The sequence below is a fragment of the Streptomyces sp. NPDC028910 genome (assembly GCF_055564955.1).
Window position 1 is genome coordinate 15195 of the sequence record NZ_JBVHVF010000002.1, and the last position, 115343, is coordinate 130537.

At 71.2% G+C, this 115343-nt stretch carries 95 protein-coding genes, 1 tRNA gene and 4 pseudogenes (1 of these 100 only partly in view); 43 read left to right on the forward strand and 57 right to left on the reverse strand.

Annotated elements, in window-relative coordinates; translation table 11 throughout:
* Window positions 1–88 precede the first annotated feature (88 nt).
* Window positions 89–988, reverse strand: a complete 900-nt coding sequence (locus ACZ4TV_RS02780; RefSeq protein ID WP_468129964.1) for a hypothetical protein — start codon at window positions 986–988, stop codon at window positions 89–91.
* A gap of 211 nt (window positions 989–1199) precedes the next feature.
* Between ACZ4TV_RS02780 and ACZ4TV_RS02785 the strand changes: the two genes are divergently transcribed.
* The 3 genes from ACZ4TV_RS02785 (at window position 1200) to ACZ4TV_RS02795 (ending at window position 2829) form a co-directional block, all read left to right on the forward strand.
* A complete protein-coding gene (locus ACZ4TV_RS02785) occupies window positions 1200–1436 on the forward strand; it encodes a hypothetical protein (protein ID WP_468129966.1) in 237 nt (78 codons plus the stop codon).
* 202 nt (window positions 1437–1638) lie between these two features.
* A complete protein-coding gene (locus ACZ4TV_RS02790) occupies window positions 1639–1902 on the forward strand; it encodes a DUF5713 family protein (RefSeq protein WP_468130692.1) in 264 nt (87 codons plus the stop codon).
* Between the two features lie 36 nt (window positions 1903–1938).
* The gene (locus tag ACZ4TV_RS02795) at window positions 1939–2829 is read left to right on the forward strand and encodes an alpha/beta fold hydrolase (RefSeq protein WP_468129968.1); all 891 of its coding nucleotides are present in this window, start codon (window positions 1939–1941) and stop codon (window positions 2827–2829) included.
* 76 nt (window positions 2830–2905) lie between these two features.
* On the opposite strand, the gene ACZ4TV_RS02800 is transcribed toward ACZ4TV_RS02795, so the two are convergent.
* On the reverse strand, window positions 2906–3142 hold the full coding sequence (locus ACZ4TV_RS02800; protein ID WP_468129970.1) for a hypothetical protein: 237 nt from the start codon (window positions 3140–3142) through the stop codon (window positions 2906–2908).
* 275 nt (window positions 3143–3417) lie between these two features.
* Between ACZ4TV_RS02800 and mdlC the strand changes: the two genes are divergently transcribed.
* The 6 genes from mdlC to ACZ4TV_RS02830 all read left to right on the forward strand — a co-directional run bounded on the left by mdlC (window position 3418) and on the right by ACZ4TV_RS02830 (window position 11468).
* Window positions 3418–5022: a benzoylformate decarboxylase gene (gene mdlC, locus ACZ4TV_RS02805; protein WP_468129972.1), complete on the forward strand. Its 1605-nt coding sequence runs from the start codon at window positions 3418–3420 to the stop codon at window positions 5020–5022.
* A 61-nt stretch (window positions 5023–5083) separates the two neighbouring features.
* Window positions 5084–6487 carry an FAD-binding oxidoreductase gene (locus ACZ4TV_RS02810; RefSeq protein ID WP_468129974.1) on the forward strand — a complete coding sequence of 468 codons (1404 nt, stop codon included), beginning with the start codon at window positions 5084–5086 and terminating at the stop codon, window positions 6485–6487.
* Window positions 6484–7851 (forward strand): cytochrome P450, encoded by a 1368-nt coding sequence (locus tag ACZ4TV_RS02815; RefSeq protein ID WP_468129976.1) that lies wholly within the window; start codon window positions 6484–6486, stop codon window positions 7849–7851. Before ACZ4TV_RS02810 ends, ACZ4TV_RS02815 begins: the two co-directional genes overlap by 4 nt.
* Window positions 7852–7871: 20 nt before the next feature.
* Window positions 7872–9245, forward strand: a complete 1374-nt coding sequence (locus ACZ4TV_RS02820) for an alpha/beta hydrolase family protein (RefSeq protein ID WP_468129978.1) — start codon at window positions 7872–7874, stop codon at window positions 9243–9245.
* Between the two features lie 16 nt (window positions 9246–9261).
* Entirely contained in the window at window positions 9262–11235 is a 1974-nt protein-coding gene (locus ACZ4TV_RS02825) for a peroxidase family protein (protein WP_468129980.1), read from the forward strand.
* Window positions 11232–11468 carry a hypothetical protein gene (locus tag ACZ4TV_RS02830; protein WP_468129982.1) on the forward strand — a complete coding sequence of 79 codons (237 nt, stop codon included), beginning with the start codon at window positions 11232–11234 and terminating at the stop codon, window positions 11466–11468. Before ACZ4TV_RS02825 ends, ACZ4TV_RS02830 begins: the two co-directional genes overlap by 4 nt.
* Before the next feature lie 46 nt (window positions 11469–11514).
* On the opposite strand, the gene ACZ4TV_RS02835 is transcribed toward ACZ4TV_RS02830, so the two are convergent.
* Window positions 11515–12390: a potassium channel family protein gene (locus ACZ4TV_RS02835; RefSeq protein WP_468129984.1), complete on the reverse strand. Its 876-nt coding sequence runs from the start codon at window positions 12388–12390 to the stop codon at window positions 11515–11517.
* 325 nt (window positions 12391–12715) lie between these two features.
* Here ACZ4TV_RS02835 and ACZ4TV_RS02840 point away from each other — a divergent pair, with 325 nt between their 5' ends.
* Together ACZ4TV_RS02840 and ACZ4TV_RS02845 are read left to right on the forward strand one after the other, a co-directional pair.
* The gene (locus ACZ4TV_RS02840; protein WP_468129986.1) at window positions 12716–13183 is read left to right on the forward strand and encodes a CBS domain-containing protein; all 468 of its coding nucleotides are present in this window, start codon (window positions 12716–12718) and stop codon (window positions 13181–13183) included.
* Window positions 13180–14478 (forward strand): ArsB/NhaD family transporter, encoded by a 1299-nt coding sequence (locus tag ACZ4TV_RS02845; protein ID WP_468129988.1) that lies wholly within the window; start codon window positions 13180–13182, stop codon window positions 14476–14478. The genes ACZ4TV_RS02840 and ACZ4TV_RS02845 overlap by 4 nt, the downstream gene beginning before the upstream one ends.
* Here ACZ4TV_RS02845 and ACZ4TV_RS02850 read toward each other — a convergent pair.
* From ACZ4TV_RS02850 to ACZ4TV_RS02860, 3 genes are read right to left on the reverse strand one after another with little or no spacing between them, the layout of a single operon-like run.
* Complete coding sequence (locus tag ACZ4TV_RS02850; protein ID WP_468129990.1) at window positions 14471–15670, reverse strand: NAD(P)/FAD-dependent oxidoreductase; 1200 nt, start codon at window positions 15668–15670, stop codon at window positions 14471–14473. The genes ACZ4TV_RS02845 and ACZ4TV_RS02850 overlap by 8 nt on opposite strands.
* Window positions 15667–17067 carry an FAD-dependent oxidoreductase gene (locus ACZ4TV_RS02855; RefSeq protein ID WP_468129992.1) on the reverse strand — a complete coding sequence of 467 codons (1401 nt, stop codon included), beginning with the start codon at window positions 17065–17067 and terminating at the stop codon, window positions 15667–15669. The genes ACZ4TV_RS02850 and ACZ4TV_RS02855 overlap by 4 nt, the downstream gene beginning before the upstream one ends.
* Window positions 17064–18500, reverse strand: a complete 1437-nt coding sequence (locus ACZ4TV_RS02860) for an FGGY family carbohydrate kinase (RefSeq protein WP_468129994.1) — start codon at window positions 18498–18500, stop codon at window positions 17064–17066. The genes ACZ4TV_RS02855 and ACZ4TV_RS02860 overlap by 4 nt, the downstream gene beginning before the upstream one ends.
* 291 nt (window positions 18501–18791) lie before the next feature.
* On the opposite strand from ACZ4TV_RS02860, the gene ACZ4TV_RS02865 reads away from it, so the two are divergent.
* From ACZ4TV_RS02865 to ACZ4TV_RS02875, 3 genes are all read left to right on the forward strand, one after another.
* Entirely contained in the window at window positions 18792–19772 is a 981-nt protein-coding gene (locus ACZ4TV_RS02865) for a hypothetical protein (protein WP_468129996.1), read from the forward strand.
* A 108-nt stretch (window positions 19773–19880) separates the two neighbouring features.
* Window positions 19881–21413 carry an amino acid permease gene (locus tag ACZ4TV_RS02870; RefSeq protein ID WP_468129998.1) on the forward strand — a complete coding sequence of 511 codons (1533 nt, stop codon included), beginning with the start codon at window positions 19881–19883 and terminating at the stop codon, window positions 21411–21413.
* A gap of 230 nt (window positions 21414–21643) precedes the next feature.
* Complete coding sequence (locus ACZ4TV_RS02875; protein WP_468130000.1) at window positions 21644–22066, forward strand: cupredoxin domain-containing protein; 423 nt, start codon at window positions 21644–21646, stop codon at window positions 22064–22066.
* 99 nt (window positions 22067–22165) lie between these two features.
* On the opposite strand, the pseudogene ACZ4TV_RS02880 reads toward ACZ4TV_RS02875, so the two are convergent.
* From ACZ4TV_RS02880 to ACZ4TV_RS02890, 3 genes and pseudogenes are all read right to left on the reverse strand, one after another.
* Window positions 22166–23204: pseudogene (locus ACZ4TV_RS02880) on the reverse strand (ArsO family NAD(P)H-dependent flavin-containing monooxygenase).
* Complete coding sequence (locus tag ACZ4TV_RS02885) at window positions 23201–23986, reverse strand: aquaporin (RefSeq protein ID WP_468130002.1); 786 nt, start codon at window positions 23984–23986, stop codon at window positions 23201–23203. Before ACZ4TV_RS02885 ends, ACZ4TV_RS02880 begins: the two are co-directional and overlap by 4 nt.
* A gap of 86 nt (window positions 23987–24072) precedes the next feature.
* Window positions 24073–24387, reverse strand: a complete 315-nt coding sequence (locus tag ACZ4TV_RS02890; RefSeq protein WP_468130004.1) for an ArsR/SmtB family transcription factor — start codon at window positions 24385–24387, stop codon at window positions 24073–24075.
* Window positions 24388–24458: 71 nt separating this feature from the next.
* Here ACZ4TV_RS02890 and ACZ4TV_RS02895 point away from each other — a divergent pair, with 71 nt between their 5' ends.
* Together ACZ4TV_RS02895 and ACZ4TV_RS02900 are read left to right on the forward strand one after the other, a co-directional pair.
* Complete coding sequence (locus ACZ4TV_RS02895; RefSeq protein WP_468130006.1) at window positions 24459–24899, forward strand: arsenate reductase ArsC; 441 nt, start codon at window positions 24459–24461, stop codon at window positions 24897–24899.
* Window positions 24900–25047: 148 nt separating this feature from the next.
* Window positions 25048–27123 (forward strand): SpoIIE family protein phosphatase, encoded by a 2076-nt coding sequence (locus ACZ4TV_RS02900; RefSeq protein ID WP_468130008.1) that lies wholly within the window; start codon window positions 25048–25050, stop codon window positions 27121–27123.
* 18 nt (window positions 27124–27141) lie between these two features.
* Here ACZ4TV_RS02900 and ACZ4TV_RS02905 read toward each other — a convergent pair whose 3' ends face one another.
* A complete protein-coding gene (locus ACZ4TV_RS02905) occupies window positions 27142–28686 on the reverse strand; it encodes a M28 family peptidase (protein ID WP_468130010.1) in 1545 nt (514 codons plus the stop codon).
* Between the two features lie 527 nt (window positions 28687–29213).
* Here ACZ4TV_RS02905 and ACZ4TV_RS02910 point away from each other — a divergent pair.
* Complete coding sequence (locus ACZ4TV_RS02910; protein WP_468130012.1) at window positions 29214–30002, forward strand: AfsR/SARP family transcriptional regulator; 789 nt, start codon at window positions 29214–29216, stop codon at window positions 30000–30002.
* Between the two features lie 63 nt (window positions 30003–30065).
* On the opposite strand, the gene ACZ4TV_RS02915 is transcribed toward ACZ4TV_RS02910, so the two are convergent.
* From ACZ4TV_RS02915 to ACZ4TV_RS02925, 3 genes are read right to left on the reverse strand one after another with little or no spacing between them, the layout of a single operon-like run.
* A complete protein-coding gene (locus ACZ4TV_RS02915) occupies window positions 30066–30671 on the reverse strand; it encodes a flavin reductase family protein (RefSeq protein WP_468130014.1) in 606 nt (201 codons plus the stop codon).
* A gap of 8 nt (window positions 30672–30679) precedes the next feature.
* Complete coding sequence (locus tag ACZ4TV_RS02920) at window positions 30680–32812, reverse strand: tetratricopeptide repeat protein (RefSeq protein ID WP_468130016.1); 2133 nt, start codon at window positions 32810–32812, stop codon at window positions 30680–30682.
* Window positions 32813–32850: 38 nt separating this feature from the next.
* Window positions 32851–34077, reverse strand: coding sequence for a hypothetical protein (locus ACZ4TV_RS02925; protein WP_468130018.1), 1227 nt, complete (start codon window positions 34075–34077; stop codon window positions 32851–32853).
* A gap of 449 nt (window positions 34078–34526) precedes the next feature.
* On the opposite strand from ACZ4TV_RS02925, the gene ACZ4TV_RS02930 reads away from it, so the two are divergent.
* Entirely contained in the window at window positions 34527–35543 is a 1017-nt protein-coding gene (locus tag ACZ4TV_RS02930) for an NAD(P)H-dependent flavin oxidoreductase (protein ID WP_468130020.1), read from the forward strand.
* A gap of 387 nt (window positions 35544–35930) precedes the next feature.
* Here the strand turns inward: ACZ4TV_RS02930 and ACZ4TV_RS02935 are convergent, their stop codons facing one another.
* Window positions 35931–36428, reverse strand: coding sequence for a hypothetical protein (locus ACZ4TV_RS02935; protein ID WP_468130022.1), 498 nt, complete (start codon window positions 36426–36428; stop codon window positions 35931–35933).
* Window positions 36429–39866, reverse strand: a complete 3438-nt coding sequence (locus ACZ4TV_RS02940; RefSeq protein ID WP_468130024.1) for a hypothetical protein — start codon at window positions 39864–39866, stop codon at window positions 36429–36431. It abuts the gene before it with no gap.
* Window positions 39867–40193: 327 nt separating this feature from the next.
* On the opposite strand from ACZ4TV_RS02940, the gene ACZ4TV_RS02945 reads away from it, so the two are divergent.
* The 3 genes from ACZ4TV_RS02945 (at window position 40194) to afsR (ending at window position 45234) form a co-directional block, all read left to right on the forward strand.
* Window positions 40194–40505, forward strand: a complete 312-nt coding sequence (locus ACZ4TV_RS02945) for a CU044_2847 family protein (protein ID WP_468130026.1) — start codon at window positions 40194–40196, stop codon at window positions 40503–40505.
* Window positions 40502–41350 carry a trypsin-like serine protease gene (locus tag ACZ4TV_RS02950; protein ID WP_468130028.1) on the forward strand — a complete coding sequence of 283 codons (849 nt, stop codon included), beginning with the start codon at window positions 40502–40504 and terminating at the stop codon, window positions 41348–41350. The genes ACZ4TV_RS02945 and ACZ4TV_RS02950 overlap by 4 nt, the downstream gene beginning before the upstream one ends.
* Before the next feature lie 878 nt (window positions 41351–42228).
* Entirely contained in the window at window positions 42229–45234 is a 3006-nt protein-coding gene (gene afsR, locus ACZ4TV_RS02955; RefSeq protein ID WP_468130694.1) for an SARP-family global regulator AfsR, read from the forward strand.
* 19 nt (window positions 45235–45253) lie between these two features.
* Here afsR and ACZ4TV_RS02960 read toward each other — a convergent pair whose 3' ends face one another.
* From ACZ4TV_RS02960 to ACZ4TV_RS02975, 4 genes are all read right to left on the reverse strand, one after another.
* Window positions 45254–47275: a hypothetical protein gene (locus ACZ4TV_RS02960; protein WP_468130030.1), complete on the reverse strand. Its 2022-nt coding sequence runs from the start codon at window positions 47273–47275 to the stop codon at window positions 45254–45256.
* Between the two features lie 87 nt (window positions 47276–47362).
* Window positions 47363–48001, reverse strand: coding sequence for a hypothetical protein (locus ACZ4TV_RS02965; protein ID WP_468130032.1), 639 nt, complete (start codon window positions 47999–48001; stop codon window positions 47363–47365).
* 267 nt (window positions 48002–48268) lie between these two features.
* Entirely contained in the window at window positions 48269–49168 is a 900-nt protein-coding gene (locus tag ACZ4TV_RS02970) for a hypothetical protein (RefSeq protein WP_468130034.1), read from the reverse strand.
* Window positions 49169–49179: 11 nt separating this feature from the next.
* A complete protein-coding gene (locus ACZ4TV_RS02975) occupies window positions 49180–49344 on the reverse strand; it encodes a hypothetical protein (RefSeq protein ID WP_468130036.1) in 165 nt (54 codons plus the stop codon).
* Window positions 49345–49727: 383 nt separating this feature from the next.
* Between ACZ4TV_RS02975 and ACZ4TV_RS02980 the strand changes: the two genes are divergently transcribed.
* A complete protein-coding gene (locus ACZ4TV_RS02980; protein ID WP_468130038.1) occupies window positions 49728–50135 on the forward strand; it encodes a hypothetical protein in 408 nt (135 codons plus the stop codon).
* A gap of 120 nt (window positions 50136–50255) precedes the next feature.
* Here the strand turns inward: ACZ4TV_RS02980 and ACZ4TV_RS02985 are convergent, their stop codons facing one another.
* Window positions 50256–51761: an FAD-binding oxidoreductase gene (locus ACZ4TV_RS02985; RefSeq protein WP_468130040.1), complete on the reverse strand. Its 1506-nt coding sequence runs from the start codon at window positions 51759–51761 to the stop codon at window positions 50256–50258.
* 151 nt (window positions 51762–51912) lie between these two features.
* Between ACZ4TV_RS02985 and ACZ4TV_RS02990 the strand changes: the two genes are divergently transcribed.
* Both ACZ4TV_RS02990 and ACZ4TV_RS02995 read left to right on the forward strand, forming a co-directional pair.
* Window positions 51913–52725, forward strand: coding sequence for an IS110 family transposase (locus ACZ4TV_RS02990; RefSeq protein ID WP_468130041.1), 813 nt, complete (start codon window positions 51913–51915; stop codon window positions 52723–52725).
* A gap of 465 nt (window positions 52726–53190) precedes the next feature.
* Entirely contained in the window at window positions 53191–54060 is an 870-nt protein-coding gene (locus tag ACZ4TV_RS02995) for an aminoglycoside phosphotransferase family protein (RefSeq protein WP_468130043.1), read from the forward strand.
* 757 nt (window positions 54061–54817) lie between these two features.
* On the opposite strand, the gene ACZ4TV_RS03000 is transcribed toward ACZ4TV_RS02995, so the two are convergent.
* From ACZ4TV_RS03000 to ACZ4TV_RS03030, 7 genes are all read right to left on the reverse strand, one after another.
* On the reverse strand, window positions 54818–55060 hold the full coding sequence (locus ACZ4TV_RS03000; RefSeq protein ID WP_468130696.1) for an EF-hand domain-containing protein: 243 nt from the start codon (window positions 55058–55060) through the stop codon (window positions 54818–54820).
* A 325-nt stretch (window positions 55061–55385) separates the two neighbouring features.
* Complete coding sequence (locus ACZ4TV_RS03005) at window positions 55386–57047, reverse strand: hypothetical protein (RefSeq protein WP_468130045.1); 1662 nt, start codon at window positions 57045–57047, stop codon at window positions 55386–55388.
* A gap of 32 nt (window positions 57048–57079) precedes the next feature.
* Complete coding sequence (locus ACZ4TV_RS03010; RefSeq protein WP_468130047.1) at window positions 57080–60688, reverse strand: hypothetical protein; 3609 nt, start codon at window positions 60686–60688, stop codon at window positions 57080–57082.
* Window positions 60685–62919, reverse strand: coding sequence for a hypothetical protein (locus ACZ4TV_RS03015; RefSeq protein ID WP_468130049.1), 2235 nt, complete (start codon window positions 62917–62919; stop codon window positions 60685–60687). Before ACZ4TV_RS03015 ends, ACZ4TV_RS03010 begins: the two co-directional genes overlap by 4 nt.
* A complete protein-coding gene (locus tag ACZ4TV_RS03020) occupies window positions 62916–66200 on the reverse strand; it encodes a DUF6603 domain-containing protein (RefSeq protein WP_468130051.1) in 3285 nt (1094 codons plus the stop codon). The genes ACZ4TV_RS03015 and ACZ4TV_RS03020 overlap by 4 nt, the downstream gene beginning before the upstream one ends.
* 505 nt (window positions 66201–66705) lie before the next feature.
* Entirely contained in the window at window positions 66706–67581 is an 876-nt protein-coding gene (locus ACZ4TV_RS03025; RefSeq protein WP_468130053.1) for a hypothetical protein, read from the reverse strand.
* The gene (locus tag ACZ4TV_RS03030; protein ID WP_468130055.1) at window positions 67578–68225 is read right to left on the reverse strand and encodes an ABC transporter ATP-binding protein; all 648 of its coding nucleotides are present in this window, start codon (window positions 68223–68225) and stop codon (window positions 67578–67580) included. Before ACZ4TV_RS03030 ends, ACZ4TV_RS03025 begins: the two co-directional genes overlap by 4 nt.
* Before the next feature lie 335 nt (window positions 68226–68560).
* On the opposite strand from ACZ4TV_RS03030, the gene ACZ4TV_RS03035 reads away from it, so the two are divergent.
* Window positions 68561–69760, forward strand: coding sequence for a glycosyltransferase (locus tag ACZ4TV_RS03035; RefSeq protein ID WP_468130057.1), 1200 nt, complete (start codon window positions 68561–68563; stop codon window positions 69758–69760).
* A gap of 15 nt (window positions 69761–69775) precedes the next feature.
* On the opposite strand, the gene ACZ4TV_RS03040 is transcribed toward ACZ4TV_RS03035, so the two are convergent.
* The 13 genes from ACZ4TV_RS03040 to ACZ4TV_RS03100 form a co-directional block, all read right to left on the reverse strand.
* Entirely contained in the window at window positions 69776–70822 is a 1047-nt protein-coding gene (locus ACZ4TV_RS03040) for an NAD-dependent epimerase/dehydratase family protein (protein ID WP_468130059.1), read from the reverse strand.
* 95 nt (window positions 70823–70917) lie between these two features.
* On the reverse strand, window positions 70918–72141 hold the full coding sequence (locus ACZ4TV_RS03045) for a beta-ketoacyl-[acyl-carrier-protein] synthase family protein (protein ID WP_468130061.1): 1224 nt from the start codon (window positions 72139–72141) through the stop codon (window positions 70918–70920).
* Between the two features lie 110 nt (window positions 72142–72251).
* Window positions 72252–73475, reverse strand: a complete 1224-nt coding sequence (locus tag ACZ4TV_RS03050) for a beta-ketoacyl-[acyl-carrier-protein] synthase family protein (RefSeq protein ID WP_468130063.1) — start codon at window positions 73473–73475, stop codon at window positions 72252–72254.
* Complete coding sequence (locus tag ACZ4TV_RS03055) at window positions 73472–73738, reverse strand: acyl carrier protein (protein ID WP_468130065.1); 267 nt, start codon at window positions 73736–73738, stop codon at window positions 73472–73474. The genes ACZ4TV_RS03050 and ACZ4TV_RS03055 overlap by 4 nt, the downstream gene beginning before the upstream one ends.
* A gap of 46 nt (window positions 73739–73784) precedes the next feature.
* Entirely contained in the window at window positions 73785–74972 is a 1188-nt protein-coding gene (locus ACZ4TV_RS03060; protein ID WP_468130067.1) for a GNAT family N-acetyltransferase, read from the reverse strand.
* Window positions 74972–76264, reverse strand: a complete 1293-nt coding sequence (locus ACZ4TV_RS03065; protein WP_468130069.1) for an aminotransferase class I/II-fold pyridoxal phosphate-dependent enzyme — start codon at window positions 76262–76264, stop codon at window positions 74972–74974. The genes ACZ4TV_RS03060 and ACZ4TV_RS03065 overlap by 1 nt, the downstream gene beginning before the upstream one ends.
* 186 nt (window positions 76265–76450) lie before the next feature.
* Window positions 76451–76729 (reverse strand): phosphopantetheine-binding protein, encoded by a 279-nt coding sequence (locus ACZ4TV_RS03070; RefSeq protein WP_468130071.1) that lies wholly within the window; start codon window positions 76727–76729, stop codon window positions 76451–76453.
* 66 nt (window positions 76730–76795) lie between these two features.
* Entirely contained in the window at window positions 76796–77752 is a 957-nt protein-coding gene (locus ACZ4TV_RS03075; RefSeq protein WP_468130073.1) for an acyl-ACP desaturase, read from the reverse strand.
* Window positions 77749–78423 carry a sterol desaturase family protein gene (locus tag ACZ4TV_RS03080; protein WP_468130075.1) on the reverse strand — a complete coding sequence of 225 codons (675 nt, stop codon included), beginning with the start codon at window positions 78421–78423 and terminating at the stop codon, window positions 77749–77751. The genes ACZ4TV_RS03075 and ACZ4TV_RS03080 overlap by 4 nt, the downstream gene beginning before the upstream one ends.
* Window positions 78424–78697: 274 nt before the next feature.
* Window positions 78698–79012, reverse strand: coding sequence for a hypothetical protein (locus ACZ4TV_RS03085; protein WP_468130077.1), 315 nt, complete (start codon window positions 79010–79012; stop codon window positions 78698–78700).
* A gap of 149 nt (window positions 79013–79161) precedes the next feature.
* Window positions 79162–80643: a SulP family inorganic anion transporter gene (locus tag ACZ4TV_RS03090; protein ID WP_468130079.1), complete on the reverse strand. Its 1482-nt coding sequence runs from the start codon at window positions 80641–80643 to the stop codon at window positions 79162–79164.
* Window positions 80644–80653: 10 nt separating this feature from the next.
* Window positions 80654–81235 carry a carbonic anhydrase gene (locus tag ACZ4TV_RS03095; protein ID WP_468130081.1) on the reverse strand — a complete coding sequence of 194 codons (582 nt, stop codon included), beginning with the start codon at window positions 81233–81235 and terminating at the stop codon, window positions 80654–80656.
* Between the two features lie 1315 nt (window positions 81236–82550).
* Complete coding sequence (locus ACZ4TV_RS03100) at window positions 82551–82988, reverse strand: hypothetical protein (RefSeq protein WP_468130082.1); 438 nt, start codon at window positions 82986–82988, stop codon at window positions 82551–82553.
* Window positions 82989–83593: 605 nt separating this feature from the next.
* Here ACZ4TV_RS03100 and ACZ4TV_RS03105 point away from each other — a divergent pair.
* A complete protein-coding gene (locus ACZ4TV_RS03105) occupies window positions 83594–84571 on the forward strand; it encodes an L-threonylcarbamoyladenylate synthase (protein ID WP_468130083.1) in 978 nt (325 codons plus the stop codon).
* A 374-nt stretch (window positions 84572–84945) separates the two neighbouring features.
* Here the strand turns inward: ACZ4TV_RS03105 and ACZ4TV_RS03110 are convergent.
* Window positions 84946–85089: pseudogene (locus ACZ4TV_RS03110) on the reverse strand (carbonic anhydrase); the annotation flags it as partial.
* A gap of 340 nt (window positions 85090–85429) precedes the next feature.
* On the opposite strand from ACZ4TV_RS03110, the gene ACZ4TV_RS03115 reads away from it, so the two are divergent.
* Both ACZ4TV_RS03115 and ACZ4TV_RS03120 read left to right on the forward strand, forming a co-directional pair.
* Window positions 85430–86290 (forward strand): hemopexin repeat-containing protein, encoded by an 861-nt coding sequence (locus ACZ4TV_RS03115; protein WP_468130085.1) that lies wholly within the window; start codon window positions 85430–85432, stop codon window positions 86288–86290.
* Between the two features lie 731 nt (window positions 86291–87021).
* Entirely contained in the window at window positions 87022–87285 is a 264-nt protein-coding gene (locus ACZ4TV_RS03120) for a hypothetical protein (protein ID WP_468130087.1), read from the forward strand.
* 5 nt (window positions 87286–87290) lie between these two features.
* Here ACZ4TV_RS03120 and ACZ4TV_RS03125 read toward each other — a convergent pair whose 3' ends face one another.
* The 3 genes from ACZ4TV_RS03125 to ACZ4TV_RS03135 form a co-directional block, all read right to left on the reverse strand.
* The gene (locus tag ACZ4TV_RS03125; protein WP_468130089.1) at window positions 87291–87950 is read right to left on the reverse strand and encodes a hypothetical protein; all 660 of its coding nucleotides are present in this window, start codon (window positions 87948–87950) and stop codon (window positions 87291–87293) included.
* Complete coding sequence (locus tag ACZ4TV_RS03130; RefSeq protein WP_468130091.1) at window positions 87883–88521, reverse strand: hypothetical protein; 639 nt, start codon at window positions 88519–88521, stop codon at window positions 87883–87885. Before ACZ4TV_RS03130 ends, ACZ4TV_RS03125 begins: the two co-directional genes overlap by 68 nt.
* 170 nt (window positions 88522–88691) lie before the next feature.
* A complete protein-coding gene (locus tag ACZ4TV_RS03135; RefSeq protein ID WP_468130093.1) occupies window positions 88692–89246 on the reverse strand; it encodes an EF-hand domain-containing protein in 555 nt (184 codons plus the stop codon).
* Between the two features lie 260 nt (window positions 89247–89506).
* On the opposite strand from ACZ4TV_RS03135, the gene ACZ4TV_RS03140 reads away from it, so the two are divergent.
* Together ACZ4TV_RS03140 and ACZ4TV_RS03145 are read left to right on the forward strand one after the other, a co-directional pair.
* Window positions 89507–90229, forward strand: a complete 723-nt coding sequence (locus ACZ4TV_RS03140; protein ID WP_468130095.1) for a hemopexin repeat-containing protein — start codon at window positions 89507–89509, stop codon at window positions 90227–90229.
* A gap of 108 nt (window positions 90230–90337) precedes the next feature.
* Window positions 90338–90979 (forward strand): carbonic anhydrase, encoded by a 642-nt coding sequence (locus ACZ4TV_RS03145; RefSeq protein WP_468130097.1) that lies wholly within the window; start codon window positions 90338–90340, stop codon window positions 90977–90979.
* A gap of 71 nt (window positions 90980–91050) precedes the next feature.
* On the opposite strand, the pseudogene ACZ4TV_RS03150 reads toward ACZ4TV_RS03145, so the two are convergent.
* Window positions 91051–91545 (reverse strand): annotated as a pseudogene (locus tag ACZ4TV_RS03150) (Sua5 family C-terminal domain-containing protein); the annotation flags it as partial.
* A gap of 172 nt (window positions 91546–91717) precedes the next feature.
* On the opposite strand from ACZ4TV_RS03150, the gene ACZ4TV_RS03155 reads away from it, so the two are divergent.
* From ACZ4TV_RS03155 to ACZ4TV_RS03165, 3 genes are all read left to right on the forward strand, one after another.
* Window positions 91718–92764: a YihY/virulence factor BrkB family protein gene (locus ACZ4TV_RS03155; protein WP_468130099.1), complete on the forward strand. Its 1047-nt coding sequence runs from the start codon at window positions 91718–91720 to the stop codon at window positions 92762–92764.
* 39 nt (window positions 92765–92803) lie between these two features.
* Complete coding sequence (locus tag ACZ4TV_RS03160; protein WP_468130101.1) at window positions 92804–93352, forward strand: phosphatase PAP2 family protein; 549 nt, start codon at window positions 92804–92806, stop codon at window positions 93350–93352.
* Window positions 93353–93442: 90 nt separating this feature from the next.
* Window positions 93443–93637 (forward strand): YegP family protein, encoded by a 195-nt coding sequence (locus ACZ4TV_RS03165; protein ID WP_468130103.1) that lies wholly within the window; start codon window positions 93443–93445, stop codon window positions 93635–93637.
* A 157-nt stretch (window positions 93638–93794) separates the two neighbouring features.
* Here ACZ4TV_RS03165 and ACZ4TV_RS03170 read toward each other — a convergent pair whose 3' ends face one another.
* A complete protein-coding gene (locus tag ACZ4TV_RS03170) occupies window positions 93795–94205 on the reverse strand; it encodes a hypothetical protein (protein WP_468130105.1) in 411 nt (136 codons plus the stop codon).
* A gap of 236 nt (window positions 94206–94441) precedes the next feature.
* On the opposite strand from ACZ4TV_RS03170, the gene ACZ4TV_RS03175 reads away from it, so the two are divergent.
* A complete protein-coding gene (locus ACZ4TV_RS03175; protein WP_468130107.1) occupies window positions 94442–95761 on the forward strand; it encodes a hypothetical protein in 1320 nt (439 codons plus the stop codon).
* Window positions 95762–95785: 24 nt separating this feature from the next.
* Here ACZ4TV_RS03175 and ACZ4TV_RS03180 read toward each other — a convergent pair whose 3' ends face one another.
* The gene (locus ACZ4TV_RS03180) at window positions 95786–96427 is read right to left on the reverse strand and encodes a hypothetical protein (RefSeq protein ID WP_468130109.1); all 642 of its coding nucleotides are present in this window, start codon (window positions 96425–96427) and stop codon (window positions 95786–95788) included.
* 289 nt (window positions 96428–96716) lie between these two features.
* Here ACZ4TV_RS03180 and ACZ4TV_RS03185 point away from each other — a divergent pair.
* A pseudogene (locus ACZ4TV_RS03185) lies at window positions 96717–97146 on the forward strand (tyrosine-type recombinase/integrase); the annotation flags it as partial.
* 99 nt (window positions 97147–97245) lie between these two features.
* Here the strand turns inward: ACZ4TV_RS03185 and ACZ4TV_RS03190 are convergent.
* Window positions 97246–97319 (reverse strand) — tRNA-Pro (locus tag ACZ4TV_RS03190).
* Window positions 97320–97521: 202 nt separating this feature from the next.
* Between ACZ4TV_RS03190 and ACZ4TV_RS03195 the strand changes: the two genes are divergently transcribed.
* On the forward strand, window positions 97522–97974 hold the full coding sequence (locus ACZ4TV_RS03195; RefSeq protein ID WP_468130111.1) for a DUF309 domain-containing protein: 453 nt from the start codon (window positions 97522–97524) through the stop codon (window positions 97972–97974).
* On the opposite strand, the gene ACZ4TV_RS03200 is transcribed toward ACZ4TV_RS03195, so the two are convergent.
* Genes ACZ4TV_RS03200 through ACZ4TV_RS03215 form a run of 4 tightly spaced genes read right to left on the reverse strand, consistent with a single transcriptional unit; the run spans window position 97971 to window position 101272 of the window.
* Window positions 97971–98363, reverse strand: a complete 393-nt coding sequence (locus ACZ4TV_RS03200; protein WP_468130113.1) for a VOC family protein — start codon at window positions 98361–98363, stop codon at window positions 97971–97973. The two genes, ACZ4TV_RS03195 and ACZ4TV_RS03200, sit on opposite strands and share 4 nt — an antisense overlap.
* Window positions 98364–98367: 4 nt before the next feature.
* Window positions 98368–99042, reverse strand: coding sequence for a LutC/YkgG family protein (locus tag ACZ4TV_RS03205; RefSeq protein WP_468130115.1), 675 nt, complete (start codon window positions 99040–99042; stop codon window positions 98368–98370).
* Window positions 99039–100517 carry a lactate utilization protein B gene (locus ACZ4TV_RS03210; RefSeq protein WP_468130117.1) on the reverse strand — a complete coding sequence of 493 codons (1479 nt, stop codon included), beginning with the start codon at window positions 100515–100517 and terminating at the stop codon, window positions 99039–99041. Before ACZ4TV_RS03210 ends, ACZ4TV_RS03205 begins: the two co-directional genes overlap by 4 nt.
* The gene (locus ACZ4TV_RS03215) at window positions 100514–101272 is read right to left on the reverse strand and encodes a (Fe-S)-binding protein (protein ID WP_468130119.1); all 759 of its coding nucleotides are present in this window, start codon (window positions 101270–101272) and stop codon (window positions 100514–100516) included. The genes ACZ4TV_RS03210 and ACZ4TV_RS03215 overlap by 4 nt, the downstream gene beginning before the upstream one ends.
* An 18-nt stretch (window positions 101273–101290) precedes the next feature.
* Here ACZ4TV_RS03215 and cobF point away from each other — a divergent pair, with 18 nt between their 5' ends.
* Entirely contained in the window at window positions 101291–102043 is a 753-nt protein-coding gene (cobF, locus tag ACZ4TV_RS03220) for a precorrin-6A synthase (deacetylating) (protein WP_468130121.1), read from the forward strand.
* A gap of 72 nt (window positions 102044–102115) precedes the next feature.
* Here cobF and ACZ4TV_RS03225 read toward each other — a convergent pair whose 3' ends face one another.
* The 3 genes from ACZ4TV_RS03225 to ACZ4TV_RS03235 form a co-directional block, all read right to left on the reverse strand.
* Window positions 102116–103330: an aminotransferase class V-fold PLP-dependent enzyme gene (locus ACZ4TV_RS03225; RefSeq protein WP_468130123.1), complete on the reverse strand. Its 1215-nt coding sequence runs from the start codon at window positions 103328–103330 to the stop codon at window positions 102116–102118.
* A gap of 365 nt (window positions 103331–103695) precedes the next feature.
* On the reverse strand, window positions 103696–105474 hold the full coding sequence (locus ACZ4TV_RS03230) for a glycoside hydrolase family 71 protein (RefSeq protein WP_468130125.1): 1779 nt from the start codon (window positions 105472–105474) through the stop codon (window positions 103696–103698).
* A gap of 108 nt (window positions 105475–105582) precedes the next feature.
* Entirely contained in the window at window positions 105583–107004 is a 1422-nt protein-coding gene (locus ACZ4TV_RS03235; RefSeq protein ID WP_468130127.1) for a family 2B encapsulin nanocompartment shell protein, read from the reverse strand.
* Window positions 107005–107278: 274 nt separating this feature from the next.
* On the opposite strand from ACZ4TV_RS03235, the gene ACZ4TV_RS03240 reads away from it, so the two are divergent.
* Window positions 107279–107944, forward strand: coding sequence for a hypothetical protein (locus ACZ4TV_RS03240; protein ID WP_468130129.1), 666 nt, complete (start codon window positions 107279–107281; stop codon window positions 107942–107944).
* Window positions 107923–108417 carry a terpene synthase family protein gene (locus ACZ4TV_RS03245; RefSeq protein WP_468130698.1) on the forward strand — a complete coding sequence of 165 codons (495 nt, stop codon included), beginning with the start codon at window positions 107923–107925 and terminating at the stop codon, window positions 108415–108417. The genes ACZ4TV_RS03240 and ACZ4TV_RS03245 overlap by 22 nt, the downstream gene beginning before the upstream one ends.
* Window positions 108418–108453: 36 nt before the next feature.
* On the opposite strand, the gene ACZ4TV_RS03250 is transcribed toward ACZ4TV_RS03245, so the two are convergent.
* Window positions 108454–109857, reverse strand: coding sequence for a hypothetical protein (locus ACZ4TV_RS03250; protein ID WP_468130131.1), 1404 nt, complete (start codon window positions 109855–109857; stop codon window positions 108454–108456).
* Between the two features lie 177 nt (window positions 109858–110034).
* On the opposite strand from ACZ4TV_RS03250, the gene ACZ4TV_RS03255 reads away from it, so the two are divergent.
* Entirely contained in the window at window positions 110035–110232 is a 198-nt protein-coding gene (locus ACZ4TV_RS03255) for a hypothetical protein (RefSeq protein WP_468130133.1), read from the forward strand.
* 47 nt (window positions 110233–110279) lie between these two features.
* Here ACZ4TV_RS03255 and ACZ4TV_RS03260 read toward each other — a convergent pair whose 3' ends face one another.
* A complete protein-coding gene (locus ACZ4TV_RS03260; protein WP_468130135.1) occupies window positions 110280–111683 on the reverse strand; it encodes a hypothetical protein in 1404 nt (467 codons plus the stop codon).
* 253 nt (window positions 111684–111936) lie between these two features.
* Between ACZ4TV_RS03260 and ACZ4TV_RS03265 the strand changes: the two genes are divergently transcribed.
* From ACZ4TV_RS03265 to ACZ4TV_RS03275, 3 genes are all read left to right on the forward strand, one after another.
* Window positions 111937–112962 carry a polyprenyl synthetase family protein gene (locus tag ACZ4TV_RS03265; RefSeq protein ID WP_468130137.1) on the forward strand — a complete coding sequence of 342 codons (1026 nt, stop codon included), beginning with the start codon at window positions 111937–111939 and terminating at the stop codon, window positions 112960–112962.
* Window positions 112963–113083: 121 nt separating this feature from the next.
* Window positions 113084–114493, forward strand: coding sequence for a family 2B encapsulin nanocompartment shell protein (locus ACZ4TV_RS03270; protein ID WP_468130139.1), 1410 nt, complete (start codon window positions 113084–113086; stop codon window positions 114491–114493).
* A 12-nt stretch (window positions 114494–114505) separates the two neighbouring features.
* Window positions 114506–115343, forward strand: partial view of a terpene synthase family protein gene (locus ACZ4TV_RS03275; RefSeq protein ID WP_468130141.1) — the beginning only. The gene runs 1424 nt beyond the window's last position; 838 of the gene's 2262 nt are visible here — the first part of the coding sequence; its start codon is at window positions 114506–114508; its stop codon lies beyond the right edge, outside the window.

The window sequence follows — 115343 nt, forward strand, 5'->3', positions numbered from 1 at the left end:
GTGGGGGGGGTTTGATGCCGGTTTTTTTTTTTCCCCCCCCCCCCCCCCCCCCCCCCCCCCCCCCCCCCAACCCCTACCACCGGCGGAGTCAGGCGATGACGAAGGGGATGAACGCCACCTCGGCACGGGGAGCACTGCCCGGATCTCCGCTGCCCCGGACAACGAAACCCCACTGCCGGTCCTCGTCAGCTCTGCTGGAGTCGAAGGACTCGCACTGCGGGTGGGAACGGATCGCGGCGATAGTGTCGGTGATCCGGGCATCCGGGTCCTTCTCCCGGTAGAACATCAGCAGAGACGTCCGGCGGCCGCCGTTGTCCGTGTACCTGAGCAGCTGGTCCAGCGCGTCGGTGACCGACTTCGGCCCGGTGTAGAACTTGCACTCGGAGATCGACACGTTGCGGTCTCCGACTCGGATCAGGATGTCCGTCTTGCCCTTGCCGTTCAGGGTCTCGCCCGTGGACTGCCCTTCAAAGTAGGCGTTGAGGGCGACGAGCAGCACGTCTCGCAGCCGCTCCTCAGGCATGTCGGAGGTCAGGAGGCCCAACCGCTCCATCGCGTTGCGGGCACCCCGCAGAAGCCTGAGGGATTCCGCGTACGCCCTGGCGTCGTGCCGCGCCACCTCGGGCCGCCACTCGCCGACCGGCAGGATCTGGAGGGTCGGGCTGACCTGGTAGCCGTCCCGGGCCAGCGCGGCTGTGACCTTCGCCAGCGTCCCGTCCCAGCCGTAGGAGCCGGTGCACTCATCCAGCATGCCCTCGAACGCGCGCAGGGCCCGTTGTACCTGCCTCTCGTCGGTCCAGTCAACGCCTTCGGCGAAGGAGCTGAAGACCTGCTTGCGGGCTCCACCCGAGCAAGTCTGCACGGCCTCCACGGGAGAGAAGCCCTCACCTGTCCAGCATGCTCGCAGGGGACTCAGCTCGATGATGGAGCTGAGCTCCCAGAAGAGCTGGCGCGTCCGGGCGCTGACTATCTCGACAGCTGTATCCATCGGGCCAGGTTAAGAGCCTGAACTGTGTCGGTGACGACGTTTCAGGTACATCGCTCTCTGTACGTGGAGGCTCCATCGGAGGAGAGCGCCGACACGCCCGACGACACTTAGCTCTCCAACTTCTCCACCACTACTTTCCGTGGTGGAGAAGGGAGTCAGCCGGTTCAAGGCTGTGCTGGGCTAGTTCGGATATGCCTGCATCCGGTGCTCGATGCTGCGGCCCGAGCCGGAACAGCGGTCACGGCTTGTTGAAATCCGGGACAACCTCATCGCGCGGATCGCCGAGGCCGAGCGGGAGGGCTGGCTCGGCGAGGTCGAAGGTCTGCACGTCAGCCTCGCCGGCGCCCAGGACAAGATCACCCAACTCGACGCCGAAGCGACCCGCCGATCCACTGCCGTCAGCCTTGGCATGCCGGCGTTCGGCCAAATCGCCGCCCGCGATGTGTGACAACCCGTCTAGGCCCTGCTGCGGAAGTGCTGGTCACACGCGGTCTGGCACACATGGGCGTCGGCGTTGTCAGTGGTTCCGTGCATGATCGGCGCGTCAGTTCTTCTACCGGGATGGGAAGCACATGCCGATCGCAAACCAGCAGGTAGCAGGGCACGCATTTCTGCGGCAGATGTTCTAGGACTCGTACTTCCCTGATCGCATCGTCGACCAGGGAAGGGCGATCCTGCTGCGTCTGTGCGAGCGGATTGAGGCTGAGCAGCCGTCGGATCTGGAGGCCCTGTATGCGCTCACCCAGGCCGCGACGGAGGAGTTCAACCTTCTGGATGCGGAGTTCGTCGCGGCTGGGAGTGGGATCGAGACAGTTGCGCGTGAGTGGATCGGCGATGAGTTCTGGTTTGTCGCGTCGGCATATGGGTTCACGGACGTGGATAGAGAGGAGCTGATCGCCGGCCGGGACTGGTGAGCGGGACCGGAAGGCCGTTCTGCCGGTCAGAGGCCATTGAGGGCGGCGATCAGCACGGGCGCCTCGTGGCGGACGGCAACCTTGACATCCTACGTACTCGACCTGGTCGCCGACGATGTCCGGGCGATCGTCGCCGAGGTCGGCGGCGGGCCGGTGCTCATCGGTGCCTCGCTCGGCGGCCTGGGTTCGCTGCTCGCCGCCGGAGAGGCACCGGAGGCGGCGATCCGCGCCCTGGTACTCGTCGACGTCGCCCATCGACCGGATCCCCGCGGGTTTCGCCGGATCGTCGCGTTCATGCGCGGCCATCCGGACGGATTCGCCGACGTGGGGGAGGCGGCTGCGGCGGTGTCCCCGCATCTGTCGCACCGGCCGCGTCCGTCCGACCCCGAGGGGATACGGAACAACCTGCGGCGCCACGGCGACCGCTGGGTGTGGCACTGGGACCCCCGGTTGCTGGACAGCTTCGAGGGCCGGATGGACCCGCCCGGCATGGCGGAGCGTCTCCTCGACGCCGCGCGCCACGCCGACGTGCCGATCCTGCTCGTCCGCGGCGGGATCAGCGATGTGGTGCGCGAAGACGTCGCCGAGCAGTTCTGCGACAGGGTTCCCCAGGCGCGACGCGTCGACGTGGCCGGCGCGGGGCACCATGGTGGCCGGCGATCGGAACGAGCACTTCCTCGATGCGATCGTTCCGTTCCTGGAAAGGGTCGAGTGAGCGGCCCAGCTCCGGTCGGTGGCTGCGTGGATCGCCTGTTTGCCCTTGGCGTTCGCCCGTCGGGCGCGTTTGTCGCAGAAGGCCTCTACGCCTGGGCGGCGGGCGAGGCCCGCACGGCGTCAGCGGCGCCCCGCGAGATCTACTTCGCGGACTGGTCCGAGACCGGCCCGACCGACCCGGCCTGCGAGATCGCGGTCCCGCTGGCCCTCTGAGCGACCGGAGCGGGCCCGGCTCACGGCGGCGGCCAGGCCCGACCGCACCAGTAGGTCCGTCACCGTCACGGCCACCCTAGTGCGGCCTCCACGTGTACTTGCCGCCGCCCACCCACCGGATGACGTCCGGGTCGTCGAGGTCGTGCACCGTGATGCCCATGGCCGCGGCGGCCAGGAGCACATCCACCATCGACCGCGCCAGGGCGACGACCTCCCCGTCGACCTCCACCGTGCGGAAGGGCGGATCACCGGGCTGCACTCCTCGCACGGTGATCCTGGGCTTCGAGATGTAGGGGCTGCCGCTTTCGGTCATGCGGAGATCGGTTCCACGCCACGGCCGACAATATGCCCGGCGAGCGGGAGTGTCGCGCTGCCTCTTTCAGGTACCTCCGGCGTCTCGTCCATGCACCCGTGTGGGCGACTTCCGATGCGCGACGTACCGGCACGTACCGGCACGACCCAAGGGAAATGGGGGTTCCGTGACGTCCCCGTAGCAGGCCGGGCACGCGAGGGGGCGACTTTGCGAAGATCCACTCATGGTGATCTCTTGATCACCGACAGTGTCCCCGGCTGCATGAAGGGTTCTCCATGCGCACGGTTCGAGAAGCGGTCCTGGATGTTCTGCGCACACGCGGAATGACCACGGTCTTCGGCAATCCCGGCTCGACGGAGCTGCCGATGCTCAAGGAGTTCCCCGACGACTTCCGGTACGTACTGGGCCTCCAGGAGGCCGTCGTCGTCGGTATGGCGGACGGCTTCGCGCTCGCCTCCGGCACCACCGCCCTGGTGAATCTGCACACCGGCCCCGGAACGGGCAACGCGATGGGCGCGATCCTCAACGCGCGGGCGAATCGCACGCCCATGGTCGTCACCGCCGGACAGCAGGTCCGCTCCATGCTCACCATGGAGGCCCTGCTGTCCAACCCACAGGCCACGCTCCTCCCGCAGCCCGCCGTGAAGTGGGCGTACGAGCCTCCGCGCCCCGCCGACGTGGCGCCCGCGCTGGCCCGCGCCGTGCAGCTCGCCGAGACCCCGCCGCACGGCCCGGTCTTCCTCTCCCTGCCCATGGACGACATGGACGCCGAGCTGAGCGAAGCCGAGGACCGGGCTGCCCGGGCGGCCGCCGCCCGGCGGATCACCCACGCCGCCGCCCCCGCCCCGGAAGCCGTCCAGCGCCTCGCGGACCGTATCGCGGGCGCCCGCTCCGCCGTCCTCGTCGCGGGCGACGACGTCGACGCCTCCGGCGCCTGGGACGCGGTCCTCGCGCTCGCCGAGCGCACCGGACTGCCCGTCTGGGCGGCGCCCGTCTCGGCCCGCGTCTCCTTCCCCCGCGACCACCCGCAGTACCGCGGCGAGCTGATCCCGGCGATCGGGCCGCTCGGCCAGCAGTTGTCCGGCCACGACCTGATCGTCGTCATCGGCGCGCCCGTGTTCCGCTACTACCCCTACATCCCGGGCGCCCACCTGCCCGACGGCGCCGAACTGGTCCTGTTGACCCGCGACGCCGAGGAAGCGGCCAAGGCCCCCGTCGGGGACGCGATCGTCGCTGATCCGGCCCTCACCGCACGCGCCCTCACCGAGCGGCTTGCGGCCGGCGGCCCCGTACCCGCGCCCCATGAGCGGGTCCTGACCACCGAGGGTCCCGACGGTGTCCTGACTCCCCTCGCCGCCATGACGGCCATCGCCCAGGGCGCCCCCGCCGACACCCTCTGGGTCAACGAATCGCCCTCCAACGTCCCGCAGTTCCACGAGGCCACCCGGATCAGCACGCCCCGCTCCTACCTGTTCTCCGCGGGCGGCGGACTCGGCTTCGGCGCGGCGGCGGCCGTCGGCGCCCAGCTCGCAGTGCCCTACCGGCCGGTGATCGCCGTCATCGGCGACGGCTCGGTCCACTACGCCGTGCAGGCCCTGTGGACCGCGGCCGCCTACAGGCTCCCCGTCACCTTCGTCGTCCTGAGCAACGCGCGCTACGCCATCCTCCAGTGGTTCGCGCAGCTCGAACACGCGCAGGGCGCCCCCGGCCTCGACATCCCGGGCCTCGACATCGCCGCGATCGCCACCGGCTACGGAGTCCGCTCCCACACCGCCCACGGGGCCGGCGAACTGACCAAGCTGGTCCGGGATTCCGCGGCCCAGCAGGACGGCCCGGTGCTCATCGACGTACCGATCACCATCGAGCTCCCCTCCCTGTAAGGCGCCGCGCATCCGCGTCCGCCTCGCCACCCCCTTCCCGTACGACGCTCAGAAGGCCGCAATGCCCACCGACTGCACCCCGCTCCTCGACCGCCTGCGCTCGGGACTTCCCGCCGGGATCCTGCGCACCGACCCCGAGACGCTCACCGCCCACTCCCGTGACGCGGCGCCCTTCTCCGAGCACGGCGCCCCGGCCGTCGTCGCCTTCCCGCGCACCGCCGGACAGGTCGAACTCATCATGCGCACGACGTACGAGCTCGGCGTCCCCGTCGTCCCGCAGGGCGCCCGGACCGGCCTGGCCGGCGCCGCCAACGCCCTCGACGGCTGCGTCGTCCTGTGCACCACCGAGATGGACCGCATCCTCTCCGTCGACCCGGCCAACCGCCTGGTGCGCTGCGAGCCCGGCGTCGTCACCAAGGACCTGAACGACGCCGTCGCCGCACACGGCCTGACCTACCCGCCCGACCCCGCCTCCTGGGAGCGCTGCACCATCGGCGGCAACATCGCGACCGGCGCGGGCGGCATCTGCTGCGTGAAGTACGGCGTCACCGCCGACTACGTGCTCGGCCTGGACCTCGTCCTCCCCGACGGACGGCGGATGCGTACGGGACGCGACACCGCCAAGGGCGTCGCGGGCTACGACCTGACCCGGCTGATCGTCGGCTCGGAGGGCACCCTCGCCGTCGTCGTCGGCGCCACCCTCGCCCTGCGGCCCGCCCGGTCGCAGGCCCTGTCCCTGCTCGCCCAGTTCCCCACACTCACCGCGGCGGGGGACGCCGTCGCAGCGATCACCGCCGCCGGGCACATCCCCTCCGCGCTGGAACTCCTCGACCGGGCCACCTCCCGGGCCGTCGCCGACCACGGTCACCCGCTGCTGCGCTCCGACAGCGCCGCCACCCTGATCGTGGAGTGCGACACGGCCGACGCGGCAGCCGACCTGAGGGCGGTGGAGCTCCTGTGCAAGGAGAACGGCGCCGCGAACGTCGTCACCGCCGCGACCCCGGAGGAGTCCCGCCGGATCATCGAGGCGCGCCGACTCGTCCCGCCGGCCCTCGGCTCCTTCATGGCGACCCTCGGCGGCAAGCCCACGGCGTTCATCGAGGACGTGGCCGTGCCGCGTTCCGAACTGCCCAAGTTCATCGGCACGATCGAGGACATCGCCCGCCGCCACCGGCTGCGGATCTTCACCCTCGGCCACGCGGGGGACGGCAACCTCCATCCGACCGTCGTCTTCGACGAGTCGGACCCGCAGGAGTCCGACCGTGCCCGCACCGCGTACGACGACATCATGGCCGCCGGTCTGGCCCTGGGCGGCACCAGCACCGGGGAGCACGGCATCGGCACCCTCAAGCGCGACTGGCTCACGCGCGAACTCGACCCGGTCTCACTGGAGTTGCAGCGCGGTCTCAAGCGGCTCTTCGACCCGAGGAACCTGCTCAACCCCGGAAAGGTCGTCGAAGCATGACCAAGCCCACGATCCCCGCCGCGCCCGCCACGCGCACCGCCCCCGCCGGGGCCACCGCCCGCCCGGCGCGCGCCGGGCGGGCCGAGACCGCCCGGTTCGTCGCCACCCACACCCTGCCCGTCTTCATCCGCGGCGTCGTCAGCCCCCGGTTCAAGGTCATGTCCTGGTACGCCGCCCTGAACCAGTCGGCGTGGTCCGCGGCCACCCTGCGCGCGATGCGCGACCGGCACGGCGGTGCCCCGGTCATGGTGCGGGCGCTCTCCGGCGAGATGCTGGTCCTCTTCGACCAGGCGGAGATCCGCCAGTTCTTCGCGGAGCCCGTACGAACCCTCGCCATGGACGCGGAGGACAAGGTCAAGAGCCTGGGCGTGCTCGAGCCCACCGGGGTCACCTGCGCGCACGGCGACCTCCGCGAGGACCGGCGGAAGGTCAACGACGAGGTCCTCGCCTGGGACCGGCCGGTGCACCCGGCCTGTGCGGAGTACCAGAACATCGTGGAGGAGGAGTGCCTCGCGCTCACCTCCCGTACCGGCCTGGACTTCGACCGGGTGCGCCGGGTGATGGGCCGGATCTCCCGGCGCGTGGTGCTCGGCGACCGGGCGGCCGGCGACGAGGAACTGGCCGGCTGGCTGCGCACCCTGCGGGACGAGGCCAACTGGATGGGCCTGCGCAAGAGCCGGAACAAGGCCAACGCGGCCCTCTACGCGAAGGCCGGGGCCCGCATCGAGGAGTACGCGGCCGACGCGCCCCCGCACGCCCTCGCCGCCCGCGCCCTGCGCCACCCCGCCCCCGAGGGAACCGACCCGCTCGGCCAGACCCACCACTGGCTGCTCGCCATCGAGGTGGCGGCCCCGGTCATCGCCCGCACCCTGCTCCTCCTCGCCGTCCACCCGGCCGAACAGGACGCCGCTCACACGGAGGCGGCCACCGGTGGCCACGAACTGCCGCGGCTGCGCGCCGTCGTTCAGGAATCGCTGCGGCTCTACCCGGTCGTACCCGACCTGGTACGGGTCACCCGCGCGGAAACCGAATGGCGCGGGGTCCGCTACCCGGCCGGCACCAGCGTCCTGGTCCCCATGGGCTTCCACCAGCGCGACCCCCGGCACGTCCCCGCAGCCGACCTCTTCGTACCCGGCCGCTGGTTGTCCCCCGAAGCCGACGGCGACACCCGGATGGCGCCCTTCAGCCACGGCGGCGGCCGCTGCCCGGGCGACCAGCTCGCCCTCCTGCTCACCGCCGCGGTCTGCGCCCAGGTGCTCCGCGGCCACCGGCTGACCGGCGGCCGCCCGCGCGTCGACCCGCACCGGCCGCTGCCCGGAACGGTGGACACGGCCGCCATCCGGCTCCGCCTCGCCGCCCGTTGAGACCTGGAGAGAACGCACCCATGCCCGAATCCGTCACCGACGCGGACGCCTCGGCAGACACCGCCACCACCACAGCCCAGCCGGACGTGGCCTCCCTGCACCAGCTGTGCCGTGACCTCGCCGAGGCCGCCGACGCCGTACGCGAGGCCTCCCGGCACGCCACCGCAGTCGCCCTCACCGCCCGCCTGCCGTCGGCCACCCGACGCACCCTGCTGCGCACCCTGACGGACCCGGCAGGGCTCGGCTGGGCTCCCCAGGGCCGTGGTCCCCTGGCCCGCGCCGCCCGGGTCGCGGGGGTCCTCACCAGCCGCGAGAGCCTCGCCGTCAGTCTCGCCGTCGCCGGCCTCAAGGCCCGTATCCGGGCAGCCGCCGTACAGCACCCGGAGCTGCTGGCGGACCCCGACACCGCCCGGGTCATCAAGGCCATCGATGAGGACCGCCAGCGCGAGGCGGTCCGGGTCTTCAGGTCGATCGTCGGCAACCAGGGCGCCGAACGCGCCTTCGCGCTGCTCGCCCCGTCCTTCACGGACATCGCGGCGTGGAACGCGCTCACCGACGAGAACCCGTTCAACGACGAGGCCGGCTGGGAGATCGCCACCGGCCGCACCCTGTCCGTCGCGGAACCCTTCCTCGGCATCGGCAGCCGCTTCTGGGCGCTCATGGACCGCGGACCGGGCCGGGCCGTGCCGGTGCCATGCGACGGGGCCGTGCTGGAATCGCTCGACACCTCCGGGACCATCACCGGCTACATCCGCAACATCGGGACCATCGGCACAGGTGGCACCCTGCTCGTGCAGCAGGTCACCGGTCCGGACGGGATGACGCGGTACGTCGTCCAGCTCGCCGGCATGGCACCCGGCGGCCTCCGCCACGAGAGTCCGCAAGACCTGGTGGGCGCCCTGCACTCGGTGGCCAGGCCCTCCACGCCCTATTCCCGGGCCGTCACCAGGGCGCTGCGCTCCCTCGTCCCCTCCGGCACCGACATCGCACTGGTGGGGCACAGCCTGGGCGGGATCACCGCCATGAACCTGGCCGGGGACCGGGACTTCTGTGCCCTCTACCGGGTCACGCACGTCGTGGCCATCGGCTCGCCCATCGACGGGAAACGGCCCGCGGACCCGCGGACGCGGGTCTGCTCCCTGGTCAACGAGCACGACGTCGTGCCGAGCCTGGAGGGCCGCTCCTCGGTCTCGCCGTACGCCTTGCCGGCGCAGTTCACCGAGTTCACCTGGACCGACGACACGCATGCCTTCCCGCTGTGCCACGCCGCCGAACGGTACGCGCACAACCTCCAGTTCGACGTGCCCGAGGCGAGCGCCCACGTCGACGCGGAACTCGCGCCGTACCGCGGCCGCGTCACCGCCGGCCGCCTGTTCCAGCTCTACGACCGCTGAGGGATCGACACCCACGATGACCGACACGACCAAGCCCACCGAGCCGACGAACCCGACGGAGATGACGGAGACGCCGGAGACGACCGCTGCGACCGCTGCGACCGCGACGACGGAGACGGTCGCCCGGTCCGCGGCGACCGTCCCCGCGCAGACGGCGGCTCCGCGCACCACCGCCGCGTCGCCCACGCCGCCAGGACTCCTCGAACGCCTCGGCTCGGCCGCCTTCGCCCGGATCAACCGCACCCACGAGTGGCACGAACTCCCCACCCCACTGGGCCTGCTGAACCTCTCGGTGCTCCGCGGCGACCTGCGCCGTCACAACCTCCACGACACCTACGGCGCGGGCGGTGAACGCCGTCGTCGCCCCCCGCGCACGCTCGCGCCCTACCGTTCGTACGACGGCTCGGGCTACGACCCGTACGACGAGGACATGGGCAAGGTCGGCACCCGCCTCGACCGCAACGCGCCGCTGCACTTGGTCTTCCCGGAGCCGGACGAGGAGCTGATGTCGCCCAGTCCGCGCGAGATCAGCCGGCAGTTGCTGGCGCGGCGCGGCTTCGTCCCCGCGCCCACGCTCAATCTGCTGGCCGCCGCGTGGATCCAGTTCGAGAACCACGGCTGGGCCAACCACGGCGACAACGAGGAGGCCGAGCCCTTCACCGTCCCGCTCGCCGCGGACGACGACTGGGCCCGGCAGGGCGGCACCTGCCCGATGCGGATCAACCGCACGCGCCCCGACCCGGTCGCCCACACGGCACCGGACGTCCCGCCGACGTACGAGAACACGGTCACGCACTGGTGGGACGGCTCACAGATCTACGGCTCCGACGAGGAGCGCTGCCGCTCGCTGCGGACCGGTGAGCACGGCAAGCTGATCGTCGACGCCGACGGCCGGCTGCCCGCCGACCCGCGGCCCGGCAGGGAGTGCCTGGACTGGACGGGCATGAACAGCGACTACTGGACCGGGCTGTCGCTGCTGCACACGCTCTTCGCCAAGGAGCACAACGCGATCTGCGACCACCTGCGCTCGCACTACCCGACCTGGGACGACGAACGGCTCTTCCACACCGCCCGGCTGGTCAACACCGCCCTCATGGCGAAGATCCACACGGTGGAGTGGACACCCGGCATCCTCGACACGCCGGTGCTCAAGCGGGGGATGGACGCCAACTGGTACGGGATGCTCCCGCGCTGGGTCACCAGGAAGTACGGGCGCGTCGGCAAGGGCGAACTGCTCAGCGGGATCCTGGGCTCGCCCACCGACCACCACGCGGCGCCCTTCTCGATGACGGAGGAGTTCGTCTCGGCGTACCGGCTGCACCCGCTGATCCCCGACGAGGTGACCGTACGCGACCACCGGGCGGGCGCGGTCCGCAAGACCATCGGCTTCGAGGAGATGCAGGGGGCGACCACCCGCGGCTGCGTCGACACGTACGGGATGAGCGACCTCTTCTACACCTTCGGCACCGCCCACCCCGGGGCCCTGGTGCTGCACAACCACCCCGACGCGCTGCGCAATCTGGCCCGGCTCACCGGCGAGCACATCGACCTCGGGACCGTCGACGTGCTGCGCGACCGCGAGCGCGGCATCCCCCGCTACAACGCCTACCGGCAGATGCTGCGCAAGCGCCCGGTCTCCTCCTTCGAGGAGCTGACCGGCGGGCACCCGGTCGACACCTCGCTGGTCAAGGAGCTGTACGACGGGCGGCTGGAGCGGGTCGACACGCTGGTCGGCAATCTCGCCGAGCCGCGGCCGGCCGGGTTCGGGTTCAGCGACTCCCTCTTCCGGATCTTCATCCTGATGGCGAGCCGCCGCCTGAAGAGCGACCGCTTCTTCACCACCGACTACCGGCCCGAGATCTACACGGCCGAAGGCCTGCGATGGGTGGACCGGAACACGATGGTGAACGTCCTGCTGCGCCACCACCCCGAACTCGCCCCGGCCCTGGACGGCGTGACCAACGCCTTCGCCCCCTGGAGGACCCTGTGACGGCGATCCCCGCCCCCCGCAGCGAGCAGCGGTACGCCGCCGCGGAGGGCTTGCGCACCCACGCCGGCGCCTTGCGCGACCACGCGGAGCGGCTTCGTGCCTCCGCCGCCGCGGTGGGGTGGCATGGACCGGAGGCCGATGCCTTCCGGGAGCGGATCGAGACCCTCGCCGCCCGCTGCGGCACCGCCTCGGACGGCCTCACCGCCTCGGCCGCCCTCTTCGACCGGAAGTGAGCCGCTTCCGTCCAAGCGTCTTCGCGTTCCCACGGACGCCGCGCCGTCAGGGTCCGGCGTGGCGTCCGTGGTCGCGGGCGAAGGCGTCGAAGACCTGTCGCGCCGTGCCCTGGGTGTGGAGGAAGCGCTGGTCGAGGATGAGGGCGAGGTCCTCCAGGGCGGCGCGCAGTACGGCGGCCGCGAGCCGGACATCGCCGTGGCGGGCGCCCGCCGCCTGATCGGCCAGGTTGTCGGCGTACGCGATGTGGCGCGCCAGTGACGTCCGGTCGTCGCCGTCGAAGAAGTAGTACGACTCGGCGTACTGCATGAGGTCGATCGAGACCACCGAGATCCCGGCGGCCAGGCTGTCGAGGATCGCCGCGCCCGCGTCCGCGTCGATCTGCTCCGTCGTGGGGTGGGTGCGGGCGAGGTGGGAGAGGCGCAGCGCCAGCGCCCGGCGGCGGGCCAAAGCGGGGTAGATGCCGAGGGTCCAGGACACGGTCGCGGTCAGGAGGGCGAAGCCGACGAGGGCCTCCAGCGGGGCGAGGACGCGCAACCATCCCCGGGCGGGCGCGATGTCGCCGAGGCCGAGCGTGGAGACGTTGACCAGGGAGATGTAGAGCGCGTCGAGGAACTGCGCGTGATCGGCGGGCCGCAGTCCGGCCGTGTAGTGGAACGCCTCCGGCATGTGCGGCCAGTAGATCAGTGCCCACCCCACGACCACGGTCAGGGCCCACACCGCGACCACGGCCACCATCGCGAGGGGTCCGGCCAGCCCGGAGGCCCGACGGCGTGCCGTCAGCGATGCGGACAGCCGCCACAGCCCGGTCATGACCAGTCGGCTCAGACCGCCGTGGCGCGTGGGATGCCACAAGGTGTGGAACACGTCCCGCAGGACGAACAGCACCAGGACGGCTCCCACGATGTTGATCAGCCAGCTCATCCGACTCCCCTTCCCTCTTTCGGCCGTCGCGCTTTCGGCCGTCGCGGCCATGGCCTCGAAACGCCCTGCCCGTCGAAACGATCGCACCGCCGACGCGTGAATGCGCCGGGCGCGACCGTGGGCGTGTCATGCGCCTCATGCGCGTCACCCGATGTCCTGCACTATCCGGCCCGTCCGACTGCCGTCGGAGAACCGTCGACGCGGCGTCAGAGACGTGTAAAGTCCGCCGTCGTGTGCCGGGAAGCCTGGTCGGCGAACAAGGGCGAGCCCCTTTCGCCCACTCCCCTTCCCGCCCCGAGCGGCGCCCTCGACCAGGAGAAGCACCATGTCCGCACGTGATCTCGCCGAGCCCTACCCGCACGTGACCACCGACGACGACGCCGTGGACGCGGTACGCCTGCTGGCCGAGCGGAATCTGCCCGCGCTGCTGGTCCTGGACACCGACGGTACTCCGTACGCGGCCGTCCCCGGCTCGCAGTTGGTGCGACAGTTCGTACCCGAGTACGTGATGCAGGACCCGCTGCTCGCCGGGGTCATCGACGAACGGCACGCCGAAGCGATGGCCGAGGACATCGTGGGCAAGACGGTCGCCGAGTGGCTGCCCGCCCGTACGTTCAGGCCGCCCTACGTCGGTCCGGACGCGGGCACGATGGAGATCGCCGCCGCCATGGCCCGTACCCACGTCCCCCTCGTCGCGGTCGTCGACCGCGACGGCGCCCACGGCCGCCTCCTCGGTGTGGTCACGGCGGCGTCCCTGATGCGGCACCTGCTGGCGGCAGGCGGGCTGGCGTGAGCGGCTGGCAGAGCTGGGCGGCGATCGCCGTCTTCGCCGGTGTCTACGTCCTGATCATCACCGAGTGGATCCACCGTGTCGCCGCGGCCCTGGGCGGCGCGGCCCTGATGCTGGCCATCGGCGCCACCGACGACACGTCTGCCTTCTTCTCCCACGAGACCGGCATCGACTGGAACGTCATCTTCCTGCTGCTCGGTATGATGGTGATCGTCGGCGTCCTGAAGCGCACCGGCCTCTTCGAATACCTGGCGATCTGGTCCGTCAAGAAGTCCAAGGCCCGGCCCTTCCGGGTGATGACCATGCTGATCGTCATCACGGGCGTGGCCTCGGCCCTGCTGGACAACGTCACCACCGTGCTGCTGATCGCCCCGGTCACCCTGCTGGTGTGCGACCGGCTGAAGCTGCCGGCGACGCCGTTCCTGCTCGCCGAGGTGTTCGCTTCGAACATCGGCGGCACCGCCACCCTCGTCGGCGACCCGCCCAACATCATCATCGCCAGCCGGGCCGGTCTCACCTTCAACGACTTCCTCGTCCATCTCGCCCCGCTCTGCGCGGTCCTGATGGTCGTCCTGGTCCTGCTGTGCCGGGTGATGTTCGCCCCGTACTTCCTCTACGACGAGAAGCGCGCCGCCGAGGTCATGGAGCTGCGCGAACGCGAGGCCATCAAGGACCCCCGGCTGCTGGCCCAGGGACTGGGCGTCCTCGCTCTCGTCGTCGCCGGATTCGTCCTGCACACCGTGCTGCACTACGCGCCCAGCGTCGTCGCCCTCCTCGGCGCCGGTCTCCTCATCGCGATCTCCAAGGTCGAGACCGGTGAGGTCCTCGGCGAGGTCGAATGGCCCACGCTCGCCTTCTTCGCCGGCCTGTTCGTCATGGTCGGCGCCCTCATCAACATGGGCGTCATCGGCGAACTCGCCGCCTCCCTCGCGAAGGCCGTCGCGGGCGCCGAGCTGGGCGGCACCATGCTGATGCTCGGCGGCTCCGCCGTCCTGTCCGGCATCGTCGACAACATCCCCTACGTCGCGACCATGGCCCCCGTCACCCACGAGCTCGTCACCGATCTGGGCGGCGGCCCCGACCACGTCATGTGGTGGGCCCTCGCCCTCGGCGCCGACCTCGGGGGCAACGCCACCGCCATCGGCGCCTCCGCCAACGTCGTCGTCCTCGGCATCGCCGAACGCAACCGCCGCCCCATCACCTTCTGGCAGTTCACCCGATACGGCCTCGTCGTCACCGCCGTCACCGTCGCCCTCGCCGCCCTCTACCTCTGGCTGCGCTACTTCGCGCTCACCTGAGGTCCACCACGACCGGACCGCCCGCCCGGTCGACCCGGGACGTCCACCCCGGCGGCAGCCGCAGCGACCGGGACGGGGACACCGGGCCCACGAACCGCCGCCGCCACAGCGGCCGGCCGTCCTGGCACACCGTCACCAGCGGGCCGGTCAACGACTCCCCGGACCGCAGCAGCAGCGGCCGCCCGGCGATGCCCGTGATCCGGTTCGGCGTCACCCACACGAGCGGGGCCCGGACCTCCAGCGGCGGGCCGGTCTCCGGCCAGGGGGCGCCCGCCAGTCGGGCCAGCACCGGGGCCGCCGCGGCGGCCCCCTCCGCGGCCGCGGTGGCCGCCCGTTCGATGCCGTGGAGGACGTTGCCGACCGCGAAGACGCCCGGCGTCGGTGTACGGAACGACGCGTCCACGCAGGGGCCCCGGGTGCCGGGGTCCAGGGGGACGCCGCCGCGGCGGGCCAGCTCGTGATCGGGGATCCAGTCGCCGGTGAAGACCACCGTGTCGCAGGCAAGGACCCCCGACCGGCCGTCCCGATGGCGGACGACCACGCCCGACAGCCGGCCCCGGCCGCGCAGTTCGGCCACCGTCGTCGCCGTGAGCAGCGGGACCCCCGGCACGGCGGCGGCGCGCGGGCGTTCCGTGACCACCGCCACCACGTCCGTACCCGCGCGCCGCAGCGTGCGCACCGCGTGGCGGGCCACCGGCTCGGAGCCCACCACCACGGCCCGCCGGCCGACGGGCAGGCCGTACCGGTGGACCGACTGCAGCAGCTCCCCGGTGGTCAGCACGCCCTGCGGGCGGGAGCCCGGAACCAGCCGCGCGCTGCGGGGGCGCTCCCGGGCGCCCGTGGCGAGGACCACGGCCCGGGCCGTGATCCGCTCCAGGCCCGCCGGGCTCGTGGTCTCCAGGGACAGCGGGCCGGCCCAGCCGGTGGCGGTGACGCCGGTGCGTACCGCGGCCCCGGCGGCGACCGCCGCCTGCGCCGACCGCAGCGCGTACTCGTGGCCCCGGAGCCAGGGGCGCGGCGGCCGGCCGAAGCCGCCGTGGTGGCAGTGGCGCGGCATCCCGCCCGCGTCCTGCTCGCGTTCCAGGACCTCGACCCGCCCGGCGCCCGCCTCCGCCAGCCGGGTGGCCAGGGCCAGCCCGGCGGGGCCGGCGCCGACGACCAGTACGTCGACCAGCACGTCCGTACGGTTCACCGGCGGGCCTCCTCGAACAGCGCGCGGACGGCGGCTCCGCAGTGGAAGCCCTGGCAGCGGCCGCCCCGGGCGCGCGTGCGCCGCCGCAGGCCGTCCAGCGAACCGGGCGGGACGGTCCCGGCGAGCGCGTCGCGTATCTCCCCGCGGGTCACGCGCTCGCAGTGGCAGACGATCCGGCCGTACTCCGGGTCCGCCGCGATCATCGCCGCGTCGCGGTACGGCCGGGGGAACGCCTCGCCGAGGTTCGCCATCCGCACCGGCTCCAGCTCCCGTGCGCCGGCCACCGGCAGACCGCCGTCGGCGAGCAGCTCCACCACGTGGGCGGCGATCGCCATCGAGGCGGTCAGACCCGTGGAGCGGATCCCGCCCACCGTCACGTACCGCTGCGCGGGATGCGCCCGGATCGCGTAGTCCTCCTGGCCGGTGGCCGCCCGCAGCCCGGCGTACACGGCGGTGACCTCCTCGTCCAGGAGCGCCGGCAGGATCCGCCGGCCCTTCTCCCGCAGCAGCGCGAGCCCTTCGGCGGTCGACCCCGTGGCCGTCTTGTCGTCCAGGTTCTCGGCGGTCGGCCCGAGCATCACGTTCCCGTACACGGTCGGCGTCACCAGCACTCCCTTGCCCCGCGCGTCCGGCACCGGCAGCAGGACGTGGCGTACGAGACCGCGGGCGAGTTCGTCGAAGACGATCAGCTGGCCGCGCCGGGGCGTCACGGTGAAGTCGGCGTGGCCGAGGAGCCGGTCGATCTCGTCGGCGTACAGGCCCGCCGCATTGACCAGGTGCCGGGTGCGCAGCGGGCCCCGGCCGGTGGCCAGCGTGTGCGGTTCGCCCGGAGCGACCGAGCGCACCGGGCAGTTGAGGTGCAGGTGGACACCGGCGCGCACGGCCTGCGTCGCGTACGCGAGGGTGGTCGTCCAGGGGCAGATGATCGACTCGTCCGGCACGTGGAGCGCCCCCAGTACGCCGGGCCCGAGCTCGGGCTCGCGGGCCCGCGCTTCCCCGGCCGGGAGGATCCGCGCCGCCCGGTACCCGTTGCGGACCGCCTTCTCGGCGAGCGCCGGCAGCGCGGCGAGCTGCTGTTCGTCCCAGGCCACGAGCAGGGCCCCGAGCGGTTCCAGCGGGATGCCGCTGTCGGCGGCGTACGAGCCGAGCAGCCGCTGCCCCTCCCGGACGAGCCGGGACTCCAGAGAGCCAGGCACGGCGTCGAAACCGGTGTGCAGGATGGCGGTGTTGGCCTTGGAGGTGCCGTTGCCGACGTCGTCGGACGCGTCGACCAGGGCGATCCGCAGGGGCAGCCGGGCCAGTTCGCGGGCGATGGCCGAGCCCACCACGCCCGCGCCGACCACGGTCACGTCGTACGCGTCGCCGCCGGGCAGCGGGCCGCTGGTGGTGACGGTCATGCCGGGCCGTCGAGCAGGGCCGACACCGCCGTCCGGAACCGTGCGCGGCGCTCCGCCGCCTGCCCGGAGCCGGCCCTCGGCTCGTAGACGGCGGACGGCTTCCACTCCGGGACGGCCTCGTGCACGGTGAGCGAGGGGTCGAGCCCCAGCCGGGCGACCGCCCCGACGCCCAGCGCGGTGGCGTCCGGCAGCGCCGACACCTCGACGGGGATCTGCAGCAGATCGGCCTGTGCCTGCATGAGCAGCGCGGACCGGGTCAGCCCGCCGTCGACGCGCAGGGCGGACAGCGGTGCGCCCAGATCGGCGGCGACCGCGTCCGCGAGCTCCGCCACCTGCGCGGCCATGCCGTCGCACAGCGCGCGCACGAGGTGCCCGGCGGTCGTGTCGAGGCCGAGGCCGATGATCGAACCCCGCAGGTCGCCCCGCCACCACGGGGCGGCGAGTCCGGCGAGCGCGGGGACGAAGGTGACGCCGCCGGCGTCCGGGGCGGTCCCTCCCACGGCGTCGATGTCCTGCGCGCCGGAGATCACGCCGAGGTCGGTGAGCCAGCGCACGGCGGAGGCGGCCGTGTAGACCTGCCCGTCCAGGCAGTAGCTGGTCTGCCCGCCGAGCCGCCAGGCGACACAGCCGACCAGTCCGGAGGTGCTGCGGCGGGGGTGCGGGCCGGTCTGTGCGAGGAGGAACGCCCCGGTGCCGTAGGTGCACTTGGCGGTGCCGGGCTCGGTGACGCGCTGTGCGAGCAGCGCGGCCTGCTGGTCGACGAGCAGCCCCGTCAGCGGCAGCGGGGGCCCGAACGCGGTGGTGGATGCGACGTGGGTGTCCGCGTCGACGATGTCCGGCAGCCGCTCGCCGGTGAGGCCGAAGGCGTCGAGTGCCGCCGGCGACCAGTCGACGGTGTCGAGATCGAGCAGCTGGGTGCGGCCCGCGGTCGCCGCATCGGTGACGAAGGCTCCGGTGAGCCGGTGCACCAGCCACACGTCGCTGGTCGTCACGACTCCCTGCCGGGTCAGGCTGCGGCGTATCCAGGCCATCTTCGGCGCGGCGAAATACGGGTCGAGCGGCAGTCCCGTCCGCTCCCGCAACGACTCGGCGTGCGGGGCCAGTTCCGTGCACAGCTGCTCGGCGCGGCGGTCCTGCCAGACGATCGCGTCGGTCAGCGGCTCGCCGCTGGCCGGGTCCCAGGCCAGTACGGTCTCGCCCTGGTTGGCCAGGCCCACCGCCGCCACCGGCTCGCCGGCCGCCGCGAGGGCGGCGCGCCCCGCGTCGACGACCGAGTCCAGCAGCTCGCGGGGGTCGACCTCCACGCGGCCGCCCGGCAGGTACCGGGGCCGCACGGGGGCGGAGGCGGAGCCGATGACCCCGCGTACGGGACAGATGACGAGGGCCTTGGTTCCCGACGTGCCCTGGTCCACAGCGAGCACCGGGCCCGTCATCACCACTCCGTCCCTGCTGTCGACATGCGTGATCGTCGCTCGGAAGCCTTCACCAGCGGACGTCGCCCGTCAAGATCCGCCCGGCCGGGCGGCGATCGACCTGACGTGAATTCATCTCTCTTAAGTGGCTTGTTAGTTGCATGAGAAAAGATCCATGACACGAATGCTCACACTCGCTCTATAGTGATCGCCGATCACCAGGCGGCGCGAAGGCCATGCGATGCGAGGACCGATGACCACGACCACCGCAAGACGCGCCCGTCCCGGCCACCCGTCGACCGGGACGAGGTGATGGCGGCCAGCGATTTCCGGCCCGTCTACCACCCCGCCGGCCACGACAACGAGCTGCGTGTCGCCGTGCAGGACCTGCGCACCGGCCGCTGGCTGTCGATGGCGCACCTACTCGACCGGACGGACGGCTGGGGGCTGTGGACCCAGCGCACCCAGGTGCTCGCCGCGGTCGCCGCCGGATCGGACGTGGTCCAAGCCTGGCGGGCCGAGGAGCCGCGCAGCGTCGCCGCGTCCGTCATGCACACCCGTGTCGTCGTCGAACGGGCCGTCCGCGCCCACCGTGCACGCCACCCCCGCACGCGCGAGCTGTGGCAGGAGGCGTGGGCGGCCTGCCGGGACGCCGCCGAGCTCAGCCCGGCCGACCCCGTGCCCTGGGTCTGCCTGCTCGCCCTCGCCCTCCTCGACGAACACCGCTCCATGGACGAGCACCGGCTCCCGCCGCCCGGCCTGATGCTGCCCCCCGGCCCCTGGGGCATTCTGGCGCAGGCCGACAAGCGCGACCCGCACAACCGCGAGGCGTACCACCGGATGCTCCAGTTCGTGTGCGCGGGTACGCCCGGGCCGCTCACCGAGGCGGCCAACTTCGTGCACTGGGCGGCCGGTTCGGCTCCGCCCGGGTCCGCCGTCCACGTCCTGCCGCTCTATCTGAGCATCGAGCGCTACCGCCGCGAGCGCGGCCAGGAGAAGGCGCTCGACCTCCACTGGACCGCCGAGGACGCCGTGCGCGATGCCGGTCACGCCCTGGACACCTGGTTCCGGTACGCCGACCTGCGCCGCGCCTCCCCGCTCGATCTGAACCACCTCGCCCATGCCCTGTGGGGCGCCCACCGGTTCGGCGAGGCTGCCCAGGTCTTCGACGCGATCGACCGGTACTGGACCACCCTGCCGTGGGCCCACCGGACCCGCGACCCGGCCGACCAGGAACTGGCCGCGGAGGTCTTCCTGCGGGCCCGCTCCCGCAGCCTGGCCGGCCGGGGCTGACCTCCGCTCCCCCGCGGACCCACGGCCCCACCGGCCGTACGCCCCACCCCCGCTCCCCACCCCCGCTCCCCGTCCCCGCGCTTCACGAACCCCCGGAGGTACCTCCCCATGTCCCGAACCGCGCCGACCGTCCGCCAGGACAGCAAGGCCCCGCCCCGGCAGGACGACGAGGAACGGCTCAGGGAGCTCGGCTACCAGCCCGTCCTCGCCCGCCGGATGGGCGGCTTCGGCAACTTCGCCATCAGCTTCTCGGTCATATCCGTCCTGTCCGGCTGCATGACCCTGTACGGCTTCGGCCTGGGCACCGGCGGTCCGGCCGTGATGCTGTGGGGCTGGGCCGGCGTCGGCCTCTTCGTGCTCTGCGTGGGCCTCGCCCTCGCCGAGGTGACCAGCGCCTACCCCACCTCCGGGGCGCTCTACTACATGGCCGACCGGCTCGGCGGACGCCGCTGGGGCTGGTACACGGGCTGGCTGAACCTGCTCGGTCTGCTCGGCGCCATCGCCGGGATCGACTACGGCGCCGCCCTGTTCACCGGTGCCTTCCTCAACCTCCAGTTCGGCGTCGTGCCCACCCCCGGCCTGACGTTCGTGATCTTCCTGTGCATCCTGCTGCTGCACGCCGCGCTCAACCTCTTCGGCGTCCGCCTCGTCAGCGTGCTCAATTCCGTCAGCGTCTGGTGGCACCTGGGCGGGGTCGCCGTGATCGTCGGCGCGCTGGCCCTCGTCCCCGACCACCACCAGTCGCCCTCGTTCGTCTTCACCGAGTTCGTCAACGACACCGGCTGGGCCAACCCGTTCTACGTGGCGGCCGTCGGCCTGCTGCTCGCCCAATACACCTTCTCCGGGTACGACGCCTCCGCGCACCTCTCGGAGGAGACCTCCAACGCCTCCGTCTCCGCCGCCAGGGGCATCGTCCGCGCCATCTGGGTCTCCTGGATCGCCGGGTTCGCGCTGCTCGCGGGCCTCACCTTCGCCATCCAGGACTACGCGGCCGTCCAGGACAGCAAAACCGGTGTCCCGCCGGCCCAGATCTTCCTCGACGCCCTGGGCTCCGGCGGCGCCACCGCCCTGCTCCTCGTCGTCATCGTCGCGCAGCTCTTCTGCGGCAACGCCGAGGTCGCCGCCGCGAGCCGGATGGTCTTCGCCTTCAGCCGCGACAACGCGCTGCCCGGCTCCTCCCTGTGGCGCAAGGTCAGCAGCCGTACGCAGACACCGGTCCCGGCCGTATGGCTCTCGGTCGCCGTCGCCGGCGTGCTGGCGCTGCCGTCGCTCTACTCCCCCACCGCGTACGGGGCCGTGACCGCCATCAACGTCATCGGCATCACACCGGCCTACGCCATCCCGATCTACCTGCGCCTGCGCGCCGGAAACCGCTTCCAGCCCGGCCCGTGGAGCCTCGGCCGCTGGAGCAAGCCGATCGGGTGGATCGCCGTCGTCTGGGTGGCCGTCGTCACCGTCCTGTTCTGCCTGCCGCAGAAGTCGCCGGTCACCATCGACTCCATGAACTACGCGGTGATCGCCCTGGCGGTGGTCCTGATCCTGGCCAGCGGATGGTGGTACGCCGCCCGGCGGTCGTACGGGACCCCGTCGGCGTACGGGAACGCCCGCGAACAGGCCGAGATAGCCGAGGGCATCGTCTGAGCGCCCCGCGCGCGCCCCGGCCGCCGCCCGTCCCCGCATGGACCCGGAAATGATCAGGGGGTCGTTTCGGACCGCTCCGGAACGGCCCCTGATCCGCCCCGCGCCCACGACGACGAACGCGGTACGCCCTCCGGTGGCTGTATGAGGCGAATGGCGGAACCGGACAGGCGGCCTGACCGCCGACGAGCGAGCCTGGCCTGGCCGTACACACCCGTCCGAAGGGCTGACCCATGCTGATCGCTCACTCCGGCCGAAACACCGGCCGAAACACCGGCCGAACCGTCGCCTCGACCCTCGGGGCCCTGTGCCTGCTGCTCACGCTCTCCGCCTGTACGGAGTCCTCCAGTGGCACGGCCGCGCCGCCGGCCGGCACGCCGTCCTATGGGACCACGGCCGCCGCGACACGCATCACCATCCGGGGATTCAAGTTCGTCCCACAAGAGCTGAAGGTCCGCCCCGGAGAAAAGATCACCGTCGTCAACGAGGACTCGGCCCCGCACACCGTCACGGCGACGGATGCCGGCAAGGCGTTCGACACCGGTGACATCGCCGCAGGCAAGTCCGCGACCTTCACGGCTCCCGACAAGCCCGGCAGCTACGCCTTCATCTGCTCGATCCACCCGCGCATGAAGGGCACGCTCACCGTCGCCTGACGCGGGGAACGGACACAGGTCCCCCGTCGGAGCGCCTCGCCGACACACACGGGCCCGGGCGCCGGCCCGGGCCCGCCGCGCGGAGAGCGGGTCGATGCCTCAGCGCAGGCGGTGGGCGATCTCGCGGACGGCTTCGCGGGCGGTGCGGCCGACGCCGACCAGGGTCGCGGAGGCGGGGCCCGTCCAGTCGCCGTAGCCGAGCAGGTGGATCCGTGGGTCCGCGACGGCGCGCGTGGCCTCGGTGGGAATGCGGCCGCCCTCGGTGCGCAGGCCCAGCGGAGACAGGTGCGACAGGGCGGGGCGGAAGCCGGTGCACCAGATGATCGCGTCGCAGGGCCAGACGCCGCCGTCGGCCCAGCGTGCTCCGGTCGGCCGTCAGGCTGTCGAACATCCGGTGGTCCGGGATGAGGCCGGCGTCCCGGGCGGCGCGTACGGGCGGGACGACGACGATGTCGCCGAGGTCGCGGATGCGGGGACCGCCGGACTGGACGCGCCGGGTGGCCAGTTCGAAGAGGGCGCTGCCGTCGATCTCGTCCGGGAGGTAGCGGGCCGGGCGCCGGGTGACCCAGCGGACGGTGGCGTGCGGGGCGAGGTCTGCGGCGATCTGGGCGCCTGAGTTGCCGCCACCCACCACGATGACGCGCTGTCCCGCGTAGTCCCAGGGGCTGCGGTAGTCCACCGTGTGGTGCTGGCTGCCCCGGAAGTCCGGCTGGCCGGAGACGACGGGCAGTAAGGGGCGCCACCAGGTGCCGGTCGCGCTGATCACGGCGCGGGCCGTGAGGTCACCGGAGTCCGTTTCGACGTGCAGGAGGGGGCCCTGGTCACGGACGGCCTCGACGCGGACGCCACGCTGGATGGGGAGTTCGTACCGCTTCTCGTAGTCGCAGAGGTACTCCAGCACGTGGGAGACGTCCGGGAACGCCTTTCCCGCCTGCGGTGGCATGAGCCGGCCCGGCAGGGAGGAGTAGGCGGCCGGAGAGAACAGGTGCAGCGAGTCCCACGCGTGCTGCCAGGCCCCGCCCGCCGTGGCCTGGGCGTCGAGGACGGTGAAGTCGAGGCCCGCCCGGCGCAGGTGGTAGCCGGCGGCGAGCCCTGCTTGGCCGCCGCCGACCACCACCACGTCCGCGTGCCGGGTCATGCGGCGGGCTCGTGCTGTCCGCGCATGAAGATGACCGCGACCAGGGCCAGGCCCACGACCGCGCCGGCCAGCTGGGCGCCGACGAAGCCGGGGACTGAGGCGGGGGCGATGCCCGCGAAGGTGTCCGTGAAGGCGCGGCCGACGGTGACGGCCGGGTTGGCGAAGGACGTGGAGGAGGTGAACCAGTACGCGGCGCCGATGTACGAGGCGACCGCGACGGGTGCGAAGCGCAGCCGGTCGGTACGGGCCAGGCCGAAGATCAGCAGGATCAGTCCAGCGGTCGCCACCACCTCGCCGAGCAGCAGGTTCCCGGCCGAGCGGTCGTGCGTGGACCACTGCACCAGCGGCTCGCCGAACATCGCGTCCGCCAGGATCGCGCCCGTGATCGCACCCGCGATCTGGGAGGGCACGTACACGGCGAGCTCGCGGGCGCTGACCCCGGCGCCGCCGCGGCGGGCCGTCCACCACTCGGCCAGCGTGACGGCCGGGTTGAAGTGCGCTCCGGACACCGGGCCCAGCAGGGCGATGAGGACGCCGAGGCCGAAGACCGTGGCTGTGGAGTTGGCCAGCAGCTGAAGGCCCACGTCCTGCGTCAGCTCGGTGGCCTGGATGCCGGAGCCGACCACGACCGCCACGAGCGCGGCGGTGCCGACCAGCTCGGCGGCGGCCCGGGCGATGAGCGGGGTACGGGGCGGGGTCGCGCCGGGCGCGGGCTGGGGCGCGTCGGCGGCTATGACGGCCTCCGCGGCGACTGCGGCGGCGACGGGCTCGGTAGCGGACAAGGCGGGGACTCCTCGGGCAGGTGAGGCAAAAGAGCAACTACGGGCTACGGGCTACGGGCCACGGGCTACGGGCTACGGGCTACGGGCTACGGGCAGGACCGCTTGAGGTTCGCCTCGGCAGTGGCGCGCGCGGTCCGAGCGAGGTCGGCGAACTGACCGGCGAGCCGGGCGATGACTTCCGGACGCAGGCGGTAGTAGGTGAACCTCCCGCACGGCTCCGTGTCCACGACCCCGGCCTCGCGCAGCACCTTCAGGTGGTTGGAGAGGTTCGTCTGCTTGGCGCCCGTCTCTTCCATGAGGTGGGTGGTGCAGAGCGTCTCGTCGGCCAGGAGGGTCACGATCCGGAGCCTGAGCGGGTCGGCCAGCACCCGCATCAGATCAGTGTCGACTGACGTCATCATGTGCTGATACTGTCACATCACTCGGGGCTGATACCAACCCGGGCTGAGTCATTGGACTGAAGGAAGAGACGATGTCCTCCACCCCGCTCGCATCCGTGCTGTTCGTCTGCATCCACAACGCGGGCCGATCCCAGATGGCCGCCGGATTCCTGCGCCACCTCGCGGGCGACCGGGTCGAGGTCCGCTCCGCCGGCTCCGCGCCCGGAGACCGGATCAACCCCTCCGCCGTCGCCGCGATGGCCGAGCTGGGGATCGACATCTCGGACCAGAAGCCGAAGGTGCTGACTCCCGAGGCCGCCCGGGCATCCGACTACATCATCACCATGGGCTGCGGGGACGCCTGCCCGTACTTCCCCGGCAAGACGTACCTGGACTGGCAGCTCAAGGACCCGGCCGGACAGGGGGTGGAGGCCGTCCGCCCCATCCGTGACGAGATCAAGGGCCTGATCGAGGGCCTCATCGCGGAGATCGACGCGAAGGACGCGCAGAACGCGCGGAAGCAGGAGAGCTGACGGCACCCCACCGTCACTCTGCGTACGCGGGCGCATGACACGTCGCAGGCGCGGCCGGATCGTGCAGCCCGGGTTCAAGGGGCAGCATGGAAGAGAGCCAACCGGCGCGCGCCCTTAGCGGGCTCCGCTCAGGAGGGAGCCATCCAGGATGGGTGCCCAGGAGCCGCTCCACGAGCGGGACCGCCGGGCGGCGCCGACGCCGCCGGGAGGGTTGCTCGATCTGCTCAGCGTGGCCGCGGTCGTGCTGGACACCCGCGGCCGGATCGTGTTCTGGAGCCCGCAGGCCGATTCCGTGTTCGGCTACACCGCCGAGGAAGCCCTGGGCCAGTACGCGGCGCAGCTGCTGGTCCGCGAGGATCACCAGGACCTGGTGGTCAAGCTCTTCGCCGAGGTGATGAGCACCGGTGCGAGCTGGGCCGGCGCGTTCCCCATCCGGTACAAGGACGGCAGTACGCGCCTGGTGGAGTTCCGCAACATGCGGCTGCTGGATGACCTCGGGGACGTCTACGCGCTGGGCATCGCCGCCGACCAGAGCACGTTGGCGCGGGTGGAGACGGACCTGGCCCTGTCCGAGCGCCTGGTGTCCCAGGCGCCCATCGGCATCGCCCTGCTGGACACCGACCTGCGCTATCTGCTGGTCAATCCGGCACTGGAACGCATCAACGGCATCCCGGCCGCCGACCACATCGGCAAGCACCCCCAGGACATCCTGCCGTTCCTCGATGTGGAGACCATCGAGTCCGCGATGCGCCAGGTGCTGCTCACCGGCACCCCGCTGATCGACCAGTACACCGTCGGCCGCACCCTGGCCGACCCGGACCACGATCACGCCTGGTCGGTGTCGTACTACCGGCTCGACGGCCCCAGCGGCCGGGTCATCGGAGTCGCGAACTCCGTCGTCGACGTCAGCGAACGCCACCGGGCCACCACCGAGGCGGACCGGGCCCGGCGCCGCCTGGCCCTGATCGCCGACGCCTCCGCCCGCGTCGGCACGACCCTGGAGGTGGAACACACCGCCCAGGAATTGGTCCAGGTCGCCGTGCCCGACCTGGCCGACGTCGCGGCGGTCGATGTCCTCGACGACGTCCTGGCCTTCCGCCGCACCACGCCCTCGCGCGAGCCGGGCCCGGAGCTCTTCCGCGCCCTGGCCGTGGCCGCCGCCTATCCCACGCGTGCGGCCAGCGCCTCCTTGGGCGTCGGCGACCTCGCGGCGTACGGAGCGGACCGGCTGATCACGCGCTGCGTCCACACCGGACAGCCCATCGTCATCGCCCACGCCAGCGGCGACGATCTGGAGCACATCGCCCGAGACTCCGACGCCGCGGCCGCCTTCGCCGAGGCCGGCGTGCATTCCTACCTCGCCGTGCCGCTGATCGCCCGCAACGAGGTCCTCGGCGCCCTGGACCTGCTGCGCGCCCGCAACCCGCTCCCCTTCGACGAAGACGACGAAATCCTGGCCGTGGAGCTTGCCGCCCGGGCTGCCGTCGCCATCGACAACGCCCGCTGGCACCAGAGCGTCCGCAACACCGCCGAAACCCTCCAGCGCAGCCTCCTGCCCGGCCATCCGCCACCCCTCGCGGGCCTGGAGGTCGCCTCCCTCTACCAGCCCGCCCAGGCATCCACAGAGATCGGAGGCGACTGGTACGACGTCATCCCGCTGGAGGGCGACAAGACGGCACTGGTGGTGGGCGACGTCATGGGCAACGGCATCGACGCCGCTGCCACCATGGGCCGCCTGCGCACCGCCACCTGCGCCTTCGCCGACCTCGACCTCGACCCGGACCAGGTACTCCAGCACCTCGACAAGATCACGCGCGGCCTGGAGCACTACATCGCCACCTGCATCTACGCCGTCTACGACCCCCGCGCCCGCCGGTGCCGCATCGCCAACGCCGGACACCTCCCGCCCGTCCTCGCCCCCGACGGCCGCCACCCCCGGCTGCTCGACCTGCCCACCGGCGCACCCCTCGGCGTCGGCGGCGTCCCCTTCCACACCACCGCCTTCGATCTGAGCCCGGGCGACCGGCTCGTCCTCTACACCGACGGCCTCGTCGAAACCCGCCACCACCCCATCGATGAACGCCTCGACACCCTGCTCGACACCCTCGACGGACCGCGCCGGCCTCTGGACGACACCTGCCAGTGGCTCCTGAACTCCTTGCGACACCCCGACGACCACGACGACGTCGCGATCCTCATCGCGCAGGCCACGGCCCCGCGTTGACCGGGATGATGTGACCTCTTATTCGGTCAGGTGCTTGTAGCCGTCACGCGGGCCGCCGCCGCTGCCCGAGCTGCGGTCCGTCAGGACGGATGCCGCCGGCTGGGTGAGCGGGCCGAGGTCGTACGCGTAGTGGCCGACCGCGTCGGCGATGACGTCGATGTTGATGTCGAGCGCCCGCATGTTGATGTGGGTGATGTCGTCGTCGGCCGTGTGGTGGTTCACGTCGTACGCGACCCCCGCCTGCCCGCCGAACCTGGCGGCCTGGGCCTCGGTCTTGATGCCCTCGGCGCCGGTGAAGGTGCCGCCGGACGGGATCCCGGCCGCGATGAACGGCGCGTAGTCCGAGAGGCCGGTGAAGTCGGTGCCCTCGTGCGGGATGCCCTTCGAGTCGAGGAAGTCCGTGATGCCCTTCTCCAGCTGGGCGGAGCCCTCGGGGCCGGGGCCGGCTCCGACGCCGTCCGAGTCGTCGCCGTCGTAGAGGAAGTAGGCGGCGTTCGGGGAGCCGATCGTGTCGAAGTTCAGGTAGAGCCTGATCTGCCTCTTCTGCTCTTCCGTCAGTGAGGCGAGGTACGCCTGCGAGCCCAGCACGCCGAACTCCTCGGCCGACCACCAGGCGAACTTGACCTTGTTCCTGACCTTGTCCTGGGACTTGGCCAGCTTGACCGCGACCTGGAGGATGCCGGCCGAGCCGGAGCCGTTGTCGTTGATGCCCGGGCCGTCGTGGAGCGAGTCCAGGTGGGAGCCGAGGAACACGGTGCCGGCCGCGTCGCCGCCGCGGGTCTCCGCCACCACGTTGAAGGTCTTGCGGTTCTCGCGCAGCTCGTGGATGTCGAGCGTCACCGTCACCGGGCCCGCGGCGGCCAGCGCCTCGCCGTCCTCCTGGCTGATGCCGCCGGTGGGGATCCTCGCGAGGGCCGCGTCGCCGATGGTGCCGTTGATCTTGCCCGTGGTGTTGTTGTAGACGACGGCGCCGAGCGCGCCCGCCGCGTGGGCATGGGCCTGTTTGGCCGCGAAGCTGCAGCCGCCGCGCTTGATCAGGGCGATCTTGCCGGTGAAGGCGCCCGCGGCGAAGTCGGTGGGCTCGCAGCCGTGGGTGTTGTCGGCGTCCACGGGGGCGACGGCCACGTCCGCGGTTATACCGCCCTCGGGGCCGTTGGCGGTGTAGGCCATCAGCTGGAGCGTGATGTCGCGCGGCGTGGGCGAGAGCACGGTGAGGGTCTCGGCGAGATCGTCGGTGTAGACGAAGTCGAACTCCTGGCGGGAGACCTTGTAGCCGGCGGCCTGGAGCACCCCTTGCACGTAGGCGGCCGACTGCTCGTGGCCCTTGGAACTGGCCACCCGCGTGCTGCCGTTGTAGTCGGCTATCGCCTGGAAGGTCCTCAGGTGGCGTAAGGCGTCCTTGGCCGTGGACTCCCTGACGAGTTCCCTGGCCAGTGCGTCGCCCCGATCGGCCCGGCTCGGATCGTCGGCTTCCGCGGTGGCCGGCCCGGCGAGGAGCAGGGGGGAAACGAGAGCGGCGGCGGCCAGGGTGGCGGTCGCCGCCGCGATACGACGTGCGGACATGGAGGCCTCTCACGGCAGGTCGATGGATCGATCGACAGGTGAGGATCGATCGACAGTGAGGAAGAACGTGCTCAGCGGGAGGAGATCGAGGCACGCTAACCCTGTGGCGGCCCGCTGCCAAGGAGAAGGCTCGACCTGGCTCAGGCGCCGGGATATTTGGCCGAGTTTGATCGGGAGCGACGGGAGAGGCCCCCTACCGATGCATAACTCACCTATTCTGCTGGGAAGTTGGCCTGTTCGAGCCCATGACACGCTCGCTTGATCCCGTATCCATGACAGGAGCGCCGGTGAGTCCCACCGCGTGCCGACCGACAGGACAGCGCGCCCGAGGGCGCCGGTAGCGCGGGGGTGGCAGATCAGTGCTGGTCAGAACGGCAAGATCCTCGGCGGACCCACTCTTAAGCGGCTGTCTGGGGCCCGGTCCCGGCCTGTCGGCCGCGCCCGGCGGGGACCCGGAAGTTGAACCATGGGCGACGGACAGGCCGACGTACCGGATCCTGGGGCCCCTGGAAGTCCACCGGGCGGGAGTGCCCTGCACGCCCACCTCTCTCAAGCGGCGCGCCCTGCTCACGCTGCTGCTGCTCCACGCCAACCGGCGCTTCCCGATCTGCACGCTGATCGGCGAGCTCTGGGACGGCCGGCCGCCCCAGTCGGCCGTGGCGGCCGTACAGATGTACGTGTCGGGGCTGCGGCGCGTCCTGGACCCCGAGCACAGCCGCGACGGCGGCGACGCGCGTCGGCACCCGCTGCTGCTCACCTCCGGCAACGGCTATCTGCTGCGCGTGGGGCCGGGCGAGCTGGATCTCGACCGGTTCCGCGCCTTGGCCGGGCTCGGCCGGGACCTGCGGGCCGCGGGAGACTGCGCCTCCGCGGCAAAGGCGTTTCATCAAGCCCTGGCCCTCTGGCGGGGCACCCCTCCCGGAGACCTCGGAGGGGCGTGCCTTCCCGAGCACTACACGGTGCGGCTGGAAGAAGAACGACTGGCCCTGGTGCACGACCGGATCGGCGCCGACATCTGCAGCGGGAGGGCGCGCGAGGTCGTCGGCGAACTCGAGGAACTCTGCGCACGCCACCCACTGCGCGAGGACTTCCACGAACAGTTGATGATCGCCCTGGCCACGGCGGGGCGCCGCGCCGAGGCGCTGAACGCCTATGCCCGCGCCCGGCGCACCATGGTGGAGAACACCGGCATCGAACCGGGCCCGGGCCTGCGCACGGCGCAGCAGGCGCTGCTGAGCGGGGCCCGGCCGGAGAACGCCAGGCACGACGGCTGTCGCCCCACGGGTGCGCTCCGGCCGACCGCGCAGGGCGGCTGACGGCCGGCCCGGACCGGTGCCCGGGCCGCCGGCCCGGGCACGTCTGGTCAGCGGGCACTCTGGTCAGCGGGCAGGGGGCAGGCCGCGCGCGGCTTCGCCGAGACGCCAGTCGAGGCGCCGGCGGAAGTACACCAGGGGCTCGCCCTCCGCCACCGAGCAGTCGACCACCTCGCCCACCACGATCACGTGATCGCCGTGCGGGAGCAGCACGCCCGCACGGCATTTCGCGTAGACCGGGACGCCGGCCAGCCGGGGAACCGGCCCGTCCCACTCCCAGGGCACGCCGGCGAACTTGTCCTCGGAACTGCCCGCGAAGGTCTGGGCCAGGGCGGAGTGGGTGCGTGCCAGCAGGTGGACGCCGAAGAACGAACCCGGCCGGGCGGCCAGCTCGCGGCAGGTCCGCGAACTGCGGGCAAGCACCACCAGAACCGACGGCGGGGCCGCACTGTAGGAGCAGACGGACGACACGAGCAGCCCACAGGGCCGCCCGTCGCCCCGCCGGGCGGAGACGACCGCCACCCCGGACACCAGCCGTGACATCGCCTCGGTGAACCCGCCCGCCGGACCGGCCTGGTCCTGGCCCTGGTCCTGTTCGCGTTCCTGCTGCTCCCGCTGCTTCCGCTCCTGCTGCTCCCGCTGCTCCCGCTGCACCTGCTGTCGTAGGTCCATCCGGCCTCCTACACGTGAGCGCGTTCGGCCGCGCGCAGGCAGGTCTCCCTACGGCTCCGCGCCTCGGAGTCGTCGGTGACGGCCAGGACCGCGTCGAAGTCGGCCACGGCCTGCGCGAAGCTGCCCGCCGCTTCGTGCACCACGCCCCGGTTGAACCGGAACTCGGGCCGGCCTTCGAGTTCCACCGCGCGGTCGAAGTCGGCCAGCGCCCCGGCCAGGTCGCCCTCCAGGTAGGCGAGTTCGGCCTTGATCGCCCATGCCTCGGCCAACTGGGGATCGAGGCGCAGTGCCTCGGCCAGGGACTCGCGCGCCTCGGCCGTCCGGCCGTCCTCGCCCCAGAGTCGTCCCCGCAGACAGAGCAGGTGCGGGTGGTGCGGGTCGAGCCGCAGGCCGGCCGTCACGTCGTCCAGCGCGGCCTTGTCGTCCCCCCGGTCGGCCAGCAGCCCCGCACGCGCGAGCAGGGCCTCCAGATGGCCGGGCTCCAGTTCCAGGGTTCGGTCGAAGTCGGCCAGCGCTCCTTCGGTGTCGCCGAGTTCCAGCCGTGCCTCGCCGCGGTTGTAGTGCGCCTCGGGGAAGGGCGGCTCCAGGGCCAGTGCCCTCTCGTAGTCCGCGACGGCCTCCTCGATGCGGCCCAGCCTGCGCAGCATGCTGCCACGGTTGAAATAGTGGTCCGCGAAGTCGCTGTCCGCGTCGATGATCGAGGCGTAGTCGGCGAGCGCGTCCTCCAGCCGGCCGCTCATGCCGTTCACCTGCGCCCGGTTGTAGCGCAGGCCCACGCGGTGCCAGGTCCGTTCGCCGATGCCCAGTTCGCGGTCCAGCCTCTCTATTCCCTCGTCGAGCAGCCGCAACGCCTCGTCGGGCCGTCCGGCCCTGACCTCCACCAGGGCGAGTCCGTTGCGGTTGAACACCGAGTAGAAGGCACGCTCCTTGGGATCGGGCAGCAGGTCCGAGATCACGATGGCCTGGTTGACCCAGGCCCTGGCCCGCCGGTCGTCGCGCAACTCGGGCGGGAAATGGCGGGCGTAGAGCATGCCCGTCTCATAGGCGAGGCTCATGTGGTGCTTGGGCGCCGCGGTCGCCGCCCGGGCCTCCTCCTGCACCGCGGCCGACTCCTCCGGCCGCCCCGCGGCGGCCAGGCACACGCCCGTCTCCCGGGTGAAGGGCCACCACAGTTCGGGACGCGTGCCGGGACCCGCCCGGTGGCGGCCCTCCTCGCCCATCTCGGCCGCGGCGTGGTAGAAGCCGAAGTACTTGCAGCGGGCCTGGGCCCACCTCAGGGCGTCGAGTCCGGCGCCGTCGTGATCGCTGCCCCGCAGCAGGTGGTACGGCAGGGCGCCCAGCTTCAGGGAGGGTTCCTCCTCCGCCCGGGAGGCCAGTGCCTTCGCCCTGCGGTCGTGCAGGGCGGTGCGCTCGTCGTCGCTGATCGCCCGGTAGGCGGCGGTCAGCGCGGGGTCATCGTCGACGCAGTCCCCCTCCACGTACCGGGTGGCCGCCTCGAACAGGGTCTCCGCCCCGCCTTCCGCGCCGTCCGGCCCGGGGCCGGGTGCGGTGGCCGGGCGGTGGATACGGGTGGTTCGCGTCGCGAGTTCCGAGGGGAGGGAGACCGAGACCATTCCGGGCGGGTCGGCGAGGTCGTCCGTGTCGGTGGCGACCACGATGGTGAGCAGCTGGGCGGGGATGCGCCGCAGGGCGGCGGCGAGGAATTCACGGTCGGTGACGTCGGCGTGGTGAACGTTCTCCACCACGAGCGTGCGCGGACCGTCCCCGGGCTCGGCCAGTGCGGCCAGCAGGAAGTCCACGAGGCCGTGCGCGACCCGCAGCGAATGCAGCCGGGCCGGATACCTGGTCGCCTCCCCCGGCGCCTGGGCGTTCTGCTCCAGGGCCCTCACCTTCGGCGGCACCAGGGGCAACAGCTCCGGTGTGCTTTCCTGGAGTTCGATGTAGTGGCGGGCGGCCAGCTCCGGCTGCCGGCGCAGCGCCTGCGGGGCCACCTGCCGCAGCAGCGCGCCCGCCGCGGTGTAGGGACCCCGCAGGCGCCGGTGTGCGTCCACCACCGTGAGCGGGGAAGGCAGTCCGAGGCCGGCCCGCAGCCGGTCGCGCTCGCGGCGCCGGGGAGCCGATATCCAGTAGTGGCCGGTCATGAACCTGCCTTTCGCAGGGGGCCGACGGGGGTCACCCGTCAGTCGATGACGTGGTGGGTCCTGGACCGTCGGGCGCGCAGGCGTTCCCTGGCGGCGATCCAGATGGTGAGGGCGATCTGGGCGAAGGTCAGGAGGAGGAAGGCCGAGGAATCCAGGAGCTCGGTCCAGCTCGACCGCTGCCCGGCGCCGAAGCGGTCGATCGCACCGGAGACCATCGATACGAGGACCGGGGCGAGCGCCAGCACGAAGGTGCCGAGGCTGACGGTGTAGCCGGCCACGATCAGCCAGGAGTACCAGCGTGCCGCCCGGCGGTCCACCGGGTGCCACTGGGACTCGTCCGCCATCCGGTCGGTCCGCCCGCACCACCGCAGGAACCGATTGCGCAGCAGGCGGACGGACGTGGTGTGCAGGTCCACGCACCCGAGCACGGTGGTGATCAGCACGTAGACGTCGGTGCGCAGGTAGAGGAAGAACTGCCACAGCAGGCGCAGCAGGGCGGCGAACGCCAGCCCGAGGCACACCCTGCTGGTGAGCGTTTCGGCCCCGCCGGGGCCGCGGGAGGCGTCTGCCACCGTGATGAGCAGGCCGAGGAGGACGCAGTCGGCCACCATTCCGGCCACGATCGGCAGATAGCGCTTTCTGCGCTCGACGGCGACCAGGCCGTCCAGTGCCGTCTCGACCACCAGGAAGTAGAAGCGGTACGACAGCCGGGTCCGTGAGCGGACGCCGAGACGCCGGGCCGCCAGGGCGTGGAACGCCTCGTGGACGGCGATGAGGGGGACGGCGGCCACCAGCAGCACCAGGCTGACCACGGCGTAGTAGTCGCTGAACAGCAGGTCCTCGGCGGTCGGTACGAGGTCTGGCGACAGGATCATGCGGAACAGCGCCCACGCCACGACGAGGGCGTAGCAGACCCAGGCGAGCGGCGAGAACAGCGCCCGGCCGAGCCTCTGCCAGCGCACCGGCTCCGCCGCCGCCGCCGACTCGTCGCCGGCCTCTCGGACGAATCCCAGCTCGCGCAGGGCTCCGATGATGTCCTCGACGTCGACCTGCTCGCCGTACTCGGCGGCGTACCAGTCGAAGGCCTGCGCCGGTGTGGCCCCTTCCGCCAGGCGGCGCACCAGGTGGGCCCCGTCGGGCGGGAAGATCGCGTAGGAGTCCGTGTCGGGCCGCCCGATGGTGACTTCGTCGCCGTCCTCCAGATAGACCAGCGGATGGAACGGCAGCGGCGTATCGGCGTTGCTGCGGATGCCGTGCTCCGGCATGGGGCTCTCCCTCGGCTTCCGGTCCGGGCCCGGCACGGGCGGGTCACCACCCGCCTCCCGGGAGGCGCCGTCGTACCGGGAAGACAGCCTGAGTCGCCTCGGACTGTCACCGGCACGACGGCGCCGTGGCCCTGGCCTGCTAGTGGCCAGGACTCATCTGATCCGGGATCAGTTGGGGTTCGTGTACACGCTGCAAGCCGAGGACGTCAGGCGGACCGGACCGGCCTTGCGCACCTGGATCTTCTTCATCAGGACACCTCCTTCACACCAGTGGGTGATGCGGACGTGTTCATCCTGTCGAGGGCCGCCATCATTTCTCCAAAAGTCCGCCAAACGTCTTCACGAGGCGTCCACACCGCATGCGCCGCACGCCTGCCGGCTCCCGCCCGGTTCCTTCGCGAGGCCGGGGGCGGCGACGTACGGAATGATGGAACCGAGGAGCCCGTGCCATGGCCGCCCGCCGCAGGACTGCCGCGAGCCTGCTGGAGGTTCTGATGCTGACCACGCCCGTATGCCGACTTCTCGGTATCGATGCCCCGATCATCTGCGCGGCCTTCGGCCCCTGGGACGAGGTCGATCTCGCAGCCGCGGTGTGCCGTGCAGGCGGAATGGGCAGTCTGGGCACTGCCGTGCGGCCCCTGCCGGAGCTGAAGGAGCAGTGGGCCCGGCTGCGGCGGCTGACCGACCGGCCGTTCGCGATCAATCACACGAGCCGCCCACTCGACGAGGAAGCGTTCCAGGCCACGATCGAAGAGCGGCCGGCAGCGATCTCCTTCCACCTGGCGGTGCCGCCGGACCTGATCGCCCGAGCTCACGATGCCGGCATCCTCTGGATCCAGCAGGTCTCCAGCCGCGGTCAGGCCGACGATGCGCTCCGGGCCGGAACCGATGTGATCGTCGCCCAAGGCGGCGAGGCCGGTGGACACGGCGGGGACGTCGCCACGATGGTGATGGTCCCCGACGTCGTCGACATGGCGGGCGAGGTACCCGTCCTCGCGGCCGGCGGGATCGCCGACGGCCGCGGGCTGGCCGCGGCGCTGGCACTGGGCGCGCAGGGTGTGCTGATGGGGACACGCTTCCTCGCATCGGACGAGATGAAGGTGTCGCAGGCGTGGAAGAACCGGATCATCGAGTCCGCGGCCACGGACACGGTGAAGGTCGTGGGCAGCGAGCGGATCCTGCCGCCGTTCAACCGCCCCGGCAGTGCCGGGGTGCCGCGCTGCCTGCGAACTCCGCTGGTGGACGCCCTGCGCGAGGACCCCGAGCAGGTGGACCCCGCGGAGACCGTGCCCCGTGTGATGGCCGCGATCCACGCCGGAGGCGGGGAGGAGTACCTCCCCTTCACCGGCCAGTCGACCGCCCTCGTACACGAGGTCCTGCCCGCCGGCGAGATCGTCCGCCGGACGGTGAGGGAAGCCGAGGCGGCGCTGGCGGCGGCAGCCCACGCCGTCGACCCTGGGCCGTGACCGCGCTCAGCGGGCCGGTGGCCCAAGGAGGAGGTCCTCTCCGTCCTCGGGGTCCGGCGGGCGCGGGCGGGTCAGCGCGCCCCGTTGATCCGGTCGGCGCGGGGCCGGGTCCGGCCTCGGCCTCGGCCTCGGCCTCGCTCCACGCAGCGCGCCGGACCGTCTCCCCCAGCTCCTCCGGATCGGCGGCCGCGTCGCGGGGCCCGTCTGGCAGCCACCGCCGCGCAACGAATGGTTCCTGGCCCTGACGACGGCCACGGCGGCGGCCCGGGACCTGCCGCGCCACCGCCCGATGCCCCAGGCCGTTCTCCCTGTCCGACCCCGACCGGGTACGCCGTCTGCTCACCGGCACCGCACTGCCCGGTAGCCGCGGCTCTCGCCAGGCGAGCCCTACGGTGGCGGCTGGGTGCGTCCGAGGAATCGCGTGAGCGCGGCGATCGGCCCGAGCGGGTCGGCGTAGTCGACCGTCTCCTGCTCCTCGAACGAGCCGTCCCTGCGCCGGATGGTGGTGCGCTGGCTGCGCTTGATGCCACCGGTGCGCAGGAGGTAGAGACCGTACATGGCGGCGACGCTGATGATCCCGATCTCGATGACCGGGAGCTTCGCCTTGGCGTCGGCCGCGATCTGGAGGATCCGGTCGGCCTGGTCCGGCTCCTCCCACGCACTGGACAGGACGAGGAGTGCGGCATTCTCCAGGAGCTGCGGGTCGGCGGCGAGCTGGTCCAGGTCGGCCTCGAAGTCCGGACCCCACCCCTGGGCGAGTTCGGCGCGCATCTCCTCGGTGGTGGGGTCGTCCAGCCGTTCACCGAGGTAGTAGCGCAGGGTGTGGTGGACGGTGTCGGGGTCCACCTCCCGCTCCGACAATGCCGACGTCAGGGTCCGAGTCATCTACCAGTCACCTTCCAGAGCCATGGACCAGGCGATCCATCCGGGCACGCCGGAGCGTTCCGCTTCGAGACAGGACGAGCGCAGCGCGGCGCCCGGCGGGCTGCCGGCCAGCACGAGGGCACGGCAACGGTTGAGCACCGGCAGTACCTGCTCGGCGAGGATGTCCCAGCGTGGCGCGACCAGTGTGCGCAGCCCACGGTGGCGGAGCGCGCTGAACAGGCCCACCTGCTGGCCGCCGCGGGTGTGGTTGAGCCCGCTCGAACACGCCGCGGAGAAGATCGTGGAAGGGGACCGGGCGACGGCCGTCGCGGATCGCCAGTCGAACCGGTGGGCGGGTCCGGAACGGGCGGCGGCCACGGAGTCGCCGGGCGGGCGCCGTCCCTCGGCCGCGAGCAGGAGCGACACCGACGTGCTGCCGGTGTCGACCATGCCGTGGCAGAGCAGTGTGCAGATGTCGGAGTCTTCGAGGATCCGGATGAGCGCGGCGGCGTCCGCGTGCTCCCGGTCCGCCGAGGCGAAGGCGAGCCCGGCCGCGGCCGCCTCGTCCCGGCTCGCGGCCAGTGATGCCGTCAGGGCCGCCTCGACGGCCGGGGACTCTCCGAAGCGAGGCGCGCACACCGTGCCGACCGCCGGGCGCACCACCGGAGTGTCCGGCCGCAGCATGAGCGATCCCCAGCTCGGCGCGTACGAGCACGTCCAGGACGGGCCGAGTGCGAGGTGCCACGGCAGCCGGTACAACTGCGGTGACTCGATGACGACGACGTGGTCGCTGGCGCCGAGCCGTTCGCAGAGCGCGGCATGGAGCGTGCCGGCGAACTTCCGCCACTTCGGTACGTCCAGAGGGTCACCGGGACGGCTCGGGGTCCAGTTGGCGATCCGGGTGCCGAGCCGGGCGGCGAGCGGACCGAGGTCGTCCAGCGGCATGACGACCTCCGCGGCGGGAGCGCGCCCGGCCTCGATCAGCGTCAGCACCAGCGACCTCCGGTCCGGTCCGTGCTCGACCTGTTCGAGGACGGCGGTGCGGGCCAGGCCCGTACGGTTGCAGAAGGCGCTGACCGCCCGGTCGTCGGCGAATCCACCGGGGGCGAGCATCCGCCGAGCCGGGTCGCGCCACAGCTCCTCCACGGTCCGCTGCAGTTCACCGGGTCCCGCTCCCGCACCGTTCAGCAGAGCTCCCTGGATCTCCCGCAGGTCCCCGGGGTACGCCACCTCGACGCCGGCGGCCTGCTCGAAGTCGGAGAACCTCTCCATCGCCCGGCCGACGAGCCGGTCGGCCTTCCCCACCAGCGCAAGGGCGTCCCCGAGTGCGCCTGCCGACACCGCGGCGGCCGCCGGGCGCACGAAGCACTCGACCGGCGGCTCGACCCCGTACTGTTCGGCGGCCAGCCGCGCGAGGCCCTCCCAGTCCGGGGTTCCGCCTCGGATCTCCTCGGCGAGGGCCTCGACCCGGCCGGCCTGAAGGTGGACGAAGCAGTCTTCACGGGCCGAGGCCTGCGCCCGGAGGCGCGGCAGGTCGTCGAGGGTTCCGGCCGCGTGGGCGGCCGGAGCGGCCCCGCGTCGCAGCTCCTCCAGCCGGGCCATGGCCGCGTAGAGGTCCGCGACCGGGCTGTACGGCAGGGCACCGGACACCGTGAACTCTCGCCGCTCGCCGAGGTGGAACAGGCTGACGGACAGCTCCCACAACGCCTCTTCGGGCTCCCGCCGGTCGCGGAGGAGCGCGTACTGGAGCTGCGCCCTGACGACGGGCGTGATGAGCGAGGAGAATTCCAGCGCGTGTGCCAGGGCCTGCCGTAGCAGCGTGACGGCGTCGCCGAACCGGCCGGTGGTGAAGTACGCCGGCGCCAGCTCCACGGCGACGTACGGGCGCAGGCTCGGTCGCAGGTCCGCCCAGAGCCGCTCCAGCAGGACCAGGGCCTGGTCGACCCGGCCGGAGTCGCGGAGCACGACGGCGGTGGCGATCTCGTGTTTGTGCCCGAACGGGTGGACCGCGGTGAGGAAGCGGTCGGGGGTGAACCAGGCGTCCTGGTCCCTTATTTCCGCGAGCGCCTCCTCGGTGCGGCCGGTGAGGCCGAGTGCGAGCGCTCTGATGTCGGACAGGTCCGACCGCCGGAAGTCCTCCGGCTGATCGGTGTCGCGCACGTGCTCCAGTGTGCGCAGGGCACTTGCCGCGTTCCTGGCCGAGACCTGCGCCTCGCCGAGCAAGACCGTGGTGTTCACCGGGCCGATCTTCCGCTCCAGGCTCTGGCGTACCAGGTCGAAGTCCGCTTCGGTGCCTTGGTGTGCCAGTCGCGTGAAGATCTGGACACGGGCCATGCCGAGGGCTTTGGCGCCGAGTTCGTCGATCATTTCCGAGAGGGCGGCGGCGAAGTCGTCCTCGGGCAGTTGGATGACGACATGGTCACTGATCCGTCCGGCGAGGTTCGGGTGGCCCGCCCGGCACGCCGCCTGGTGGATGCGCTCCTCCACCTCGTTCCACCGCCGGGACACCCGGCGCGGCCGCTTGTCGAAGGCGTGGAGGCGCAGCCCCTTCTCCGCTTCGATGAGGCGGCCGAGTTCGAAGGCCGGCACGGTGGGGCGCAGGTGTTCCTCGCTGAGCCGGAGGCGTTCGGTGATCGACGTGCCGATCCAGGACTTCTTCAGACGCAGTTCCAGGCGCAGGTACTCCGTCACCCAATCGGAGGCGGCCGGATTCGGCAGGCCGGCCCGATGGTGGAGGACGGCTTCGACGGCGCGGGCGCAGTAGAACCACTCACGTTCGCCCTTCGCCCCCGTCCGCGAGATGCGGGCCACCGCTGCGGAGAACCGGGTGAGCGCGTCGCCGACGGGCGTCGAGCCGTCCACGTACGTGCGGAGGTCCTCCTCGAAGGTCCTCGGCAGCCCGCGTGCCCGCTGCGCCCACGCCTCGCAGAGGTTGTACCAGGTCCGTGCCTGACTGATGGCCAGCCCGGCGACGCCCGCCTCGACGGGATCGAACGCCACCTTCGGCAGCACCCCGGCCACGGCGACGCCCAACGCGGAATACACCGCCCCGGTCAGCTCCCGCCAGCGCGCATCGAACTCCTTGTCGCCGGCCTCCGTGACCAGCGCGAACACCGGCTTGATCCGGAGCCGCAGCAGTGCGGCGACCAGGTCCCTGAAGTGGCCGGGCGACTCGGCGAGGTAGCTCTCGCCCTCCCACTCCTCCACCACCCGCTCGGGCAGGATCGCTCGTACGGCATCGGGAGTGCCGATCTCCGGCGACGGGTGAGAGAGGATCATCCTCCGCTCGGCGGACGCCCAGAAGAGCACCTTGGCGGGGATGTCGCTCTGGCATCCGGCCGCGCATCGGAGGAAGTCCAGCTCCTCACGGAACAGTTGGACGGTCCTCGCGACCTCGTGGTCTTGGATCAGGAGGAGGGCCCCGGTGTCAATTTCCGCCCCGCAACGGCTGCATTGCACGCATTCACGGTACGTGCTCACGGTCCGTGGTGGAAGGGCTTGCATCCGCTGATGACCGTACGGGCACGGGCGTCCAGATGCGACAACCCGGCACCGCCGCGGCCACGTTCGGGGGACAGAGCACGACGCAGCCGCACCACCGTGTCCATCGTCGACGTCGCCGTCCCGCCCCTTGCCCCCGATCTCGGGGTCCGCGTTGGCCAGAGGATCACGAACAGCTCGGATCTTGTTCGTCGTTTGCCCTCCCTCGCAGGTCCGGTTGGCTAGGCTTCGCGTCAGGACGGAACGCCACCGCCCTCGAACACCCAAGGACGGGAGCGCACTTCGATGGCCGAGGTCAGGGTTGAGACAGTCACTCTGGACGCGGCAGGCAGCCGCCAGATCGCCAGCAGGACCAGGACGAGCGCCGCGCTCGGCGAGCGTGCCGCCGAGCTCGAACAGGCAATAGTCGAGGCCTCGTCCATCGCCCAGCAGTCGCTCGCCCGGGTCCCCCGGCAGAACGGCTGGCAAGTGTCCGGCATGGAGGTGACCTTCGGCCTCACGCTCGCGGCAGAAGCCGGAGTGATCCTGTCCAAGGCGTCAGCAGAGGCGTCGTTCGAGGTCACCCTGACCGTGGAGCGGGCTCCGGATCCGGCGTGAGCGGCGGCGCGGGCTACTGGGTGGAACTGTTCCAGGATCGACAGCGCCTCGGCGGCGGCTTCCTGCTGACCTCCCGCTACGTCCTCACGGCCCTGCACTGCCTGCGCAGCCTCAGCACGTCCGACGGAAGGGTGGACATCATCCTGACCAACGGCTCCCGGCTGGCGGGCCACGTCTGCGGCCAGGACAAGGAGGCGGACCTGGCGCTGATCACGGTCGCCGCCGCCCACGAGGTCAGACTGCCCATCCCCCGCGCGGGCGTCGCGCACGGCGGCGACGACTGGCACGGACCGTATCGGCCCGCGGCCGCCGACGTGCACCTGCGAGGGCACGTCGACACCGGATCAGCCGAGTACGCGTGCGAGGGCGGGGCCGTCATCGAAGCACTTCAGCTGACGACACATCAACACCTGGGCGACTACTCGGGCTACTCCGGAGGACCGGTGGTCAAGGGACGGCCCGGAGAGCAGGAGCCGCTCATCGTGGGCATCCTCCTGGAGCAGGTACCTGACCGGGTGGAGGGTCATCGTGCGACCAACGTGCTCTTCGCCGCCACCATAGGCGAGGCCATGCGGCGGTTCGACCAGTTCGACGTCGAGCATCTGATCGACGTACTGCGGCCCTCTGAGGCCCCGCCCGAGGGGCCCGGGAGGGCCGACCGGAGCAGGACTTCGGAGCACACCGGTACGGCGGTCACGACGGCCGCCGCCACCGTCGACCAGTTGCTCGACCAGCTGGAGAAGTGGACGCAGCGCGGCATACTCGACGCCGCGCAGGGCAGCGAGCTCAAGTTCCTCACCGCCAAGATGTTCATCGAGCGGCAGCTGCCCGGCGGCGATGTATGACCGGCGGCTGGCGCAGGGCCACCGAGCTCGCCGAGCGGGCCCTCCGCGGCGACCGCGCCGCCAGGCGGCTGCTCCCGGGATCGGTCACCGAACTGCTCAGCCAGGTACCGCCTTTGCACCGCCCCGGGTTCGGCCGGGAGCTCGGCTACCTCACCGCGGTGCTGGACACCCTGGGACTGCTGGAGGAGTCGCGTCGGGTCGTCGAGCACGTCGTGGGCCGGACTTTCCTGGGTGCCGGCGCCGAGCTCACCCCCAAGGGACGCAACGACCTCGCCGTCACGTTCGCGGACCGGGGCGAACTCACCGCTGCGGCAGCTTTGTTGTCCACAGCGATGGTATTCGCCCCTCGCGAGAGCGGCGACACTCCGCAGGAGACGGCCCGCACCCTGGCCAACGTCGCGGCGATCAGGCTACGGCAGGGCGCGCAGGGCGGCGCCGGCCAGGCGGCCCGGCAAGCGCTCGACGTTCTTTCGACCGGCGAGCAGTCCGAGGACGGACTCGAAGTGCGGTTGCTGGCCGAGTCGGTCCTCGCCATCGCAGCCCGGTCGGAAGGGCGACATGACGAGGCCGACCGCCTTGTGGACGCGCTCGCCGGGACCGCCAGGCGACTGACCCGACTACTCGGCGGCGATCACCCCAGGGCACTGGCGGCACTGATCACCCTGGCGCGCGCCGAGTTCGGATCGGCCCGGGCCGCGGGCGACCGCGGGCGGATGGAGCGGGCCGCCGAAATCCTCGCGGTCGCGGCCCAGAAGTCGTCCGCCACCCTGGGGCCGCACCACCCCTTGACCCGGTCCGCCGTGTCCCATCTGGACAGTGCGCAGTCGGCGCCCGCTCCGGTACCCAGCAGTGCCGGACGTCCCGGAACCGTCGCCCCCCTGGCCCCGGCTCCAGCCCCAGCCCCAGCCCCAGCCCCCGGTCCGGCGTCCGGCTGGCGGCCGAGGACCGCCGGCACATGGCAGCGGCCCCCGGTTCCGAGCGGGCAGCAGCCCGACTCAGCGCTGACCCTGCGCTTCGCCGTACTCGGCCCCGTGAGGGCCTGGCGCGGCCAGGAACAGATCCCCTCCGGCTCGCCCCAGCAGCGTGCCCTGCTGGCCGCACTGCTGCTGCGCGAGGGCCGCACCGCCACCGCGCCCGAGCTGATCGACGCCATCTTCGGCGAGCATCCGCCGTCCCAGGCGATGGCGGCGATCCGTACGTACGCCTCCCGGCTGCGCAAGGTCCTCGAACCGGGGCTGCTGGTCAGCGAGTCCGGGGGCTACGCGATCCGCACGGACCCGACCTCCCTCGACGTCGGCATCGTCCGCGGACTGGCCGCCGACGCCGAGCGGGCGCGGACCAGCGGAGATCGCGAACTGGCCCGCGTCCTTTTCCACAGGGCGCTCTCGTTGTGGGACGGCGAACCGCTCGCCGGCGTACCCGGCCCGTACGCCGAAACCGAACGCACCCGGCTCGCCGAGTGGCAGCTGCAGTTGCTGGAGGCCCGCCTCGATCTGGACCTGGAAGCGGGCCAGCACGCGGCGGCCGTCTCGGAACTGACCGCCCTCACCGCCGCCCACCCGCTGCGCGAACGGCTCCGCGAACTCCTCATGCTCGCCCTCTACCGCAGCGGCCGGCAGGCCGAGGCACTCGCCGTATACGCCGACGCCCGCCGGCTCCTTGCCGACGCGCTGGGCGTCGACCCGCGTCCCGAGCTCTCGGCGCTCCAGCAGCGCATCCTGCGCGCCGACCCCGGACTCGCCTCGCCTACCGCCACGCAGCCCGCAGTCGCCCCCGTGATCGCCCGACCCGCGCAACTGCCCGCCGGTGTACCGGACTTCACCGGTAGAGCTTCATTCATCACCGAGCTCAGCGAAGTGCTGGCCGCCCCGGCCGAGAGGGACCGGGTCCTGGCCGTGTCCGCCTTCGCCGGTGTCGGCAAGACCACCCTCGCCGTGCATGTCGCGCACGCCGCCCGCCAGCACTTCCCGGACGGCCAGCTCTACGTCGACCTCCAGGGCACCGATGCCCGGCCCGCCGAACCCGAATCCGTACTGGGCGCCTTCCTGCGTGCCCTGGGTGCCCCCGACAACGCCATCCCCGACGGGCCTGCCGAGCGGTCCGCCCTCCTCCGCTCCCTGCTTGACGGTCGGCGCGTGCTGGTCCTGCTGGACAACGCGCGCGACAGCGCGCAGGTCCGGCCGCTGCTGCCCGTCTCGCGCGGCTGCGCCGCCATCGTCACCAGCCGGGCGCGGATGGCCGACATCGCGGGGGCCCACCTGGTGGACCTCGACGTGATGAGCCCCCAGGAGGCGCTCCTGCTCTTCACCCGGATAGTGGGCCAGGAGCGGGCGACCGCCGAGCGCCAGGCCGCCCTCGACGTGGTCGCGGCCTGCGGCTTCCTGCCGCTGGCCATCCGGATCGCGGCCTCCCGGCTGGCGGCCCGGCGCACCTGGACGGTGTCCGTGCTGGCGGCGAAGATGAGCAACGAGCGACGCCGCCTGGACGAGCTCCAGTCAGGGGATCTGGGCATCAAGGCCACCTTCGAGCTGGGCTACGGGCAGTTGGAGCCGGCCCAGGCCCGCGCCTTCCGGCTGCTCGGCCTGGCTGACGGGCCCGACATCTCGCTCGCCGCGGCCGCCGCCGTACTGAACCTGCCCGAGCTCGATGCCGAGGACCTGCTGGAGACCCTGGTCGACTACTCCCTGCTGGAGTCGGCCGCTCCGGGCCGCTACCGGTTCCACGATCTCCTGCGCCTCTACGCGCGCACCTGTGCCGAACGTGACGAACACCCCCCGGGCGAGCGGGCCGCCGCCATGACCCGGCTGCTGGACTTCTACCTGGCCAGCGCGGCCGCGGTGTATGCCCTGGAGCGGCCCGGTGACCGGCTGGTGGAGCACCTGGCGGACACCAGCTACCCGGGGCTCCGTTTCGCGGACAGCAGTGTGGCTGTGGACTGGCTGTACGCCGAGGCCGCATGTCTGCTGGCCTGCGTTCAGCAGCAAGCGGTTGTCGGCAGAGTGGCGCAGGCCTCCGATCTTCTCTGGGCAGCCAAAGACCTGGCCGACTCGGGGACGAACACGAGCCAGTACGAGCGCACCGCGATCGCCGTACGGGAGGCCGCACGGGCAGCTGGTAACGTGCGGGCCGAGGCACGGGCCCGTATCGCGCACACGTCCCTGCTCCTGGCATCCGGGGCGTTCGAGCGGGCCGACGACGAGGCGCGGGCCTCCGTGGAGCTCGCTCGGGTCGCCGAAGACCCCCTGTCCCTGGGCGTGGCCCTACACGACCGCGGAGTCATCGCCGTCTACCGGAACCGGAAGGCGGAGGGCGAGCAACTCCTGACCGAGGCACTCGCGGTGTACCGCGCCGACGGCAATCGGCTCGGCGAGGCCAGTGTCCTGTGCAATCTGTCCAGGGTCCGCGTGAGCATGGGCCGACCGGCCGACGCGGTCGAGCCGGCACGCCGAGGGCTCGCCGTCTTCCAGGCCATGGGCCTGACCTTCCGGGAGGCCAACGCCCTCTACGCACTGGGGGTCGCGCTGACCCAGGCAGGCCGGCCACTCGACGCGGTCGACGAGCTGACACAGGCACTGACGATCTTCCAGGAATTCAAGCACCGGCTGTGGGAGGGGACGACTTCCCTGCGGCTCGCCGAGGCCCATCTGGCCGCGCACCAGGACGAAGCCGCCGCGCAACACGCCGAGCGTGCGCTCGCCCTGGGCTGCGTCGGCGGCCAACGCAAGCGAGCCGATGCCCTGACCATTCTGAGCCAGGCCCGGGAGCGGCAGGGCCGACTCGGTGCGGCACGCGCGTGCTGGCAGGAGGCTCTGGACATCTACGAGGGCCTGGGCTCGGCGGCTGCAGCGGATCCGGGCGCTTCACCAGACCTTATTGCCGTGTGAGGGCGACGTGCCGTATCGCTCATCGCTGGAAGGTGCGGTTCATCTCGGCGATCCGCCCTGCGTGGTAGCGGATGCTCGGGTCAATGGTGCGGGCGTCCGGCGGCAAGACGTCCGCTTGGGCCTTGATCTTGTCGGTGAGTACGGGCTGGTCGACCCCGGTGAGCCGCAGAACGCCGCGAGTGACACTGGCCGCACCCAGGACCCGCAGCGCGTGCCGAGCGTCCCGGAGGCCGTTGACCTCGATGCCGTCCGGTCCGAGCACCGCGACCAGTCGGGTGCCGGAGCCCAGCAGCGCGGCTGCGCCGCCGGGGTAGTCGGCCTCCTGACCGATGGTGTAGACGATACGGCTGAAGGTGGACGGGCGGCCCTGGAGGTCGGTCGTGCCGAACCGGCCGGTGGTGGTGTACCGGACGGTGACGGGTAGGTCGGTCGTACGAAGAGTCGGCTCCCAGACCGGCAAGGAGAAGGCCCCGATCGCCGGCAGGGTGTTGCGCCGGTTGAAACCGCCGCTGACGAAGGTGAGGTCCCGCTGGATCTCCGCCTTCCGGGCCGGGGTGGCCGAATCCCATTCGGCGCGCAGCCCCTTCGGGTCCAGGGCGCCTTCCGGACCCCTGGGGTAGTCGGCCCCGAGTTTCGCCGGGCGGGCGCCCCAGGTGACTCGACGGGTGACGTGGTGGGCCTGTTCGACCTCGGAGGCGCCGCCCGCGCCGCCGCCGACCACGAGCAGGTCGTCGTCCGGACGGTAACTGGCGCTGGTGTTCTGCCCGCCGTACTGGACCCGGTGTGCCCGGATGAGGGCGTCGAGGCGGGTCAGCGTCTGCGGTGGGAGGGTGGTGCGGTCGACGGGCTCGCCGCTCGCGGTCAGGATGACGGCCCCGGTCATCGGGTGGACCGAGTAGGGGGACTCCGGGTCGGCGACGAACCGGGGGTCGCGATAGCCCTCGGGCCGGAAGCCGAGCCGGGCTCGCAGGTCCGGATCCAGAGTCGCCGGGTCGACGGCCGCTCCGTCCGGGGCGTACGCCGTACGGGTCTGCGGATCCACCGAGTGACGGGACTCGGGATCGATCACGCGACGCTCGGTGGGCCGGCCCTGGGGGTCGAGCAGGAAGGGCTCGTACAGTCTCTTGGGCGTGCCCTCGACATTCTGTACGCCGAGCAGCCAGCTGGCGTTCGCGGGCAACTGTCCGGTGTACGGCTCGCCCTGGGCATCGAGGATCCGTGTGTCACCGGCCGGACCGAATGCCACTTGGTAGCCGGTACCCGGATCGACGAAGGTCCGACCGGCCAGCTGGTCACCGGCCGCCTGCGGGATCCTGGGCGGGCCGAGACCGGTGGCCAGGTCCAGCGAGCGCGCGTGCAGCGTCCGCCGGTCGCCGGTCGTCAGGCGGTACCGGGCTTCGGCAGGCCAGTCCGCCGCGGCCGTCCCGTCCGGCCGGGTTTCGATCCTGGTGACGTTCGCCTGGTACGTGGGCATGCCGGCCAGGGCCCGGGCCACACCGACCGCCCGCCCGAAGGCGGTGGACATCACGAAGTCGTTGCGGTCCTCGGCGAAGTCACCGGGCTGAAAGGGGGCACCCGGCAGCTCGTTGTCCATCGCGGGCTGGGTGAGGCGGAAGTCCCCGAGATCGTTGACCACTCCGTAGCCCGCGGACACCGCCAGGACCGGCGGCACATCGGCGCCGGCACTCGCGACCGGGGGCAGGGTGAGGTAGTCGACCGTGGCCGCCCATCCGCCACCGACGATCACGTGGGGGATGACCGGCAGCTGCGCATCACGCGTGTTCAGGGATTTCGTCAGCTCGGCGTCCGCGGTCGTGCGCTGGGCGATCACGCTGTCGGCTTGTTCGCGCAGCACCCGGCGCTCGCAGTCCCGTTCCGCGCGGATGTCCTTCAGGACCGCCTGTGATCCGGCCTGGCGGGCCAGCTCGAGCACCTTGTCGACAGCGGTCGCGGAGCCGGGCGACAGCGCGCGGACGGAGGCGGCTCGCGCCGCCGCGGCCGCCCTGCCGACCAGCGGCGCGTTGCCTTCCATACGATGCACGGGGCGAGCCGGTTCCTCGTCGAGCAGGCCCATCGCGATGGCGGAACCGAGCGCGGCCGACTTCACCCGGGCCGTGGCGGTGGGCAGTTAGTCGCCGAGGATCTTCAGGGCGGCGATCCGGCCGATGTCCCTGGGGCTGAGCGGGATGCGGCCGGCGCTGTCGGCGGTGGTGAGCACACCCTCGGTCAGCCCGCTGGTGACATCGAGCCGCCGGTTCTCCGACCGGTCGGAGACGATCGCCGCCACCTCGGTCAGCCGGGCGGCGACCGCCTGCCGGATCAGATCGACCGTCGCCCGGTCGGAGATCCGTACGGCAGCCGCGCTCGGCCCGAGAAAATGCGTGGTCGCCACTGGCGCGTAGGGAAGCGTGCCCGGCATGCGTCCGGGCTCCACGCTGATCGTGAAGGACCCCTGGCCGTCGGGGAGGAGTACCCGGCTCCCCACCACCCGGGCCCCGGCGGGGAGAGGCCCGGCGGTCAGCGCGGCCGTGATGGCGGCCGCCGTGCGGCCGGCGCTTGCCGAACCGAGCTCCTTGCCACCGAAGTCCAGGCCGGCGGACGCATGTGCGACCGGCCCCGGGGCCGCACATGTCGCAGGGCGTTCTTTGAACTGCTCCGTGAGCGCGTGTGCGCTCTGAGCGGCCGGGCCGAGCGAACCGCCGAGCACGGCACCGATGCCGCACCACAGTGAAAGCGTCCGCCTGAGCCGTGGGAAGTCACCGTGCATGGAAGCCAGGCCCTCCTGTCACCGTGGGCAGCCTCAGACCGCCCATGTCATCACGGTGAGGAATGGTCACAGCACGAGAGATGACATCGAAGGGGAAGTCGAAGGAATCACCCGCCTGATCGTTTCGCCGTCGTCCGAATGCCCTGCCTTGTGGGCGGTGGCCACCTCGGGCATGGGCTTGGGCCACTCGGACGATACCGAGCCCCGGTGGCCGAGACCCGCCTCCTCGGCCTGTGCCGGCCGTCTCACGAGAGCTCCCGGCCGGGCTCAGCCGTCCAGGGCGGTCAGCGGGATGCTCACTGAATCCCAGCCCTTGGTCTCCTGGAGGAATTTCGCCTTGTAGGTGGACGTCTTGTCGGGAAGGTCCGCGAAGAAGGTCTCCTGGGTCGACGGACGGAAGACGGCCAGTCGCCGGGTCAGGTAGGAAGGTTTCTCGGCGCTGTACGAACCCTCGTCGGCCTGCGCCACCATGATGTCGCCGTCGTTGGCGATGCTGACAGACTTCATGGCCACCCACTTGCCCTCGCCCAGCCTCGGCATGAAGCCGGCCATCATCCCCTTTTCGGCCCGGGGGAACTGTTCGGACGCGTTCTGGCCGAGGCTGTACTCGTACGGCCTGACGTCGGTGTTGATCAGCAGTTTGCGTTCGCCTGGCACGGGGGCGAAATCGTGCAGCCCTTCACGCCACTCGTAGCCCGCCTCCTCGCCCTTGGTGTAACGATCGGAGACAGGCATGCGGAACGTCTCTGGCACGCCCAGCGGTTCGCCGCCACTGCTGTCGAGTGGAAAGCGCAGCAGGACGCTGTACACGTCCTCTCTCCTTGTCTCCTCCTTGACATGGGGGTAGATGCTGGTTCCTCCAGCCCAGAGGGCGTTGCTCTTTCGGTCGTATCTGACGGCGTGACCGGATGCGAGGTCCGCCCTCTGCACCTCTTTGCCCGTGCTCCATTCGTGTACGTGTACGCCGCAAGTGCCATCGGTGCTGGAGGAGGCCATCACCACGTAGGGCAGCCGGCCGGGCCCGGGAATCAGCTCGACCGCGTGGTCCGGACCGTAGACGACGCTCTTACCGAAACGCTTCTTGATGACCCCCGTTGTGGTGTCGACGAGCGCCACGGTGTAATTGATCAGCACCAGCGCATGCAAGCTGGTTCCGATCTTCAGCACCTTGGCATCGGTCAGACCGCCCCCTCCTCGTCCACCTTTACCGACCACTTGCGTGTCAGCGGGACGCGACTGCCCGCCACGACCTGCGCCGTGTCGCTTTGGAAGCAGTGCAGAGCCCCCGAATAGCCGACGATGAAAGGCTTCGTGAAGGGGTTCTTCACCAGTGTTTCTGTCATTTTCTCTCCATGGATGGGGTGTGGGGGGAACTGCTGGGGCTGTGGCTCTTGAGCAGCCAGGGACTCACTGCTCTTTTCGGCCCCCCTCGGTCACGCCCCTGGCCGTCATGCCCGCTCCGGCGGCCGAACCCCGCGCTTGCGTGCGATGTCACTCGTCCGGGAGTGGAGGCATCGATTCTGCGGTCCATATGGATGCAAAAGCAGCGAAGTGGCAGCGCGCCACGCGGCCGCTACGGAAGTACCCGCTGAACCGGCTCTGTTCGCTACGGACGGGAGGGTGGGTAGCTGGCTTTCCTGCCCTCGATCAGGTGACGGCCCGGCGGATCACCGGCCCGGGCGGGTATGAGTGGCAGGACGCACCACTACGCGAGGGAGTACCAGCGATGAGCAGCTTCATCTCCGGCGCCGCGAAGGCGGCCGGGCAGGTCCGGGACGCGGGACATGCCGCGCTCGGCGGCAAGAACGCCTCGGGCCTCAAGCATCAAATCGTCACGGCAAAGGGACGCCCGAAGGGCGACCAGTACGGCGACCTGACGGACGTCAACGCGCCGACCGTACTGGAGGCCAGAGCCCCCGACGGATACATCGTCACCGGCGGCGGCTACGAGCTGCCGGATTACAACCGGAACGACGCGACCGCCCCGGGAAGGGCCGACCGCGCCAACAGCAGCCGCCCCGCCGCGGACGGCAAGGGCTGGATCGTCTCCTTCAACGTCGATTTTCGAGGCCCCAGCGTGGAGAACTACCCGGAGTTCACCGCCTACGCCGTGTGCGTCGCGGCCGACAAGTGACGAACGGTCGTCACGAAGGACTCGGGGGGATCCTGGGAAGCCCCCGGCCGCGTGCGCGTGAACCGCATGCGGCTGAGGGGCATTTCGGACGGCACCCTCCGTGCGGCGAGGCTGGCAGTCTCAGACCCGGGGACGGCCGACGGCTTGCTGATAGCGGAACAGACCGGCGGGGTCGTAGCGTCGCTTGACGGCGACCAGGCGGTCGTAGTTGCGGCCGTAGTAGGCGTGCTGCCAGTCGTGCAGGTCCGGGTCTGGGAAGTTGACGTAGGCCGCGCGGGTGGACAGGCGGCGGCGGAGCATGTGGTGGGCCGTGCGCGTCTGTTCCAAGAGGGCGCTTACCTCGGTGGGCGGGGTGCCGGGCTTCCAGTGGGCGCCGATGTCGATCACGAAGGTCGCGCCGCGGTGCGGGTAAGCCGTCTGGTCCGGGTGGGGCGCGGCGCTTTCACCGCCCATCGCGAACAGGGTCACGTAGCCGGTGGCCCGGCCGGGTCCGGGCTGCCAGCCGCGTGTCCAGTCGGCGACGGCGGCCACCGTGTCGGGGGTGGGCCACTGGTCGGGGACGAGGGACTTGGAGGCGTAGGCTTCCTTCGCTCCGAGGGGTTCCATGAGGTAGTCCTGCGCGTGCCAGAATCCGCGTTCCTCGATGAAGGCCCGCGTCGGTCGCAGCTGCAGAAGGGGCGTGAACAGGCGTCGCAAGGCGTTCTCATCGCCGAGCCGCTGCCCGAGGAGCCAGAGCGTGGTGGTGCCGTCGCCGGTGTGCTTGAAGCCGACGCGGACGTCGAAGTCGTTGCGGCGGTCCGCGTCGAGGATGTGGCGCAGTTCTTCCATCACCTGGACGCCCGCGTCCAGTGCGAACGTCAGGTCGAAGACGGTGGCGCGCAGCCGGGCGACGGACACGGCGTCGAAGACGAAACCGGTGTTGATGCCGAAGTTGCCGCCGGCTCCGCCCCGGCAGGCCCAGAACAGGTCGGCGTTCTCGTCGTCGGCCGCCCGGACCAGCGTCCCGTCGGCAAGCACGACCCGGGTCTCGGTGAGCCGGTCGCAGGTAAGACCCCACTTACGGTCGTTGAACCCGAGCCCGCCGCCGAGTGTCAGCCCGGCGACGCCCACTTCTGGGCAGCGCCCACCGGGGAAGTACAGGTCGGCCGCACGGGCCGCGTACACGTCGGAGTTCGTGGCGCCGCCACCCAGACGCAGCCGCTGCCCTTGAGGGACCACCTCCTTCAGCGCGCGCAGACTGATCACCAGACCGGGAGTGGTGGAGTAGCCCGCGTAGTTGTGCCCCCCGGAACGAGGCGCGAAGGGCACGCCGTGCTTGGCGCACCACCGGATCGCGGTCGCCACGTCGCCCTCAGTCGCACAGGCGAGGACACCGGCCGGGCGGACGGATGCGTAACGCTGGTTGTCGGGAGTCGCCCGTGCCGTGTACTCCGCACCCCCCGGGCGGTAGAGACGGGCGGCCGGACTGAGGCTCCGCCTCAGTTCACGCCAGGCGGCCGGCTCGACACCCCCGCCCTCGAAGAGAGGACGGGCGGCGGCCGCGCCCCCGCCGCCGAGCCCGATCAGGCTTCCGGCGGCCACGACGGCCGCCCCGGTCCGCAGCACTTTTCGTCGGCCGATCTCCACAGGCGAACCCCTTCGAGGTGGCTGGGGCACCGGGCAACAGGCCCGGGCACAGGCGGCAGAGGCCCTGGCTGGTGGGCCGGACCCACGATGAGGGCACACCGGGAACGTCACTCACTGTGACACCGAAGAATGGCGGTAATTCACGCGAACGGTGGCAGGTGAACCGACTCCTACGACCCGGCGCTGGGTCTGGACCGACACCATCGACGCCGAAGCGGCAGCTCACGCCGTGTTGTCCGGCAGAGCCACCGCAACGGCGAAGCTCGGCGATGGCCCGGCCGAAGCACTCCGCCTTTTCAAGATGGCCAAGGTCTCGGCGGTCAAAGCCCGCACCCAGGCCATCAACCAGCTCAGGGCCGTCCTCGTGACGGCCAGCCCGGACTTACGGGAACCACTCGACGGACTGACCATGCCCAAACTCGTCCGGGCCTGCCTGACCCTGCCAAAGACCGCAGCCGGCACGGCCACCGCGGCGGCCGTCTTCACTCTGCGGCTCCTGGCACGCCGAGTCGAAGAACTCGACGCCGAGATCGATGCTCTGAAACAGCAGATCACCGACGTTCTCAGGCAGCACACGCCCGATCTGCTCGAGTGCTACGGCGTCGGCCCGGACACCGCGGCAGCCCTCCTCATCGCCACCGGTGACAACCCTGAGCGACTCCGCAGCGAGGCCTCGTTCGCCTCACTCTGCGGGGTGAGCCCGGTCGAAGCGTCCTCGGGCAAGACCCAGCGCAGAAGACTCAACCGCGGGGGCGACCGGCAGGCCAACTCCGCCCTCTACACCATCGTCCTGGCCCGTCTGCGCTGGGAGACCCGCAGCCGCAACTACGTCGAGCGACGCATCGCCGAAGGCAAGACCCGACGCGAAGCCATCCGCTGCCTCAAACGCTATCTCGCCCGCGAGCTCTACACGATCACCATCCGAGCCCACACGATGCCCCAGGACCAGGCCCTGGCCGCTTGACATCCATAGGGGCATCAAACGCGACTACATCTTCGACGGCACCCTGGCCACCGCCGCCATCGTCATCTGGCTCCGCGACCTCATCAAAGAGCCATCAGACACTGCCTAGCGCCGCCGCCCTCGCCCTTGTCCCTCTGGGCAGAGCCCCCGCGGCCGTGACAGCGGGCGTGCTTCTCTTCGACGGGCCGCCCGACGCCACCAGGCGACCACGAACGCGCTGTAGGCACCCATTGGCCGCCAGTCCCGCTTCGTTCGGCGGCACACTCCTCCATCGCGCCTGTCCGTCACCGTCACGTTCGATGGCGTGAATCGCTACGTGTACACGGCCCGCCGAATCAACTCGGCATACCCACATACCTGCACAATCAATACATCCAAAGCATGGCGCGACCGCTGCGCAGCCTCACCTCCACTCCCGCTGTCCCACGCGATTCGGAGATGACCCTTATGGCGTACGACGCCCCCTTGCCTGCCGACCTCCGGCAATGGGTCACCGGCCACCTCAACGGTGTGGTCAAGGCCACGGACGTCTCCTGGCCCCGCGGTGACTCCAGGGTCTGGCGGGTGGCCGCGGGCACCGACCACGCCTTCGTGAAGCTGAGCCCGAGCCCGGAGGACTTCGCCCGTGAGGTGCGCGGGTACAACTACGCGGAGCTTTCCCTTGCCGCCCACGAGGCGCCCCGCCTGCTCGCCGCAGACCCCGGCCTGCAGGCCATCATGACCTCGCCCCTGCCCGGCCGCGTCGTCCGAGGACTTCCCCTCGAAGCAGAGGAGGAACGGAAGGTACACCAGCTCGCCGGCCGTCTGATCAGACGCTGGCACGATCATTCCGGCCCCGTACTGGTCCAGGAACACGAGGCCATCCTGGCATCTGTGACCGACCAGGCCAACGAGGCCGCCGCGTGCTTGGAGAGCGCAGCCCCGCACCTCGATGACGGGCAGCGCTCCCTCGTCAAGCGGGTATACGAGGAGCTGCCTCTGTTGGCCGAAGACCTTCCGATCGTCTACCGGCACGGCGATTACTCCACCCGCAACTGGCTGTGGCACCCCGAGCACGGCTACGGCGTGATCGACTTCGCGTTGTCTGCCCACGGCATCGCCGTCGAGGAATTCGTGGGGCTGTGCGGCTCTGCGTGGGCACCGCGCCCCGACCTCAAGACCGCCTTCTTCAAGGGCTACGGGCGCTTGCTGTCGAACGCCGAGCACCAGGCCCTGCGCCTGTTCACCACGAGGCTGGGCGTCTCGTACCTGAACGCTGGCCTCACCAAGAAGGAACCCACACTCGTTGAGCGCGGCCAGCTCATCCTCGCCCGCATGGTGCACGAGTACCGGTAGCAAAGCCGAACTGCCAGCCTGGAGAGCCGCATGCCCTCCTCGGCCGCGGCCACACTGATCGCGCCGCAACGCCGACCCCTGCCGGTCCGATCCAGCCATTGACCACGACGAGGGATCGTGACCTTGTCGCCGCAGGTAGCAAGAGCCCCGTCAGCCACCGTCCTCTGGCCTGCTGCCTGAGGGTTCGCGCCACTCCAGGTGCGTTGGCGCAACGGCTCGTACTGGAGCGGTTGGTGGCACGTGTGGTGCGGTGAGGACGGGTGGCCCCGAGCCTCCCGGCTGCAGCCTCGGCTGCCGCCGGGAGGGGTGGCCCTGGTCGGGCCAGGGGGATGAGGGCGGGGATCTCCCGGTAGAGGGACCTGACCGTGGAGAGGGGCTTCTTGAGCCGGAGGTCGTAGCGGATGCACGCCGTGCTGGTCATGAAGACGACCACATGACGGCCGTACGCTCGATCGAGTGCGGAAAGCGGCAGGACAGCCTGGAGGCCCTCCACGAATTCAGGGGCGATCCAGGTGTCTGGGCCAGAGCCTGAGCCGGGTCGTCCTTCAGGAAGGGCTGGCCGCGCTCAGCCGCCGCCTTCCGGGACTGAGGCTGGCAGTACCACGCCGCCAGCTGTCCTTCCGTGACGACAAGACCGTGTACGGGGTGGAAGGCCTGCCGGTCACGTGGTGAGCGGCAGGCAGACGTCTGTCGGTTCGTGGTGGCCCTTTCCCGCGGGGAAGGGCCACCACACGGCGGACACCGCCTCCAGCGAGCGTCAGACGGCCGGTGCCGTAGTGTCCGCGAGTGGGCCGTACAGCCAGTTCCCCGGCGCCTTCTCATCCGTGCCGAGGAAGAACTCCTCGAAGGCCCGCGCGAGTTCCTCGCGGCTGATGTGTCCGTCACTGTCCCGGTCCAGGCGCTCGAACGCCTCCAGCGCCGAGGCCGGGGCGACTCCATAGGCTCCGAGCCAGCGCGTGAACTCCTGCGCGTCGAGGGCGTCGTTGCCGTCGCGGTCCATGCTGGTCACCGCCCCAACAGGCACGACATGATGGCGGGAACAAGCGTACGACGAGAGTGGACAGCCTGAAGGTCCGTGACCGGTGCGGGGCCAGCGCGAGAACCCGCCAGACTCCGCGAGACGGTCGATTGTGACATCGCGGCGTCGCCAGGTGCGGACCGTCTCGGGAGCGATCCCGAAACGGCGCGACACCTAAGCGATCGGGCGGCCCTCGGCACGCTCCAGCACGATCTGCGACCGAAGCGACAGACCTTGAGCGGTCGGACGAGGCCGCACCCAACGCTCAAGCACGGTCCGCTGGGCCAGGTCTCACTGGGCCACCCCTTCACAACACCGTTGCCTCGGCGCTCTCCTCCGGCTTGGCGTCGACCGGGAGCGCGGCGTCCTCGGCGAGCAGCCGGAGGTATTCGGCCATGCCCTCCTCCGAGTCGTCGAGCACGTAGGGGGCTTCGCCGGAGACGGTCATGAGGTCGGCCTGCTTGCCCGCCGCCGACCAGGCGAGCGCCAGGGCCACATTCGACCACCAGCAGCTTCCGTCCACCGTGAGCCAGGCCTGGATCTGTTCGCCCTTGCGGACCGGAACCGTGAGGTTGTACTCGGATCCGCCCCCGACCTGACGGAGCATCGGGGCCGCGCAGTAGTGGTAGCGGCCCGCGACGATCAGAGTGAGGTTGGCCTTGTACCCGATGTTCTTCTCCATGCTGGTGGCGTCGAACTGCTTGACCGAGCAGACCAGGATGCCGTCGGTCTGGGCGGTTGAGGTGAACTTGTTGCCCGAGCCCGGGGCCTGCCCCCTGTTCCAGAACCGGATCTGCGCGCGCTTGAAGAGTTCGGTCGCCCCCGTGAAGACGGTGGTGCCGGACAAGGTGGTCGCCCCGCTCAGCGTGTTCGCGCCGGCGAGTGAGGCGGTCCCGGCCACCGACAGCGCGGCGTCGACCTTGAGCCCGGCGGGCTGGCTCACCCGCAGCGGGTTCGACCCCGAGCCCCGCACCGAGCCCAGCACGGTGAGGGTGGTGCTCTGGGATCCGGCGACGGTGACGTTGTCGTTGAACGTGCTCGCGCCGCCGACCGAGAAGGTGCCGGCCACCTCGGCCTTCGCGTCGACCTTGAGCCCGGCGGACTGGCTCACCCGCAGCGGGTTCCCGCCCGCGCCCCGGATGCTGCCGGCGACGCTGAGGTCCTTGGCGGCGTTGTCGAGGCTGACCGTGTCGGAGAAGACCGCGGGCCCCTGGACGGTAAGGTTCCGCACCACCAGGTCGGGGACGCGGACGGTCACCGCCGTGGTCAGGGTGTGGGTCAGCGTGGTGCCGCCCTCCGCCACCTCGGCGCGGAGCATGAAGCCGGTGACGGTGGTGAGCCCGACGGGCGTCGTCCAGGTGCGCTCCTTGTCGAGCGGTACACCGGCGGGCGCGTCCCCCCAGTACATCGTGTACTTCGCCTCGGAACCCTCCCAGCGCAGGACGGCCGCCTCACCGTTCTCCACCATGATCTTCTCCGGTGCGAAGTTCCGGAACACGAATCCGGCGGGGAACTTGTCCACCTCCACGGCGGCGTTCTTGTCGGTGAAGCTCCCGTTCGTCGGGGAGGAGTTCTCCACGATCTCGATCGAGACCTGGCCGGGGGCCCGGTTGATCTCGATGTTGGACAGCGTCAAGGACACGATCTGTCCGGTGAACTGGACCGCGCGGGCCGGGGTGAAGGTGATCACGGCGAAGCCGCCGACCACGCTGGGGGCGGACGGGGTCCAGCCGGTGCTGGCCCCGGTCCTGATGGCCGCGCCGTTGTCGGTGAGGTGTCCCGCGCCGGAACCCAGCGGAACCCGCACGGTGATCTTGTTGCACCAGGCGGGGGTGGTGATGCCGGCGCCGACGTTGATGTTGATGGAGCCGTACTCCGTCTCCTCCGCCGAGCTCACCCGGAGGGGGTTGGGGTCGGTGGACGGCTCGTACGGGAGCAAGTTGGTGGAGTTGACCATCTGGATGCTCATGGGGTCTTGTCTTCCCTTCCCTACAGGGCGTTTCAGGAGGATTGGGTGGCGTCGAGTACCAGGTAGCCGTACCGGGCGTGGGGCGCTGGATCGCCCGGGTGCGCCGACGCGTCGGCCGGTACGATCGCCAGCTCGGCCCACTCGGTTTCCGCGCCCCGGGGTTCGGCCCAGGACCACGCGCCGTGCCACGAGGCGGGCTGGGGCAGGACCACTCCGCCGACCGGGTTCCCATCGGGGCCGGCGGGGCGCTCGGGGGCGAGCAGCGGGCCCAGGCGGAAGGCGGCGCGGATGCGCCGCACCGCGTCGGAGACGAGGTCGTCGGGGAGTGCGACCCGGGTCACCGGAAGGATGTCCGTGGTCGCGTGCACCGGGGCGTACGGGTCCATCAGCAGCGTCAGGTGGTGGGTCACCGGCTGGTCGGGGGTGCGGGCGGGGAGGGCCAGGCCCCGGCCTTCGGCGATGGGCTCGACGTAGCCGTCCCCGCCCCCCGCTCCCAGGATCGTGTGGAAGACCTCGTACGAGGTGTCCTGGTCGGGTCCGGTGGCTCCGCTGAAATAGCCGACGAGCCCGTCCCCGAGCACGCGTTCGTTGCCCAGCCGGACGGCCCAGCGGTACGTGTCGTACTCCTCCGCGGGCTCCTCCAGTACGGCGTCCCAGCCCGGACTGCCGACCAGCGGGCCTTCCAGCTCAATGCCCAGGTCTGCGCGGACCAGGGCGAGCGGGCGCCCCAGCAGCCGCAGGGGCGAGCTGTCGTCCTGGGCGGCGGGATCGGTGATGGTGTCCAGTGCGGCGTCGATGGTGTCGAGCAGCCCGGCGAACGCGGCCGCGGGCTTCTCCAGCAGGGGCCGCAGGAAGCCGGCCAGGTGCGGCAGGGCGGCGGCGAAGGAGTCCGTCTGCGGGTCGGGGTGCGGGGAGCCGGGCAGCGGAAGCCAGACGGTGTCGTCCTGGCCGGCCGTGTTCCTGACGATGCGGACCTCCCCCAGGGCCTGTCCGTCGGGGGCGTGCACGATGAGCGTCTGGTCGAGGTGGTTGAGCAGGAGCCAGCCGGCCAGGGGGTTCTCCGCTGTGTCGGCACGGGTCATCGGGGACAAGCGGCTCCCGTCGGCCGCGCGCACCGTCTCCAGGCGCAGCCGTGCTCCCTGGAGCAGCCGGGGCCCGAGCTGGACGAACCTGGGGCTGCCGATCAGGTCGTCGTCGAGCATGGCGTCGGGCGTGACGCTGTCGCCGCGCGTGAGCTCGACCCCCTCCTGGTTCTGGTGGTTGACGATGTCGAAGCTCCGGCCGAAGCGGTCGACGATCCGCAGGTCGTGGAAGAAGAACTGTCCGGCCCGTACGGGCTGGTAGGGGCTGCCGGGGTCCCCGGGCGGGGGTTCGACCGGGCCGGGGTCGGGTACCCGTTGGACGTCGCCGACGAGGCCGGCGGTGTCGGCTGGGACGTGCACGGTCGTGCGGGCGGCGCCGTCCTGCTGGAGCAGCCAGTCGTGGAAGCCGTCGAGCCGCTGGGAGAGCAGATCGGGGTCGCCGAGCTCCTCCTTCAGGGCGAGGAGGCCCTCGGCGGGGGCGTCGGAGTAGGTCTCCAGGTAGCGGTCGATCTGGTGCGCCAGTACGTACGGGGCAGTCGGGGTGAGGAAGGCCCGGTTCTTGAAGGTAAGCCAGCGCAGGTCGCCCTCGCCGCTCCCGGGCTGGGCGCCGCTGCCGGACCACGTGTAGCGGTGCCCGTTGAAGGTCCAGTGGGTGTCGTTCCCGGTCTGGTAGGGGGTGGGGCAGTAGCGGAGCTCGAACTCCATGTGCATCGGCAGCCAGGGCTGGCGCCACGGGGCGGTGTACTCGGGAACGGGTCCGGCGGTGCCGTCCGGGTCGGCCAGGGCGGCGGGGAGGTGCCCGGAGCGGGCGACCTGGTCGAGCAGGGCGAACTCGGCCAGCAGCGGGGTGCAGGCCGCTGGGAGGCCGGTGAGGTCGGGCGCCGGCGGGGTGGTGGGCCGGTCGATCCACTGCCCGTCGGCCTTGATCCGGGTGAGCAGTGCGTCGGGGACGCGGCAGCGCAGCGGGGTGTCGCGGGTCAGCGGCTGGGTGGCGCCGGTGTTCCTGATCAGCACCACCGGGTCGGCCGGGCGGTAGTAGGACTCGCGCGCCGTGCGTTCGAGCACGTACTCGGGGGCGAGGCCGTGCGCGGTGGCGTAGGCGTCGATGGCAGCCTGAAGCTGCTCGGGCGTGCCGCCGGTGGGCAGTTCGGCGGCGAGGGCGTCCTGTTCGGCCAGGAGTGCGCGGACGCGGGCGGCGAGACTGCCGGCCCGGTCGGGATCGAGTTCCGCGTCGGCGCGGGCGTCGAAGCCGTCGGGGCGCCCGGGGGTGAAGGGCGGGACGGGCTTGTTGCGCAGCCACCAGATGTTCCACAGGCGCTCGCGCTCCCGCAGCAGGGTGGGGGTGAGGCCGTCGTACTGCTGCTGGGTGCGGTTCAGGGCGGCCAGCCACTCCGGTTCGGCGGGCCGCGGCGGTGCCTGTGCGTCGCCGTCGACGGGCCGCGGGGAGATCCGCCAGAGGTGTCCGCCGCTCGAACCGGAGAACCACGAGTGGTGGGTGATGGTGTCGAGGTCCACCTCCCCGTCCCCGGTGTCGAGCGTCTCCAGGGTGCCGTGGAAGAGGGAGCGGACGAGGTCTCCGGTGCGCGCGGAGCGGCTCTGGCGGGCCGCCAGCCGGCCCATGGCCTCGGCGGTGCTGCTGCCGAGGGTCAGCATCTCGCTCAGTTCGACGTTGCTCGGCTTGTCCGAGGGCGGGGTGGCGCCCTCGCGCTGCCAGGGGATCCCGAGCGCGGTGCCGTGGTAGACGGTGGTGCGCAGTCCGGCCTCGGTTCCCTCGGGGGCGGCCCAGCCGAGGGCGGCCAGCAGGTCAGCGACGCCGTCCGCGTCCGGGGGCAGCAGGCCGGGGATGTCCGCGGCGGCAGCGAGGAACTCTGGGTTGTTCCCGTACCAGCCGACGACGAGGTAGCTGAGCGTGGCGTCGGGCGGGTAGTTGTCGAGTTCGCCCTTCAGGTCCTGGAGGGTGTCGTGGAGGGAGAAGACGTCCTTGTTGTACGGCTGGTAGGCCGCGAACCCGGGCAGTCCCGGTCCGGCCGCGGTCAGGTGCGGCGGCTGGGCGGGCGGTTCGGTCCACGGTCCGTCGGACAGGGCGTGGCGGCGGCCCAGGAAGGTCATGCCCAGCGGTTCGCCGGGCCGCGACTCGGGATCCGGGTAGGGGTTGGTGCCGTACAGCGGATTGCCGTCGGCGTCCTGGACCGGGCGGCTCTCCAGGTAGTCGCTGTGGACGATCCAGCCGGTGACGGAGGGCGCCGCCGCTCCCGGGGCCGTGGCGTAGCGGACCACCAGCCAGCGGTCGGGGGCGTAGGGGAACGCGGTGTCGCCGGTGGCCTGGTCGACGTGGCCGTCGGTCAGGACCTCGGGCAACTGCCAGTGGACGTAGACGCCTTCGGTGTCCGGGCCCATCGTCTCGAGGCCGACACCGGGGGGTGGTTCGGCGCCCGCCCCTTCGTCGGTCATGGCGGTGAAGTTCGGGGTCCAGCGGTTGAAGGTCTCCGCGGTGCGGGTGAGCCGGTTGACGACGAGGGCGTGCACCTGGACGGGGACGACGAGGTCGGTGGTGCTCATCGGAGGGTCTCCGTCCTGGCGGGGGCGGCGGCGGGGCTGGTGATTTCCTGCTCCAGGGGTGCGTTGACGAGCTCGATGGCGAGTTGTCCCGGGTCGAGGTCGGCCAGCCCGAACGTCCCCGCCAGCGGCGGGACCAGTCCGCCGTCGCCGAAGAACCGCAGCACGGCCGGTCCGTCCTCGGGGCCCGGACGGAGGTGGAGTTCGGTGACGGTTCCCTGCCCGTCGGCCGGGTAGAAGGTCTCCAGTGGTGTGCCGAGGCCGGGGCCCGGGGTGAGGTCGCGCAGGCTGATGCGGTCTCCCGCGTCGATCCCGTAGTGGATGCCCTGGCCGGGTTCGCGCAGGACGACCGTGTCGGGGACGCCGTCCCAGAGCACCATCATGGTCTCGGGGCCGGGCATGGCCCTGCGGAGTTCGGTCAGTTCGCGGTCACCCAGGCAAGCCGTGATCACCATGTCCGGCCAGGCGGTGACCAGCGCGGAGCGCAGGAGCATCCCGGCCGCGGCCACGGGGGTGGTGGTCTTCCGGCGGGCGGCGCGGTTCAGTTCGGGGGCGAGCTGCGCGTCGATGGAGGTGTGGACCGCCACGTCGGCGGCCCCGGCGACCAGGGCTTCGATCCAGGCCGGGTCGATACGGAACATGCGCAGGGATTCGGGCGGGAGCATGCGCGGGTCGGGTACGAGGTGGTGGAACGGGAGTCCGTGGAGCAGGCCGAGGCGGGCCTGCCAGGCGGCGATGGCGTCGGTGTTGCGGTCGGCGGTGGCGCGCAGCACCGCCGCATTGCGTTCCTCGCCCAGCAGTGCCCGCATCCCGCTCCTGGTACGCGGCGGGGCGGGGGCGCGGCGCCCCTCGGTGTCCGGGAGCTGCGCGCCCTTCAGGCCGTCGGCGAGGGTGCGGCGGAAGCCGGCGGAGGCCAGCTCGCGCAGCGGGCCCAGGGCGGCCGGGCCGTCCTGTACGGCCCGCGCGCCGGACATCAGCGCGGCGGCCTGGTTGGCGAGTTCGCGGCGGGCCCGGGTGACCGCGGTGGTGTAGTCGGGGTCGGCCAGGCCGATGGTCCTGCCCAGGGTCCAGGCGGCGGCGTAGCTCACGTCGAAGAGCCCGTGCTCCGAGTCGTAGACGAGTGCGTGGTCGGCGGTGGTGTGCGGACCGGCCGGCCGGCCGTCGGGCAGGGCGGGGGCGGTGACGGGGGCGCCCGGCCCGCGGTACCACGCGTAGGTCAGTTCGCCGGACAGCAGGCGGTGCGGCACCGCGACGTACCCGAGCCGGAGCCGCTCGTACACGGCGCGCTCGACGGGGTCCGCGCCGTGCGGGGGGTCGGCGGGGAGCCGCAGGGCCAGGCGCTCGGGGTCCGGATCGTCCGGCCCGACGAGGTTCTGGAGCAGGGTGCCGGGGTCGGAGGCGGGGCCGTCGCTGCTGGCGAAAGTCCAATGGTGGAGGGAGGCCAGACGGACCGCGGTGGTGCCGGACGGCAGGGTGCCCGACAGCCGGCCCTCGAAGCCTTCGAATGAGACGAGGTGGACGACGTACTCCCCGGGGGTGCGGGGGAACCGGTTGGCGGTGACTACCCCGTACTCGCCGGGCGCGAGCACTTCGCCGTCCGCGCGGGCCGCCCCCGCCGCGGCGACCTTGCGGACGTGCGCGAGGTAGTACATCTCGTCGTCGTGCGGGGCGACGGCGGTGAAGAGCTCGGCCGGCACGTCGATGGTGGCGCACTTGCCGGCCGCCTCGGAGTCGCTGACGCCGCCGTCGGGCAGGACCGGCCCGATGACGCCGGGTTCGGCCGGGTGGCGGAGCTCGTCAACGGTGCGCAGGACGGTCGCGCCGATCGCTCCGGGGTCGTCGGGAAGCTCGCCGGCGCCGAAGACCAGCAGGGCCAGCCACGGCGGCCGGGCCTCGGGACCGCTGCGGGTGCCCGCCTGGTTGCGTTCCCACGGCAGGGTGGCCCGGTTGAACGTGATGTGCGGCAGGGTCCGGCCGTACGAGGACCGGCTGCCGGGGGGCGGGTACAGCGCGTGCACGGTCGCCTGGGCGAGAACGAACCGGGCGGCCCGGATCTCGAAGGTCTCCTCGGTGGTGGGCAGCCGGTCCGAGGCGTCGAGCTCCCCATCCGCGTCGGTGAGCGTGTTGTGCACCTGGACGCGGTACGTGCCGGGGGTTGCCCGGGGGATCAGGTGGTCGAGGAAGTTGACACGGAGCGCGGGCTCGCTGGGCAGGGTGGGCACGGTGGCGGTCACCTCGTCGCGGTGGTGGTCAGGGGCGGGGTGGTGAGGCTGCGTCCGGCCAGCCCGGCGTAGCCGGTGAGGGGGCTGTCGGCGTCCGCGCCGACGCCCGCGCCGAACCGGGCCAGGGCGTCGAGCACGCTGCCGCGCAGCTCGGCCACGTCCGGGTCCGCGACGGTGCGTTCGATGAGGGCGATGCTGTCCGGGTCCAGCGCTGGCCGCGGCCCGTCGGGAGCCGGGTCCCGCAGTGGCATGTCGCCGTCCGGGAGGCCTTCGTACGCCAGGGCGTCGGAGGTGACCGTTCCGGTGTCGGTGCCGTAGTCGGGTGCGGGCAGGGTGACCTTGAGGCCGGTGAACCGTCCTTCGAGCAGGTGCTCGCCCTTGAGGGCGTCGCCGGGCTTGGCCAGCGGTTCGCCCCACAGGCCGGGGGCGACGGCAGCGGTGACCTCGGTGAGCGTCCAGAAGTGGGCGGCGGGGTCGAACGGCGTGCCGTCCTTGGTGATGGCGACACGGTGTTCGGAGCGGACACCGGTGCGGCGCATCGGGCGGATGTCGATCGGGCCGTGATGCGACTCCTTCCACAGGACGTCGTTGACGTAGAGGTGTGAGGCGGGGATCCCGGCCTCGGTGGTGAAGCTGAAACCGGCGCAGGAGACGAGCACCGGGTCCTTGGCGGCGGCCCGGACGGCGGCCTCCGTCTCGTCGACGTCGGCGAGCAGCCCCTCGTTGGGGGTGATCCTGACGGGCGCGGGGATCTGGGTGCGGAACTCGGGCCAGTCCACGCTCGGGGTGTGGTCCCGGGCCGAGCCGAAGCCGAAGCTGAAGGAGATGAACCAGAGTTTGACCGTGGCCCGGCCACCGAAGGGCGGCAGCCACAGGTGCAGGCCCACGCCGACCTCGACGGAGATGCGCACCTTGATGAACGCCACCTTGACGGTGGCGGCGACGCCGATGCTGATCCCGAGGGAGACGTCCATGTAGAAGGGCTTCCACTGGACCAGCACGTCGAGGTGGGCTGTGAACCAGGCCGACAGGATTCCCTTGTCGTAGACGGCGGCCAGCCGGCCGCCGAACATGAGGGCCGCCGGAGTGACGGCCGCGTACGCCTCGGCGCGCACGGTGATGTCGGAGGCCGGGGACCAGACGAACCCGAGGCGCTGCGGGCGCGGGTAGTGGACGGGGGCGTTGTAGGCGGGGTGGTAGCCGCCGAGGCTGACGACGAAGTCCCCGGCCTTGGCGCCGCCGGTCCACGCGTACACGGCGAGGCCGCCGGTCAGCACGATGGACGGGTCGAGCACGTAGCTGCCGGGGAGCAGGGCGACGTCCATCGAGAGCCGGTGCTCGTCGGAGACGTAGGCCAGACTCAGCCCGATGTTGACCTTGGCGATGACCCGGGCGGCGGGGTCGGCGGTGCGGGGCAGGGTGACCGAGGTGCGGCCCAGCAGCATCACCTTCACCGAGTCGCCGAGCTCGATCACCGCCAGGGCCTTGGTGTCGATGAAGCCGAAGCTGGTGAACTTCACTCCGGCGGCGATCCAGTGGTTGCCCAGGTCGGGGCGGATCCAGCCCGTGGGGCCGGTCAGGGCCTTCAGGGCGTCCTCGGGCGTGTAAGGCTCGGGGGCCGGCATGCCGGGCAGCGCCTGCGCCGCGTCCAGCCGTGCCACCAGGGGGAATTCGGCGATCTCGGTGCCGGTGGGGACCCTCTTGAAGGAGCTGTTGACGCCGAATCCGGCAGAGAATCCGGTGACGGTGAACGGCGGCGGGCCGAACAGGGCGGCTCCCCCGGCCAGGGACGCCTCGCCGTACAGGAAGACCGAGTGCCAGCCCTCGGTGCTGCGCGCCCAGACGGCCTGGGCGCCGACCTCCACCGCCATCGCCCGGACCAGGAGCAGTCCGGCGAGTTCGAAGTCGAGGGAGGGGTCCTCGGGTTCACGGTTGAGCAGGCCGCCGCTGATGGCGATCAGGCCGCTCGCGGCGGTGGCCTCGATGGTCATGCCGTGCAGGAAGGGCAGGAGCGGGAAGCCGCCGCTCATGCCGACGTAGAAGCCGAGCCCGGCGACGTCCCAGACCAGCGAGCCGACGGTGGCACTGCCTTCGAACGAGACCAGCAGGCCCTTCTTGACGTCGTACGTGAGGACGATCTGCTCGAGATGGACCGGTCCGAGGGTCTTGTCGATCTCGAAGGCGTACTGGAGCTTCCACTTGCGCTTCTCGCTCTCGTCCACCGCATCGTCCTTGGGCGGGATCGTGATCACCACCGCGGGGGCGGGGGTGCCCAGGACCGAGAGGTACACGGCCGCGTTGGGGCCCTTGGTCAGGGGTACGCCTGCCGCCTCGTTGGCCGCCGGGAGCTGCTGGAGCGGACCGAGGTTGTACTCGGTGATGACCTGGTTGATCTTCCGCGCGTCCTCGCCGGACAGGGCGACGGAGACGTAGATGATCTGGAGGGCCGGCAGGGACAGCAGTCCAGAACCGATCATGGGTCCGACCAGGGGCAGCCCGGACGCGTCCCAGTCGGTACGCACCCGGACCAGGGCGACGGTGGTCGCCTTCGGCTTCCCCTCATCGTTCAGATGCCCGAGCGCGGTGGTGCGCAGCAGCAGCACCTCGACGGGTTCCGGGCCGGTGCCCTGGTCGATCGGGGCGACGGCGGTGACCATCATGTTGTCGGTCTTGCCCATGGGGTGCTGGTGCAGCCGGACTTCCTCCAGCCAGTCGACGAGCGGGCCGGGCAGTTCGATACCGTGTTCGCCGAGTGCCTCCAGGAGCGGGGCCACCAGCGGGCGCTGGCCCTCTACGGCCTGGGCCGCGCCGATGGAGTCCTTGCGGAGCTCGGCGCGGAACTCGACGGACTTGTCGACGGCGCTGCCGAGGTGGAAGGCAGCCCAGGGGCCGGGCGACGGGCACTGCCCGGCCTGCGCGCCGTCAGGGCCGGCGGCGAGGAGGACGCGCAGGCCGCGTCCGCGCGGGGCGAGTTCGGTGAGGTCGACCCGCGCCACGGACGTCTGGAGCAGCCAGGTGGCGGGGGTGGCCTCGAAGACGAGGCCGGTGACCGTGCCGCCGGCGGCGGTGAAGCGTGCGGTGGCCGGCATCGTCTCGTCGGCCAGGGTGACGCTGCCGGTGACGGTCAGCGCGGACGGGTCGGCGGTGACCCCGGTCAGGACCAGCTGCCCTTCGGGTAGGTGCTCGAAGGTCGTCGACTCCTCGTGCCAGCCCAGCCTGCTGGTGTCGAGTTCGAAGAGGCCTGACGCCTCGGTGGGGAAGAGTGCGCGTAGTTCGTCAACCGTCAGTGCCATGGGAACAACCCCCGCAGGTGAACACGTCCATACCGGCTTGTGCTGGTGACCTTACGGTGGCGCAGCGTGACATCAATGGACGCGGCAGTCATTGGGGCGGAAACAGGACTTCTAGGCCTGAAAGATGGTAGATGGATCGATTTTGCCGGGCGATTTAGGAGGAATACCGCTTCTATGCCGGTCAATTCCAGCCGCCCGAGGCCTGCTCGGGGGCGAATGCGTACGAGACTGCGTGCCGCACCCCTTCCCGGTACGGCAGTGGACCGCGCCCCGAACCACCCGCCGGTATCCGCCTCGGCCCGGGAAGAGGAGTGTCACGCGCACGTCGCCCCACAGCCGTCGCCTCCCTGGAACCAAGTACCGCCCGCCGGAACAACGGCCGAACAGCGTTGCGACATCCGATACGCCTGGCCGAACCACCGCGCAGGCGGACAGCAGCCGTCATACGGGCTGCGGGCCGCCTCGGAGGGCGGCCGGAGCCGGGCGGGCGTCTGCGTCGTACAAGTCACGTCTGCCCCTGGCGTCCGGCTGCCGGAGCCTTGGGCTCGTCGTCCGGGCCCGAGGATCCGTTGCCGGCCGCGGGGACGGTCTTCCTCGGGTGGGGCATGGTTGGTTCGGTCTGGCGCGGATAGCAGCGGGTGCGCGCGTGGAAGAGCGCCCATCCTGCCGTGCAGGTCAGGATGAACCAGCCGAGGCCGAGCGGGGCGTACTCCCAGGGAGATGTGTCGGTGAAGACAGCCGCGATGGCGAGTTGCTGTGGGGCATAAAGGGGCAGCAGTTCGAGGCCCGGCTGGTCGAGTGAGGCGTTGATCGACGGGTTCTGCATCGACACATCGACCAGGCTGGTCATGATGACCAGGAACATGCCTTCGAGTTCTCCCCGCAGGAGCATTCCGAGCATGATGCCGATCCCCCCGTAGACGAGGCAGGAAGCGGTTGCCGCCGCCGCCAGAGCGGCCGGTTGGCGTACTGGGCAGAGCAGGGTCAGGACAGTGGCGCAGTACAGGCCCATCGCGACGCCGACCAGCACCAGCCCGGCTGCCTTGGCACACAGAAGGGGGCCCCGCGGGTAGCCGGCCAGAACCAATCGCCGGTCGAGGTCGCCTGACTTGTGGGTGGCCATGAACATCATGAACCCGACGATGAGGGTAGCTGCGTTCAGGGCGCTGGCGGTCTGGTTCATGTGGTTGGAGTTGACGGTGAGGTCACGAGCCAGTGCCGGCAGGCGGAAGTGAAGAGTGCCGACGTAGGTAACCTCGCGGACCATCCAGATCCACGTCGGCAGGAAGAACACGGCCATGACGACGGCCAGGCGGTTGCGGACGTGGCCGGCCAGGACGAACAGGAACGCCGTGGCGAAGGCCCGTCCCGTGTGCCTCACAGCCCGCCCCTACCGCGCGCAGGGACGGTGACGGGCTGGTCCAGGGGCTGGATGCGTCCGTCCCGAAGTTCGCAGAGTTCGTCGAAGCGGTCCGCGTCGTGCGCGAGGTGCGAGACGACCAGCATGGATGTGCCGCGCTCGCGCAGGTGCCCGGCCAGATCCCAGAATCGCAGGTACGTCTGCCAGTCGAAGCCCTGGTACGGCTCGTCGAGGACGAGGACGGGCGGGTCGTGCATCACCGCGATCACCAGGTTGATCTTCTGTCGCGTTCCACCGCTCAGTGTCCCCGTCCGCTCACCCCGGTATTCCGCACAGCCGAGTAGCTCCAGCAGCTCGTCGGCCAGTCGCAGATCGGGCAGCCTGTAGGCGACTTGGAAGAAGCGCAGATGCTGCCCGACTGTGAGCGAATCATCCAGGACGGCCTGCTGGGGGCAGTAGCCAAGGCGGCCAGGTCGGCGCACCTCGCCTACGTCCGGCTGGAGCTGCCCGCAGACGATGCGCAGCAGTGTTGTCTTTCCGGCGCCGTTCTCGCCGACCACGCCCGTGAGGGTTCCGCCCCGAACGGTCAAAGACGCACCGCGCAGCACGGCCCGGCGGCCGTAGGCTTTCCATACGTCCGTGATGCAGAGTTCGCTGTGCCGCACCCTCGACTCCTCACGTGCCTTCTGCCCATCCGCGGTTTGTCCCGCCGGAACGGAGCCATGGGGGTGATGAGCCCCGTTCCGGGAGCGTGCGGTGACGAACATGCAATCGGCTATCACCCTTGCCGGGCGGTGTACTGCGCGGTGATGTCTGGCGAATCCACCTGAATACCGCATTGCGGCCGTGATCAGGTCTCGGGCGGCCTGGCCGTAGACGGCGGAGGGCTGGAGGAGCCCGAACGTTGCGGAACACGATGATCCCCAGGGACAGGCCCGGCAGGTCCGACACGCCCCACCAACCCACCTGGGGCCGCTGCCGGGCCGGTAGAACTGGCCCCATGACGGACGACGACATCGCTGCTCTCTCGCACGAACCCGGCGGGCGCCGACCACGCGTCCTGGTGCTCACCGCCGACGTGGGGGCAGGTCACAACGGGGCCGCGTTCGAGTTGGCCTCCCGGTTGCGCGAGCGCGGCGTGGACGTGGTGTGCCGCGACTACCTGCGTGCCCTGCCGGCCGCGAGCCGTTGGCCGTTGGAGCGCTACGGATTCACCGTGGCGTACTTGCCGTGGGTGTACGACTGGTTGTGGCGGGCCTCGGATGTCGCTACACCGGTCTACTCCCTGGCCCGGCGGCCCTGTCGCACCGCCATGCCCGAAGTCGCTCGCTGGGCGGCCGGCTTCGACACGGTCGTCACGACATACCCCCAGGCGTGCCAGACAGTGGGGATGCTCCGGGAAGCCGGGGAGCTGGCGGTCCCAGCGGTCGGATACCTGACCGATCCCTACGCCCACCGCATGTGGGTCCATAGCGGCATGGACGTGCACCTGACGGTGACGGAGGCCACGGCAGCGCAGGGCCGCGCGCGTTTCGGCATCCCCATGCAGGTCGGCGGCCCCTTGGCAGCCGCCGACTTCGCCACCCCGGTCGAGGCCGCCGCGCGGGCCGAAGTCCGCGCGGAGCTGGGCGTGCGGCACGACCAGGTACTCGCCCTGGTGGTGTCCGGCTCGCTGGGGTTGGGCGACGTGACGTCCACGGTCCGAGCATTGGGCGCGGCCCGTGACGTGGTGCCCGTCGTCCTGTGCGGTCGAAGTCGCCGGCTCCACCGCCGGTGCGCCGCGCTCCCGGGCGTCGTGGCGCTCGGCTGGCGTACCGACATGGCGGCCTTGACCGCCGCAGCGGACGTACTCGTGCAGAACGCCGGTGGAATGGCCCTGACCGAGGCCTTGGTCGCGGGACTGCCGGCCGTGACCTACGCGCCCATCGCCGGGCAGGGTCGGGCCAACGCCGCCGTCATGGCGAGCAGTGGGATGGTCCCGTGGCCACGGAACGCGGATGAGCTGGTCGAGGCCGTGCGGCGGCAAGCCGCCCGCGGGCGACTGGATCCGATCGAGTCGGCAGAACAGGAGCAAGTAGTGTCCGTGGTCGCCGAGTTGGCATATCGAACGTGGCAGGCGCGCACGGCGTCGCCGAGAGTTGCGCCGACACGGCCATCCTCGTACGCATCCGGTGCTGCGGACAGGTCAGGCGCGGGCTGACACACCGAAGCCGCCCTACCGGAACAGCGCACGCATGCCGTCTTCGAAGCTCACGCGCGGGCGGAACCCCAGGTCGCGCCGTGCCCGCTCAGGCGAGGAGGTCCAGCTCAGACACGCTTCCCGTGCCTTGTCGCGGTTGAGCGGCGGAACGTTGCCGAACGGCCGTAGGGCGCCTTCCGCCACCCACCCCGCCAGGCGCACGAGCGAACCCGGGACGGGCACCACCCTCGGTGCCCTCCGGCCCATCGCCGCGGCGGCGAATCCGGTCAGCTGGGCAAGGGTGTAGTGCCGCCCCTCCGTAAGGTGGTACAGCCCGCTGTCGCCGCTCCGCGCCCGTACCGGCACCCCTCGCACGGATGCGGCAAGGAGCCCGTCGCATAGGTCGTCGACGTGCAGCGGGGCGTACAGCCCGGTACGTCCCGCCGGCTGGAGCGCCACTCCCGCTCGCACCATGGAAACCAGCGAGGGCACGAACGCGCGCTCGTTGGGCCCGTAGACGAGGGACGGCCGCACCAGGACGACGGGCAGACGCTCGCAGAACGCGCGCGCAACGTGCTCGGCGGCCAGTTTGCTGTGTCCGTACGAGGAAACCGGAGAGGGCGGGTGCTCTTCGGTGCGCGGGACGCCCGGCGCGGGGGCCGGTCCCGCGGCCGCCAGCGACGAGCACACGACCAGCCGTGGGGGCGAAGGGATCTCCGAGAGGACCTCGATGACGGCGCGCGTCACGTCGACGTTTCCGAGATGGAACTCAGCTCGTGTGCGCGCCCGCAAGGTCCCCGCCAGATGCACGACGACGTCGGCGCCGGTGACCACAGGGGCCAAGTCGGCGGCGCCGTGGGGCAAGTCCACCTCGACGACACGCGCTGGAACACCCGCCAGACCGTCCCGCGCCGAAGTCTTCCGCACCAGAGCGATCGCCTCTCCGCCGAGTTCGACGATCCGGCGGCACAGGTGACCGCCGATGAACCCGGCGGCCCCGGTCACCGCCACCGTCATGCCGCCGAGGTCCGGCGCGGCCGAAGCACGGCCGGCGCGGACTCCTCCATCCGACGAAGCACTCATCCGGGAACGCTATCCAACGTGGTCCGGTGAACCGGCCGGCACGCGGGGCCGCGGACGCAGAGCCACCGTATGGAGCGACAGTCGCGGCTCTGGCGTCAGCAACGGGTGAATGCGAGAACCGTGTTGTGTCCACCGAACCCGAAGGAGTTGGTGACGGCGGCCTCGATACGGGCGGGACGCGGGCTGTGGGTGACGATGTCGAGTTCTCGGCCGGGGTCCTGCCGGGTGAGGTTGGCGGTGGGTGGGATGAGCTGCTTTTCCAGGGTGAGAACGGTGAGAGCGGCTTCAATGGCGCCGGCCGCGCCGAGGGCGTGGCCCAGGACGCTCTTGGGCGCGGTGACGGGGGGTGGAGCCTCTGCGAACACGCGGAGGAGGGCAAGTGCCTCGGCGGCGTCTCCGGCAGGGGTGGAGGTGCCCTGGGCGTTGACGTGACCGATGTCGGCCGGGCACAGCCCGGCGGCGTGCACGGCGCCGCGCAGGGCCTGTTCGGCACCGTCACCGGCGGGGTGCGGTGCGACGGGGTGGTGCGCGTCGTTACTCATGGCGTGGCCGCGCAGAACGGCCCGGGTCCGCGATCCGCGGCGCAGGGCGTGCCGGGGGCTTTCGAGCACGAGGACGGCGGCGCCTTCGCCGAGGACCAGGCCGTCGCGGTCGATGTCGAAAGGCCGCGAGGCGTGTTCGGGGGCGTCGGTGCGCCGGGAGAGGGTGCGCATCTGGTGGAAGCAGGTGGCGGTCATGCGCGAGAGGCCGGATTCGGCGCCTCCGGCCAGGGCGATGTCGCAGGCGCCCGAGGTGACCAGGTCGGCGGCGACGGCGATGGCCGTCGCACCGGAGGCGCACGCGGAGGCGACGGTGAAGCTGGGGCCGCGAGCACCGAGGTGGAGGGCGACCTCGGCCGCCGCCGTGCTCGGCAGGCTACGGGGCAGCGCGATCGGTGAGACGCTGCGGGGCTGGTCGCGGCCGAGCAGGGTGAACTCACGGACATAGGTGTGCAGGCTGTTGCTGCCGACGCCCAGGATGACCGCGACGCGAGGGCTGAGCCACGTCGCGGGGTCGAGCTTCGCGTCGGTGACGGCCTGCCGCGCGGCCGCGAGGGCCAGCTGGGTGAAACGGTCCATGCGCCGGGCCAGCCGTCGGCCGTGGACGGCGTCGCCGTCGAAGTCGTCGACGCTGCACGAGATGTCGACGGGCAGGCCGGCAAGGCCGCTGTCGGGGCGGGCCAGGCTTCGTCCGCGGCATACCGAAGCCCAGGTGGTGTCCGTGGTGGACCCACCCGGCGTGATCATCCCGATGCCGGTGACGGCGGCTTCGCAAGGCATGGTGGCGTTTTCCGATCGTGGGCCTGTCGTGGGCCTGTCGTGGGCCTGTCGTGGGCCTGTCGTGGCTGGGAAGTCACAGGGCTGGGGGCACAGCGGTGCCCGCGCTCCGGCTACGGAGTCTGGAAGATCAAAGCGGTGTTGGCACCCCCGAAGCCCGACGCGTTGCTGAGGACCGTGCGCAGCGCGGCGGAGCGGGGGGCCTTGGTCACGATGTCCAGGTCGATCTCGGGGTCGGGCGTGTCGAGGTTCGCCGTGGGCGGGATGGCCTGGTGCCGGAGGCTGAGCACGGCGCACGCCGCCTGGATCGCGGCCGCCGCGCCGAGGGCGTGGCCGATGACGCTCTTCAAGGCGGTGGTCGGCGGAGGCGTCGAGGCGAAGACGTGTCGCAGGACGCGGGCTTCGACCGGGTCGCCGAGCCGGGTTGCGGTGCCGTGGGCACTGACGTGGTCGATGTCGGCGGGGTCGAGGCGGGCGTCGGCAAGGGCGGCGGTGACGGCCTGGCGCAGTCCTCGCCCGTCCGGGTGCGGGTCAGTGGGATGGTGCGCGTCAGCGGCAGCGCCGTATCCCGCCAGCATGGCTCTGCACGCGGCCCTCCGGGCCCGGGCGTGTTCGGCGCGTTCCAGGACCAGGACCGCGGCGCCTTCGCCGAGGACGAAGCCGTCGCGGTCGCGGTCGAACGGGCGGGATGCGCCGGCCGGATCGTGCAGACGGGTGGACAGGGCGCCGGCGCGGGCGAAGGCGACGGCGGAAAGCATCGACCGGCCGCTCTCGGCGCCCCCGGCGAGCACGATGTCGCAGGTTCCCGAGCGGATCAGGTCCCGGGCCACGCCGATCGCATTGCCGCCGGACGCGCAGGCGCTGGACAGGGTGAAGTTCGGGCCCCGGCAGTCGAAGTACGTGGCGATCTCGCCGGCGGCCATGCTCGGGACGCTACGGGAGACCACCAAGGGGGAGACGTGCGCGAACTTGCCCGCGGCCATGCGGCTGTGCTGGGCACCGTAGGTGAGGAGGCTGTTGCCGCCGACCCCGAGGACCACGCCGATCCGGGACGGATCCGCCGCTCCGGGCTCCAAAGCCGCGTCGGTGACGGCCTGCTGGGCCGCCGCGACGGCCATGTGGATGAAGGGGTCCGTGCGGCGCACGAGCCGCTGCCCGATGTGCTCGGCCGCCGTGAAACCGGCGAGGGCGCAGGAGATGTCGACGGGCAGCCCGGCCAGGAGGGGGTCCGTGGTGGCGAACGAGCGACCCGAGGACAGTCCGTCCCAGGTGGCGTCGACCCCGAGGCCGGCCGGCGTGAGCAGGCCGATGCCGGTGACCGCGACCTGGGCCGTCACGCGGCACCGGAGCCGACGGTGGTCTGTACGGCGGATTCCTGGTGGCACGACGTCAGGAGTTGCCCGACCGTGGTCGTGTCGGTGATGTCGAGGTCGTCGGGCAACGCAACGTCGTAGTCGTCGGCGAGGATGGTGACGAACTCCGCGATCAGGAGCGAGTCCATCTCCATGGACGCCAGCACGGTGTCCGGGGTGATCTCGGCCTGGTTCATGCCGGTCAGCTCGGCGAGCACGGCGGCGATCTGGTCGTGGGTGAGGTTCATGTTCCTGTTCCTTCGAAGCGGGCCCGCGGTACTTCAGGCCGAGTGGTCAGGCGAGGCAGGCGCAGGCGTCACTGTGTACGAGGCACCTGCCGTAGAGGCGGTGGCGTTTGTGGACGACACCGCCGGCGGTGGCGACGCCGCGGTTGGCGGGTTCGTTGTCCGCGAGGATCCACGACACGTCGAGGTCGCCCCAGCCGCGCCGCCGTGCCTGCGTAAGGGCGTCGGCGAGGAGGACGGCGCCCGCGCCGCGGCGGCGGAAGGCCTCGGGAATCCCCAGGGCCATGACCCGGCCGCGATCGATGCCGCGCCGGGCGCGCCAGATGCGCCAGGCCCCGCCCGGCCAGCCCGCCCGCGTCAGCCGCCCCCGGGCCGGGGCGAGCGCCTGGTTGAGGTCGGGCAGCAGGATGCTGAAGCCGGCCGGCCGCCCGTCCGCTTCGAGGATGCGGACAGCGTCTGGTGCCACGCTGCGCATGGTGCGGGCCAACTGGGCGAACTCGGCTTCCGCCATCGGCGCGAAGCCCCAGTTCTCTCGCCAGCATTCGTCGTACAGGTCGCGGACGAGCGCGGATTCCGAGGCGAAGCGCCGGAAGTCCGCCGGCCGTACGGTGAACCCGTGTCGGCTGTTCAGAACATCGGCGTAGCGCAGGAGCCGCGTGGCTTGGGGGCTGCCGGTGGGCACCAGCCAGGACAACAGGTCCTTGACGGGTACGAAATTGCTGCTGGTGAACAGCGTCTCGTAGTACGGGGGGTTGTAGGGGATCCCGATGAAGGGGACATCGTCGAACCCCTCGACGAGCAGGCCGCATTCGTGGTGCGGGTTGGGGTTCATCGGCCCGATGACCGTTCGCACCGCCTGGGTGCGGAGCCAGTCCGTCGCGCTGTCGAACAGTGCCTGTGCCGCCGACAGGTCGTCGGCGCACTCGAAGAAACCGACGTAGCCCTCGCGTTGGTCATCAGGACTGTCCGGGTTGACCAGCGCCGCGATGCGGCCGACGGTCTCACTGCCGCGCTGGGCGAGGAAGAACACGGCGTTGCCGCGCTGGAGGAACGGATTGCGCCGCAGGTCCAGGAAGCGGCGGCGCTCGGCTTCCAGCGGAGCGACCCACCGCGGATGGTCCCGGTAGACGGCATAGGGCTGCCGCAGGAAGGCAGTCAGCTGCGCTCGGGATCGGACGGGCACGACGACGCACGACGCGGCACGCACACCGAGGCCTTGCCCGGAAGGGTCACGCATCACAGCACGGGACACGGCGCCTTCTCCTCCGCCCTGCCGTTGTCCGGCCCGTGGTCCAGGCCGCTGCGGCCGCTGCGCGCACCCGGCAGCTCGTCGTGGACGTCGTCGGCGCCGGCGTCGGCGGACACGGGAAGGAGACGGGCGATCACGTCCAGGATGCGGTCGATCTGATCGGGGCTGTGCGCCGCGGTCACCGACACGCGGATGACCGCCTGGTCGCCCGGCACGGCCGGTGGCCGGAAGACAGCGGAGAACACACCCGCCTCCAGCAGTGCCCGCCACGTTACAGATCCCAGGTCCGGATCTCCGGCAGGGAGGGCGACGACCGGCCCGGCCCACGCGGGCACAGGGCGCCCTTGTTCGGCAAGGCCACGGTTCAGGTGAGCGGCAGCGCGATGCAGCGCGGCACGGCGTTCGGGGTCGGCGCGTGCGATCCGCACCGCCGCCAGGGCGGCCGCCGCCGTGGGGGGCGGCATCGACGCCGAGTACACGGCCGCGCGTCCGTAGTGCCGCAACGCCTGCACAGCCGCTTCCGGGCCGGCGACGAATCCTCCGACGGAACCGAACGCCTTGGAGAACGTCCCGGTGACGATGTCGACCGCGTCCTCCACACCGAAGTGCTCAGCCGCCCCGCGGCCGTTCGCGCCGAGCACACCGATGTCGTGCGCGCCGTCCACGATCAGGCCCGCGTCGTAGCGCCCGGCCAGCGCCGCGAGCTGCGGGAGCGCACACAGGTCCCCGCCGAGAGAGAACGCCCCCTCGGTCATGATGATCGGGGCCCTTCCCTTGTCGAGGGCCGTGCGCACCAGTCGTTCCGCGTGCGCCGTGTCGTTGTGGCCGTACCTGCGGTGCTCCGCGCGGCCCAGGCACGCCGCGTCCACCAGCGAGGCGTGGTTGTGCTGGTCCGCGACGACGGTGTGGTCGATGCCGAACAGGTGCGCCAGAGTGAGGTTGGCCTGGAAGCCGGTCGGAGCCAGCATGACCGCCGGACGCTGGAGGAAGTCGGCCAGTTCCTCCTCCAGTTCGCGGTGCAGCGCGATGGTTCCGTTGGTGATCGCGGAGCCCGAGCAGGACGTTCCCAGGTTTTCGGCGGCCAGCGCCGCTGCCGCACGGATCTGCGGATCGAGGGCGAGCCCGAGGTAGTCGGTCGACGCGGCATTGACGGCTCGGACACCGTCGACGACGACTTCTCCCGGTGCCGGCCTGCCTTCGATCACCCGGTAGTAGGGGTAGACATCGCCCTGGGCGAGAAAGGCATCGAGCGCCGGGGATGAGGTGATCCAGCTAGACATCGTCTTCCCGTCGAGTTCGAGATGGCTGATTACGGCACTCCGGGTTGGTGGCCACTCCGGGTTGGTGGCCTCGCCCGCCGACGCGCACGGCGTGATGGCTCGCGACCCTATGTATGGCCCACGGGCCGGTTCCATTTCCGCAGGAAAGGACACCCGGACGGTTCAATGCCGCAGGGGCCGCCGGGATCACGAACTCGGATGAAATGCCTCGGCCGTGACCGCCTGATGTTTCCCCGCCTGAACGTCCGCACGGGGAACGAAGCAGCGGGCAACGTGCTCCAAGGTACTGTCGTGGGAAACCGATGCCTCGTCGAACCACAGCCCCGTCTGTTCGGTGAACATGGCCGATACCTCGAGCAAAGCCAGGGAATCCAGGTCGATGTCCCGGGCTCTGGCCTGCGGGTGGATCACCTCCGGCGCGATCCCGAACTCGCGGACCAACAGGTCGGCCAACAATTCGTACATGCGACACATCCCGCGTGCATTGTCGTTCTCACGGAAAGATGAAAAGGACGGCCGGCCTGGCAGTCGCTATCCCGGACGATCGGCAGCCAGCTCGGTGGATCGATTCCAGCGCGCGTAAAGGCGATGGGCGCGGGCGCTCGCCGCCCGAAGTTCCTCCAGGTGACGGCCGATGCGGTCTTGCGCTTCCTGCCCGACGGGGCCTACCCCGGTGCGTTCCATGACCGACAGCACACGCAGCAGCGGCATGAGGACTTGCTCGCGGTGCACGTCCAGGTCGTAGATTCCCGCCGCGGCGATGCGCAGGGCCCGCCGCTGGAATCCTGGAATGGTGGTACCGGGCATCTGGAAGCCGCATACGACATCGGCCAGCGCCGCCATCGCGGCCGCCGGCGCGGCATCGAGGGCTGCGGAGTACAGGTCACGGTAGAAGAGCATGTGCAGGTTCTCGTCGGCGGCGATGCGGGCCATCAGTTGCTCACCCAGGGGATCGCCGCACGCTTGCCCGGCGTTGCGGTGGGCTTCGCGCGTTGCCAGCTCCTGTACCGCGACGTACGCCAGGTCGTGCAGGATCGTCGGTTGCGCACTGGTGAACCCGGTGGTGACCGCGCGCATGCGCATGTTCTCCAGAGCCACCGGGTCCACCGCCCTGCGCGCATGCAGGTACATCCGCAGTGCGTCGCCGTGACGACCCTCCTCGGCCGTCCACCGATGCACCCAGGTCCCCCAGGCGCCGTCGCGGCCGAAACGGCTTGCCAGCTCGAAGTGGTAGCTCGGCAGGTTGTCCTCCGTCAGGAGGTTGACCACCAAGGCGTCTTGGACCGCGGCCGGAACCGCTGACTGATCCCCCGACCAGGGCATGCCACCTTGCGGTCCGTCGAAGTCACGGGCGTCCGACCACGGGACGAACGTATGCGGCAGCCAATCCCGCACGGCCCCCAAGTGCCGATCCAGCAAGCGGGCAACCGTCGGCTCCAACTGTCCGAACAGGTCGCCGTGTCGGGTGGCTTCAGTGATGGTGGTCATCTCGACGTTTCTCTCGGTGAGCCGCGGCCGGTGGTGCCGAACACGTAGTCCCAATACGGACAGGTCACTCCGAACCAGGTGCGTTCATCCCGGAAGTGATGTCGCATGTGGCATCGGCGCAGGTACCGCCCCAGTCGGGTGGAGGGTCTGCGGCGGTGCAGGTGATGGTGCACGAGTTCATGGGAGAGGTACCCGAGAGTGAAGCCGCCCGCGACCACCGGCCCGGTCCCGCTTCCCAACGTCCAGCAGATGAACCAGATCACGGCCACGAGAGGCGGAAGGGTTGCCAGCGGCGGGGTCATCGGCCGGCCCGCGTCGTTAGGGTGGTCGTGATGGATGCCATGGATCATCCACTGCACACGCGGCCCGAAACGGACGGGGGCGACACAGTGGTACGCGATGCGGTGGATCCAGTACTCGGCAAGTGTCCATGCCACGTACCCGGCTACGACCAGGGCCGCGGCTCTCCTCCAGCCGACGGCGCCAACGCCGCTGGCGATGAGTCCGAGGCCGAGCGGACCGAACAGCAGCGTGGGAGTCGCCGCGTGGGTCCGCGTGAAACGATCCAAAAAGGGCCACGGGAACACGGGCGGGGACGCTCGAATGGCTCGCCGGCGTCCGCTTGCCTCCCCCGCTTCCAGAGTTTCCGGCACAGCGCTGTAACCCTTCACGTCCCGACAGCCTTTTTGCGGCGGGACTCCGAAGCCTCACCGCGTTCCGTTACCAATGGGAACGATACAACTACGGAGTGTCGTGAATGGCTTTGTTTCACTCGGATGCGCGCAGAGTTGCGGTTACAGCCAGTCGCGCTCCTCGCAGGTGATGGAGAAGCTGACGCAGACCACCGCCGTCGGCAGCATCGCGAAGGGACAGCGCAAGCCAGTCAGCCGATAAAGCCCGGGACCGTCAGGCCGGCTCGTACACGATCACGACCGCCTGGGTCCGCTACTGCGGGGCGACCGGGGCGAAGGCCGTATCCGCCACCATGGCGCTTGTCCAGTCGGCGTCGATGAGACCGTCGGCGAGCGACCGCTGGTCTGCGCCAAGGCCCGAAGGTACAGAAGGGTGCGGTACTCCTCCGAGGCGGCTGTCGTGATCGCGTCGGCAGAATCGCGCGCCTTCGCCCTCAGGCGGGGCGGCGGTCAGAGCCGTGCCGGGACGCTGCGGGGCGGCGCGGATGTCGGGGGCGTCGAGCGCCTCGCACAGTGCGCGCGAGAAGTCGGCCCTGCCGACGACTTCGAGGCGCGGGGGCTCGTTCAAGATGATCCCCCGTTCAATGTGCTGGTGAAGGTGGACGGGCGGTCCGGCCACGGTGGCGGCCCGCCCGTCCGGTGGTTTCTCAGGTCAGACGTTCACACCGGCCTCGGCGGCGATGCCGACGAGGCCGGAGGGTTTTGGCCTCGTGGTATTCAGGCGCGCTCGGTGGACGTGGCCTTCACCGGCTCGGTGACCTTCACGGGTTCCGTGCCGGCGGTGCTGTGCCGTTCGGCCCAGGTCTCCAGGGCCGCGCGGCAGGCGTGGTCGAGGTGGTGCATGCCGGACAGGTCCAGCTCGACCGGTCGGTTCTGGGGCAGCGCCTCCAGACTGTCGAGCATCTTCGGAAGCCGCAGGAAAGTCGCGTTGCCCGACAGGTACGCCTGAATCGGGCCCGCACCCTTGTCTATGACCTCCAGCTTGATGTGGGACGTCTCCCAGGCGGTCTTGATCACGGACAGGGCCAGTCCGATCAGCACGCCTTCGAACATGTTCACCGTGACGATCGCGACGGCCGTGGCCATGAGGATCACTGCCTCGCCTCGGTGCGCCCGCCACAGCGATACGACCCCGCGGAAGGGGATCAGCTTCCAGCCCGCGTGGACCAGGATGCCGGCAAGTGCGGGCAGCGGGATCAGCGCCAGAGCCCAGGGCAGCAGCGCCGCGAACAGCAGCAGCCACACGCCGTGCAGGACCCGGGACGCCTTGGTCTTGGCGCCCGCCGCCACGTTGGCGGAGCTGCGCACGATGACCGCGGTCATCGGCAGGGCGCCGAGCACACCGCAGATCGCGTTGCCCGCGCCCTGCGCCATGAGCTCCTTGTCGTACTGGGTGCGCGGTCCGTCGTGCAGCCGGTCTACCGCGGCCGCGCTGAACAGGCTCTCGGCGGAGGCGATCAGGGTGAAGGCGAGGATCGTGCCGATGACGGCCAGACTGGCGAGCTCTCCGAAGGCGTCGGCCCCGGGCAGCTGGATGGAGTCGATCAGGCCGTTCACCTCGACGGTGGCCACCGGCAGGCTGAACGCCAGGGTGGCCGCTGTCGCCAGGATCACCGCGGCGAGCGCGCCCGGCACGGTCTGAGCCTTCTTCGGCAGCTTCTTCCACCCCACCATCACGGCGACGGTGCCCGCGCCGACCGCGAGTGAGGCCAGCGCCCCGGTGCTGCCGAGCGCGGTGGCGGCGGCCCCGGGTAGCCCCAGGATCTTGTCGATGCCGGAGGAGGGGGCCTTCAGGCCGGCCGCCGCGTAGAGCTGACCGGCGATGATCACCAGACCGATACCGGCCAGCATGCCCTCGACGACCGAGACGGAGATCGCCCGGAACCAGCGCCCCAGCTTCAGGGCGCCCATGACGAGCTGGAGCAGCCCGGCGGCCAGCACGATCACGCCGAGCACGGGAAGCCCGAACTCGCTGACGGCCTCGAACACGAGCACGGTCAGGCCGGCGGCGGGCCCGGACACCTGGAGGCTGCTGCCTCGCATGAGTCCGGTGACGATGCCTCCCACGATGCCGGTGACGAGTCCGAGCTCGGCCGGGACCCCGGAGGCGACGGCGACGCCCACGCACAGGGGGAGGGCGACGAGGAACACGACGAGCGAGGCGGCGAAGTCCTGCCGCAGGTAAGGGAACTTGGTCATGCCGCCTCCCTCACAGGGCTTCGAACGTGTCGGTGTCCGGGCGGTGTTCGCGCACGGCTCCGGTATGAACTTCGTAGTACCAGCCGCGCAGCCGGAGTTGACCTGACGTCAGCCGCTTGTCGACGCAGGGGTAGGAGCGCAGTCGCAGCAGCTGCGTCAGGACGTGGTGCTGTACGGCCTCGGCGACCGTCGGGTCGGCCGGGTCCGCGCACGTGGGCTCCTCCGCGGCGTGCGCGAGCCAGTCACGTACGGCGGGGACGGTGTCCAGGTCGTCGCCGCGCACCACCGCGCCCACGGCGCCGCAGTGCGAGTGGCCGCAGACCACGATGTGCTGGACGCCGAGGACCTCCACGGCGTACTCGATGGTGGCCGCTTCGCCGGTGGGGGTGCCGGAGCCGTAGGGCGGGACGATATTGCCCGCCGTACGCAGCTCGAACAGTTGGCCGGGCCGGGCGCCGGTGATCAGGGCGGGTACGACCCGGGAGTCGGCGCAGGTGATGAACAGGACCTCGGGGGACTGGCCTTCGGCCAGTCGGGCGAACTCCTCAGGGCGCTGTCCGAACGTACGGGCGTTGTCGATGAGGGGTTGCATGGCGTGGTGACTCCTCCTGGCGCGTCGTGTGGACGCGTCGGGTGTGCAGGGCAGGTGTGTGGTGGTGGGGGGCTGCTCTGCTGATCAGCAGCGGAACACCTGGAGTGCAGTGATGGAGTGCGGTCTCGACGATCTCGCCGTATGGGAGTCCGCGGAACCGGGCGTGGCCGGTCGGAGCGTCGTCGAGGCGCGGTGCGCCGGCAACGGGTGTTCAGGCACCCCTGGGTTGTCGGCGGTGCGTTGCCGGTCGCGGGTGCGCAGGGGACCGGTCGGGTCACCCGACAGCCCGGTGTCGTGACAGGTGATGACCTGGTCGCGCGAAGCCGCCCCGGAGGGCTTCGTTCCGGATTGGGCCTTGGCCACGGCGTGACGTGCCGTGTGCGCAGACGCGAAGGAGGCGGCAGGGGCAAGGAGCTGAAGGGCCATCAGGAAGGTGGCGAGGATCGAGAACGCGGGCAGAGTCGCCGGACCTCGGTTCACGTGCCTCCCTCCAGGCGGTTCGCAACGTCTAGGGAACACCAAGGATAGGTCAACGACCCGTCAAGTACGACGATAACTCGGCAAAGTTGTTTGCAGAGTTAACCGAACGTTACGAGTTGAAATTTGCCCGAAAATCATCGGTTCGTTGACGCGGACCGTCTCCTGAGCGACGGATGCCAACCGTGTATGGAGCGTGCGGTTCATCGCCTCAGTGTCCCGAGCGCCTGAGCCGATGCGTCGACCCGAGTGGCCCTCAGCCATGTGGTTCCGCGGACGGCCGGCGGTGAGAGCCACACTGGGACGCTGCATGGCTGCGCGGACGTCGGGGACTACCGGGCCAGCGCTCCCTCTCGGTACGGGGCGGGGCTCACGCTCAGCTCGCCGGCGAACGGTCGGTCGGTCGGTCGAGCGATCCGACGCGACGCACCTCCGGCTGCGTGGCGGTGATCAGGCGGAGGGGCGAGGAGCCTGTACCGGCCTTGACGCCTCCGCCCCCGAGGCCGGTCCCGGCCCCGCCCTCGCTCACGGACTCAGTTCCCAGCCGACGTGCCATCCCCGACTCGGCTCCGGCCCGTAGCCCTCGGCGGTCGGCCTGTCCGGCTGCCGACCCTGTCATGCCTCGCCCGTCCCGGGCGGACGGTGCTGGTCCCTGCGGAGGTCGAGCATGGCGCAGTGGAACGATCCGCCGAGTGCCTGGACTGGACATGACGGAAGCGGCAGGGCAGAGGCGTCAGGCCCAGCGAGGTCAGGAGCGCCTGGAGCTTCTCGTCCCCGGCCTCGACCACGACATGGTGTTCGTCGACGACGAGGAGGTTCATCTTCAGCCAGGGGCTGGTCATGCAGAGCGGAGGTCCTGGGGTGGGGCCGGGCCACGGGGCGGGTACGAGTTCCCATCCGTCCAGCGGCGTACCGGGCCAGGGCGGCCGGGTGCAGCCGCTCGGGGTTGCATGGCGTGCGGGTCGACGGGGCTCAGGAGGTGAACCTGTACGTCCGGCCCGAGCCGGGCCCGCAGGTGCTCGACCCCGGAGCGGTTGGTGACATGGCTGAGCTGGCCGACGACCGTACCCGGCCCGAGCCGCAGGAAGTCGGCGTCGTCCCAGGCGGGACGCGCCTCCCCCACCACCCAGGGATCCGGCCGCGACGGACCGGAGGCGAACGGGGCGACCGGATCGATGTCGAGGTCCACCTCGGCGGGCAGCCACCGGGCGCCCGCCCGGCGCCAGCCGTGATCAGCGGCCAGTACGCCAGCAGCTCGTGGCGACGGCTCCGCCACGCCATGGGCGCCTCGACCAGCCGGTCTCCCATGACGAGTAGAGCGTCCCGGGGCATGGCCGCGCAGTACCCGCCCAGCGCCGCCAAGGGAAGCCGGCGAAGCCGGTCCACCCGGCAGCCCAGGCCCTCCAGGAGATCGGCCAGGCCCTGGAGTTCTTCCTCGGCCCCGGCCACGACCTCAGGCGGAAACGGGTGCCCGGGCCGGAACGCGTTCTGCACCGCCTGTCCGCGCGACAGCGTGCTCGTCGTCGGCGACGAGATCATCGAAACCCCGATGGCATGGCCGTGCCGGTACTTTTCGACGGGCTGATCAACAACCGAACCTCCTCCATCCTCATCACCGTCCCGGAGACCCGAAGCGGCCTCCTCAGGAGAGGGGACAGCCCGACCCGGCGGCCACGTCGTGTACTCATTGGCGTGACACTGCGCCACACCCTGCAGTGGACCCCTGGAATTCGCCCGCGCGGCCACTGCGGGGGCCTCCCCCGCGCCCGCCGTGACGGCTTTCATGCGTCCGGGGCTCACGATTACCGTCGGCCTAGGTTCGTCGTTATGCGCCGATGGGACCGCGGAACGCGGGGAGCAGAGCAGTGAGAGGATGCGAGGGTGACGGCAAGAACCAGTGACATAGAGAAGGCGGCCGGTGTGCTGCGCGCCGGAGGCTTGGTGGCCTTCCCGACCGAGACTGTCTACGGTCTGGGCGCCAACGCAGAGGATCCCGCCGCGGTCGCGCGTACCTTCCAGGCCAAGGGGCGCCCGCCCTCGCACCCGCTGATCGTCCACATCGGCGGCGCGGAGCAGCTGGGTGACTGGGTCGAGGACGTGCCCGCGACCGCGCGCCTGCTGGCCGAACGCTTCTGGCCGGGGCCACTCACGCTGGTCCTGCGGCGCGGTCGCCGGGTGCCTCTCGAAGCGACGGGTGGCCTGGAGACGGTGGCGGTGCGCGTGCCCGACCACCCCGTCGCACTCGCGCTCCTGTCGGCCTTCGGCGGCGGTGTCACGGCCCCGTCCGCAAACCGCTTCGGTTCGGTCAGCCCCACAACGGCGGACCACGTCCGTGCGGAGCTTGGTGATGCCGTCGACTTCGTCCTGGACGGCGGCCCCTGCGAGGTCGGCGTCGAGTCGACCATCGTCGACGTCACAGGCGAGATCCCGAGCGTCCTTCGGCCCGGCGGGGTGACGCGCGAGGACCTCGAAGCGGTGCTGGGGTACCCCCTCGCGGTCCCCTCGACCAGCCGCGTCCGGGTGCCGGGCCAGCATCCGTCCCACTACGCGCCGCGTGCGCGGGTCGTCCTCGTCGAGCCCGAGAAGGTCGTCGCCGAAGCGGAGCTCGCGCAGGAGCTGGGGCACCAGGTCGGCGTCTTCCTCCCTGCCTCCTTCGATGGCGCTCAGGTGAAGGCGCACGCCGTGGTGGCGCTCCCCGCATCGATGGCCGCCTACGCGCGCGGGCTGTACGGGTTCCTGCGCGAACTCGACCAGCAAGGGTGCGACCTCATCGTCGCGTCCCTGCCGGTGGAGGAGGGGCTGGGACTGGCGATCGCCAACCGGCTCCGCCGCGCCGCGGGGCCCCGACCCTCCGAGTGACCAAGGTCGTGCCCACCCCTCACTGCTCCCGGACGCGGCTGCCAGGCGGATTCGTGGCGGATGCGGCTGACGCTCACCGGCCTGGCAGGCCGGGCACAGTTCGTCACGCCCCTCGTCCCTCGTCTGTGATCACGGTTCCCCACCTGCGGCATACATCGCAGCCCAGGGCCGGGGCCGGGTTGGCGCGAGGGGTGAGTTCGGCAGCGTGAGTCAGGCCTTATGGGCTCTTCGTCCGTATGTAAGGGCTGCAGCCCACCTGCAAACAAAGTCACTATGAGTAACCGACACTGGTCGTTGAGTTGTGGCCGTCGGCGATCAGCGCCGAGGAGCTCCGCAAGGTCGTGCCAGGCCTTCAGGAACGCTGAACACCGGCATCACGAAACCGCGTCTGCGGGCACCTCAAGGCCGCGGGCGGCGACCAGGCGGGCCGTTCCGTCGGCCAGCCGATACGACAGCCCCACCACGGCGGCCTGCCCGGCTTCGACCGCCTGCGCCAGGACGCGGGAGCGGGGCACCAGCCTGGCAACCGGCTTCACCAACGCCACCACCGCCGCGCACGACCCCTACCCCCGTGGTGCCCAAGCTGCATCGCCTCCTGCCGGTCTTGGCCGCCACTGATGGATCGGCGCGGGGCACCTCTCTAAATGCTGGCCATCTCGGGTGAACGCAGTGCTGGTGCCTGCCTCCTTCTCCTTCGGGCCTGCCACTATTTGGGCGAACTGTGTGGGATTGGGGGTGAGGATGGCCCCGTGACGCGTGCCTTGCGCGGCGGGATGGTCGGAGAATGCGACCCCCGCGATCATCGAGCGCAGCAGCAGCAGGAGGTCCACTGTGGCGAACCATGTATACGCCGTCACCATGGGAGACAGCTTTATCTCAGGCGAAGGGGGCCGGTGGCCACAGGACGGCACCGGCAAGAAGACGGCGGTCTACCTGAAGTGGGAGCCTGCGGCGGACAAGCTCGACGAGGAGTTCACCCAGGTCTTCGCGGGATCCTGGGAAGGGACCCCGGACCAGCAGAGCTGGCTCCGCGCAGCGGCATCCTCGGGCCGGAGCATTCCGTCGCTCTACCTTCCGAAGACGGGCAAGATCTACTTCCTGCACGGGGATACCTACCTGCGCTGCACGCTTGCCACGCACACGGTCGATGAAGGCTTCCCGAAGTCGATCGGCTCGTACTGGCCGGGGCTGAAGTCCGTCGGCTTCGACAGCGGGATCGACGCGGCCCTGTGGTGGGACGAGAAGACGGTCTATTTCTTCAAGGGCGATCGGTACGTGCGCTACAACCTCGAAACCGACAAGGTCGACGAGGGCTACCCCAAGACCATCGGCTCCTACTGGAACGGCTTCAAAGAGGCGGGCTTCGGCAGCGGCATCGACGCGATCATCCGCTGGGACACGGAGTGGGCCTACGCCTTCAAGGGTGACCAGTACATTCGCTTCCACATCCCCACCGACAAGGTCGACCAGGCTCCCAGGAAGACCACCATCTCCTGGAAGGCGATCGCGGAGGTCCCCGCGAACCGCGTTCTGACGATCTTCCAGGCCCCGGATACCCCAGGCCTCGACCACAAGGTGATTCTCCAGAGCTACCCCTCACCAGTGCCGGCGAAGAACCGCCGCTTGGTCGCCAGTATCTGCCGTTCCAGCCCTTCCATTGATGACGTCGTGGTGGCGTTGCCCGATCACAACGACTGGACCCCGTCAAAGAGGTCATGATCAAGCCCTCTCGACATCGCGCAGGAACAGCCCGGGCGCTGTCGAGTCACGCCAGGAGATGGCGGCTTCGCCCGTGAGGTGGTGGTTCATCACCTGCTGGTGGCGCCCTCGCGTCAGTACAACAGGACTGCTGACGCTGATATGGCCTGCTGCCGGTCAGGAGTTGTATAGGCGAAGCTCACCCCGTTCGGCGCTGGCCGGGTCGGCTGAGCGGGGTGACGCGGTGGGCAGTGGCGTCGCTGCGCAGCAGGTATCCGTCTCCTGGCTGGTGGAGACGTTGAGGACGTGCCGCTCGAATGGATCTCTTACGGCTACGGCTACGGCCTGCAGGTCCGCGACGCGGCTGATCAGTGCCCGAGTCGTCACCGCCCGGAGCCTGGCGAAGGAAGCGGCCGCCAGAACCATGGCTGACCCAGGCCCTGCCCTGCCCTGCCCTGGCCCAGATCGTCCGATCAGGTGTAAATGCAACACTCAGAGCACATCGTGAGCGGTGTGATGGCCCGAGTGGTGTCAGATGGAGGTGCCCGCCAGGGCACCGCGGCCCTCCCGGAACGGCGGGCGCCCGCCGACTCCTCGCCCCTCGAAGCCTCAGTCACGTCGCCCGGGGGGCGGGAGACGGTGTGAGGACCACCGGCCGAGCAGCCCCGACAGCCTCGGCACCCTTGGGCCGCCCGGGCGGTTAAGCGACACGGACCACGTGGGCTGGTCGTTACACCAACATGACCGACTTCATGGTGCAGATCCCTGCCGACTGGCTGGCCCGGGTCTTCCTATCGCTGCGCCGGAGCGCATCGGACGATGCGAAGGCCCTGGCAGCAGAGCTGCAGCCGTTCACGGAGAAGCCAGGTCAGCGGGTACCCGTCCCGGGAGCGACCGTACTGCGCACGGAGTTGGCCTTGCGGGGAGAGATCGAGATCGCCGACGAAGAAGGCCGGCGTGCGCGACTGTCCGAGGAAGCCGAGTACTTGATCAAGGCCCGGCTCCCCCGCCAGTAGGTCCGTTAGATATCCATGCTGACGTGCGTCGTCGGAGTGCTGGCTGAGCCACCACTCGGACGGTCCTCGGGTCTGCCCGCGGCGGCCGGGAGCTCCAGCCGCGGCGACCACGCCCCGATCTCGCATGCCACTACTTGCGCAACGGGTACGGGGCCTGCGGGACCCTCCTCCGGGCACGCCGTGTCTTCCTCACCCGAGCGGTGCCTGACCGCGCTCCCTGCGGAGGTCGAGGGTGGCACAGTGGAACGAGCCGCCAGGGCCTGGACGTTGCGGAAGGGCAGGGGAAGCGGAGACATGCCGTACGAGTCGAGCAACGCCTGGAGCTTTTCGTCGCGGGTCTCGACCAAGACGTGCTGATGGTCGACCACCAGCAGGTTCATGTTCACCCAGGGGCTGGTCATGTACAGCGGCGGATCGTCGCGTGGCACGGGGTCAGGGGCGGGGACCAGCCCCCAGCCGTCCAGCGGGCCCTCTGCCAGGAGGGCGGGAACGATCCGCTCCGGGTTGTACAGGGCCAGGCCGTCGCGCAGCGGGCACAGCGTTGTGTCGATGCGCATGGCGCGCGGATCGTCCACCGGCAGCAAGTGCACCGATACGTCAGGGCTCAACCGGGCGCGCAGGTGGGCGACGCCGGAGCGATTGGTGACGTGGCTGAGCTGGCCCATCACCGTGTGCGGGCCAAGGCGCAGGAAGTCGGCGGCGTCCCAGGTCGGCCGGCCCTCCCCGATGGCCCACCGCCCCGATCCCGATGGCCCACCGCCCCGATCCGGATGGCCCGCCGATGAGGGGGTCGACGCCCAGGTCCACCTCCGACGGCAGCCAGCGTGCCCCCGAACGGCGCAGCTGCTGAAGCAGCGGCCAGTAGGCGAGCAGTTCGTGACAGCGGCTGCGCCAGGCCATTGGCGCCTCGACCAGCCTGTCCCCCATGACGAACAGGCCATCGCGGGGCATGGCTGCGCAGTAGCCGCCCAGCCCGGACCACGGCACACGGCGCGGCCGGTGCACCACACACCCCATGCCCTCCAGCAGCTCGGCCAGAGCCTGCAACTCCTGCTCCGCGGCCTCGACGATCCACGGCGGGAAGGGGTAGTCCGGGCGGAACGCGTCCCAGTGCTCTCGGGGCATGGTCGCCTCGATCATGCCCCGGTCCTCGGCGGGGAACATCGACCCGTACGCGGTGCCGACCACCACCTCGCGCAACGGGCTCCACTCGTCGCACGCACCCAACATGGCCATCCGCTCCCCGGCCCGTCGAAGGCCACCGCCCCGCGTCGTCGCGTCCCCGGGGCGGCTATTCGCCCGCGCGAGCCGCCCTCTTCAGCGTCGGCAGAGCCCGTACGGTGAGTCCTGCGCCGGCGCGGTCCTGCTCGTCGCATTCGCTCATCGTCGTCGCGGCTGAGTGCGGGTCAGGCAGGATCCGAAAGGGACCGCCAACTCGGCCCGTACAGCAGCGCCGCCAGGCCGTGCCGGTGCCCCGCACCGTTGAAGTCGTTCCAGCTGATCACACCGTCCCCGTCCGAGTCGATCAGCTCGAACGCGGCGTCCGCCGCCTGAACCGGCACGTCTTCGAGCTCGCGCCACGCCACGAACTCGCGGCGGTCCATCATCCCGTCTCCGTCCCGGTCGGCCACGTTGAACTGCGCGTGCAGTGCCGCCATCACCTCCGGCGACCCCGAGGGCTTGCCGGAATCCGAAGAGGGAAGGGAGCCGACCCACGCCCGGTACTCCTCACGCGTGATCTTCCCATCGTGATCGCGATCCACAAGCTCGGCCTGCTTCTGCCACACCGCGAGATTCGCCTCGATGAGGGCGCGTCCCTTGGGCGAGCTCGGCCCCATGCCGTACGACTGGAGCATCTTGTCCGCGCTCGCCCGGTAGTCGTCCTCGGTGAGCACTCCGTCACCATTTGTGTCCAGCCGGTCGAAGATCTTGTCGGCCGCCGCCACCCTCTCGGTACCCATGCCGCGAGGCTAGGCCGAGTCCCTCCCCGTACCGGCGGATTCCCGCGCCCGGGGGCGTGTCATGCCAGGAGAGGGCGCCATGGGCCGCGGTCGACCACTACCGGGCCCGGGAGGAAGCCAAAGCGGTTACGGCCTGGGCCGTTTGGCGGAGCGTGAACGGGGGAGCCCGGGTGACCCGGCCGCGAGGTGCTTCCCGACGCCGCAAAGAGATCACTACCTCTGGAGGAGCAAGGGCTACGGCACGACGGTTTGGAGGGCAAGTGAGTCAGGACGACGAGACGCAGGCGATGTACGGATGGGCGTACGTGGAGGACGGGGACGGCAAACGCCTCCTCATCCGCTTCTCCGAGAGCGGCGACGAGCTCGACGAGGCCTTCACCCGGCCGCTCCGGAAGGCGTTCGACGGGGCCCCGGACGCCCTCAAGTGGCTGGCAGAGGCCGAGACCTCCGGGCGCCCGGTCCCGTCGCTGTACCTGCACAACACCGGCAAGCTGTACCTGATGCACCACGCGGAGTACGTGCGCATCACGCTGTCTACCAGGACCGTCGACGCTGGCTTCCCGAAGACGATCAGCGCGTACTGGCCGGGCACGAAGGAAGCCGGGTACGCCGATGCCGTCGACGCCGGACTGTGTTGGAGCGAGGAGCTCGCGTACTTCTTCAAGGGCGGGCAGTACGCGCGCTACAACCTCAGGGCGGACAAGGTCGACGAGGGCTTCCCCAAGTCCATCCCCAGGTACTGGGGAGGTATGAAGGAGGCCGGCTTCGACAGCGGCATCGACGCCGCCGTGCGCTCGACCGACCAGAAGGCGTACTTCTTCAAGGGTCCGCAATACCTGCGCTACGACATCCCCGCCGACCGCGCCGATCCCGGATACCCGCGCAAGATCACCGACCACTGGAAGGCGCTCGACCGCCTGAAGGTGCGACGGGTCCTGTCCATGTGGAGGGCTCCGCGCGGGGCCGCCGCCGCTCCTCTTTGAGAGTCCGGGCCGAGGCCGCCCTCGCCCGGCGTCTGGGACTGCCGACGGGCAGCGGCGGGGCTCACCCCTCGTGGCGCGGTGACCTGGGCCTGGTCGTAGTCTGCGGCTATGACTGACACCTCGACGCCGACTCCCGCGCAAGCCTTCGAGATGCTGCTGGCCGGCAACCAGCGGTTCGTCTCGGGAATACCGGAGCACCCCAACCAGGACGCCGCACGCCGCTCCGAGATCGCACCGGCCCAGAACCCCTTCGCGGTGCTGTTCGGCTGCTCCGACTCCCGCCTGGCCGCAGAGATCATCTTCGACCGGGGGCTCGGTGATCTGTTCGTGGTCCGCACCGCGGGCCACGTGACCGGGCCGGAGGTACTGGGCAGTATCGAGTACGGGGCAAGCGTGCTGAACTGCCCCCTGGTGGTGGTGCTCGGCCACGACTCATGCGGCGCGGTCGCGGCCACCCGTGCGGCGGTGGAGGACGGAGTGGCAGCGCCCGGGTACGTTCGGGACGTCATCGAGCGGGTCACGCCGAGCGTGCTGGCTGCCCGCGCCGCCGGCCTCACCCAGGACAGCGACATCATCGCCGAGCACGTACGGCACAGCGTCGACCTGCTGCTGGACCGCTCCCGGGTGCTCGCCGACCAGGTGAAGGCCGGACAGACCGCCGTGGTGGGCCTGTCCTACCGGCTGGCCGACGGCAGCGCCCACCTGGTCACCACCCGCGGCCTCGACGTCACCGCCGGCTCCGCGGCGTGACCGGAGACCGGCCAGCCCTTGCACAGCCGCGTCAGGCCGCGCATGGCCCACCACCGAGCCGGTCATGCTGCCTACCCCGTACCTCGTGTCGGCCTTGCCCCAGCCGCGGACTGCGAGGGGTGCCATGGGTGGGGAATCGTGATCAGTGGCGGGGGCCGGGGTTCGGCGGCGCGGCGGAGCCGGTTGGCGATCGCGAGTCCCAGCCCCTCCTCCACCGGCAGGGACGCGACGATGAGGTCGCACCCTTGCTGGTCGAGTTTGCGCAGGAACCCGTACAGCCCCCGGGCGTAGGCGGCCATCGAACCGGGGACCGCCACCACGGCGTGCGCCTTCACCGGAGCGCCGTCGAAGGAGGCAGGGAGAAAGACGCCGACCTCGTGCCCCAGCTCCTGCGCGAGCTCCGCTTCGGCGACGACCTTCTCGGGCTCGACGAGGACGACCCGCGCCCGCGGCGCGTAGTGCGACGGATGCTGGCCCGGCACCCGGACCCGGCTCGCCGTAGGGACCGCAAGCGGGTAACCCAGCACCGCTTCGAGGTCCTCGCGCGTCACCCCGCCGGGCGAGAGAGCAGCATCACCCGCGCCTGTCCGGCGACCACCACCTGCCGTGGTGGGAGTTCGTTGAAGTCCGTGGAGCGAGCCCGCCGCACGGTGACCTCTCGCCAGCAGGGCAAACGTGTCCTCGGCATTGAGGTGGGAATGGAGGCATGGGCTGCGCTGGTGTGGAAAGCCGCCAGGTATGGCACCCATCTCACCGAAGCCAGGTCGCAGAGACGACCACGACCGCTTTGACGGGGACCGGGACAACCATGCCGGCCCGGATGAGCGGGCGGAGGAGCGCGCACCGGACAAGCTCACCGAGCTACCTAAACGTTCCTGGGGGGCGGTGCTGCGCGGCACCTTCAAGGAGTTCAAGGATGACGAGCTGGCCGACCGGGCCGCGGCGCTGACCTACTACGGCGTGCTGGCCCTCTTCCCCGCCCTGCTGGTCCTCGTCTCCCTGCTGGGTATCGCCGGGGAGTCCGCGACCAAGCAGGTCCTGGACAACCTCCAGCGGCTCACCCCTGGCCAGGCGCGTGATGTGATCAGCAGTGCGGTGCAGCAGCTGCAGGGCAATGCCGGTATCGGCTCGATCCTGGCGATCGTGGGCCTGGCTGTCGCGGTGTGGTCCGCCTCCGGGTACGTGGCCGCCTTCATCCGTACCTCCAACGCCGTCTACGACATGCCCGAGGGCCGCCCCGTCTGGAAGGTCCTGCCGCTGCGCCTGGGCCTGACCATCGTGCTCATGATCCTCGCCGTCGTCAGCGCGCTGATCGTGATCTTCACCGGGGGGCTGGCCCGGCAGGTGGGCACCGCCCTGGGAATCGGTGACACTGCGCTGACGGTGTGGTCGATTGCCAAGTGGCCGGTCCTGGTCCTCCTCGTCACGATCATGATCGCGCTGCTGTACTGGGCTGCTCCGAACGCCAAGGGCCGCGGGTTCAAGTGGGTGACCCCGGGCAGTTTCCTGGCGCTGCTGATCTGGATGATCGCCTCGGCCGGCTTCGCGTTCTACGTCGCGAATTTCGCCTCTTACAACAAGACGTACGGCACCCTCGCCGGGGTGATCATCTTCCTGGTGTGGTTGTGGATCACCAATATCGCCATCCTTCTGGGGCTGGAGTTCGACGCGGAGATGGCCCGGCAGCGCGCGATCGCCGGCGGACACCCCGAGGACGAGGAGCCCTACGTCCCGCCGCGCGACATGCGGAAGTGGAGTGATGAAGACCGCCGCCGGATGGAGTGATCACGGTCTGAACGGTCCCGGTGGGGGTAGCCGCTGACCATGAGGCTTCTGGCGTCCCTGCGCGCGGGCGAGAACCGGCTGACCAAGCGCACGGCGTCCTGGGATTCGGTCTGGGCGCGTAGCCTGCTGCCGCCGGTGGAGGATGCGGCCGAGCACACGAGGCTGTGGTGGGCCGCCGCCGCCGTCATGGCGGCCGGGGGCGGATGGAGGGGCCGCAGGGCCGCGGTGGCGGGCGTTGCGGGCATGGCGGTGGCCGAACTCCTGTCCAACGGGATCGCGAAGCAGCTCGTCGAGCGGCGCCGGCCCCCGAAGGAATGGTTCCCGCACGAGGACGTCGAGGACCGGCCGGATAGCTCTTCCTTCCCCTCCGGGCACACCGCAGCGGCCGTCGCGTTCACCGCCGCCGTCGCTCCGACCTGGCCGTCGGCGGGCGCCGCGTGCGCCGTGCCCACGGTTTTGGTGGCGATCGAGCGGGTCCACAGCGGCGCGCACTACCCCTCCGACGTTGCGGCAGGAGCCGCCATCGGGCTGGCGGCGGCCGCTGTGGTGCGGGTCGCGCCCCGCCTGCTGCTGCGCCACTTCAGGTGAAGCGCCGGCCGTCGGCGCGGGGTGCCCGGCCGGTTAGCGGGTAGGCGCGCCACCGACAGCAGCGTGCACGTATCCAAGGGAGGTCAGGCCATGGCGGCTCGCTTCGAGGTCCGGCACCAGGGCGGCAAGGGCCATCACTTCGTTCTGATCGCGACGAACGGACAGGTCATCGCCACCAGCGAGCGCTACGAGAGCCACCGAGCCTGCCTGAACGGAATCGATTCGGGCAAACGCAACGCCGACGCCCCCATCCAGGACGCCACCGGGACCCAACCAGGCAGCTGAGCGGCGCGGCGCCGCCCCCGCAAGGCGGGTGGCCGCCATCGTGCAGCTACACATGAACAGCTCTGCAAGCGGTTCGGCGTCGGCGGCGGCCTCTTCGGCGGGGCCGGCATGGGCGGTTTCCTGGCCGCGCAAGCCCTGTCGGTCGAAACCCGGTGGGTCAGCGGGGCGCTTCGTGCATGCGCTTGGAACAACCGCGGGAGTGGGAGAACTCCACGTGCAGCTTCTTGCTCGCGCCGTCGACGGTCAGGATGACGGTGCCGTCGTCCTCCGCGGTGAGGGAGCACCAGAAGTCGTCCGCGCAGGCGTAGACCTCGCCGTCGTGCCCCACAAGCTTGACCCACCAGTAGTCGTGGTGGCGCCAGCTCGGCTCGTAGGAAATGGCCAGCGGGCCGTCGGTCTCGCTGCCGGCGGCCACGCTGTCCCAGGTCTTCTCCTCCTGCAGATCGGGATCGTTGCGACGACGGTGCCGCACGGTGACCGAGGACAGTTCGATGCCCCACTCGTTGACGAGCCGGACGGAACCGATGCGGGGGGTACGGGATGCCTCTGAAGCCTGGGTGCTCTCCATAAGACCATCCAAGAGCACACTCGCTGCCCCACGGCGCCCGACACGACGACGGGCATCCGTTCGGCGGCCTCGTGACCAGGCCCTGGCGGAGGGGACGTCGCACGGCCGTCCGACGCAACGATCCCTCACGCGTTCGGGTGGCACGAGCAGCGGGACGGCTACGCACCAGCCCGTGCCCCGATCCCTGTGCTCCCCTGGGCACCCGAGGCGGGGGAACCCTCACGAACGGAAACACCGTGTCCGACGATCCGAACAACAAGCTCGCTTCCACGATCTACAGCACCCTCTACAGCGCCCTGGTGGCATCGGACAAGAACCAGGACAGCGCTGCCTACATCACGCTGGAGAATTACGGCAGGGCACTCGACTCCGCGGAGTACGCGAATCCGTGGTCGCTGGTGACCCGGGACGGCGACCCCAAGGCGGCGAAGGCGGCCTCTGATCTCGTCGACCCCTGTCATGAGACCGATCCGACCACGCGACTGAACAGCCACAAGGTCAGCGATGTCTACGAGGAGATTCTCAGGGCGAACGTCACCGGGGAGTCCGACAAGGAGAATGAGGAGGAGAAGAAGAGACAGCTGGACCTGCAGCGGGAGCTCTACGCGTTCGACGACCAGGGCAACATGATCGGACCGACCAAGGCGTTCGATCTCTACAGGGAAGCCCGGCGCAGGTACAGAAGAGCCCTGACGAAGTACCGGAACGCGGTGGACGCCAACGCGCCGGGCGACAAGATCCAGGACCTCGAGTACGACGTGGACGACGCCAAGGAGGACATGGACGACGCCGGCGGGTCGCACTTCGAGAGCGTCCAAGCCCAGCTGGAGGCCGTCGGACGCAATGTCGTGGCCCTCTCGTTCACCGAGGCGCAGCAGAGGCACGACAGCTGCACGTACCGGCCGAAGCGGGGCGCCGGCGAGGAGTTCCTGGTCAGCAGCATCAGCCCGGAGAACTGGTACGACGGCACCGCAGCCGACGAGTGGACGACGCTGACCATCGAGCAGGGGATGAAGGAGTCGGAGCAGAGCGAGGAGTCCGCCAAGTTCGCTGCGGATTTCGGAGGGCTCTTCTGGCACGCCAACGCGAGCGGCAGCTACGACCACCGCGAGATGCACGAGTCGACCACCAAGGTGAAGATCTCCTTCGAGGTCTGCCGGTGCGAGATCGACCGGACTTGGATGAACACCCTGCTGCTGGGAATGCCCGGCTGGCACTTCTCCGAGCGCGGCATCACGGTCTCGACCGGGAAGCGGCAACAGGAGGACACGCAGATGCCGCTGCTGTCGACGGAGTTCGTCTGCGTCAGGAACGTCAGCATCACCGCCGACTGGTCGCAGGAGGACAGTTCCTACCTGCAGACCCAGGTCAGCGGCGGCGGGTCGTTCGGTTTCGGCCCGATCCGCATCGGGGGCGGTTCCGGTGAGGCGGGCACCACGAAGAAGTGGAGCAGGTCCCAGTTCCAGAACTCCACCCTCACGCAGAAGGGCTTGCAGGTCCTGGGATGGGTGCACTCCGTGGTCCCGCTGTGCCCCGAGGACCAGCCGCCGGAGTGACGGCGGCCGTCGCGGGTGAACAGGTCACACCGACGCCGGCTCCCTCACCAGGCGCTCCCAATCGCGGGTCCGCCCGGACTGCGCGACCTCACCCTGGTAATCGAGGAAGTCGACGTTGGTGACTCCTGCCCGACGGCAGGTCATGACCTCGCCCAGCTCGGGATGGCTGTGCCTGACGAACCGGTAGCCGAACGCGTCGAGGCCGATCAACTCGCGGGCGAACACCCGGATCCGGTTGTTCCGGTCGTCCCACAGGTTGGCCATGCGCCGGTCCGAGGCCAGGAAGAACGCTCGCTGCTGGTGCACACCGGCGAGCAGCCATGAGTCGTTCACCAGGAACGACCAGTGGTCGGTGTTCAGGATCGCGCCGCCGAACCGCCGTGTGGTCTCGTTCATCACCAGGAAGGCGTCTTTCAGCGCCTTGGTGATCCCCGCCCCCTGGCTCACGAGATCGTCGTCGCTGCGCAGACCGCCGATCAGCAACCCCTCGAACTTCTCGCCGAGCTGCTGGAAGGCTTCGAGTCCACCGCGGTAGACCCTCCAGGCCAGGGCGATGTGCTCGCGGGAGAAGGCGTCTTCGTCCCGCCAGGTGCGGCCGAGCCCGGCGTCTCGATAGGTCCCCTCCGCCGCCCTGGCGGCAGTGATGAACTGGTTCTCCCCGAACATGTCCGGGCTCCTTCCTCCAAGCATGGCGAGACGGTGCGCTTACGCACCGTCCTGCCATCACCGCACGCCACTGAGGCGTGCGCCCAGCCGGTTACGCCGGGTGGAGCATGTCGGCCCAGGCCTCGCTGTGACCACAACGGCGGGATGCGGCCCCGCAACTCGGCGGCATACGGGTCTCGGCGGCAGGCTCGCCGTCGACTCCCGTCGACGAGAGCCGTGCGCTGCCGAATAAGCCGGGCATGATGGACGGTTGGCGCCTGCGCGTAGTGCCCCTCCCTCGGGCACCTACGCCAAGGCCGTGGTCGCTCGCCCATACGGCCAGTACCAGGGCTGGGGCGACGTCGTCACCTTCGCCGCATCCACAGCAGCCCGCATCGGCGAAGTCTCCGGAGTCCGCGTCAAGGACATCGACACCGGCAACTGGATCTGGACCGTACGACGGCAGACCACCCCCGCCCAAGGCGGGCGTCACGGAACTCGGCTTCGAACACCTTCGACGGCACGACCTGCGCCACACCGGACTGACCTGGTTCGCCGACGCCGGCGTGCCGCTCCACGTCCTGCGCAAGATCGCCGGGCACGGCTCGCTGACCACCAATCAGCGCTACCTGCACCCCGACGCCGGCCGGATCACCGCAGCTGGTGCCGCGCTGTCTGCGCACCTCATCGTGCTCCGCGCACCTCGTTCGCTGCTAGTCACGGCCGTCACCGCAATCTGACCCGCATTGAACGTCCTGGTCCCCAACTGGTCCCCAAAAACGATCAAGGGGCCGTTTTGGATTGCTCCAAAACGGCCCCTGATCTGCGACTCTTTCGAGTCGGGACGACAGGATTTGAACCTGCGACCCCTTGACCCCCAGTCAAGTGCGCTACCAAGCTGCGCCACGTCCCGTTGTGCCTTCGACCTGCGGGTTTCCCCGTGCTCGGCGGCACATGCAGAACATTACCCCACGCTGAGGGGTGTGCATGCACGGGTGATCGGCGAGGGGGAGGATGGGGTGGTGAACGCACGGGATCGGGACGTTGAGGGGCGGGCGCGGAGCGCGCGGCCCAGGGATGGGCTGGGGCGGCCGCTGCCCTATGGGGCGCCCGGGGTGGAGCGGCAGCCCGAGGGCGTGGTGCGCACGCCCGGGGAGACGGTGCGGGAGGCGCAGCGGCTGCTGGACGCCGGGATGCCGTTCCACGCGCACGAGGTGTTCGAGGATGCCTGGAAGTCGGGGCCCGAGGTGGCGGCCCCGCTCTGGCGGGGGCTCGCGCAGCTCGCGGTCGGGCTGACGCACGCCGCGCGCGGCAACGCGGTCGGCGGGGCGCGGCTGCTGCGGCGCGGGGCCGCCGGGATCGAGGGGCTGGGCGAGGCGCCGTACGGGATCGAGGGGCTGGGCGAGTTGCCGTACGGGATCGACGTGCCGGGCCTGGTCCGGTGGGCGCGGGAGCTGGCCGGACGGGTGGAGGCCGGCGGCCCGGCCGTCGATGCCGCGCGGGAGGCACCGAGGCTGGGGGGTGCCGGGCAGCCCGGGCCTCGCCATGGTCCGCCGGAGAACCCCTAGGCGGCCGGCTGGAGCAGGTCCCAGCGGTTGCCGTACAGGTCCTCGAAGACGGCGACGGAGCCGTACGCCTCGTGGCGCGGCTCCTCCAGGAAGCGGACGCCCTCGGCGGTCATCCGGGCGTGGTCGCGCGCGAAGTCGTCGGTGTAGAGGAAGAAGCCGACGCGGCCGCCGGTCTGGTCGCCGACCCGGGAGCGTTGGGCGTCGTCCTTGGCGCGGGCCAGTAGCAGGGCGGATTCGGTGGCGCCGGGCGGGCGGACCACGACCCAGCGGGAACCGTCCGGGCGCGCGGTGTCCTCGGCGAGGTCGAAGCCGAGGGCGCGGGTGTAGAAGTCGATGGCCTCGTCGTAGTCGTGGACCACGAGGGCGGTGAGGGCGATGTGCGAAGGCATGCCCTCATTGTGGCCGGGGGCCGGGGGGCGGGGGCGCTGCGACGAGGATCACGTCGAGCCTCCGGGGGCCGTGGACGCCTTCCACCCGGTCCAGTTCGATGTCGCTGGTCGCCGAGGGGCCGGAGATCCAGGTCAGCGGGCGGGTCGGGTCGAGGAGCGGCAGGGCCTGCGGGACGGAGTCCACGACCTGGTCGGGGACGCGGACGAGGCAGATGTGGTGGTCGGGAACGAGGGTGATGCGGCGGCGGCCCTGGCTCGGGCCGCCGTCGAGGACGATGGTGCCGGTCTCGGCGATCGCGAGGGCGCAGCCGGTCACCACGGTGTCGATCCGGTCCAGCTCCCGGGGCGACTGGGCCTCGCGGTCGTACACGACGGTGCGCGACGGGTCCGACGGCACGGCGAACCCGAGCTCCGGCGGGAGCAGCACCGATCCGGCGTTCGCCAGCAGGCGCTCCAACAGCTCCCGGAGGCCGTCCTCGTCGGTGCGGTGGACCCGTGCCCGGTACTCGGTGAGATTCGCCGCGAGGAGGTCTGCGGTCTGAGCCGGGGTGCGGGCGCCGTGGACGTGGAGGTAGTCCCGCGCAATTTCTGGCTCCCGCGACGACTCCGGCGACGGGTCCGCGCCCGTCGCGGCCACCGCCCGGCGGATGCGGGCCAGGATGCGGTCCTTGCTGGTCACCGGGTCGTGCCCCTTTCTCGTGCCCACCAGTCGCGGAAGGACTCCGCCGGGAGGGAGGGCAGTTCGCGGGTGTCGCTCCAGGCCCGCCCCGGCCCCGGCAGCCGGCGCGGCGCCAGCCGGCGGGCCCGGGCCAGCAGCCGCTCGCCCGCGCGCAGCGCCACGGGCCAGTCGCGGTGGTTGAGGAGCAGCCGGGCGGCGCGCATGGCGGCCCGTTCGGCGGTGTGGCCGTGCGCGGGGCGGATCCGTACGCGGATGCCGTCCCGGGTCACCGGACCGCCCTGGGCCACCCGTTCGCGCAGGTGGACGAGGACCTCGGGGATGTCGATGGCGACCGGGCAGACCTCGTAGCAGGCCCCGCACAGGGTGGAGGCGTAGGGCAGTGAGGCGTCGATCTCACTGCCGGTGCCGCGCAGTTGGGGGCTGAGGATGGCGCCGATGGGGCCGGGGTAGACGGAGCCGTAGGCGTGGCCGCCGGCGCGCTCGTAGACCGGGCAGACGTTGAGGCAGGCGGAGCAGCGGATGCAGCGCAGGGCCTGGCGGCCCACCTCGTCGGCGAGGGTGTCGGTGCGGCCGTTGTCGAGGAGGACGAGGTGGAAGGCGCGGGGCCCGTCGCCGTCCGTCGTGCCGGTCCACATCGTCGTGTACGGGTTCATCCGCTCGGCCGTCGAGGAGCGCGGCAGGGTCTGGAGGAAGATCTCCAGGTCGCGGAAGGTCGGGACGACCTTTTCGATGCCCACGACCGAGATCAGGGTCTCGGGCAGGGTCAGGCACATCCGGCCGTTCCCCTCGGACTCGAAGACGACCATCGTGCCCGTCTCGGCGACCATGAAGTTGGCGCCGGAGACGGCGACTTTGGCGCGCAGGAACTTCTCGCGCAGGTGCAGGCGCGCCGCCTCGGCGAGTTCCCGCGGGTCGTCGCCGAGCGGGTCGGGCGCCGGGCGGCCCCAATTCCCCATCTCGGCCCGGAAGAGGTCACGGATCTCGGCCCGGTTGCGGTGGATGGCCGGGACCAGGATGTGGGAGGGACGGTCGTGGCCGAGCTGCACGATGAGTTCGGCGAGGTCGGTCTCGTACGCCGCGATCCCGGCGGCCTCCAGGGCCTCGTTGAGGCCGATCTCCTGGGTGGCCATGGACTTGACCTTGACGACCTCCCGTTCCCCGGTCGCGCGCACCAGGTCCGTCACGATGCGGTTGGCCTCGTCGGCGTCCGCGGCCCAGTGCACGGTGCCGCCGGCCGCCGTCACCGCCGACTCCAACCGCAGCAGGTAATGGTCGAGATGGCGGAGTGTGTGGTCCTTGACGGCCTTGCCGGCCGCGCGGAGCCGGTCCCAGTCCTCCAGTTCGGCGACGGCCCGGGCCCGCTTGTCGCGGATGGTGTGCGTGGCGTGCCGGAGGTTGGCGCGCAGCACGTCGTCCCGTACGGCCTCCCGCGCGGCGGCCGGGAAGGCGGGCATCCCGAGGTACGTACCCGTCACGGCAGGAGCTCCTCTTCCTCGGTCGCGGCCAGGATCTCGGCGAGGTGCAGGGCGCGCAGGGGTGCGTCGGCGCGGCGCAGGAGGCCGTCGAGGTGGGCGAGGCAGGAGTTGTCGGCGCCGCAGAGCACCTCGGCGCCGGTGGCGGCCGCGGACGCGATCTTGTCGGCGCCCATGGCGGCCGAGACGTCCGGGTTCTTGACGGCGAAGGTGCCGCCGAAGCCGCAGCACTCCTGCGCACCCGGCAGCTCGACCAGGTCCAGGCCCCGGACCGCGGCCAGCAGCCGCCGCGGCCGGTCCCCGATCCCCAGGCCGCGCAGACCGTGACAGGAGGGGTGGTAGGTGACGGTGTGCGGGAAGTACGCGCCCACGTCGGTCACGCCGAGCACGTCGACCAGGAACTCGGTCAGCTCGTACACGCGCGGCGCCAGGGACCGCGCCGCCTGCGCCAGCTCGGTGCCGCGCCCCTCCCGCGCCGCCTTCCGGCCGATGCGCGGGTAGTGCTCGCGGATCATCGCCGCGCAGGATCCGGAGGGAGTGACCACGTACGCGTAGCCGGCGAAGGCCTCGGCCGTACGCCGCATCAGCGGTTCGGTCTCGTGCCGGTAGCCGGTGTTGTACTGCGGCTGCCCGCAGCAGCTCTGGCCCGCCGGGAAGTCCACGTCGACGCCGAGCCGCTCCAGGAGACGTACGACGGCGATGCCGGTCCGCGGGTAGAGCGCGTCATTGACGCAGGTGACGAACAGGGCGACGCGCATGACGGGCAGAATAGCCGGGTGAAGAAGTTCTCAGTGATCGGCATAGGCGCGGGCGACCCGGACCATCTGACCCTCCAGGCGGTCAGGGCGATCGGCGCGGCGGACGCATTCCTCATCCTGGAGAAGGGCGAGGAGAAGGCGGATCTGACCGGGCTGCGGCGCGCGATGCTCGACGCGCACGCCCGCCCCGGACACCGGCTGGTGGAGGGCCGCGACCCGGACCGGGACCGGACCCCCGCCGACTACACCCCGACGGTGGACGGCTGGCGCAGCGCGCGGGCCGCGCTCTTCGAGCGGTTCATCGCGGAGGACCTGGCGGACGGCGAAACCGGGGCGTTCCTGGTGTGGGGCGACCCCTCGCTGTACGACTCCACGCTCGCGATCCTCGACGAGGTGCTGGAGCGCGGCCGGGTGGCCTTCGAGCACGAGGTCGTGCCCGGCATCAGCAGCGTCTCCGCGCTGCTGGCGCGGCACCGGACCAACTTGAACCGGGTCGGGCGCCCGGTCCAGATCACCACCGGGCGCCGGCTGGCCGAGGGGTGGCCGCAGGACGTGGACGACGTGGTGGTGATGCTGGACGCGCGGCACGCCTTCACCGCCCACCTGGACCAGGACCTCTTCATCTACTGGGGGGCCTACGTGGGCACCCCGGACGAGATCCTGGTCTCGGGGAAGCTGGCGGAGGTCGCGGGGCGGATCGAGGAGCTGCGGACCGAGGCCCGGGCCCGCAAGGGCTGGATCATGGACACGTACCTGCTCCGGCGCGGCTAGGGGGTGTCCGGCGGATCATGGCGTGGCCTGGGCCGCCGGACACCCCTGGGCCCTGGCCGTGTGCCGGCCCGCTCAGCGCAGGAAGGCGGGCAGGGCGGCGGCGAGGCGCTCGTACTCCTCGGGCCGGTTGTAGATCTGCCCGCAGACCCGGATCCCGCCGCCGCCCGGCCAGGGCCAGATCAGGACCCGGACGCGCAGTCGGGCCGCGAGCGCCTCGCGCAGCGCGATGGCGCGGTCCTGGGTCTCGGCGACGCCGGGCGGCAGGCGCAGGGTGCGCATGGCGAGGCCGTCGGTGTGCGGGAGCGGCGTCAGCCCGGGGATCTCGGCGAGCAGCGCCGCGCCGTGGGCGGCGAGGGCGCTGTTGTGGGCCCGGACCTTGGCCGCGTCGAGGCGTTCGAGGAGGTCGAGCCCGTCGGGCGCGGCGAGCCAGCCGGTGTAGTCGGCGGTGGCCCGGTACTCGACCGAGCGCGGGAATCCGTGCTGGTCCTCCCAGGACGGTACGAGCGCCCGGATCCGGCGGCGGTGCTGCGGGGCGACGGCGAGGACCGCGCTGCCGGACGGCGCGTAGCCCCACTTGTGGAGGTTGCCGAACCAGAAGTCGGCGCCACCGGCGAGCGGGTCGGCGAGCATGCCGGGGGCGTGGGCGCCGTCGACGACGGTGGTGACGCCGCGGTCCCGGAGGTCGGCGAGGAGCCGGGGCGAGGCGATGATCCGGGCGGTGGGCGAGCTGACGTGGTCGAGCACGGCCACCCGCGTACGGGGAGTCAGCGCGGCCAGCACGGTCCGCCGGACGGCGTCCTCGTCGGGGAGGTGGGGGTCCAGGGCGACGGTGGTGACGGGGGCGCGGCGGGCGGCGGCCGCGACGACGGTGCCGTAGCCGTGGTCGGTGACCAGGATCTCGTCGCCGTCGGCCAGCGGGACCGCGCCGAGGGCGAGATTGGCGCCTTCGGTGGCGTTGGCGATGAAGGCGATGCCCTCGGGGTCGGCGGCGAGGTGCGCGGCGATCCGGGCGCGGGCTTCGGCGAGGCGGTCCGGGACGGCGAGGAAGAAGCCGTCGGGGTCGGCGTGGGCCTGCGCGCGGAGCGCGGCCTGGGCCTCCTGGACGGGGACGGGGACCGCGCCGAAGGAGCCGTGGTTCAGGTGGGCGACGCGGGGGTCCAGGCGGAACAGGGCCGGCCCGCCGGGGAACTCGTCGGGTTGCCCTGCGGGTTGCCCTGCGGGTTGCCCTGCTGGCGGCTCGGCGGACTGCCCTGCGGGCGGCTCGGCGGGGCGTGTCGGCTCGGTCACGGTTCCTCCGGGGATGCGGGCGCGACTGTCGCCCGGAGCATCTCCCGGCGGCGCCGGAGCCAATCCCGGCCTCGCCGATCTCAGCCCCGCCGGCGTTTGAGGCGCGGGTCCCCATCCAGCCTCGCCGGCGTTTGAGGCGCGGGGTCCCCATTCAGCCTCGCCGGCGTTTGAGGCGAGGGGTCTGGGGCGGAGCCCCAGGAAACCCGGCTCCGCCGGGCACCGGGCTCCGCCCGGACCCGCGCCTCAAACGCTGGCGAGGCTGGGATTGGCTCCGCCGAGCCTGGGGTGGGCCCCGGCGAGGCTGGGATTGGCTCCGGCGAGCTGGGACGTACGCCGGCGAGGCTGAAGGGGGACCGCGGCGGAGGCTACGGTTCCCGGCCGCTGGTCGCCGCGTAGTACTGGAGGTCCTGGACCTCCACCTTCTGGTCCACCCGGTACGGCAGTTCCACCCTCGCCGCGGCCTTCCCGCCCCGTACGACCTGCGCCGAGCTGGTGCCCGCCCGCAGCGGCAGCAGCTCGGAGTGGATCCCGGCGGGGGCCTCGTGGCTGCCCTTGGCGGAACCGACGGACGTACGGACGACCCCGGGCTCGGCGAGGAAGCTGAGCACCTCCACCGTGTCCCGGGGCGGGGCGCTCCCCTTGCGGAGCGACATCACGAGCGACTGATCGCCCGTCGGATCGGCGTGCGCGAACTGGGTGCGCGCGGACAGGTACAGGGTGTCTCGGACGATCTTCGGCCAGCTGCCCGTCTTGAACTTGGTCAGGTAGTACGAGCTCAGGTCCAGGTAGGCGTGGCCGTTGTGCAGGGAGGGCGCGAACTGGCTGCCCTCCGAGTAGTCGTTCCAGGTGGTGAGCTGCACCCAGTCGGCGCCGTCCTCGATGGCGTGCGTCCAGGTGGCGCGCAGGGTCGCGGTGTTGCCGGCCTCGTCGTAGATCCCCTGGTTGGGGCGGGCGTCCTGGACCGATACGGGCTGCATCCAGATCTTGCCCATGCCGTGGGCCCGCTCGACGTCGCGCGTGGAGCTCTCCTGGCCGACGTAGCTGCGGCTGCCCCACTCGGAGAACCCGTGGCTGATCGGGGCGAACTCGCCGCTGTGGGCGCCGAAGTCGAGGAAGAGCGGTACGAAGGCCGTGCGGATGCCGTGCTCCGACGTGAGGATGCCGATGACCTCGGTCCACCAGGCCACGCTCTTCGCCTCCGCCTTGAAGGGGGAGACGACGAGCCGGCCGTCGGGGAGCCGGTGCGCGGAGGGGGCGTCGGCGAGGGTGGCGATCGCTTCGGCGAGCACGCCGGGGTCGTCGGTCTTCAGCGAGGTCATGTCCGGCATCAGCATGATCTTGAACGCCGGGTCCACGGAACGGGCCGCCGCCATCAGCAGGTTGGAGCGGTCCCAGTTCTTGCCGGAGAGGGAGAGCAGGTCGAGCGTGAAGCCGTCGATGCCCGCCGCGCGGGCCGTGCGCACCTCCTGCTGGAGGTTGGCGTACTCCCAGTCGCCGCTCTTCGGCGCCACGGGCAGCGGCCGGTCGCGCAGCAGGCCGCCGTACTTCCCGTGCTTCCCGCTCTCGCCGTCGGGGTGGAGGTAGTTGCGGGTGTAGTAGTCGTTGTCCGCGGGCGCGTTGTCGAGGGAGAGCGGGTACGGGGTGAAGTAGTGGGCGAAGACCAGCTTCTTGCCCGCTTCGCCGGAGCGCAGGGCGGCCGGCTGGGGCATGTCGAAGGGCAGGGCGCCGGCGGGCCGCTCGGCGCCGGTGTCCACCGCGCCCTTGGGATTGCCCTTGGCGGCCGCGCCCTTGGTGGGCGGCGGGGTCTCGGCCGGTTGCGGGGTGGCCGGGCCGGCGGCGCCGGGTGCGGCGCCGTCGCCGGGCCCGGTGGCCCCCGCGACGTCGGTCCCCGGCACCGGACCGACGTGGGCGGAGGTCCCGCCGAAGGGGTCCCAGGCGACTCCGGTGGCCGCGCAGACACCGACCAGGAAGAAGGCGGAGAGCAGCACGGCCAGCAGCGGCCTGCGGCCGCGGAAGGCCGGCCGGCGCCGGTGCGACACGGGCCGGGCGGCCCGGTCCGCGCGCTCCCCCCGCACCGCCCGCCGCTGGACACGCTGCTGGGCACGCCGCCCTGCTCGCCGGTCCGTTCGCCGGTCCGCTGTCATCCTGGTCCCTCCCGCGGATATGCCCCCAGCGGGGGCTGCACAGCAGTAGAGCCCATTACCGGCTTCCGGACAACCGTTCCCGGGAGCCCGGCCCGGCCCCGGCCGCGGTCAGTCGGAGCGGGGGGCGGCGATGTCGGCGTTCTCCAGGATCCCGAGGGCGTCCGGTACGAGGATCGCCGCCGAGTAGTAGGAGCTGACCAGGTAGGACATGACCGACTTCCGGTCGATGCCCATGCAGCGAACGTTCAGGCCCGGTTCGATCTGCTCCGGGATCGCGGCAGGGCGCAGGCCGATGACGCCTCCGTTGTCCTCCCCGGTGCGCAGGGCCAGGATCGAGCTCGTGTGGCCGCCCACGACCGGGATCTTGCCGCAGGGCAGCAGCGGGACGCCGCGCCAGGACGGCACCTGCTTGCCGTGGACCTCCACCGTCTCCGGGACCAGACCGCGCTTGTTGCACTCCCGGAGGAAGGCGGCGATGGCCTTGGGGTGCGCCAGGAAGAACCGGGTGCCGCGGCGCATGCTGAGCAGGTCGTCCATGTCGTCGGGGGTGGGCGGGCCGGACCACGTGCTGATGCGCTGTCCGTAGTCGGCGTTGTGCAGGAGGCCGAACTCCCGGTTGTTGAGGAGCTCGGCCTCCTGGCGTTCACGCATCGCCTCGACCGTCAGGCGCAGTTGCTGTTCGAACTGGTTCATCGGGTCGTTGTAGAGGTCGGCGACCCGGGTGTGGATCCGCAGCACGGTCTGGGCGAGGCTCAGCTCGTACTCGCGCGGCAGCAGTTCGTAGTCGACGAAGGTGGCGGGCAGCAGGGCCTCGCCCGCGTGGCCGGAGGCGAGTTCGATGTCGGCCTCGCCCCGCCGGTTGACGGGCCGCCGGCCGTTCTCGACGTACTGCTCCAGGTGCGCCCGCAGGCCCGCCGAGCGGCCCAGCACCTCCTGGAAGGAGCTCCACCGCAGCACCATGACGGTGGCGGCGGTGGCGGCCCGCACGGCGTACGCCCAGTGCGGATCGGGCTGGCCGAGGGCGTCGTCGCCCAGCTGGTCGCCGTCGGCGGCCACGCCGAGGAGTTCGCTCCCGCCGTACTTGCCCGGCGCCCGCTTCTCGAAGCGGCCGTGGGCGATGACGAACACCTCGGCGACGGGGGCGCCCGCCTCGACGAGGACGTCCCCGGCGCGCAGATCGCGCTTGACGAAGCGCAGGGCCAGCTCCTCCAGTACGGCGGGGTCGGCGTACCCCTTGAGGGTGGGCAGCTCGGTGAGGGTGGGGGCGAGGATGCGTACGTCGTCCGCCCCGGCCTGGACGAAGGAGACCCGGCCGCGCCCGACGGCGTGGGTCAACCGGCGGTTGACGCGGTAGGTACCGGCACCCAGGTCCACCCAGGGCAGCATGCGCAGCAGCCAGCGCGAGCTGATGCCCTGCATCTGGGGAACGGACTTGGTGGTCGTCGCGAGATTGCGGGCCGCGGCGGTGCTCAGGCTCAGCTGCCGGTCGTCGGCCGTGTCCAGGAGTGGTGGCTGCGCCTCTGCGGTCATGCGGGGTTCCTCCCTGCGTCGGTCCACGCGGAGCGTGCTGCACGCTCACGGTGCGGCGCGGGGCGTCACGTGCGGTAGCCGCACCGGCCGCGGGGGCTGTTGAAAATCCCCGGCGGTTGAAGCCCTGTACGCCTGTACGAAGTCCCGGGGGTGCGTACAGGCGTGCAGGTTTTCAACGCCACCGGATCTTCAACGGGCGCAGGGGCGCCGGGCCTTTCGGGGTCGGGAGCGGCTCCCGCTCCATGGGTGGGTGTGCCGACCCGCAGGAGGAGTCATGGACCGCGCCCCCGCTCACGCTCTGCGCCGCACCCGCGCGGCCACCGCCGATCCGGCGGAGGTCCTGAGCCGGCTGCTCGGCGGCCGCAGCGGCCTCGGGACCGCTCCCCCGCGCGCCGATCCCGCCCCTGCCGGCGCGGGTCCCCGTACGAGCACGGATACGGCCACGGCCACGGCCACGGATGCGGGAACGGGCATCGTCATTCCCCCGCTGTACTGCCCCGACGCCGTTCGGGACGATCCGGCGCTGGCCGACGAGGTCAACGAGGAACTCGTCCGGTGGGCCGCCGGCATCGGGATCTACGCAGGGCGGCTGGACATGCTGCGCTCGTGCCGGTTCGGCCGGCTGATGATGCTCGCGCACCCGGACTGCGACGACTCCGACCGGCTGCTGGCGGCCGCCAAGTGCGGGCTCGCCGAGTGGGCCGTGGACGACCACTGGGTCGACGAGGGCGAGGACGCCGACCCGGTACTGATCGGCCGGCGCACGGCGCTCGCGCACGCCGTGGTCGACCCGGTGCGGCTGCCGCCGCGCTACGAGCGGCAGTTCGAGGAGCAGGTGGCGGCCGAACCCGTGCTGCGCGCCTTCGCTCCTGTCTGGAGCACCTCGCCGAGTTCGCCTCCCCCACGCAGGTCACCCGCCTGCGCTACCAGCTGGCCGTGATGTTCGTCGGGTACAACCAGGAGGCCGAGTGGCGGACGTCCGGCCGCAGGCCGTCGGTCTGGGAGTACCTGGTGCACCGGTACGAGAACGGCTTCTTCCCCTGCATGGCGCTGACCGATCCGGTCGGCGGCTACGAGGTCCCCGCGCACGAGTTCGCGGACGCCCGGGTGCGGCGCACTTACATGTACGCGGGGGCCGCCAGCTGCCTGCTCAACGACCTGTACTCGATGGCCCGGGAGGATCCCGGCGACACCAACCTCCCCCGCCTGATCGCGGCCGAGGAGCACTGCTCGCTCCAGGAGGCGGTGAACCGCACGGCCGCGATCCACGACGAGGTGATGCACACCGTCGAGGCGGAGTCGGCCGCCCTGGCCGCCCTCGGCTCGCCGGCGCTGGGACGCTTCCTGGAGGGGATCTGGAACTGGATGGGCGGCGCGAAGGAGTGGCACGCCACGAGCCCGCGCTACCAGTGACTTCAGCCGACAGGGGGGCGTGGGCCGTGCTCAGGTTCAGCGCGGGCGCTGAACCTGAGCCTCCTTCAGGAGTTGCGCGAACGGTGTCTGGGCCAATGAGCCACGCACGAATGCCAGACCATATCGATCAACAGCCTGCCTCTGCTCTTCCGGATCGTTGAGGTCAAAGGCCTTCCTTTCGCCCGGACTCGCGACATCCACATAGACGACCGGCCTACGCTGGTACAACCACCAGACCGTCACCCTCTCCCGACCTCGCGTCACATTCAGGAGCTCACTGCTCTGGGAGATGTCGGACTGGTATCTGAAGTATTCCTTGTCGACTGGCGGGGGCCCCGGAGGGTCGTCGTCCTTCCCTTCCTTCTTGAGTTTCCCCCGCCACTTCCCGGACTTCTCATAATTGGCATCTATTGTCATTCTGTCCTGCCGGAACGCGTAGGCCTCAACCTGGGCCGTGACTGCTTCATAGTCAAGCTTTTCGGGGTCTTTGATCTCGACGATCACATCCTCCGAGATTTCCTCCTCAGGACTCAACTCCCGCCCCGGCGGCTTGACCAGCTCTCCAGGTTTGATCAGTTTGTACTTGTCTTTCGGATCACTCGCGAGCTTGACATGGATCCAGTAGATGCTGCCGAGGATGTGGACTGGAACCTCGCCGGAGTTCTTGAGGTGCAGACGGACCCGCAGGTACATCTTCGTCCGTTCCCTGTTCAGACTCGGCTTTCCGATCTCAGCTGCACCTTGCACCAGCGGGCGCGAAACAGAGGGAAGGTAGACCTGCGTATAACCCAAGTTGGTGATGACGAGGAGGGTGGAGACGATCGCCCCGATCGCAATTCGCCCAGGATAGCGGAGCGCCTTCCACACCCGGCGACGGCCGAGTACCCACAGAGCCCATGAAGAGCACAGTACGAGCGCTATCCAGAGCAGCAAGGACGACGTGTACGACGGCCTGTCCCTGTTGGCGATGTACATCAACAACAGCACCGAACCGACAAGAAGTTCGACCAACGCTCCAAGCAGAAGGGCCGGACCCGAGTACCTTATTCTCCGCTTACGCCAATAGTCGAAACCAGCCGCGAAGGCGATCACTTCCACGACGGCCATGAAGAGGAAAAGGAATCCTGTTATCCGACCAGCGAAGGTGAGGGCATCAAGGGAGTCCTTTACACCTATCCAGGAGCACATGCCTGCAGTCACCAGGAAGCCAACCGCCATGATGGCGCCGGTAATTCGTCGTCCCCAATTGTGAGCCGGCCAGACAGTGCTGTCTCCGCCGCGCCATTCGATGTCGGCCTCCGGCGCCACACCGGCACGATGGAGGACTTTCTGCAGCTCGCGGAGGCGCCACACCCTGCCTTGGGGCTTGCCGTCGATCACGACTTTCCGCAAGCCGACGTCATCCGGTGGCCCTACGACGACAGCGGGCTTGTTCTCCATGGCATCAGCCTGCGCCCGCACTTGGGCGAACGCCCCTGGAGCGCGCGTCCCGGGAGTGCCTCCCGTGCAATGACCGGGGCGCAGCTGTCACCCGAATGGAGTAACAGGGTGCGCCCCGCGACCAGTGCGGGGTGAATCTGGTGACGACCGTGTCGCTCGTCCTTGTGGGAGGTCCTGATGCGTACACGACTCCTCGGGTTCATCGCCTCCGTCATATTGGTCACTCTTGGCACCATGGCCCCTGTTGCACAGGCTGCTGTGCCCGCCATCGACGGGCAGACGTGCATGGACGGCGGCGGAACTGTGGAGTACGAGTCCACCAAGGGTTCGTGGATCTGCGTTGACGGCAGGCACGACGGCAAACCGATCGACTGACTCGGAACATCGGTCCGGCGGGCCGGGCCCGGCCCGCCGGACGCCACCTAGCCGAGCCCGCGGACCCGGCTCAGCAGGGCCCGTGCCGTGCGGTTGCCCCGGACGGGCTGGAGGCGGCCGCGGAGCCGGCGTACGGCGTCGTCCACCCGCGCGGAGTCCAGCTGGGGCACCGCGTCCAGCATCTCGTGCCAGGTGGCGCAGGCCCGTTCCACGTGGCCCTGGCTGAGGTGGAGTTCGGCGAGCCGCGCGAGGGTGACGGCCCGCGCCCGGCGTTCGCCGGCCGGCCGGTGCCGCAGTGAGGTGCCGAGGGCGGCGATCGCACCGCGCGCGTCACCGAGGGCGGCCAGCGCCTCGGCCTGCTGATGGGCGAGCGCGGCGGGATGGTAGTCGCCTATGGCCGCCTGCTGGCCGGCCGAACGTTCCAACAGCCGCTCCGCTTCGCCCAGATGGGCCAGCGCCGCCCGCCGGTCGCCGCATCCGGCCTCGGCGACCGCCAGCTGCCCGGTGACGAACGCCGCCTGCAGGGAGGGCAGCCGCCCCGCCTCCCGGGCCGCGGCCTCCGCCAGCTCCCACGCCTGTTTGCGGTGGCCCAAGTGGTGGGCCTGGACGCTCATGGCCCGCAGGACGGGCGCCCAGCACCGCGGGTCCCCGGCCTCCTGACCGAGCCGCAGCGCTGCGCGGTAGTACGCCTGGGCCGTGCCCTGCTGGTTGCCGTCGAAGCACAGGAAGCCGGCGGTGTACGCGAGCCGTGCGGCGCAGCCCAGCAGCCGGTGCCGTACCGCGGGGGCGGCGCCGGCGCGCAGCCAGGGAGCCACGGTGGTGGCGAGGTAGCGGGTGAGGGCGGGCCGGGCCAGGCCGCTGCCGAACATCATGTCGGCGTTGCGGAAGACCGGCAGCACGGCCTCGGCGGCCTCCACGTGGTGCGGTCCGATCCGGCCGGCCGGCCGGGCGGGCGCCCCGGCTCCGTGCGGCGGCGGCCAGCCGGTGGGCCGCCAGCCGGAGGAGTAGACCGGGATCTCGCCCAGCAGGGACTCGGCGTCGGCCGCGGCGCCCCCGGCGCCCTCCGCGCCCTCCGCGTCCCCCGCGTCCCCCGCGCCCCCGGCGCCCGGGCCGCCCACGGCCGAGAGGTCCGCCACGAGGACGTCCGTGCCGTGCGGTCCGGGTCCGGGGCGGTCGCGCGCCCGCGCGGCACCGGCCGGGCGCGCGAGCCCGGTGTCCGCCGGGCTGACGCGCCGCCCGGTACGCCGGCTCAGCGCCTCGGCGGCGAGGGCGACGACATGCGCGGGAGGCCGGGTGCCGGCCAGCCAGTGGGAGATCGAAGTCCGGTCGTAACGCAGGGTGAGGCCGGTTTCGGCGGCGACGCCGTTGACGGCGCGTGCGAAGTCCTGCCCGCTCCACCGCGCGTCGGCGAGGAGGGTGCGGAGTCGTCCGTTGGGTTCACGCTTGGCCATCAGAACTGCCCAGCTCGTACACGTGTCCATCCATTCAACGCGGTCGGACATTCAACACGGAGGGGCGGGGTGGGATGTACCGGGTGGGGCCGTCCTGCCCCTAACTAAGACGTGTGCGCCGGGTGGCGCACGGTCACACCGCGTGGCCCTGGCGTACGGGAGCACAGCAGATCGCACGGAGGTTGACCGGCCCTTCCGGTCGCTCCGGCACACCACCCCCACCCGGACCGCTGCGCAGGAGGTGCGTACATCCATGACCCCGTACGTGAAGAACCGGGACGAGCACGACACCGCCGCCCTGCTCGGCCGCACCCGGGCGGCGGTGGAACCACTGCTGCGCGCGGCGGTGCGCTCACTGCCCGGCGGTGTGCGGGCGGTGTCCGAGTACCACCTCGGATGGCGCGACCACACCGGGGCTCCGGCCGCTGCCGGGGCGGGGAAGGCGATACGGCCGGCGCTGGTGCTGGCCGCGGCGCGGGCGGTCGGCGGCCGCGAGGAGGACGCCCTCGGCGCCGCCGCGGCCACTGAACTGGTGCACGACTTCACGCTGTTGCACGACGACGTGATCGACCGCGATCCGACGCGCCGTCACCGGCCGACGGCCTGGACCGTGTTCGGCGACGCCCAGGCGATCGTCGCGGGCGATGCGATGGCCGCGCTCGCCGTGCGGCTGGTCGCCGACCGGACCGAGGCCGTGGTCCGGCTGTCGGACTGCGTGATCGAGCTGTGCGAGGGCCAGCACCAGGACTGCGCCTTCGAGGCCCGGACGGCGGTCACCCTGGCCGAGGCCATGACCACGGCGGAGGCCAAGACCGGGGCCCTGCTGGGCACGGCCTGCGCCCTGGGCGGGCTGTACGGGGGCGCTCCGCCGCAGGTCACGGCTGCCCTCGACGCCTTCGGGCGCGGCATCGGGGTCGGCTTCCAGCTGATCGACGACCTCCTCGGGATCTGGGGCGATCCGGAGATCACCGGGAAGCCCGTCGGCGCCGATCTCGCGGCGCGCAAGAAGTCCATGCCGGTGGTCGCCGCACTGGTGTCGGGGACGGAGGCGGGCGCCGAGCTCGCCGCCCTGTACGCCGGCACCCGCCCGCTCGGCGCGGCCGGGATCGCCCGTGCGACGGTCCTGGTCGAGCGCGCCGGCGGCCGGGACTGGGCGCAGCACGAGGCGAGCGCACGGGCGGCGCGGGCGCTGGAACGCCTGGCCGAGGCCGTCCCCGATCCGGCCGCGACCACCGAGCTGGTGTCGCTGTGCGAGCTGATCACCCGCAGGGACCGCTGACCGGCAGAACACCCCGTCGTCGCACAGAGCCCCCCGCGCCGCTCCCAGAAGCGCCACTCCCAGGTAGCGCCACTCCAGGTAGCGCCGCTCCCAGGAAGACCGACCGAGAGGAAGGCCCGCCATGTCCGTCGACCCCGGCACCGAACCGAGCACCGAGCAGCTGACCGCCGCCGCCCGCCAGAGCCTGAGCACCGAGGCCGCCCGCAATCTGGCCACCACGACCAAGTCCGCGCCGCAGATGCAGGGGATCAGCTCGCGCTGGCTGCTGAGGATCCTGCCGTGGGTGCAGACCGGCGGCGGCACGTACCGGGTCAACCGCACGGTGAGTTACACCCTCGGCGACGGGCGCATCACGTTCGTGAAGACCGGGACCGAACTCCGCGTCATCCCGGCCATGCTGCGCGAGCTCGGGATGCTCCGGAACTTCCCCGACGACCAGGTGGTCAAGGCGATCGCCGACCGGTTCGTCAAGGAGGAGTTCCGCAAGGGCGATGTCATCGTCCGGCGCGACGAGCCCGTCGACAAGATCTATCTCATCGCCCACGGGCGGATCGAACGGCTCAGCGTCGGCGCCTACGGGGACGAGGCGAGCCTGGACGTGCTGAGCGACGGCGACCACTTCGGCCACCACCCCCTGCCGGACGCCCGCTGGGGGTTCACGGCGCGGGCGCAGACGGACGTGGTGACGATGACCTTCAACCGCGGTGACTGGGACGCGGCGCTGAACAGTTCCGCCGCGCTGCGCCGGCACGCCGAGGCCTATCTGGAGGCCGAGCGGGTCGGCCGCAGGGGCAGCGACGCCGTCGACCTGTCGGCCGGCCACACGGGCGAGGTGATGCTGCCCGGCACGTACGTCGACTACGACCTGAGCCCGCGCGAGTACGAGCTCAGCGTCGCGCAGACCGTGCTGCGCGTGCACTCCCGGGTCGCCGACCTCTACAACCAGCCGATGAACCAGTCCGAGCAGCAACTGCGGCTCACGATCGAGGCGTTGAAGGAGCGCCAGGAGAGCGAGCTCATCAACAACGCGGAGTTCGGGCTGCTGCACAACGCCGACTACGAGCAGCGGGTGTACGCCCGCACCGGTCCGCCCACCCCCGACGACATGGACGAACTCCTCAGCCGGCGCCGCGGGTCGCAGTACTTCCTCGCCCACCCGCGCACCATCGCCGCCTTCGGCCGCGAGTGCAGCCGGCGCGGCCTGTACCCCGACAGCGTGGACTTCCAGGGCCACCGGCTCCCGTCCTGGCGGGGGGTGCCGCTGCTGCCCTGCAACAAGATCCCGGTGACCCCGGAGCGGACCAGCTCGGTCCTCGTCCTGCGCACCGGCGAGGACAACGACGGGGTCATCGGACTGCATCCGGTGGCCTTGCCCGACGAGTACCAGCCGGGCCTGTCCGTCCGTTTCATGAACATCAACGAACAGGCGATCATCTCCTACCTGGTCACCGCCTACTACTCCGCGGCGATCCTGGTGCCCGACGCCGTCGGGGTGCTGGAGAACGTAGAGATCTCCCGATTCGACGACTGAGGGGGCCGCGTCATGACCGCTCGGCAGGAGACCTCCCCGCGGCAGCCCTTCGAGCTGCCCGAGTTCTACCTCCCGCATCCCGCACGCCTCAATCCGCATCTGGAGGAGGCCCGGACGCACACCCGCGCGTGGGCCGGGGAGCAGGGGATGCTGGAAGGCTCGGGCGTGTGGGGCCCGGCCGATCTGGAGGCGCACGACTACGCGCTGCTGTGCGCCTACACCCACCCCGAGTGCGACGGCCCGACGCTCTCGCTCGTCACCGACTGGTACGTGTGGGTGTTCTTCTTCGACGACTGGTTCCTGGAGCGCTTCAAGCGCACCGGCGACCGGGCGGCGGGGCGGGCCGCCCTGGAGCGGCTGGCGCCGTTCATGCCCGCCGATCCGCGCGCTCCGATGCCCGAGCCCGCCCATCCGGTCGAGGCGGGACTGGCCGACCTGTGGCGGCGTACGGTGCCGGGCCACTCGGCGGACTGGATCGCGCGCTTCACCCTCAGCACCCGCAATCTCCTCCACGAATCGCTCTGGGAGCTCGACAACATCTCCATCGGCAGGGTGTCGAACCCGATGGAGTACGTCGAACAACGCCGCAAGGTGGGCGGCGCGCCCTGGTCGGCGGGGCTCGTCGAGCACGCGGTGGGCGTGGAGGTTCCCCCGGCCGTCTCCGGGGAGCGGGCGCTGCGCGTCCTGCGCGACTGCTTCGCCGACTCGGTCCACTTCCGCAACGACCTGTTCTCGTACGAGCGGGAGATCGGGAAGGAGGGGGAGCTGAGCAACGGCGTGCTGGTCCTGGAGCGGTTCTTCGGCTGCACCGCCCAGGAGGCCGCCGACCAGCTGAACAACATGCTCACCT

Coding starts and splice junctions, on each gene's coding strand:
- ACZ4TV_RS02780 (WP_468129964.1), bottom strand. CDS start 988: ATGGATACAGCTGTCGAGATAGTCAGCGCCCGGACGCGCCAGCTCTTC.
- ACZ4TV_RS02785 (WP_468129966.1), top strand. CDS start 1,200: ATGCTGCGGCCCGAGCCGGAACAGCGGTCACGGCTTGTTGAAATCCGG.
- ACZ4TV_RS02800 (WP_468129970.1), bottom strand. CDS start 3,142: ATGACCGAAAGCGGCAGCCCCTACATCTCGAAGCCCAGGATCACCGTG.
- mdlC (WP_468129972.1), top strand. CDS start 3,418: ATGCGCACGGTTCGAGAAGCGGTCCTGGATGTTCTGCGCACACGCGGA.
- ACZ4TV_RS02810 (WP_468129974.1), top strand. CDS start 5,084: ATGCCCACCGACTGCACCCCGCTCCTCGACCGCCTGCGCTCGGGACTT.
- ACZ4TV_RS02815 (WP_468129976.1), top strand. CDS start 6,484: ATGACCAAGCCCACGATCCCCGCCGCGCCCGCCACGCGCACCGCCCCC.
- ACZ4TV_RS02820 (WP_468129978.1), top strand. CDS start 7,872: ATGCCCGAATCCGTCACCGACGCGGACGCCTCGGCAGACACCGCCACC.
- ACZ4TV_RS02825 (WP_468129980.1), top strand. CDS start 9,262: ATGACCGACACGACCAAGCCCACCGAGCCGACGAACCCGACGGAGATG.
- ACZ4TV_RS02835 (WP_468129984.1), bottom strand. CDS start 12,390: ATGAGCTGGCTGATCAACATCGTGGGAGCCGTCCTGGTGCTGTTCGTC.
- ACZ4TV_RS02840 (WP_468129986.1), top strand. CDS start 12,716: ATGTCCGCACGTGATCTCGCCGAGCCCTACCCGCACGTGACCACCGAC.
- ACZ4TV_RS02855 (WP_468129992.1), bottom strand. CDS start 17,067: ATGACCGTCACCACCAGCGGCCCGCTGCCCGGCGGCGACGCGTACGAC.
- ACZ4TV_RS02860 (WP_468129994.1), bottom strand. CDS start 18,500: ATGACGGGCCCGGTGCTCGCTGTGGACCAGGGCACGTCGGGAACCAAG.
- ACZ4TV_RS02865 (WP_468129996.1), top strand. CDS start 18,792: ATGGCGGCCAGCGATTTCCGGCCCGTCTACCACCCCGCCGGCCACGAC.
- ACZ4TV_RS02870 (WP_468129998.1), top strand. CDS start 19,881: ATGTCCCGAACCGCGCCGACCGTCCGCCAGGACAGCAAGGCCCCGCCC.
- ACZ4TV_RS02875 (WP_468130000.1), top strand. CDS start 21,644: ATGCTGATCGCTCACTCCGGCCGAAACACCGGCCGAAACACCGGCCGA.
- ACZ4TV_RS02890 (WP_468130004.1), bottom strand. CDS start 24,387: ATGATGACGTCAGTCGACACTGATCTGATGCGGGTGCTGGCCGACCCG.
- ACZ4TV_RS02895 (WP_468130006.1), top strand. CDS start 24,459: ATGTCCTCCACCCCGCTCGCATCCGTGCTGTTCGTCTGCATCCACAAC.
- ACZ4TV_RS02900 (WP_468130008.1), top strand. CDS start 25,048: ATGGGTGCCCAGGAGCCGCTCCACGAGCGGGACCGCCGGGCGGCGCCG.
- ACZ4TV_RS02905 (WP_468130010.1), bottom strand. CDS start 28,686: ATGTCCGCACGTCGTATCGCGGCGGCGACCGCCACCCTGGCCGCCGCC.
- ACZ4TV_RS02915 (WP_468130014.1), bottom strand. CDS start 30,671: ATGGACCTACGACAGCAGGTGCAGCGGGAGCAGCGGGAGCAGCAGGAG.
- ACZ4TV_RS02920 (WP_468130016.1), bottom strand. CDS start 32,812: ATGACCGGCCACTACTGGATATCGGCTCCCCGGCGCCGCGAGCGCGAC.
- ACZ4TV_RS02925 (WP_468130018.1), bottom strand. CDS start 34,077: ATGCCGGAGCACGGCATCCGCAGCAACGCCGATACGCCGCTGCCGTTC.
- ACZ4TV_RS02930 (WP_468130020.1), top strand. CDS start 34,527: ATGGCCGCCCGCCGCAGGACTGCCGCGAGCCTGCTGGAGGTTCTGATG.
- ACZ4TV_RS02935 (WP_468130022.1), bottom strand. CDS start 36,428: ATGACTCGGACCCTGACGTCGGCATTGTCGGAGCGGGAGGTGGACCCC.
- ACZ4TV_RS02945 (WP_468130026.1), top strand. CDS start 40,194: ATGGCCGAGGTCAGGGTTGAGACAGTCACTCTGGACGCGGCAGGCAGC.
- ACZ4TV_RS02965 (WP_468130032.1), bottom strand. CDS start 48,001: ATGCACGGTGACTTCCCACGGCTCAGGCGGACGCTTTCACTGTGGTGC.
- ACZ4TV_RS02975 (WP_468130036.1), bottom strand. CDS start 49,344: ATGACAGAAACACTGGTGAAGAACCCCTTCACGAAGCCTTTCATCGTC.
- ACZ4TV_RS02980 (WP_468130038.1), top strand. CDS start 49,728: ATGAGCAGCTTCATCTCCGGCGCCGCGAAGGCGGCCGGGCAGGTCCGG.
- ACZ4TV_RS03000 (WP_468130696.1), bottom strand. CDS start 55,060: ATGGACCGCGACGGCAACGACGCCCTCGACGCGCAGGAGTTCACGCGC.
- ACZ4TV_RS03005 (WP_468130045.1), bottom strand. CDS start 57,047: ATGAGCATCCAGATGGTCAACTCCACCAACTTGCTCCCGTACGAGCCG.
- ACZ4TV_RS03010 (WP_468130047.1), bottom strand. CDS start 60,688: ATGAGCACCACCGACCTCGTCGTCCCCGTCCAGGTGCACGCCCTCGTC.
- ACZ4TV_RS03020 (WP_468130051.1), bottom strand. CDS start 66,200: ATGGCACTGACGGTTGACGAACTACGCGCACTCTTCCCCACCGAGGCG.
- ACZ4TV_RS03035 (WP_468130057.1), top strand. CDS start 68,561: ATGACGGACGACGACATCGCTGCTCTCTCGCACGAACCCGGCGGGCGC.
- ACZ4TV_RS03040 (WP_468130059.1), bottom strand. CDS start 70,822: ATGAGTGCTTCGTCGGATGGAGGAGTCCGCGCCGGCCGTGCTTCGGCC.
- ACZ4TV_RS03045 (WP_468130061.1), bottom strand. CDS start 72,141: ATGCCTTGCGAAGCCGCCGTCACCGGCATCGGGATGATCACGCCGGGT.
- ACZ4TV_RS03055 (WP_468130065.1), bottom strand. CDS start 73,738: ATGAACCTCACCCACGACCAGATCGCCGCCGTGCTCGCCGAGCTGACC.
- ACZ4TV_RS03060 (WP_468130067.1), bottom strand. CDS start 74,972: ATGCGTGACCCTTCCGGGCAAGGCCTCGGTGTGCGTGCCGCGTCGTGC.
- ACZ4TV_RS03065 (WP_468130069.1), bottom strand. CDS start 76,264: ATGTCTAGCTGGATCACCTCATCCCCGGCGCTCGATGCCTTTCTCGCC.
- ACZ4TV_RS03070 (WP_468130071.1), bottom strand. CDS start 76,729: ATGTACGAATTGTTGGCCGACCTGTTGGTCCGCGAGTTCGGGATCGCG.
- ACZ4TV_RS03075 (WP_468130073.1), bottom strand. CDS start 77,752: ATGACCACCATCACTGAAGCCACCCGACACGGCGACCTGTTCGGACAG.
- ACZ4TV_RS03090 (WP_468130079.1), bottom strand. CDS start 80,643: ATGACCAAGTTCCCTTACCTGCGGCAGGACTTCGCCGCCTCGCTCGTC.
- ACZ4TV_RS03095 (WP_468130081.1), bottom strand. CDS start 81,235: ATGCAACCCCTCATCGACAACGCCCGTACGTTCGGACAGCGCCCTGAG.
- ACZ4TV_RS03115 (WP_468130085.1), top strand. CDS start 85,430: ATGGGAGACAGCTTTATCTCAGGCGAAGGGGGCCGGTGGCCACAGGAC.
- ACZ4TV_RS03120 (WP_468130087.1), top strand. CDS start 87,022: ATGGTGCAGATCCCTGCCGACTGGCTGGCCCGGGTCTTCCTATCGCTG.
- ACZ4TV_RS03125 (WP_468130089.1), bottom strand. CDS start 87,950: ATGGGCCAGCTCAGCCACGTCACCAATCGCTCCGGCGTCGCCCACCTG.
- ACZ4TV_RS03130 (WP_468130091.1), bottom strand. CDS start 88,521: ATGGCCATGTTGGGTGCGTGCGACGAGTGGAGCCCGTTGCGCGAGGTG.
- ACZ4TV_RS03135 (WP_468130093.1), bottom strand. CDS start 89,246: ATGGGTACCGAGAGGGTGGCGGCGGCCGACAAGATCTTCGACCGGCTG.
- ACZ4TV_RS03145 (WP_468130097.1), top strand. CDS start 90,338: ATGACTGACACCTCGACGCCGACTCCCGCGCAAGCCTTCGAGATGCTG.
- ACZ4TV_RS03155 (WP_468130099.1), top strand. CDS start 91,718: ATGGCACCCATCTCACCGAAGCCAGGTCGCAGAGACGACCACGACCGC.
- ACZ4TV_RS03160 (WP_468130101.1), top strand. CDS start 92,804: ATGAGGCTTCTGGCGTCCCTGCGCGCGGGCGAGAACCGGCTGACCAAG.
- ACZ4TV_RS03165 (WP_468130103.1), top strand. CDS start 93,443: ATGGCGGCTCGCTTCGAGGTCCGGCACCAGGGCGGCAAGGGCCATCAC.
- ACZ4TV_RS03170 (WP_468130105.1), bottom strand. CDS start 94,205: ATGGAGAGCACCCAGGCTTCAGAGGCATCCCGTACCCCCCGCATCGGT.
- ACZ4TV_RS03180 (WP_468130109.1), bottom strand. CDS start 96,427: ATGTTCGGGGAGAACCAGTTCATCACTGCCGCCAGGGCGGCGGAGGGG.
- ACZ4TV_RS03200 (WP_468130113.1), bottom strand. CDS start 98,363: ATGCCTTCGCACATCGCCCTCACCGCCCTCGTGGTCCACGACTACGAC.
- ACZ4TV_RS03215 (WP_468130119.1), bottom strand. CDS start 101,272: ATGCGCGTCGCCCTGTTCGTCACCTGCGTCAATGACGCGCTCTACCCG.
- ACZ4TV_RS03230 (WP_468130125.1), bottom strand. CDS start 105,474: ATGACAGCGGACCGGCGAACGGACCGGCGAGCAGGGCGGCGTGCCCAG.
- ACZ4TV_RS03235 (WP_468130127.1), bottom strand. CDS start 107,004: ATGACCGCAGAGGCGCAGCCACCACTCCTGGACACGGCCGACGACCGG.
- ACZ4TV_RS03240 (WP_468130129.1), top strand. CDS start 107,279: ATGGACCGCGCCCCCGCTCACGCTCTGCGCCGCACCCGCGCGGCCACC.
- ACZ4TV_RS03250 (WP_468130131.1), bottom strand. CDS start 109,857: ATGGAGAACAAGCCCGCTGTCGTCGTAGGGCCACCGGATGACGTCGGC.
- ACZ4TV_RS03255 (WP_468130133.1), top strand. CDS start 110,035: ATGCGTACACGACTCCTCGGGTTCATCGCCTCCGTCATATTGGTCACT.
- ACZ4TV_RS03260 (WP_468130135.1), bottom strand. CDS start 111,683: ATGGCCAAGCGTGAACCCAACGGACGACTCCGCACCCTCCTCGCCGAC.
- ACZ4TV_RS03265 (WP_468130137.1), top strand. CDS start 111,937: ATGACCCCGTACGTGAAGAACCGGGACGAGCACGACACCGCCGCCCTG.
- ACZ4TV_RS03270 (WP_468130139.1), top strand. CDS start 113,084: ATGTCCGTCGACCCCGGCACCGAACCGAGCACCGAGCAGCTGACCGCC.